Source organism: Clostridium thermosuccinogenes, from assembly GCF_002896855.1.
Lineage (GTDB): Bacteria > Bacillota > Clostridia > Acetivibrionales > DSM-5807 > Pseudoclostridium > Pseudoclostridium thermosuccinogenes.
Map to the genome: position 1 here is coordinate 1,672,474 of NZ_CP021850.1, position 115,343 is coordinate 1,787,816.

The following is a 115,343-nucleotide window of genomic DNA, read 5'->3' on the forward strand; positions in this document are numbered from 1 at the left end:
GGTAGCAGAGATGTAGCAGCTGCTGCCATAAAAATGGCTCTGACAGTGGACAGGCATGAAGAGAAATCCCTGCAGGCAGAGCTTTTAAAATCAGGGATTCGTGCTGCTGCTGTCGATTATGGCGGCGAGTTTATTACATCTGTTATGAAAATTATAGAACGGTCGGTGGTATCGGCAAAACGCGAAGGCGTTATCTCTGACAGCCATTCTGAAGAAGGCGCGGTAGCCGGTGCTGCGAGGGAAGCATTGTCTCAAATTATGCCCAAGGCTATCGGTTTGAATGTCGGTGGGAAAATCGGAATAGCCAGATACCGGGATCATGTCAGTGTGGCCATTTTCTTTGGCATAGGGCTTTTGCACCTTAACGAGGTATCGATGGGCCTGGGTCACAGGGTTGTATGATGCATTCAGGCTGAAAGGGCAAGGATATCGTATAAAATCGACGGATGATGACCGAACTTAAGGTGGTGTTTTTGCTTGGTAAGAGCTTTGCGAGGAGCAATAACAGTGGACAATAATGACGCATCGGATATTCTTTCCGCTACGGCAGAATTGCTGAATGAGATTATCAGGAGAAATGATATCAATAGGGATGACATAATAAGTATAATATTCACAGTTACCAGAGATCTGGATGCAGCCTTTCCTGCAGTGGCAGCGCGTCAAATGGGACTTACAGATGTTGCTCTTATGTGTACTAATGAAATGCATGTTAAGGGAAGCCTTGAAAAATGTATTAGAATTCTAATGCATATAAACACAGAAAAAAGGAATTCCGACTTAAAGCATGTTTACCTGCGGGGTGCCAAAGTATTACGGCCTGATATTGCAGATTAAGAAGCTGGATATAAAAATAAATATTGCCATATTAAAGGATTTTGAGGATTTTTATAGAATAATTAGTATGGTGTCGCACTGTATTAATTAGAAAAAGGGTGCGACATAATATTTATGGGCTTTAGCCTGTTGAGCATGAAGCGAATTTCTCTGCAGAGAAATGAGCCATGCGAAACAAAAAACCACCCGCTATGCGGGTGCGGAAACGATTGTTATACAAAAAATCACCTTTCCGTTATAATAGAGTTGTTCAGGCTACTATCATAACGAGAGGAAAGGTGATTTCATGGCTAACAAAAGCAACGATATGTCACACACAAAATGGATGTGCAAATATCACATCGTCTTTACACCTAAGTATAGACGAAAAATAATTTATAATCAATACAGGGAAAGTATAAGAGATATCATAAAACAGCTATGCAGCTATAAGGGAGTAGAAATAATAGAGGGACATCTCATGCCAGATCATATACATATGCTAGTAAGTATACCTCCCAAAATAAGTGTATCAAGTTTTATGGGATATTTGAAAGGGAAAAGTGCACTCATGATATTTGACAAGCACGCAAATCTTAAATATAAATTCGGAAATCGTCACTTTTGGGCAGAAGGATATTATGTTAGTACAGTAGGATTAAATGAAGCAACAATTAGAAAATATATACAAGAGCAAGAGAAACACGACATTATGTTAGATAAATTAAGTGTAAAAGAATATGAGGACCCCTTCAAGGGGTAGCTGGTAGTACAAACGTCCCTTAAGGGGCGGCGACGAGTTAAGGGCATAGTGGCTTGAACAAAGTGAAAGCCAGCGTCTTTAGGCGCTGGCCGGTAACATCCCCTTATAGGGGTAGAGCAAACCACCCGTTGGACGGGTGGTTATGATATTAAGCCGGGATTCCGCAAGGTGTGGTGCCCGGTATGGAATTAAAAATATAAATAATAGATTTAAAATTGATATAAATTAAAATATATGATTTAAGGATTCATTACTTAAAGATACATAATTTTTGGACATGCATATTGGTTGTCCGATGAATGTTTATGGAGGAGTAAGTTTTGGGTAATATCCAGGTAGCTATTGATGGCCCGGCCGGAGCTGGAAAAAGCACTATTGCAAAACTGGTATCCAGGCGGATGGGAATAATATACATAGACACAGGGGCCATGTACAGAGCTGTTGCTTTAAAAGCGATAAGACAAGGCATAAACACGCAAGACAGGGAAAGAGTGTCCCAAATGGTCAATAACATCGATATAAAAATCGAGCATGCCGGAAACGAACAGGTTATATATCTGGATGGAGAGGATGTCAGCGGAAAGATCAGAATACCGGAGGTTTCAGTCGGTGCGTCCAATGTTGCTTCAATTCCTGAAGTAAGGCTAAAGATGGTTGACCTTCAACGCAAGATTGCGAGAAGCTCCAGCGTGGTAATGGACGGAAGGGATATAGGTACTTATGTCCTGCCTGATGCCAAATATAAATTTTTCCTTACAGCTTCTGTGGAAGAAAGAGCAAAAAGAAGATATCAGGAGCTGGTCGAAAAGGGTATCACCAACATTTCTTTGGAAGAAGTGAAAAAAGATATAGAATACAGGGATATGAACGATGCGAGTCGTGAACTGGCGCCTCTGGTAAAGGCCAAAGATGCCATTGAAATCGATACGACATGCTTGACCGCAGAGGAAGTGGCCGATAAGATCATGGTTCATATAGGAGAGAGCAAATGTTAGGAATAGTCAGGATACTGGTAACAACCTATTTTAAGCTGTTTTACAGGGTTGAGGTAAAAGGACTGGAGAATGTTCCGGAAAAAGGTCCGGTACTTTTGTGCGCGAACCATCTGGGACAGATGGATATGTTTTTTATCGGCTACAAGCTTAACAGGCTTGTCCGGTGGGTAGCCAAAGCAGAGCTTTTCAAAAATCCGCTGTTGTCGGCAGTGATTACATGGCTTGGAGCGGTGCCAATCAACAGGGGAAAAACCGATGTTTCCTCTGTAAAAAACATATTCAAGCTTTTGGATGAAGGCGAGATAGTGGGGATATTTCCTGAGGGAACGAGGACAAGAGGCAAGGATCGTACGAAGATTGTTGTAAAACCGGCTTTTGTAAGGTATGCTCTGGAATCAGGGTCTCCTGTATTGCCGGTGGCATTAGAGGGAAGTTACCGATGGTTCAGCAAGGTTAAGGTGATATTTGGAAAGCCTTTTTACCTGGGAAGCGGAACCGATAAAGATAAAAAATACTCAAAAGAGGAATTGTCAGAATATAGTAAAAAGGTTATGGATAGCATATACGGTCTTTTGGAGGAGAAATAGTTGGAAATAATATTGGCAAAAACAGCCGGGTTCTGTTTTGGTGTGGATAAGGCTGTCAGGACGGTAAACCAGCTTATTGAACAAAATACAGAATCATTATATACTTTAGGCCCCATAATACACAATGAACAGGTCGTAAACCGTTTAAAGGACAAGGGAGTTAATGTGATTGCAAATCCTGGTGATGCACAGGGCAAGGGCACTGTTGTGATAAGAGCCCATGGTGTTGCACCGGATGTATACAAGTATATAGAGGAATGCGGGCTGCATATGGTGGATGCAACATGCCCGTACGTCAGAAAGATTCATGAGCTTGTTGAGGAAAAATATAAAGAAGGTTACCAGATAGTGATTGTCGGGGATAAAGATCATCCTGAAGTCAAAGGTGTAAACGGGTGGTGCAATAATACCGCATATATTGTAAATACTATTGAAGATGCTGAAAAGATTGATAAAAGCACAGATAAGATATGTGTTGTTGCCCAGACGACGATAACCCGGGAAAAATGGAATGATATCAATGATTATCTTGATAAGAATTTCAGCAACATAGTAAAATACGATACAATATGCAACGCTACCGGAAGAAGGCAGGAGGAAGCTGCACAGATAGCCCGGGATGTGGATGCGATGATAGTTGTAGGAAGCAGAAGCAGCTCGAACACTAAGAAGTTGTATGAAGTAAGCAAGAAATACTGTACAAAAACATATATGGTTGAAACACCCGGTGAATTACCACTGGAAGATATAAAAAATTTAAAAAAAATCGGTGTGACTGCAGGGGCATCAACACCGGATTGGATAATCAAGGAGGTTATTGAGAAAATGAGTGAGTTCAATACTCAAGAAAACGAAATGAGCTTCAAAGAAGCTTTTGAAAGCTCTCTGGTAACATTGAGAAGTGGAGAAATCGTAGAGGGAAAGATTATCGGCTTCAATAATACTGAGGTATTTATTGATATGGGCTACAAGTCCGACGGCATTATCCCCATGGAAGAATTTACCGACGATCCGGATTTTAATCCTGAAGAATCATTGAAAATTGGTGATACCGTACAAGTTTATATACTGAGAGTAAACGACGGAGAAGGAAATGTGCTGCTTTCCAAAAAGAAAGTGGATGCTTTAAAAGCCTGGGATAAGATAGAAGAAGCCTATGAGAATAAAACTCCCGTCAGGGCAAAGGTTGTAGAAGTAGTAAATGGCGGTGTGATTGCCAGCACCAGCGGGATAAGGATATTTGTACCGGCTTCCCAGGTAAGCGACAGATATGTTAAGGATTTGAACGAGTTCATGAGACAAGTTCTCAATCTGAGAATAATAGAGTTGAATAAGCAGAAAAGAAAAGTAGTAGGATCGCAGAGGGTAATTCTTGAAGAGGAAAAAGAAGCCAAGGAAAAGGCAATATGGGAAAATATTGAGATCGGAAAGAAATATACCGGCACCGTTAAGAGCTTCACTGATTTTGGCGCATTTGTAGATATTGGCGGTGTTGACGGATTGGTACATGTATCCGAATTGTCATGGACAAAGGTGAAGCATCCTTCCGAAGTCTTAAAGATCGGACAACCGGTTGAAGTTACAGTTCTTGACTTGGACAGGGAAAAGAAGAGGATTTCCTTGGGCTACAGAAAACCGGAAGATAACCCATGGTATAACATTGAGCAGAAATATAAAGTCGGAGATGTTGTCAAAGGCAATGTAGCTCGTCTTGTTCCTTTTGGTGCTTTCGTCGAACTGGAGAAAGGTGTAGACGGTCTGGTTCATATTTCCCAGATATCCAATGTCAGAATAGCAAAACCCGGTGACGTACTGAAAGTAGGACAAACCGTAGAGGCAAAAGTTATTGAAGTCAATGCGGAAGCTAAGAGGATAAGCCTCAGCATAAAAGAGGTAAATCCTATAGATCCGGTGAATAAAACCGAAGAAAAAGCAGAAGCTTCAGGAACTGAGGAAGCTGAGGAGATTCCTACGGAGCACGTTGAGGATATGACTGTTACAATAGGCGATCTGGCTTCCGAGGCTACGGAAGAAAAGGCTTAAAAAGCTCAGTTTCAAATATTTAAAAATATTATCGGCCCCAAACGCAAAACTTGCCTTGTGAAATAAAGGAACATCAGGTTAAGCAAAAAAGGGACGAAAAAAAGTAGAACATGTCAAGTGTTCTATTTTTTTTATTGTCTTTTGATGATACAATAGATAAAAAAATATGTAAACAGGAGAATTGCATTAATATGATGGACTACGAAGGTTTTAAGAAAGAAATATATGCAATGACCGGAATAGATTTGAGCTGTTATAAAGAAAAGCAGATGAAAAGAAGGATAGACTCCCTGATCAGGAAAAATGATTTTAGTGATTATAACTCCTATGTAAATGCTCTCAGAGTTAATAGTAAACTTTTTAATGAATTTATCAATTACCTCACTATTAATGTTTCTGAGTTTTTCAGGAATCCCGAGCAATGGGAGGTATTGGCGAAGGATATATTGCCTGTGCTGTTTTCAAGGTCAAGGACATTGAAGATATGGAGTTCGGCTTGTTCTACGGGAGAGGAGCCTTATACCTTGGTGATGGTATTGAGCGATTTTCTGCCTTTAAGAAGTATCCGAATCCTCGCCACCGATATCGACAAGAATGCGATTGAAAAGGCCATCAGCGGCATATATGGATACAAGAGCCTGGAGAATGTACCGGAAAGATTTAAAAGCAAGTTTTTCACAAAGAGCGGGGATTTGTATAAAATAAAGGATGAGGTAAAAAACTGTGTTGAGTTCCGCCAGCTGAACCTCTTGAAGGACGATTATCCGGAAGACTGTGATCTGATATTATGCAGAAATGTACTCATATACTTTACGGAGGAGGCAAAGGCGGCAATATATCCGAAGTTCAACCGCGCACTGAAAAAAGAAGGTATTCTGTTTGTCGGAAGCACCGAGCAAATAATTATGGCAAACAGATACAATCTGAAAGCGGTGAGGACATTTTTCTACATGAAGGAAAATGATTGCTAATGGTGCCGGAGTATCCGGTTAAGACCTATGTCGGTTTAAGGGAACCTCTTACATGTGTAAAAAAGCGGTATGGTGTTTTTGCAGCATCTAATGTATATCTGCAATAAAATTAATGGAATTTCAATCGAGTAGGCTGGAAAGGGAATAACGCTTCACACCTACTCGATTTTGTTATGCCAGTATCGCCCACAAATCAATCGTAAAAACGGTGCGCCATGATACATACTGTCGGTATAATTAAATAACACCTCATTGGTATTAGCGGTGTGTTCACTTGCTTACCTTAAATCAAATATAATAGAGTTGAAAAATCGAAGGGAGGAACCCTTACATGAACATAGCTCTCGCAGAAAACATCCGCTCATTCAGAAAGCAGCGGTCGCTTACGCAGGAGCAGCTTGCCGAGGTGCTTGGTGTGACGGTCGGTGCGGTGTATAAATGGGAGGCTAAATTATCTGTTCCGGATTTGAGCTTGATAGTGGAGATGGCTGATTTCTTTGACACGTCGGTGGACGTATTGCTTGGCTACGAAATGAAAGATAACCGGCAGGCAGCAACTGTGAGACGCTTGAAAGAATATCGCCGGAGCAAAGACCGCGCCGGTATTCTTGAGGCGGAAAAAGCGCTGAAAAAATATCCTAATAGCTTTGAAATCGTTTATAACAGCGCCATAATGTATGAGATGTTCGGTCTGGAACAAGAAGATAAAGGGCAACTGCGCCGTGCCTTGGAACTTCTGGAGCATTCCCGTCTGCTGCTGGCTCAGAACAGTGATCCAAAGATAAGCGAGCATACCATTTACGGCGACATGGCAGAGGTATATATATCCTTGGGTGAGGTTGATCAGGCTGTGGAGCTTTTGAAAAAGCATAATTCCGGTGGCATTTACAACGATCTGATCGGTCTTACACTGGCTTCAGATTGCAAGTGCTGCGACGAAGCAATACCGTTTTTGTCCGAAGCGCTGCTGAAAAATGTAACCTCCCTCCTTCGCACCATTATAGGGTATATGAACGTGTTTTTTGAGCGAAACGAATATAAAGACGCACAAGATATGCTGCTTTGGGCAATAGATATCCTGGGCGGCCTGAGAGAAACAGGAAAACGCAGCTTTTTTGAAAAAGTAAACGCGGTCCTTTACGCTTTTCTTGCTTATACGCAAATCAAGATGGGCAGCAAGGATGACGCATATCGCTCTTTATGCCATGCAAAGCAAATGGCGGAAGACTTTGATGCCGCGCCTGATTATAGTGTAAATGCAGTTCGCTATATCACCTACGGAGAGATGGCAAGCGCCCATGACAATCTCGGAGCTACAGCGATGGAAGGAGTGCAAAAAGCAATAGATTCCATAAAGGACAATTGTCTTTCTGCGTTGTGGAAGGAGGTGAACGAGCATGAAGGATAGATCGCTTAAAAGGCAGCTTGTCGCGCAGTTTTACCGCAAAAATATCTTCTTTCTATGCATTGCCATTATCGCTGCGCTTCTTTCCGGGTCCCTCAATCTGATCCTGTCGTGGATATTGCAGCAGCTGATCGACGCTGCTTCCGGTGTTCCCAGTGCGCTGCCCCTTGATGTGCTTACCAAAATAAACATAGGCTTCGTCCTGCTGTGTGTTGTAGCATTTCTATTGGACTATGTTTCCCAGCCCCGTTTTATAGAAAGGGCGATGCGACAGTATAAGGACTTTGCCTTTAAAAGGCTGACGGAAAAGAGCATTTCGTCCTTCAATGATGAGGACACGGCGAACTATCTGTCAGCACTTACTAACGATGCTTCCAGTATTGAAGCGGCTTATCTCGACCAGCAGCTTTCCCTCATCACAAAGTCTGTCATGTTTATTGGAGCTCTTGTCATGATGCTTTGGTATTCTCCCATCATGACCGCGATTGCCATAGGTTTGACGATATTACCTCTCATTGCGTCTGTTCTTACGGGAAATAAGCTGGAAGCTGCGGAACGCAGAGTTTCAGACCGGAATAAGGATTTTACGGCGGCGTTGGGCGATTGTCTCAGAGGTTTTACGGTGGTAAAGAGCTTCAAAGCGGAGAAAGAAATTTTCCAGCTGTTTGCAGCTAACAACCGGTCCCTTGAAAAGGAAAAATTTACAAAGCGGCGCATCAAGACCCTTGTGGGGATGATCGGCGCGATAGCTGGTATCTTTGCACAGCTTGGAGTTTTCATTGCAGGTACATATCTTGCACTGTCAGGCTATGGTCTAACCCCCGGTGTTGTGATCGTATTTGTTAATCTGATGAACTTTCTGATCCAGCCAATCGCAGAATTGCCGGGATTGCTGGCAAGCCGAAAGGCCGCTGTGGGCTTGATCGACAAACTGGCATCTGCGCTGGAGAAGAATCCTTCAGCTGCCGGCGGCGTTGATATTGCCCAGATTTCCTCCGGGATTCGTCTTGAAAACGTATCCTTCGGCTATGACGATAGCAAAGAGGTTTTGCACGATATTTCCGTGTCCTTTGACTCCGGCAAGGCATATGCTATCGTGGGAGGCAGTGGCAGTGGAAAGTCCACTCTTTTGTATCTTCTCATGGCATCCAGTGCGAACTACAAAGGGAAAATCTTTTTTGATGAAACGGAGCTTCGGAATATCAGCAGTGAATCCCTGTACAGCCTTATCTCCGTTATACAGCAGAATGTGTTTGTTTTCAATGCGTCTATCAAAGACAACATCACTATGTTCCGAAGCTTTCCGGAGCAGGAAATCAAAGAGGCAATCGATCACGCACACCTGAAAGGGTTGATTGCCGAATGTGGCAGCTCTTATCTCTGCGGGGAAAACGGAAAGGGGCTGTCCGGCGGAGAAAAGCAAAGGATTTCCATTGCCAGGAGCCTGTTGAAAAAATCCTCTGTGCTGCTGGCTGACGAGGTAACATCAGCTCTGGATGCGAAGACTGCCTATCAGGTGGCCAATGATATACTTGATCTGAGCGGCATGACACGCATTGTGGTAACGCACGCTTTGGATGAAACTCTTCTGCGGCGTTATGACGGCATTGTCGTTTTGAAGGATGGCAGCATCGAGGAAACAGGCACGTTCGACGAGCTGATGGCAAAGAAGGGGTATTTCTATGCCTTGTACACCGTTGCGCAGTAGCAAATATCGAGAAATACCACAATACTATGCACCAAGCCATGTTATGGCGAATAATTCACAAGAGTGGGCAGGGCGTTTTAAGCTTGCCCGCTTTGACATTTATGATGCTTTTGTATCTTTGACATATATGCTTTTTAAACGGGATTCCCGATTTTGACTAGAGCTGTTCGATGAAGCTGTTCCGAAGGCATATGTCCTCAAAATATGAGAAAACAACAAAAATCCGAACCCATCTCTTATCGATAAAAGGTTCGGATTTTATTTGCCTGGTGCGGGAAACAGGATTTGAACCTGCACACCCTTGCGAGCTCTAGAACCTGAATCTAGCGCGTCTGCCAATTCCGCCATTCCCGCATGTTTCTTTGCCATTTCTCAGGCGCAGTATTAAGTATACTAGATATCTTTAAATTTTGCAAGAGGAAATTTTATATTTTTTTTGTTTGGGAAGTTTTTATTGCTAATGGCCTGCTGGAGGTCTATAATTATAAAATGTTGGGAATATTTTAACTCTAGATATGAGTTTTATACATAAAGCGCAAGACGTTTTGAGTATTCTGATATTGGATATGAGTTTGCAGATAGGCTTGATATATGAGCATTATGAGGAAGATATGAACTATGCCGGTTAGCATGACAATATGAGCGTTCTGACAAAGGATATGAGTTATTATAGTCCGGCATGACATTATGAGTGCTCTGACAAAGGCTATGAGCTTCTGAATAATGCAAAATTTGTAAAATTTTTAATGCAAATTTCATATATTATTAAGCTGAGTTATATGAATGCTAATTGGCAGTAGGATGCCAAAATCAGGTGATATGATATTTTATAGGCTTTACATAAATAGCGGTGATTGCATGAAGTTTATCGATTTGGGAGGAAAGGACTTTGAATAATAAAATAGAGGAATTCAAAAAATGGGTCAAAAATAAAAAAGTTGCAGTGCTGGGGATAGGTATAAGCAATACACCCCTCATAAAGTATCTTGCTTCCATGGGGGTGGATGTCACTGCTTTTGATAAGGCGGAAAAAGAAAAGCTGGAGCCCATACTGGCAAGCTTTGAAGGCCTTGACATCCGGTATTGCCTTGGGGAAAACTATCTGAAGCATCTGAACGGTTTTGACCTGATATTCAGGACTCCGGGAATGAGGTACGATCTTCCGGAGCTTGTCAAAGCAAAGGAAAACGGTGCGGAGATAACTTCGGAAATGGAAGTGTTTTTTGATCTCTGTCCGGCAGAAATATTTGCTGTTACAGGCAGTGACGGAAAATCCACCACTACCACCCTTATTTACAACATGTTGAAAGAAGCTGGATACAACTGCTGGCTTGGCGGCAACATCGGAATTCCACTGCTCAGCAGCATAGAAGACATAAAAGAGACAGACAAGGTTGTGCTTGAGCTTAGCAGCTTTCAACTGCATACAATGAAAAAAAGCCCTCAGACTGCTGTTATAACCAATATTTCACCAAACCATCTGGACATACATAAATCCATGGAAGAATATGTGGAAGCAAAGAAGAATATTTTTATACACCAGCCGGAGGAAACCAAATGGGGTAAAACCAGGCTCATTATTAATTATGATAATGGCATAACAAGAGAATTTGCCGGCCAGGCAAAGGGTGAGGCGGTATATTTCAGCAGGCGCAGCCAGCTGGAAGAAGGAGCGGTTCTCGAAAACGGTATGCTGGTATATAAGGCCAAGGGAAAAACGGTTGATCTGGTAAAGGCGGATGAAATAATCATCCCCGGGGCCCATAATATTGAAAACTATCTGGCTGCCAGTGCTGCAGTAATTAATCACGTCAAGCCTGAAGCCATATACAAAGTTGCGACTACTTTTAAAGGGGTAGAGCACAGGATTGAGCTGGTAAGAGAGCTTAACGGTGTCAAATTTTACAACAGCTCCATTGACAGCAGCCCTTCAAGGACGATAGCCTGCCTTAATACTTTTAAGCAAAAGGTCATACTGATTGCAGGAGGAAAAGACAAAGGGATACCTTATGATGCCATAGGCGAGCCTATAATAGAAAAAGTAAAGTGCCTTGTGCTGATAGGAGCGACAGCTTCCAAGATAGAAAAATCTCTGGACGATGCCATCGAAAGAACAGGCAAAGGAAGAGATATTGAAAGAATACACTGCAGCACCTATGAGGAAGCGGTAAAAAGCGCTTATTCAAAAGCCCAAAAGGGAGATATTGTAGTTTTGTCTCCGGCCAGCACAAGTTTTGACATGTTCAAAAACTTTGAGGAAAGAGGCAGAAAGTTCAAAGAATTGGTAATGGGTCTGTAATAGAAGGATAAAAGGAAAGCAAGAGGAAAGCCTGCTGAATATAATCCGGTGAGCAGTGCTGCCTTCTTGCTTTTTATATGCTACGCTTCATATGTAGCCTTTCACATACAGCTCTTCATGTGTGACTTAAGATATACGACTCTTTATATGTAGCTCATATATGGCTTTTTATGTGAGGGTCATCATATACAGCTTTTTATGTGAGGATCATCAAATACAGCCTTTGTTATGAAGCTTTACGATCAGCTTCTTTATATGCAGTTTTTATATGGGGTTTAAAAGCAGCATATCATATACAGCTTTTCATATATAATCTTTAGTATTATTTTTTTTATGGATATCCCGTTCCATTTTTAATGTTATTTTTAAGTGCCTTAATTATGGCAAATCATTATCCCATTGCATTATTTCATTTTTCATAAAAACTGTGGAATGCCTGGGTATGATCATACCAATAATCAAAAAACGGTTAACTTGATGTTAACCGTTTGGTGGGGAGAGATGGATTCGAACCATCGAAGTCAGTGACAACAGATTTACAGTCTGCCCCCTTTGGCCACTCGGGAATCTCCCCATATATTAAATTATAATGAACAATGAATGATAATTAAATACATTCAACTTTGCTTATCCTTCATCATCCATCGCTTTTGTGGTGCCCAGAGCCGGAATCGAACCAGCGACACAGGGATTTTCAGTCCCTTGCTCTACCGACTGAGCTATCTGGGCATTTGGTGGGCCTTCAGGGACTCGAACCCCGGACCAACCGGTTATGAGCCGGTTGCTCTAACCAACTGAGCTAAAGGCCCGTCAAGCGACAAAAACTAGTATAATAAAAATATTCCCAAATGTCAAGAGAAAATTATGGATTTGATTGAGTCAATTTACTGTAGGGAATTGAAGATAAGACGACTTCCTAAAATAAGTCCACTCCGGTCACGCCCTTGACAACAAGCATCTCCCATATGGTTTGTCAGCCAGGGCGGCACCCCTTGTAACAGGGGAATGTCTCTGGAGCTTTTGGCTGCCACTTTAGCCCATTATACCATATGGGTCCCTCTTATTGTAAAGGGTTCGCTTCGCCGTTCCCTTCGTTCATTGTTACCCTACAAAGGCTCTTAGCGCTCTATAAAGCAGTGTTTTATGGCCTTTACTGATTATTGTTAGATTACTGTCCCAAACACCATCATATCTATTCCTATTTGTTCTCAATTCACGAATTAATTCATCTTGTAGCTGCTGTGCCTGCTCCCGTTGTTCTTTCTTCTTTTGAGCCATTACCAAGTCGTATACTTTTCCTCCGTTTTTCTTGAAAATTCTGAGTTGGGCCATCTTGTCCGCACCATTTTTTGACCAACCCATTGGCCTGCTGCTTAACCTATCGGATAGAATATGGCTTACATGCCCTTCAGCACTGCATCCTACAATTTCATAGTTATCTACCTTTATCTCTATTCCTGCCCAGTTATTCAATATATATCTTTTTGCATCGTTAACCGCTTTCCTCTTTGTCTCCGATTCTGTCTTTTCAAGAATTTTAGCAAATGCCTTCTTAAGCCCCGCCTTATCAGCTTCTTTCAAGGCATCATCTAATTCCTGTTCGATATCTTCGTCTTCCAAGTGTGCCGTTGCTACTTTTACGTATTTGCTCAAATGATACTTATCCAATACAAACTTGCTTTTACCAATCCAGTTTAATCCCTGTTTTATCCAAGCTGCTCCATCTCCAGATATATATACAGTTTCAATCTTATCCACATCATAAGTATCATCTATGTATTGGGAAACCTCTAGCCACAGTTCTTCACTATCTCTGATTCCTCCAAAATAACGGGGATTCTTCAATACTTTTCTCTTCTTCGTGCTTTTTTCATGGTCTGTTTCTGCCCCGGATAAATGTCCCGGAGTTGCTCAAGTTGCGTGACCGTTTGCACGTATGCTAATATCTTCCTGGAAGAAAAAAAGGAGGATATGATAAGAGCTTTGAATATATATGTTAAGTGTTCCAGCACCTAACCCTCAAAGCCCTTTAACACATTTGTAATATGATAATAGCATATCTGGGGCGGAATGTTAAGGAGTATCGCAGAAATTGTTTAAAATTTTTGGAAAGGCTGGAGTTGATATGCCCGAAATGCGGCGGGAAAACAACCTTTCATGACAGATATGCACGTCATGTGCATATGGGCGAGGAAATTGAATGGATTAACATATTCCGTGTAATCTGTAGCAAGTGTGGGAAGACACATGCAATCATACCGGATTTCATCAGGCCGTATAAGCATTACTCGGCTTGTGATAGCGAGCTGGTCCTTCGGGACCAGGAGGACGGTATACCTCTTGAGGAGATTGAGACTGCCGCCAGCATATCCACATTAAGGCGGTGGGTAGAAGAATTCAGGCAACGGGGGCGGCAAGCTGCAGGAGCATTAAGAGCTATACTGTACAGGTATTATGGCAAGTTTGTCAATGAGCTGGAGATGATAGAAACAAAGGTATTCCACATGATTGAGCGGCTGCTTGGGTTACTGCCGCAGATAGAAAGCAGCCATCTTGCCATAGGTGAAACGAATATGTGGCTAACAAATCATCTGGCAGGAGTATTTGTATAGAAAATTCCCACATAGTTTGCGTAGCTGTCCGGAGTTCCCTTCTGATAGGCTTTAGGAAAAAGCACAGGAGGGATCGAAATGATAAACAATGAAGTATTGGAAAAAGCATTAAAGAAACATGAGATCATATCGCCGCTATTGCAGCCGGATCTGGATGAGGCGGAAAAGCGGAGAATACGGCAGGAGATACTTGAGAGGGAAGGAATTTCGGAAAGGACACTTCGGAGGTATCTTGCAGCGTACCGGGAGAATGGTTACGAAGGGCTATTACCAAAGATACGAAAAGATACAGGGCAACAAAGAGCGATATCTCAGGAAATATTAGATCGGGCAATCGAAATAAAACAGGAACTGCCGGAGAGAAGTGTCAGGAGGATCATAAAGATCCTTGAAGGCGAAGGGATTGTCAAAAAAGGAAGTGTCTCCAGAAGCACCTTGTCCAGGCATCTTTTGAAGATGGGCTTTGGTGCAAAAGACTTCAGAAATGTTCGTATAGAAGGAACGACAGCCCGCCGGTTCGTCAAAAACGGAAGGAACACATTGTGGCAGGCAGATATCAAATACGGTCCGTACATACCGACTGCCGACGGCGGTAAGAAACGGACATACATGGTGGCATTTATTGACGATGCGACGAGGCTGGTGTGTCATGCAGAATTTTACGACAATCAGAGGCTTCCGATATTGGAAGACAGTTTTCGCAAGGCAATATTGAAATACGGCAAGCCGGAGGCAGTATACGTTGACAATGGCAAGGTATTTATCTCGAAATGGTTCAGAGTAGCATGTGCAAAGCTGGGAATCCGTCACATGAACACAAAGGCGTATTCTCCGGAGAGCAAAGGCAAGATTGAGAGGTTCAATGCCACAGTTGAAGAGTTTTTCCAGGAGATATCGCTGGAGAAAGCAAAAAGCCTGGAGGAACTTAACCGCAAATTTCGGGTATGGCTGGATGAAGGGTACAACGGGAAGCCTCATAGCAGTTTAAAAGGGGTTTCTCCATCGCAGGCGTATGCAAGTGATCCAAAGAAGGTGCGGTTTGCAACTCCTGAAGAATGCCGGGACGCATTTTTATGGGAAGATACAAGGAAAGTTGACAACACAGGCTGTTTCAAGCTGCAAGGGATAGAATATGAAGCCGGAATCGAATACATAGGCAAAAAAGTGGATGTGCGGTATGATCCTTTTGATATGAGCCTTCTGGAGATATGGTACAATGGTGAGCGCCGAAAGACAGCAACCCCGCTGAAGGTTGGGGAATACTGCTCAAAGGTTGAAAAAACACCAGCAACGAAATCGGCGACTCATTCACGGCTATTAAAAATATATGAGAGCGAGAATGAAAAGAGGCAAAAACGGCAGACCGGAGCATTAACCTTCAGGAGCATGAAGGGCGGTGACAGAAATGTTTGAGCAGTACTACAACTTTCTGCACACGCCGTTCACCCGGGATATACCGGAGAAGCATTTGTATAGCAATCCGGAGCTGGAAGAGGTCTGCAGCAGGCTTGAGTATGCGGCCCGGAACCGGTTGTTTGCAGTGATAACGGGAGATGTTGGTACAGGAAAGACCACAGCCATAAGGAAGTTTGTTGGGGCGCTGGACAGCAACCGGTACAAGGTAATGTACATAAGCGATTCGGCGTTGACACCGAGGAATTTTTACTGGGAAGTATTGAACCAGCTGGGATGTGAAGCGAAATTCTACAGGAGCGATGCAAAACGACAACTAACGAGAGAGATCAGCAACCTGATTGAAATACAGAGACGTATTCCTATAATCATCACAGATGAGGCACACCTACTTTCAAGGGAGATGCTGGAGGAAATCCGGTTTTTACTAAACTTCAGGATGGATTCGTATAACCCAATGAGTTTAATCCTGGTAGGCCAGAGTGAGTTGAAGGACATCCTGAAGAAGCAGATATATGAGGCAATATGCCAGCGAATAGATATCCGATATCATATGATGCCATATGATCGGCAAAGAACCGGTGAATACATAAGAAAGCACCTGGAGTATGCAGGAGAAAGCCGGGAGATATTTACGGATATGGCGGTAGACGAGATATATGAATATTCTCATGGAGTACCGCGAAAAATCAACCGGGCGTGTACAGCTTGCCTTTTACATGGGGCACAGGTACAGAAAAAAATCATAGACGATCATGTGGTAAGGCTTATTGTTGAGGAAGAATTGAACTGGTAGTTAATATGCCCTGTCCGTATACATCTGCGGACAGGGCTAATGAGCAAAACTAGCGGTCAAAAAGAATGAGCAGATTGCGGTCAAAGAGGCCGAACAGCGACATCATGGTCAATTCCCTCATGAACGTATACAAGCTTAGGCATTAGTGTGCTACTTGCTCCCCATTCATCTTCTGTCTTATGTCTCTTTTTCCCTTGCTGCGCTACATGGTCTTCATCAGCCTCAATATACAGAATCTTTGGTGTCTCATCCTTTCTCTTTTCCACCGATGGCTGAACAACTTCAAGTTCATGTACTTTATTCATTACAGCCTGTTTGCTTACCTCATCCATGTATGCAGCTTTTTCTCCACCTTTTCTATAACTGCTCTCCGCAGCCTCTTCCACAGCATTTATGACAACATCAGCACTTACTCGGTCATGAGGATTGATACCAACTATTCTATCCACAAGATATTGCCTTTTTCCGCCTTTCTTAGGCTTAAAATATGTTCGTTCATAACTGATGGGTCCAAAGCTTGTTAAAAGTCCTGTTCTATCCTTTCTTACAATTTCCCAGTTCTGCTTGCGAGAAGCCGATTCCCGCAGATAATCATCCATATCTTCAAGAACTTCTGTAACAATGTTTCTACCTAATTCAAGAAGTTCTTCATGCAATCCCAAAACAAGGTCAGCTAGGTCCGTAGGCTTTTCAACAAATTTTTTTACCTTTTCTTCAATCTTTTTTACACCAAAACCAATAAAATGTTGTATACTATTGTACATAGAAGATGCATCCTTTCGTTGAGTATTTTGATTTGGCGACTTATATCTTAACAGGATGTCATCTTCTTTTCAATTTTTTGGATATTTATTCCAATTGATTCCCTACAGTAATTTTACTCGAGCTATGGATTTATTTTTTTTCTATATTTATTCAATTTCTGTTATAATCTAATAGTAGATTACATCAAAGAGGTGATTGTATGGACTATACCGAATTGCTGAAGAAATTGAGCACGTCTTCCGCAGTGTCCGGTCAGGAAAACGGCATATTCTCCTTTGTAAAATCAATTTTTGAAGAATACTGCGACCATGTCGAAGCCGATAAATTCTTTAACATAATTGGTTTTAAAAAAGGGAGCGGTAATGGAAAGAAGGTAATGATAACCGCCCATTGCGATGAAATAGGCCTCATGGTAAAGGATATTGAGGATAATGGGTTTGTAAGGGTTACCACTGTAGGAGGGATCGATGCGAGAATACTCCTGGCGCAGGAAGTTGTAATACATGGGAAAAAGGATTTGTATGGTGTTATAGGTGCAAAACCGCCGCACCTGTTAAAGCCTGAAGAAGCTCAAAAAGCAGTTAAGATCAAGGATTTGTATATAGATACAGGAATTGAAACCAGCAAGCTGAAAGAGATGGTGTCCATAGGGGATACAATAACATTAAAAGGATCGCCGTCGGTGCTGCAGGGCAGCAGATTCAGCTCCAAAGCTATGGACAACCGCGCCAGCGTGCTGGCCATGGTGGAAACGATGAAGCAGCTTTCCACAAGGAAGCACGATGCGGATGTTTATTTTGTGGCCACCGTACAGGAAGAAGTAGGGGCTGCTGGAGCGGAGATTGCGGCATATAATATTGATCCGGATATCGCAATTGTCATAGATGCCTGTCATGGCGAAATGCCGGACTGCCCGAAAGATTCCATCTTTTCTTTGGGAAAAGGGCCTGCCATTGGTGTCGGACCTGTTCTCCACAGGAATTTGTACCGGAAGCTGGTGGATGTCGCCAAGGAAGAAAACATACCTTATCAGATCGATGTGGAACCTGGAAACACGGGGACTGAAGCTTGGGAAACTCAGGTATCCCGATCCGGCATTCCCACCGCGTTGCTGTCAATACCTGTAAGGTACATGCATACACCGGTGGAAACTTTGGATGTCAACGACGTAAAAAATACTGGCAAACTGGCTGCAGACTTTGTAAGCATGCCGGCTAAGGAAATGGAGGGATTGCTTTGCTTCTGAAGGAACTTACGGAACTGACCGGAGTATCAGGGAATGAATATGAAGTCCGGGAGTACATTAAAAGGGAAGCCGGGAAGTATGATGTCGATATAAAAACGGATTCCATGGGAAACCTCATAGTATTCAAAAAGGGTAAAAACCCCAGGTATAAGGTAATGCTTTCCGCCCATATGGATGAAGTCGGCTTTATTGTCACAGGATACGGTGAGTTCGGAACAATAAAGTTCAGCACTGTTGGTGGTATAGATTCGAGAATATTGCTGGGGAAAAAGGTTCTTGTAGGCGAAAAGAAGATTCCCGGAGTGATCGGATGCAAACCTGTACATTTGCAAAGCAAAGATGAAAGGGATTCCAACCTGAAAATCAGCAGCATGTACATAGACATTGGAGTCGATAAAAAAGAGGAAGCCGAAAAGCTTGCTCCTCTGGGAGAATATATAGCCTTTTACAGCGAATATACGGAGTTCGGGGAAGACTGCATAAAGGCAAAAGCTTTGGACGACCGCGTGGGCTGTGCTGTTTTGCTGGATGCACTGAAATATGATTATAATTTTGATCTGTACGCCTGCTTTACCACCCAGGAAGAGGTGGGACTCAGGGGAGCAAAGGTTGCGGCTTATACTGTTGACCCGGATGTGGCACTGGTTTTGGAGGGGACTACCTGCTCCGATGTTCCCGGAGCTGAAAAGTATGAATATTCAACTATCCTGGGAAAAGGTGCGGCTTTGACCCTGGCCGATGCGACCACCTATGTGGACAGGAACTTTGTAAACTATATCTATAATCTGGCAGTGGAAAACAATATTGAAGTCCAGTTCAAACAGACCATTTCCGGAGGGAATGACGCAGGATCGATACACAAGTCAAGAAGCGGCGTCAAGGTTGCATCCATATCTGTTCCATGCAGATACATCCATTCGCCGGTATCGGTGATGAGCAGGAAGGATTTTGAAAGCGTAAAGAGCATAACAAACCTTGTATTGGCTAAATTCAGCCAAAACCTGGATGTCATAAAGGCGATAAAGGAAGGACGCCCGGTATTATAATTCACTTTACATGAGTCGTATTTTGCCCTTTGTGACTGCAAAATGCGGCCGGTACTGATTCTTTTCTTAGAATATCGTGTTAATAAATTACTGTTTTAGGAGGTATGGCATATGTTTGATTTAGTGAGAAAATTGTCCGACGCCTTCGGAGTATCGGGCAATGAGGAGGAAATAAGAGCGGTAATCACGGAGGAAATCAAGGATAAAGTCGATGACATATATACAGATACCTTAGGAAATCTGATTGCCGTAAAAAAGGGAACAGGCAGAAAGATAATGCTGGATGCCCATATGGATGAGATAGGGGTTATGGCAACCTTTATTGATGACAATGGTTTCATAAGGTTTTCCAATCTGGGATGGGTATATCAGTACTTCGCCCTGGGACAGAAGGTCAGATTCAAAAACGGAACAATAGGCTCCGTGTTCTATGAGGAAAAGCTGGATGATATGAAAAACCTCAAGCTTTCCCGAATGTATATCGATATTGGAGCAAAAAGCAGAGAAGAGGCTGAAAAAAAGGTAAGGATAGGAGATACCGCATGCTTTGTAGGTGATGCTGTTCAAACCGGAGACATGATCATATCCAAGGCTCTGGACAACAGAAGCGGATGTGCCGTCCTCATAAAGGTAATTCAGAATTTACCTGAGACTGACAATGAACTGTACTTTGTATTTACGGTCCAGGAAGAGTTGGGACTGAGAGGAGCTAGAACTGCGGCATACCAGATTCAGCCTGATATAGCTATAGCTATAGATGTTACAGATACGGGAGATACGCCGGAGTGCCATCCCATGGCTGTCAAATGCGGCGCCGGACCAACGATAAAAATAAAGGACAGCTCCCTCATCTGCCATCCTGAAGTTAAAAGGCTTCTGGAGGATGCTGCAAAGGAAATCGGCATACCTTATCAGTATGAAGTGCTGGAAAGCGGTGGAACGGATGTAGGAGCAATTCATACGGCAGTGGGAGGAGTCCCTTCCGGTGCTGTATCCATACCATGCAGATATATACACAGCCCTGTGGAGACGGCAAGCCTCAGCGATATGGAAAATGCAGTTAAGCTATTGGTTCAGGCGGTTAAATAGAACATCGAGGTTATCGATTGAGCCATTGATAAGAATGAAACAAGGATTTAAGAATGCTGCTGCAAGAAAACTCCACCTTGTTTCAGGGTAAAGTTTGTTTTAAAGATTTTAAGTTTGCTTCCCAAGGTGCGGTAATTTTGAGGAATCCAGGACGCAGTTTTAACAGCCGTAGGACTGGATGCTCCATGACTGTGAGTGGGAAAATACAAGCAAACAACAGGAGGTGTCTGGAATGAAAATCACCTTTTTAGGAGCTGCAAAAACGGTGACCGGTTCCTGCTATTTTATTGAAACCAGCAGCTGCAAGATGCTTGTGGACTGTGGCATGTTTCAGGGCAGTTCAAAAGAAGAGACATTGAATGAAGAAGATTTCCCTTTTAATCCTTCGGAACTGAATTATGTGTTGCTGACCCATGCTCATATAGACCACAGCGGCCGCATACCAAAGCTGTATGTGGATGGTTTCAAGGGGGAGATCATCGCCACAAAGGCTACAAAAGAGCTATGTGAAATAATGCTGCCGGATAGCGGATATATACAGGAGTCCGAAGCCGAGTGGAAGAACAGGAAGAGGCAAAGGGCAGGGAAGCCCCCTGTAAAACCCCTGTATACCTATAAGGATGCCGTCGACTGTCTGAAGCTTTTTAGAAGCGTGAAATACGACGAGATGCGGAACCTTACAGAGGATATAAGAGTAAGGTTCAGGGATGCCGGTCACATATTGGGATCCTCAATAATAGAGCTGTGGATCAGGGAAAAGGGATCAGAGATAAAGGTGGTTTTCTCCGGAGACCTCGGAAACAAAAACATCCCTATATTGCGGGACCCGACCATCATAGAGGATGCTGATTATTTAGTCATTGAGTCCACCTACGGAAACAAGGTTCATGGAAAAAGCAAGGACAGGGTGGAGGATTTTGTGAACATTATAAACGAAACCATAGACAGGGGTGGAAATGTAGTAATTCCTTCCTTTGCGGTGGGTAGAACCCAGGAGGTAATATATGACCTGAATAAGAAGCGGGAGAAGTATGATGCGAGGTATGACAAGTTTTTCAACGCACCCGTATATGTGGATAGTCCCCTGGCTACCAGCGCTACCGAAGTGTTCAGAAGAAATCTGGACTGCTATGATGAAGAAGCGAGGGAATATATAGAAAACGGAGATAATCCCCTGGATTTTCCCGGCCTCCGTTTTACAAAAACTCCAGAAGAATCAAAGGCTTTAAACGAGAAAAAAGAGAGCATGGTCATCATATCAGCCAGCGGGATGTGCGATGCCGGAAGGATTAAGCATCATTTAAAGCACAACCTGTGGAGGAGCGAATCCACCATCCTGTTTGTGGGATATCAGGCAGAGGGGACACTTGGAAGAAGGCTTTTGGACGGAGCAAAAACAGTTAAGATATTCGGAGAAGAAATATCCGTAAATGCGCGCATAGAGATGCTGGAAGGCCTTTCCGGCCATGCCGACAAAGAGGGGCTGATGTCCTGGCTGCAGGGATTCAAAAAGAAACCGGAAAAGGTGTTCATAGTCCATGGCGAAGAAAATGTGATGGCCGATTTCTCCGAAGCGGTAAAAGAGAACTTGGGAGTGGAAACCGTAATTCCGGAAAGGGGACAATCCTTCGTAATAGGCGCCAGAGGTGCCATGGATGAGGCTGAAAAGCTCATTCCCGACGTATCCTTCAAGCGTCTGGCTGTTATCGACATTCTTGAAACCCTCAAGGAAGAGTTCGATTTCCTGTCGGATGAAATTATCAATGATTTAAAGCAGGATAAAGAGGATGAGGAAGTGGATAAACTCAGAGCCAGACTTAAAAAGCTGGAATCGGAGATACTGGACGTACTAAAGCAAATGGGGTAAGCCTTCTCTATTATCACATTTGTGTTGATCGGATTTGTTTAAATCTTAGTATGACAAATAATGCTAAGGGGTTGAAAAACCCCTTTTCTTTTCTTTGATAATGCTTTAAAATATAAATTGTAATTAACAACTTTTGCTTATTTTCCGGACAGCTTGGGATGGACTGGAACTAAGTTCTGTATTTTCAATCCGGAATTTGGGCAGAGAGGTAGAATGGTAGGTAGTGAATTCAATTACGGAAGGATGGTAGGACATGTTAAAGTATGCATTTCTTTTGCTTTTTGTTGCTCTTATGGTCGGAGTCGGACTGTACAGCAAAAAGAAAGTAACCACAGTTCAGGATTTTTTTCTGGGTGGAAGGCAAATGGGCCCTTGGATCTCGGCTTTTGCTTACGGCACGACATATTTTTCAGCGGTCATTTTCATCGGGTATGCAGGTAAAAGCGGATGGAGCTTTGGTATCTCCGCCACTTGGATAGGCATAGGCAATGCCTTGTTGGGCAGCTTGCTTGCGTGGTTGGTGCTGGCAAAAAGGACCAGAAAAATGACCCATGAGCTGAATGCTTCCACAATGCCGGAATTTTTTGAAAAAAGATATGGCAGCAAAGCCATGAAAATAGCGACTGCTCTCATTATCTTTGTTTTCCTGGTGCCTTATTCCGCATCGGTGTATCAGGGATTGAGCTATTTGTTTGAAAAGGTTTTTGGAATCCCTTTTATTTACTGCATGTTGTCTATAGCGGTACTCACAGGAGTATATCTGCTTCTGGGAGGATATGTAGCTACGGCTATTAATGACTTTGTACAGGGTATAATCATGCTGATCGGCCTTGCGCTGATGCTATTCTTTGTGGTTTCCCATCCTATGGTTGGGGGCTTGGGCGAGGGTATCAGAAAGCTGTCGGAGATTCCCGGAGACGGTGAGAACCTGGTAAAAATTTTCAGTGGTCAGCCCCTGGATTTGCTTTCCTTAATTATTCTCACCAGCATGGGTACCTGGGGACTCCCGCAAATGGTTCATAAGTTTTATGCCATTAAAAATGATGATGCCATAAAAAAGGCAACGATAGTATCGACGGTATTTGCTGTTATAATAGCCGGAGGGGCATATTTTGCGGGTGCGTTCGGAAGATTGTTCCTTGACAATACCGTTCCTTTATATAATGGGAAGCCGAATTACGATATGATAATGCCCAATATGTTGGATATTGCCCTGCCTGATGCATTGATGGGGATTATAATTATTCTTGTGCTGTCGGCTTCAATGTCCACTTTATCTTCTCTGGTGCTGGTTTCCAGTTCGGCAATATCCTTGGATCTGGTTCAGGGAGTGCTGTTCCCCAAAATGAAAAAAGAAAAAGTTATGCTGCTTATGAGAGTTTTGTGTGTAGTGTTTATTGCCTTTTCTTTTATAGTAGCCATAACTCCTAACGCCATACTCACGTTGATGTCGTTCTCATGGGGTACGGTGGCCGGTGCGTTTCTTGCTCCCTTTTTATACGGCCTGTACTGGAAGGGAACCACAAAAGCCGGTGCATGGGCAGGCTTTATTGCCGGATTTGCTTGCTCCATAGGAAGTACGATTTACTTTGGAATGAATGCTGCATTAGCTCCTAAAATCGGAGCTGTGTCGATGATAGTTTCACTTATAGCAGTGCCGGTGGTGAGTTTCGTTACTTCCAAGCTCCCTCAGCGCCATGTGGACAAAGTATTCGATACAATACGAAGCAGTACTGAGGCAGCTTCATAAATAGATCTTCAATGGGGTTTCAATGAAGCTTCAGTAAGCTTTAATAAGCTTTAATAAGCTTTAATAAACTTTAATAAACTTTAATAAGCATAATTAGCTTAATTGGCCTTCAAAAAGCTTTAATGAAGAAATTATAATTAAACTTAAATAAAATTAGAACCCGGCTGCCTGAAGAGCTGCCTTGAGAAATGTAGAAGCTTAATTAAAGGACAAGGATTGACGGAAGGATATGACATAAAAGATTTACTTTTTACAAATATAAGTTTAAAATATAATAAATAGTAAGTTGACTCGCTAACACGAAGCTTTGATAGTGTTGTTCTTACTTTAATTATTTTCACAGCACTATCTTTGATAGCCGGTACAACGGATTGAATTATGCAGGTCGCACTTAAAGTAAAGGTGCGACTTGCCGTATTGACCGGCAAAAATCATAATCAATTTGCATGGGCATATACGCGTATGCGCATCAGGTGCACATGGCAATGTTGCGCAAACCTAAACACATACGCATTTTTTCGGTGTTCTTGCCGATAAAATTAGCTGATTGCAAGTAAACTGCATGCTAGGGGTATTAACATTCTGCATACAGTCATAATATCAATTTGGAGGTCATGTTAATGAAAAAAATGATGCTTGGCAATGAAGCCGTTGCCAGAGGTGCATTTGAAGCTGGAGTTACCGTAGCGACTGCATATCCTGGAACACCAAGTACGGAAATTACAGAGAATCTGGCAAAGTATGATGAAGTATATTCCGAGTGGTCGCCAAATGAAAAAGTGGCGTTGGAGACAGCTATAGGAGCTTCGATAGCCGGTGCAAGATCCATATGCTCCATGAAGCATGTCGGTCTTAATGTAGCCGCGGATCCTTTGTTTACATTATCTTATACAGGTGTGAACGGAGGTCTGGTGATAATGGTTGCTGATGACCCCGGAATGCACAGCTCCCAGAATGAGCAGGACAGCAGGTACTATGCCAGATCGTCAAAAGTGCCTATGCTAGAGCCCGCCGACAGTCAGGAGTGCAAGGATTTCGTCAAGACAGCCTTTGAAATAAGCGAAAGGTACGACTGTCCCGTCATAGTCAGGCTGACGACCAGGATTGCCCATTCCCGTAGTCTGGTGGAGGTAGAAGACCGAATTGAATATAAGCTAAAGGATTACATAAAGGATTACAACAAATATGTGATGATGCCGGGAATGGCAAGAAAACGCCATGAGATAGTTGAAAAGAGGATGGAGGAGCTGAGGGAATTTTCCGACAGCACATCCCTGAACAGAGTGGAGGGAACAAGCAAGGATATAGGCGTCATCACCAGCGGCATAGCATATCAATATGCCAAAGAGGTTTTTGGGGATAATGCATCCTTTCTGAAGCTGGGAATGGTCCATCCCTTGCCGGAGAAGCTGATAAGGGATTTTGCCAGCGAGGTAAAAACTCTCTATGTTATAGAAGAGCTGGAACCTTTTATAGAAGACTTTGTAAAGAGCCTAGGCATCAAAGTGATAGGAAAAGATTTGCTTCCGGTTACAGGAGAGCTCAGTGCCCGCCTTATCAAGGAAAGATTGCTGGGAGAGAAATTGCCAAAAGCACCTGCCATAGAGGAGAATATACCCGGAAGGCCTCCGGTAATGTGTCCCGGTTGCCCTCACAGGGGGACTTACTATGTTCTGAAAAAGCTGAAGCTGAGGGTAAATGGGGATATAGGGTGCTATACGTTGGGAGCTCTTCCTCCGACGGAATCCATGGATACCTGTGTATGTATGGGTGCCAGCATAGGTATGGCCCATGGAATGGAAAAGGCGAGAGGCCGTGATTTCGGAAAGAAAACTGTGGCAATACTGGGAGACTCAACCTTTATCCATTCAGGGATAACCGGTTTGATCGATGTTGTTTATAATAAAGGAAATTCTACGGTCATCATTCTGGACAATTCCATCACAGGAATGACAGGGCATCAGGACAATCCCACTACAGGCTTTACCATTAAAGGTGAGCCTACCAGACAGGTTGACCTTGTCAAGCTAGCCCAAGCGATTGGAATTGACAGGGTAAAGGTGGTGGATTCCTTTGACCTCAAGGAATTGGAAAATGTGATCAGAGAAGAAGTAAATGCGGATGAGCCTTCAGTTATTATATCTCAAAGACCCTGTGCGCTTCTAAAGAATGTGAAATATGAAGGAACACAGCATATAAACGATAAGTGCAGATACTGCAAAATGTGTTTATCCCTTGGATGCCCCGCCCTTGTGGACAGAGGCGATCATGTGGAAATTGATGAGGCATTGTGCGTAGGATGTAAATTGTGCAGCAAGCTGTGCAGATTTGATGCGATTGAAAAGGCTGGTGATAATAATGCAAAAGCTTAATATAATGATAGTTGGAGTAGGCGGTCAGGGGACTTTGCTGGCCAGCAAGGTTTTAGGCCATGTGGCAATGAAGGAGTCCTATGATGTGAAGGTATCCGAGGTGCATGGCATGTCCCAGAGGGGTGGAAGCGTTGTAACCTATGTAAAGCTGGGACCAAAAGTTTATTCACCGCTGGTGGAAAAGGGAGAAGCGGATATCATACTGGCGTTCGAAAAGCTCGAAGCCTTGAGATGGCTGGAATATCTTAAGGATGGCGGCAAGCTCATAGTTAACGATCAGGAAATCGACCCGATGCCGGTCATCATTCGCAAGGCGAAATATCCTGAAAACATACTTCCGAGGATTAAAGAAAAGTATGCCAATACCATTTCGCTGGATGCCTTATCTATAGCAAGACAGTGCGGAAATATTAAGGCAGTGAATACGGTTTTGCTGGGTGTACTGGCCAAATCCACGAATATAGCGAAGGAAACATGGATAGAAAGCATAAAAGAGGTTGTGCCTGCCAAATTTGTTGATGTAAACCTCAAAGCCTTTGAAGCAGGCTATGCCATATAGTATAATAATATATAGAGTTTATAGAGTTTGAGTTTGCGGACACAGTAAAAAAATACATTAGAAAGATTTAATTGCATAATGCTTTAATAAAAAAAGCAGAAACAGTAGAGAAATACATAAAAATACAGAAAAAGATTGTAGAAAGGGATCAGGAAGAAAGATCAGGAAGATCCCGGCTTGTAGATATATCATTGAATTAAAAAAGTGATACTTTACGTATGCTAGTTAGCAACATATAGTGAATAACAGCCTTATTTGCTTTTGCGTGGGGCGGGAATCCCGTAATCCCTAAAAGCCTTTCCTGTGGGGGGAAGATAAAGGCTTATATTATATTTATAGTGCGGCGCAAAAAGTGGCATAAAAAGCGCATTAATGCTATGCATCAATGCTTTGCCTGCTCTGCACTATTGAATAATTTTAGGGAGGGCATATGTATGCAGTGTTGGAATCCAACTTATGAATGCATGTCAAGAGAAGAAAGAGAGAAAGTTCAAACTGAAAGATTGATAGAAACGGTAAAAAGGGTATATCACAATGTTCCTTTTTACAGGGACAAGATGCAGAAGGCGGGACTGGAGCCGTGTGACATCAAATCCCTGGATGATTTGAAAAAGCTTCCCTTTACTTATAAGCAGGACTTGAGAGATAATTATCCCTACGGGCTTTTTGCCGTACCCATGAGCGAAATTGTAAGGATACACGCATCTTCAGGTACGACAGGGAAACAGACGGTAGTGGGATATACAAGAAGAGACCTGGATACTTGGGCTGAGGTTATGGCTAGAACCCTTGTAAATGCCGGAGCGGACAAAGACTCCATTGTACAGGTGGCATATGGCTATGGCTTGTTTACCGGAGGATTTGGCGTCCACTACGGAGTAGAAAGGGTAGGAGCGACTGTTATCCCGGTTTCAGGCGGTAATACTAAAAGACAGCTGCAGATAATGAAGGATTTTGGCACGACGATATTAGCCTGCACTCCTTCTTATGCCCTGTACCTGGCAGAGGAAATGGAGGAAATAGGATTAAAAAAGGAAGATCTCAAGCTCAAGTCAGGGATTTTTGGAGCGGAACCGTGGTCGGAAAGGATGCGTGCTGAGATCGAGGAACGTTTTGGCATTACAGCTATAGATATATATGGATTGAGCGAAGTCATCGGTCCTGGTGTGGCCAGTGAATGCACATGCCGATGTGGTTTACATATACAGGAGGATCATTTCATTCCGGAAATCATCGACCCCGATACGGAGGAAGTGCTGCCTCCGGGATCAACCGGCGAGCTGGTTTTCAGTACAATCACAAAGGAAGGCCTGCCGCTGTTGAGATACCGCACAAGGGACATATCCTCACTGAACTATGAAAAATGTGAATGCGGAAGAACCACCGTAAGGATGAAAAAGGTATCTGCAAGAAGCGATGACATGCTTATCATCAGGGGAGTCAATGTATTCCCGTCCCAGATTGAAGAAGTGCTTTTCAACATGGGTGAAACTGCACCCCATTATCTTCTGATAGTCGACAGGGTGAATAACCTCGATACTTTGGAAGTAAGGGTGGAAATGAGCCAAAGCATGTTTTCCGATGAAGTAAAGCGTATAGAAGATATTGAGCGCAAGCTGCACAAGGATATAGAAACTACCCTGGGCATCAGCGCCAGGGTTAAGCTGGTGGAACCCAAAAGTATTGAAAGAAGTGAGGGAAAAGCAAAGCGCATTATTGATAAAAGAAAAATTTAAGGAGGGGAAAATATGCATGTAAAGCAGATTTCCATTTTTCTCGAGAACAAATCAGGCAGACTGGCAGAGGTGACGAAGCTGCTGGGCAGCAACAACATCGACATCAGTGCTCTATCAATAGCCGACACCACGGATTACGGAGTTTTAAGGCTTATTGTAAATAAACCTGAGGAGGCGGAGAGAATCCTTAAGGAGAATGATTTTGCAGTAAGCACGACAAACGTGATAGCTATTGCTGTTGCAGATAAACCAGGAGGCTTATCGGAGGCTTTGTGCATATTGAGGGATGCCGGCTTGGATATCGAGTACATGTATGCCTTTGTAGGGAAAGCTGTCAACGAGGCTATGGTAATCCTAAGGGTTGATGACCCTCATACGGAAGAGGCAATAAAGCTGCTGACGGAATCAGGCATAAAGGTACTTCCCTCCAGTGATGTATATAAACTATAAAAAGACCGATTAAGGCTTTCACCGGATGCGATCCGGAAAATTCCCACAGAAGCATGGCAAAACCGGCTGGTGATCTGATGGGAATTATTTCTTTATTTTAATGGTATTAGTTTTTCAGACAAAATATTTGGGCTTGCGTATATATTATCAGAAATAAAGATTAAACTACGATATATACAATTGGCAGGGGGAATAGATTACTTATGGATAGAAGATTATATCTTTCTGAAACGGATAAAAAAATCGGTGGAGTTTGTGGAGGATTGGGTGAATACTTCCGGGTAGATCCTACACTTATAAGGCTTTTGGTTGTTATTTTAACTCTTGCATCCGCCGGCACAGGCATTGTTGCGTATTTGATAGCATGGGCTATAATACCAAAGCCTCCAAGGTTTTAATGAAGATGAAGGGTTTCAGAAATGCTGGGAAAGCATGCGATGCTAAAGAATAATCAGCCATCTTATGACAAGATGGCTGATTATCTTATAAAAGACTAAAATATGATTCGTTTTGAACAGTAAATTTAGCTCTTTGTAATGCTATAGAGCATTATTGGCATGGCGTTGACCCAAATAGTTAGCTTAAGTTTCAGCCTTCCTGTAAATTTATATTGTATTCATCCTTTATGGCTTTGAGCGCCTTATCCACATCCTTCTCATCGATGAGATAGGATATATCCACTTCGGAAGTGGTTACCAGCTTTATATCAATCCCGTTTCCGGCGAAAATGGTGAAGAGCTTCGCAGCTACTCCCGGAATATTTTTCATTTGCTCACCATAAACTGATAGCTTTGTATTCTCTGCATTTATTTCTATGAATAAACCAGGCACTATCTTCTTGAATTTGTTCAGTACGCTTATGGCTTTCACAAGGTCATCGGAAGGCAAAGTGAAAGACAGGTTGATAACGCCACGATATGGAGGCGCCTGGCTTATCATATCGATATTTATGTTCTGTTCCGCTATTGCGTTAAAAATGTCAGGTATCAGATGCATTTTGTCGGACGGTAGATTGTCAATGGTTATCAGAGCTACATTATAGTTTATTGACACATTTGTAACCGGACTTTGGGACAAAGCATCCACCTCCCTAGGTTATTGCTTACATACTTTCTACCAGATCGTTCATGTTGTACATGCCGGGCTTTTTGGACTTGATAAAACCGGCTGCTTTAAGGGCGCCAACTCCGAAAATCTCTTTTGACATAGCAGTATGCTTGATTTCTATTATCTCATCATTACCGGCAAATATGACGGAATGATCCCCCACAATTGTTCCACCGCGTATGGCGTGGATACCGATTTCACTAGGGCTTCTCTTTTTCCTCCTGGAATGCCGGTCATATATATATTCACGTTTCTGCTCCAAAACCGAATTTATGGCGTCCGCAATTGCCAGTGCGGTACCGCTGGGAGCGTCAATTTTTTGATTGTGATGCATTTCTATAATCTCTATATCAAAGTTGTTTTCCAGAACTTTTGCTGCTTTTTTGACCAGGTCCACCATCAGATTCACGCCCAGGGACATGTTTGCTGAAAAGAACACCGGAATAGAGCCGGAGGCGGCTTCCAGCGCCTTTACATTTGCCTGGGACAATCCTGTTGTTGCCATTACGAGAGCAACTTTTCGGGATACGGCAAAGTCAAGCACATCATTAAAAGCAGACGGATGAGAAAAATCAATTACGACGTCCACTTCAACATTGCAGCTTTTCAAATCTGTAAAAACCGGATAAGGATTGCTTATTGCATCGTTTTTATCATAACCTGCTACTATTTTCAAGTTATCAAACTGTGATGACAGCCTGGTAATAACCTGGCCCATTTTTCCGTTGCATCCACTCATTAATATTCTTATCATTTGATATCACACTTTCTTCCTTTAATGAACGTAGTATATTATAAAGCTTTATAGATCGTACTGCGCGAATTTCATCGATTACTGCTTTGACTAATTCTAATATATTTATTTTGTTATTAGTTTATAATTCCGTAGTTTCTCATCGCTTTTTTTAGTATTTCCAGATTTTTTTCGCTTATATCCACCAAAGGCATGCGGCATTTACCCACGTTCATGCCCATGAGATTCATTGCTGCTTTTATCGGTATGGGACTTACTTCAACAAAGAGAGCTTTTATAAGATCGAGGACTTTAAGCTGCAGCTCCCTGCTGCCGGCAACATCGCCTTCCAGATATTTGGCTACTATATCGTGGGTATCCTTCGGTATGATGTTAGCCATAACTGAAATAACTCCACATGCTCCATAGGCCATAAATGGAAGTATCTGTTCATCATTGCCGGAATAAATATAGAAATCTTTCCTGCAGAGATTGATTACTTCACCCACCTGGGCAAGGTTGCATTCCTTTATAGCTAAGATATTTTCAATTTCCGACAGGGCTTGGATGGTTTCAGGATTGATGTTCAAATTGGTTCTGGAAGGTACGTTATAAAGTACTATCGGGATTTTCACACTGCCGGCTATGGCCTTGAAATGCTCATAAAGCCCTTTTTGTGTAGTTTTGTTATAATAAGGAGTTACACTTAAGATTGCATCAGCACCTGCAGCTTCAGCACGCTTGCTGAGCTCTACCGCATGCCGTGTATCGTTGCTTCCTGCACCTGCAATTACCGGTAATCTTTTGTTGACTTTTTCAACGGTAAATCTGATGGTCTCTATGTGTTCATCGTCGGGCATAGTTGAAGCTTCACCTGTAGTACCACAAATTATTATTGCATCAGTACCTTCGCTGATCTGAAATTCGATCAGCTCTTCAAGTTTTCCAAAGTCAACTCCATCATCGGTAAATGGGGTTACTATTGCTACACCTGAACCTTTGAACAACGGTTTACGCATTTAGATACATCCTTTCCTCAAAAATATGTACTCGCATATCAGTTTATGCATCAACAGGCATAAACGATCATGCATGAACTTCCGTTAGTTAAAACAGTTGGCAGACTAAATCTGCCAACTGCAATATATACTATTTGCTCCACATTTTTATCAATTCCTGTGCGATCTGAACAGCATTGGTAGCAGCGCCTTTTCTTATGTTATCGGCGACTACCCAAAGGTTAACTCCGCTTTCAACACTTTCATCACGACGGATTCTGCCAACAAAGGTTTCATCCCTTCCGCTAGCGTTTATTGGCATAGGATAGACGTTATTTTCAGGATCATCCTGCACTACGATACCAGGAGCATTTTTCAAAACCTCTTTCAGTTCGTCAACATCAAACTGATTTTCGAACTCCACATTTATGGATTCGCTATGGCCGTTAAAAACAGGAACCCTTACAGTTGTTGCGGTTATCCTTAAGCTCTGGTCACCCAGGATTTTCTTCGTCTCAAATACCATCTTCATTTCCTCTTTGGTATAGCCATTGGGGAGGAAAACGTCTATATGGGGCAAAACATTGTTTGCTATCGGATGGGGGAACTTAGCCGGCGGCTTTCCCCGAAGTCCTTCCTCAAGATCCATATACCCTTTCATACCAGCGCCGGATACAGCCTGGAAGGTGGTATAGACTATCCTCTTTATTTTATACTTTTTGTGAAGCGGGTTCAAAGCCACAACCGCCTGGATAGTTGAACAATTGGGATTGGCTATGATACCCTTGTTCCATTCTATATCCTGCGGGTTGACTTCGGGAACTACCAGAGGCACAGTGGGATCCATTCTCCATGCACTGCTGTTGTCGACAACAACACATCCCTTTGAAGCGGCTATGGGTGAGAACTTTTGACTTGTGCTGGCTCCTGCGGAGAAGAGAGCAATGTCAATCCCGCGGTCAAAAGAATTTTCCGTCAGTTCTTCCACCGTATACTCTTTTCCGTTGAAAGTTATTTTTGATCCTGCCGATCTGCTTGAAGCAAAGAAATATATATTATCAATAGGTAGATTTCTTTCTTCCAGTACCTTGATAAAAGTCCTTCCCACCATTCCGGTTGCGCCTACTACCGCCAGATTCACTTTTTTCATATCGAGAACCCCCTTGTTCTTCAATTTTACTTTATTATTGCTTTACACTTATAAATTAATGTAAATTAAAAAAGCTGGTTTGGAGTACCAGCAGTTCTGTAAAAATTGTCTTGGATCTTGTTTATGATCCTGTAAATTGAACTGATAGCGCTCCATCATTTTACTGATGACAATTATATGGCTATTAACCATATAACCAGGAAGGACCACAAAAGGGATGATCATCCTTCGGCGTTTGACCCTTTCCGTCAGCATCATTAAAGCCCTTTCTTTTCAGCGGACGTACTATTGAAAAACGCACCTCTATCATTTTTACCATATTCATTTTATTTATAATAACATCCAAAGATTCTAATGTCAAATGAAATTTGCTGCTTTTACAGCTATCTTTTATATTATATTTCGCATCCAGTGATTTGATGATTGTCTCCATTGCGAAAGGTAAATTGTTACAATATTATTAAAAAATCAAAATCAGTAGGGAAAATCGATATTGCTGTCGAATAACTAACTGTTAATTTATGCAGTACTGTCTATACATAGGATAAATTGGAGGAGCTTATGAAAAAACATATTAAAATAATATTTACTGTCATTTTTGTACTTAGCATCTTTATAAATTCCGGATTTTCGGCAAGCGCCGCCATAAATGTACCAGAAAAGATAAGGATCGGATTGTACTTTACAGATAAGGCGTCCGGTATCAACACGGCTGTCTGCAGCTTTAATGTAAACGCTGCCAAAGGATTGACCATAAACTCCCTGGAGGACGGCAAGCTTGTCTTATTGTTTGAAGAAACGACAAACAATATTGTTACTATAAGAAAAGATTCCTTCTTTATTAATACAAACGGAGTGTTGACAGAATATACTCCCGGAAAGGAGCCTGCAAAGCAGGGAGAGAAGATTGGACCTTATCATGTGAGGATAGGGGGAGATTACAAAGATGCCAAGGCTGCCAGAGCTCAGGCAGACGCTTTGAAAAAGAAAGGCATAGACGCATATGTCGCATATGCAGATTGCTGGCAGGTATGGACCGGATTCTTTACCGACGAGGCAACTGCTGAAAAATATATGGCTGAAACTCTGAAACCGGCATTGGGGAATGGGGATACCACAGTTAGCACCGTATCTCAGTCCTCAAAAAGCATTGTGGTTCAAAACAGCAAAGGGGAAGCTGCCATGGTTTATTGCAGCAGCAAAGGAGTACTGCAGATACAACCCAGGACAGAAAATGATCCCTATTCTTTGACCATAAACAACACCAACAGCTACAGGGGGGATCTGGAAGTAAGGCGGCTGCAGGACAGCGACATGACAGTGACAAACGTACTGCCTCTGGAGCAATACCTATATGGTGTTGTTCCGGCAGAAATACAAGCTTCGTCTCATCCTGAGGCTTTGAAAGCTCAGGCAGTGGCTGCGCGTACATACACCCTTTCTAGCTTGAACCGGCACGAAACTCTTGGGTTTGATCTGTGTTCCACCACCCATTGTCAGGTATACAAAGGCCTGAGTACCGAAGATGCCCGCTCCAACAAAGCAGTCGATGATACTGCGGGCAAAAAGGTTCTGTATAAAGGAAGTCTTGCCGAAGTGTTCTATTTCAGTTCCAGCGGAGGAAGGACTGAGGATTCAAAGAATGTATGGGGAGGAGACGTACCCTATCTGAAGAGCGTAGAGGATAAATATGAGTCCGGTGACTCATGGAAATACAACTGGGAAGTGACCATGACCTCTCAACAAGTGAAGGATCGTATGCTGCAATTGGGCTATGACACCGGAGACATATTGAACATCGTCATAACCCAGTATTCCGAAGCCGGGAGGGCAATAGAGATGGTGGTGCGCGGCACAAAAGGTGAAGCCGTGTTCACCAAGGCAAAATGCAGGTCTGCGTTTTCGCTGGATAGCCAGCTCTTTACCATAACCACCGACGCCGGAGTTTCGGTAAAGGGTGCCGGGAAGACCTCTCCGAAGGTACAATTGTCCGGCAGCAAGGTTATGACAGCCAACGGAGTAAAAACCATAGGCGCAGGATCGGGCAGCGGACTGATGGTGATAGGTGCGGACAATAAATTAAAGCCTATCACTGCGGTGCCGACAACATACACATTTACGGGCAAAGGATGGGGCCATGGCGTAGGAATGAGCCAGGAAGGAGCAAAAGGTATGGCCGAAGCCGGATTTACCTATGATGAGATTTTAAAGCATTACTTTACCGGTGTCGATGTTGAATAAAATGTAAAATTTGGCCTAAAATACTCTGTGAATAGTCATGGAGTATTTTTTTGCCTTTGGCATTGTAAATGGAGCCGCTTTGTTGTATGATTTTGAAATGGACGAAATTGATGTAAGTTTAAATTACTCCAAATTTCGCAAAAATGTAACCCTTTACGGAATTGAAAGAGCAGGTAAAAAAGTGCGAGTTGCTTATGAGATTGATGTATTCTGTTTTGATGCGGAAAAGCAGGATCATTTCAATCAAAACGGAAAGAACCGCATGCATCATGCAGGCAACTTCATCTTCTATAAAGTAAGGTTTGCTGCTGATGATATTTTGTAAAGGAACGAAGATTTCTTAATAAATACTTAAGGATAGCAGGGATTAATGATGAAGCTTAGTGATTTTTACTATGATTTGCCCGAAGAATTGATTGCCCAGGAACCTATAAAGGAGAGGGCGATGTCTCGCTTGCTCGTTTTGGACAGGGCGACGGGAAGTATAGAGCATAAGATATTCAAAGATATCATAAATTATCTGGACGCAGGGGACTGCCTTGTTTTGAACGACACCCGGGTAATTCCGGCAAGGCTTCTTGGGACAAGGGAAGATACCGGGGGCAAGATTGAATTTGTCCTTTTAAAAAGGATAGAAGAACGTGTCTGGGAAGTGATATTAAAGCCCGGAAGGCGTGCAAAACCGGGAGCCAGGTTTGTGTTTGGGGGAGGACTCCTAAAAGCTGAGATCATTGATATTGTGGAGGAAGGCAACCGGATTGTAAAATTTGAATATGACGGGATATTTGAAGAAATATTGGACAAGGTGGGTATTGTACCCCTACCGCCTTATATCACCCGAAGGCTTGACGATTCGGAAAGATATCAGACGGTCTATTCGAGATATAATGGTTCGGCGGCAGCACCCACGGCAGGTCTTCATTTTACGGAGGAGCTTTTGGACAACATTGCCAAGAAAGGTGTCAGCCTGGCCTACGTTACTTTGCATGTCGGCCTTGGCACTTTCCGGCCGGTGAAAACTGAGAACATCCAGGATCATAAAATGCACAGTGAGTTTTACAATATAAATGAAGAAGCCTGCAAAAAGATAAATGCTGCAAAAGAAAGCGGCAAAAGGGTGATAGCTGTTGGTACTACTTCCTGCAGGGTACTGGAAACGGCAGGGGATGAAACGGGTCTTGTGACTCCTCACAATGGCTGGACTGATATTTTCATATATCCCGGTTATAAATTTAAGGTGGTAGATGCCCTCATAACCAATTTTCATTTGCCCGAATCAACGCTTTTGATGCTTGTCAGCGCCTTGGCAGGCAAAGACAAGATCTTTGAAGCATACAGGGTGGCAATTGAGGAAAGGTACAGTTTTTTTAGCTTTGGGGATGCCATGTTTATAAAATAGGCTATAGGCATCGGCAAGCAATATTGAAATGTAATGAGGAAGGTGGAAAATGGCAGCAATAAGATACGAGCTCATTAAAAAATGCAAACAGACAGGAGCCAGGCTCGGAAGGGTGCATACCCCGCATGGTTCTTTTGATACTCCTGTATTCATGCCTGTTGGAACCCAGGCTACAGTCAAGGGTATGTCCCCGGATGAATTGAAGGAGATTGATGCAAAAATTATACTCAGCAATACATACCATTTATATTTGAGGCCAGGCCAGGAGATTATAAGGGAGGCCGGAGGGCTTCATAGTTTTATGAACTGGGACAGGCCCATATTGACCGATAGTGGAGGTTTCCAGGTTTTCAGCCTGGGCAGCTTCAGGAAAATTGAGGAGGACGGTGTTACCTTCAAGTCCCATATTGACGGCTCCCGGCATTTTATTTCCCCGGAGAAGGCAGTGGAAATTCAAAATGACCTGGGCTCCGATATAATAATGTGCTTTGATGAATGCACTCCCTACCCTGCTGAATATGATTATGCAAAAAAATCCCTCGAGAGAACCACCCGGTGGGCCAAAAGATGCAAGGAAGCTCACAAAAACACTGAAAGGCAGGCGCTTTTCGGTATAGTGCAGGGAGGAGTATACAAAGACTTAAGGGAGCAAAGCGCAAAGGAACTGGTGGCACTCGATTTCCCGGGTTATTCCATCGGAGGCTTAAGCGTTGGGGAACCGGCAGAGCTTATGTATGAAATGCTGGAATGCACAGTTCCTCTATTACCGGAAGATAAGCCCCGTTATCTTATGGGAGTGGGAAGCCCCGATTATCTCGTAGAGGGTGCGATAAGGGGAATTGATATGTTCGATTGTGTCCTGCCCACCCGTATTGGAAGGAACGGCACCGTAATGACCAGCAGGGGCAGGATTATCGTCAGGGATGCAAAATATGCCAGGGATTTTTCTCCCATTGACCCTGAATGCGATTGCTATGCCTGCAGAAATTTCACCAGGGCTTATATAAGGCATCTCTTAAAAGTTGATGAGGTTCTTGGCATAAGACTTACCACGTGGCACAATCTCAGATTCCTTATCAACCTTATGAAGAAGGTAAGGCAGGCAATTATGGAGGACCGCTTGGGAGACTTCAGGGATGAGTTTTTTGAAAATTACGGATACAGTAAAAAAGCGTGATTGCACCAAAATGGGGCGATTTTGGCCTGAAGAAGGAAAATTATGCTTTTCTATATAAAATAAAAATGTTATTATTTATATTATGATACTGAAACTACTTAGGAAACAGGAGGATAAAGTATGGAACAATTACAAGGAATACTAGGGATAGTCTTATATCTTGGATTCATGATAGGACTTATGTACCTGATAGTTGTCCTGCCTCAGAAAAGAAGGGACAAGAAGACAAGAGAAATGATAAATTCCATGAAGGTAGGCAGCAATGTCGTCACCATCGGTGGTATTGCAGGTAAAGTCATCAATATTAAAGATGACGAGGTGGTTATCGAGACCAGTGTGGAAAAGACTCAAATAAGGCTTAAAAAATGGGCTATCAAGGAAGTGGAAAAGCTCATCGAGGCTTAATTTGATAAGAATTTTCCGAAATAAGCGGTTAACTGGCCCAATATTCAGGTTTTTTTAGGTTTATGTTCTAAGTTAATGGAATATCCAATAAATTATAGTATCAAAGGGTAATTTATTGGGGGTGCTTTTGGTGAAAGAGATGGGCCAAAATTTCAAGTCGGCAATAAGTGAACGCATCAACCTGCTGAAAATATGCAAGGGTATAGGGATATCATACCTGATAACCATACCGATATTTGTAATACTCTCGGTGATACTTACATACACTTCATTCCCGGAGGATTACATAGCTCCTGCCGTGATTGTTACTACAGTCATCAGCATACTGTTCGCAGGTTCGACAGCTACCAGGAATTTGAAGAGCAAAGGGTGGCTGAATGGTGCTCTTGTTGGATTTATTTACATGCTTTTTTTGTATGTCGCAGGAAGTTTGGCTATAAGGGATTTTTCCGTTAACAGGCATGTGATTTCCATGGTACTGATCGGCGTGCTGTCAGGTTCCATCGGTGGAATTATTGGGATTAATTTTAGACACGGGTCCCATTCCAGATACAAGCCGGTAAAAAAGATAGCCCGGTGACGAATTTTGTCGGATAGGCCCATTGCTCATATGATTTAATCTTTTCAAAAAGCTTTGTGTATGTTATAATGTGCATAGCTAATTTTTAGCATTTACATAATGCAATCTGCAGAAATTTCATCGATGACTGATTAGCGGGTAACACCTGACCTGTAATGCGTTGTCGATGTGATTTGCAGCGAAGAAATTATGTCCATAGGAGGAAGATAAATGAAACATATTAAAACTATAAACGGAGCTTCTTTAAAAGACAGTTTGGTAGGCAGAGGATGTGGAGAATGCCAGACATCCTGCCAGTCCGCATGCAAGACTTCTTGCACCGTAGCAAATCAGAGCTGCGAAAAGAAATAATTTGCTTTGTCTGAATGCAGAAGCTTTAAATTTGTTGATTACATAAAAAGGTGAAAAGTGATTTAATTCCGCTTTTCACTTTTTTGTTGCTTTGGAAAGCTTGGCTTGCATTATGCTTTGAGATATATTAAACTTATACCGGTGAAGCAGCCGGGTGAAGAAGCTTGCGTCAGGCTTTCCGTTACAGCTATATAGTTTGGGCATGAATTCGGCAAAGGATGGATGTATTGATTGTTATGTTCTTTGAATCCTTTCGGAATAGCAATCACCCATTTCAGTCAGCTGAATTCAAACCGATTTTATATAGACATAAAAATTTTTAAAAAGAGGTCAAAGGGTATGATACATAAATTTTCAATGAAAGGCACAAATATAGTTGTAGATGTGAACAGTGGAGCTGTACATGTCTTTGATGATTTATCCTATGAAATTCTGGATTATTATAAAAAGTATGATAATGAAAAAATAATTGAAATGCTTTCCGACAGGTATGACAAGTTGGAAATAAAGGAAGCCCTGGAGGAAATCCAGAGCCTTGAAAAGGATGGGCAGTTATATTCGGAGGATATATATAAGGATCACCTTCCGGTCGGAGACGCAAAACCGGTGGTGAAGGCTTTATGCCTGCACATTTCCCACGACTGCAACTTAAGGTGCAAATATTGCTTTGCATCTACCGGTGATTTTGGCCGGCACCGTTCGGTAATGAGTCCGGAGGTGGGCAAAAAGGCCATTGACTTTTTGCTCAGGGAATCCGGCGGGAGAAGGAATCTCGAGGTGGATTTTTTTGGAGGAGAGCCGCTGCTCAATTTCGACACCGTCAAGGAAATTGTGAATTATGCTTTGGAAAAGGAAAAGGAGTACAATAAGCATTTCAGGTTTACAATAACCACCAATGCGGTGCTTCTTAATGAAGATCATAAGAAATTTATAAATGAGCATATGAGCAATGTGGTGCTCAGCATCGACGGAAGGCCGGAGGTAAACGACAGGATGCGCTTCCGGATAGACGGAACAGGGACTTATAAGGACATATTGCCGAAGATAAAGGATATGGCTGAATCGAGGAATCAGACCAATTACTATGTCCGGGGCACCTTTACCCGGGAAAACCTTGATTTTTCAAAAGATGTCATACATCTTGCAGATCAAGGCTTTAAGCAGATATCGGTGGAACCGGTGGTGGCAGCTAAGGACTCGGGCTATGACCTGAGGGAGGAGGACTTGCCGGTATTGTTTGAAGAGTATGAAAAGCTGGCTTATGAATATGTCAAGAGGCAGAAGGAAGGAAACGGTTTTAACTTCTTCCATTTCATGATCGATTTGAATCAGGGGCCGTGCATTGCAAAGAGGATTACGGGATGCGGAGCCGGACATGAATATCTTGCCATCACACCGGAAGGGGATATCTATCCCTGTCATCAGTTTGTGGGGATGGATGATTTCAAAATGGGAACAGTTATGGACGGAAAGCTGAATACCGGCATTCAGAATTATTTCAGTAACTCAAATGTATACACCAAAAAAGAATGCATGCAGTGTTGGGCAAGATTTTACTGCAGCGGTGGATGTGCAGCCAATGAATATCAGTTTAACGGAGATATAAACGTACCCTATAAAGTAGGCTGTGAGCTGGAAAAGAAGAGAGTCGAATGCGCTCTTTGGATAAAAACCCAGGAATAGGATATATGGGCAGAGGTGGGGATTTCCCGCATCATAGGGCATTAAGCAGCAAAGGAAGGACAAGCCTGCCTGAAGACGGAGTAATAGTCAGGGGTTAAGAAAGAGAACCTATATGATAATAAGAGGTGTTCCATATGGCTCTTATCACATTGGCAGATGTAAAAAGAAATGATGAGGTAAAAACTTTCATGGAAATTGCGGACATGCAGCTTTCAGTGAAAGGTTATACCGAGCATTCTTTCAGGCATGTGGGCCTGGTATCGGGCACTGCAGGAAAGATAGCCGAAAATCTCGGTTTTGACGACAGGGATATAGAACTGTCCAGAATTGCCGGATACATGCACGACATAGGCAATGCAGTAAACAGGATGGATCATGCCCATACCGGAGCTATATTGGCTTACAATGTGCTCACCAAAATGGGCATGGATCACAGGGAAGCAGCAAAAATCATGATGGCCATCGGAAACCATGACGAAAACTCCGGAACGGCAGTGAGCAACATTTCGGCAGCATTGATTCTTGCCGATAAGTCTGATGTCCACAGGAGTCGGGTAAGAAACAGGGATTTTTCAACCTTTGATATTCATGACCGGGTAAATTATGCGGTTGAGTCTTCCCGAATAACTGTCGACAGCAAAGAAAAAATTGCGGCGCTGGAGCTGGAGATTGATACGAAAATAAGTCCGGTTATGGATTATTTCGAGATTTTTCTGGTCCGTATGACAATGTGCCGTAAAGCTGCGGAGTTTCTCGGACTGAAATTCCAACTGATAATCAATGGAACGCATTTGCTTTGAGACGGTCAATTGAAAAGGTAATTTCCACTTTGCAAAAGTAAATTCCATGGATGCTGTTATCATTGAGAAAAATAGTAATTCAGCGGGTTTTGGATTAGTTTATTTAGGCAAATTTTTAATGCTTTTCAGTCAATAATAGGTTAAAATATGAAGTAGAGGAACAAAGCCAGCCCTTTTTTGGGTATATCAAACTAGAGGTGTGAAGATTAACTAACTTTTTGCAAGAGTAATTTCCACCCTGTTTGTAAATGCTTATAGAGTTGTGGCTGGTGGTGCCTCTGGTTATTTAATATTTATTTCTTAAGAAGGGATGAATGCAGGGTGACATTATCTGTCGGGATGAGTTCTACATTCATCCTTCTTAATATTTCTTCCCCGTAGAGCAATCCAAAAGCCCAATAAGGGGTTTTATCCCCGAGATTCAGTCGACTGTACGAGTTGATATGGTTCATCATAAGAGTTATGTCCCGCTGAGTAAACTCATCAAGAGAAGTACCCTTTGGGATAATGCGTCTAATCAAAGCATGGTTGTTTTCTGCTGCGCCTTTCTGGTAAGGAGCCAGCGGATTACAGTAGAATACACAGGTTCTGCGTTGCCCATGTGAATCGAATTCAATAGCGGACGGATTCGAGAACTCACTGCCGTTGTCACAAAGTAATACCGGGAACAATTTGCGGAAGGTATCCGGGCCTAGTTCCAGGTAAAGCTGATCAAAGATATCAATGACAGATTGGGAGGTATTAGCATCTCTAATGAATGCGAGCATGAGCTGTGGGACAGTAAAATGCAGTGTCAGCAGGACTTTGCCGCCTATTCTTCCTATTACCGTGTCCATTTCCACTACGGGAAGGTCCGGATGCTCTTGCATAAATTTAAGAAAGTCTTGATAAGTTCGGCCTATTCGGCATTTTTTATCCACTTTGAACTGGTCTTTTCCCTTTTTACGTCTGCCCATACGTACAACTCTTGGCATATCGATATTTTTTGCTGTAAAGATACCCTTGTCCACATAGTTGTAGAGTGTGCGTTCATCGAGCATGATTTCATCAGCATGGTTAATGCATATATGGTGGAGTGACTGGCCTTTAATTAGCAGCGGGCTAATAATGGAATCCAATCTTATCGCTTCTTCTTCAGTGATTTGTAAACCCTGACGGCACTCAGAGCGTACTGTCTCGTATTCTCTTTGTGCATGTGTTGCAGAATAAATCCTCTTCTCTAATGTACAAGACTGTTTGTCTTCACAACCATTACAAACATAGGGCGGCTTCGAAAGCTTGGGACAAATTTCCTGTTGATACTCATGACATAGTGATGAACACATGCGAGACTTGCAAGCGCGACAATAACGGCTACAACGCAAACTGCCGCAAAGATGCTTAACAGGGCAACCAATACGATGTTTACAATCATTGAACACTCTTCCATAACAGCCGGTTTTCCTAAATTGGATATGGTTCTTCACTTCCTTGGATATCGTGGTTGGGTCCTTTCCAAGCTCGCGTGCTATGCTTTTGAATGATTTCCTGCTGATTAACCTTTGTTCAATTATATTTCTTTCTTCCTGACTCAAATGTTTAAAGCCACGCATATATGTACCCCCTTCAGAGGCACCACCATATATATCATAGCTTTTTGAGAGACAATATTCCAGCTTTCACAAGAAAATAGGAACAGTGTGATCTTTGCAAAAGTAACTTCCACCTTTCTCATTTCTAGCGATTTGCAAAACTAAATTCCACTGTCTATGAATTTGGGGTGGAAATAACTTTTTCAATTAAACTTTGCTTTGAGACCTGTATATGGCATGGCTGTGCAAGGCAATTAGTATTGACTCACAAATTTTGTAGTTATATAATATCTTCATGCGGACAAGAATAAAAGGGGGAATTTTACAGATGAGTTCAAAAAACGGGGTTAAATTTTTCGCGGTTATTCTTATAATCGGAATTTTAACCTGGATAACTGTTACCGGGGATTTATTCGGTATAAAAATACCCGGGGCCAAAGACATCAGATTCGGTATTGATATTAACGGCGGTGTTGATGCAACGCTTTATGCAATAACCCAAGATGGAAAAGTACCTTCGGAAAAGGATTTGAATGCAGCTAAAGTTGTTATTGAAAGAAGACTTGACAATTTGAACATTCTCGACAGGGATGTCACTACCGACGTGGAAAGTGGCAGTATTATTTTGCGTATCCCCTGGAAGCAAGGAGAAACAGATTTCAATCCGCAGAAAGCTATAAGCGAAATTGGAGCGACTTCCCTTTTGACTTTTCAGGAAGTGGATGAAAGTAAAGTAGATGAACAAGGCAATTATCTTCCCACAGGAAAGATTGTTATAGAAGGCAATGATGTGGTTGATACCGGTGTTTATACGGATCCCAGGACCGGACAGGTGCAAGTCACGCTGAAACTGAGCAGCGAAGGCGCCAAGAAGTTTGCAGAAGCTACTGGAAGGCTTATAGGCAAGCCTATAGCAATATTCATGGATGACAAACCTGTTCTGGACAGCAATGGAAGGGTAAACTCCCATGCCCCGATTGTAAGCACACAGATCACTAACGGTGAAGCTGTTATCACCGGGCAGAGGGATGCAAAAGAAGCCGGTGAACTGGCCGGTATCATCAAATCCGGTGCACTTCCATTCAAGCTGGAGGCAAAGAGCACCAACTCCATAAGCCCTACCCTTGGTAAGGGAGCTCTTGCGGTAATGCTGAGAGCCGGAGCAATTGCGTTCGTTTTGGTATGCCTGTTTATGATATTGTACTATAGGCTGCCTGGAGCACTGGCTTGCATAGCGCTTTTAGGACAGGTGGTAGGACAGATTCTGGCTATATCCTGGCCGGGCATAACCCTTACTCTTCCTGGTATGGCCGGTGTCATACTCTCCATAGGAATGGGTGTGGATGCCAATATTATTACCAGTGAGAGAATCAAAGAGGAACTTAAAACCGGAAAGACACTGAAAGCCGCTATCGATGCTGGATTCGACAGAGCCTTTTCAGCAGTGTTTGACGGTAACATAACCGTTCTCATATCAGCCATAGTTCTGTATATTTTTGGTTCAGGAGCCATGCTCTCCTTTGCTTATTCACTGGGTACAGGAGTTTTGCTGAACTTCCTGTGCGGTGTGACGGCTTCAAGGATAATGATAAAGGCTTCTTCCGAAGCAAAGTTTGGCAAAAAGCATTGGCTTTATGGTGTTAAAGAAGTTAAGGAGGGAGCATGACATGTTTGATATTATAAAAAATAAGCGGTATTTTTTCGCCCTGTCAATTGTATTGCTGCTGGTAGGCTTGGCATTCTATTTTGTAAACGGCATAAGGCTGGACATCCAGTTTCAGGGTGGTACCATCATTCAAATGGAAATAGGCGACGAGGATATTGATCTGGAGAAAGCTGCAAATATTGCAGAAGCAACAGTTAACAAGGAAGTTGATGCCCAGAAGTCACAAACCATTGATGTGGAAGCTGGCGATAAGATGATAAACATGCTCGTCCTCAACATATCCAATGCGGAGGATACCCTTACGGCTGAAGAGCAGACCAAACTGATAGATGCTATGAGAAAGGAATTCAATTTGCCTGAAAACGCTGAAATCAGCGTTAACAGTGTTGAGCCTTTCATAGGTAAGGAAATGCTGTCTAGGGGAATAAGAGCGGTAGTATGGGCAAGCTTGTTGATAGTGCTGTATATCTGGTGGAGATTCAGATCGATGGGACTATCTGCAGGTTTGATGGCTATTGTAGCATTGCTGCATGACGCTTTGATCGTATTTGCAACTTATATTGTTTTCAAGATACCTTTGGATGATGGCTTTATAGCTGTTATTCTAACCATACTGGGTTATTCGATAAACGATACAATAGTAATTTACGACAGAATAAGGGAAAATATGAAGACCATGAGAAAGGTGCCCATCGGAGAGGTGGTAAACAGGAGCATACTGCAATCCATGTCAAGGTCAATAAACACCAGTGTGGCAACTTTCATGAGCATGGTTGTCGTATATATTTTCGCTGTTGTATATAATATCGAGTCTGTAAGAGACTTTTCACTTCCCCTTTTAACCGGTATCATCAGCGGATGCTATTCTACGATATTTATAGCCGGTCCGTTGTGGGTGCTCTGGAAGGAGTACCAAACTAAAAGGAAAGTAGCTTAAAACCGGCAAAAGCCTAAAGAAGCACAAAGAAATGTAAGCTGTGGAGAAACAGCAGCAACTTAAACAGCGGATATATTATAGGTAAGGAATATTAAATAATAAAAGATATTAATAAACGATAGGTTTATTAGTAAGAATACAGATTAATGAGGATGTTGAAAATCAAACATCCTCTTTTTTGCTGCATTAAGTTTAAGATAAAAAAAAGACCTGTTATTAAACAGGTTGTAATCAGCCTTTATTGCAGAATACAAAATCCAGTAATAAACTACCTATTATCACTTCTGCCAGTATTGTAAAGCTGGCTTTTATTACAGAATTAGAAACATACTCTATATAAGGATCATAGTTAAATGCGGTGTGGTTTAACAGAAGCAGTAATGTGCCCGCTGCCAGCACAACCAATGCCAAAATCGTCCCTGCTTTAAGTACTCTTTTTGTATTTTTATCCAGCTTGCTAAAGGCTGACTGTATCTTCTCTAAATTTTTAGTCTTATCTGTCTGCACCTATAGGACACCCCCGAATCTGAAAATTTAACTATTATATGTTAACATAATGTAACTAATGCATCAATGCAAAAAGATTACCATTTTACCGGAGTTCAGGTGTTTTCAGCCTGTCTTGACACTATGAAAGCCATAGGAAGTAAATATGAGCCTGCGTATTGCCCCAGAAATGTCAATACAGACCGTATATTTCCCGGAAAATGACTGTATGAGCTTTAAGTAAATAGATTATGCAAATATAGCAACTGATCCATACCATCGACAGTGAAAATTTCATTTACAAAATTCTTAATTATTGAAACACTTTGACATAACCCTACAAAGAATTTGTAAAGATACCTATGTAATATGTCGAAACGGATAAAACTCCGGTTATTTGGCTCGATTTTTTTTTATGTAAAATACAAAGGCAATGGTATATAATTATAATTATAAAAGAAAAGGGGGTATTTCAACATGATAAACAGACGTCTTGAAAAATCATTGGAGCTTTCTATGAATGACGGCCTATCAGGCGATTGTGCACCAATCAAACTGGAGTACTACATATTGGAGAATGAAATATCCGACATGGATGAACTGACAGGGAAAATTGCATACGGCATAGAAATCGTGAAGAAAGTAGATGGCAAGAATGATGAAGTAAGCACTGTCAAGAATTTATCATGTTGTAAAGAAAGCGTGATTCGAATTTTGGACAAGCTGGCATGTAATACAGTAACGCCTGTCGGGATGCCATATGTACTGGATGACATGCTGGGTGTTTTAATATAGTAGAAAAAGCAGGCATATAACCTGCTTTTTTTATGCGCTCAAATCGGTATATCCAGAGGATGTCGAAAAGCAATCCCTTCTACCATATGTATAAAAATGTAAAAAACAAGGAAAGATAGTAGAGGGTTATTATACACAGCAGCATATCCAGCAAAATTTACATGATACAATAAGCAAAAAAAATTATTATTTATGAAGGGAAAATATAAGTTAATGTAGAATATAAAATAAAAGCGGCGGAACCCGTAAGCGTGAATTAACCCAAAGCATACAGACATTTTGCATTTCATCTCTTATTTATTGTGAGATGTTTTTTTGTTTTAAGAAATGCTTTGTTTTCATGCGGAGGTTTTGTGCCGTCGGGAAGATAGGCTTTTAGCCATAGAAACCTTAATCAATTTAATAAAAAAGAAGGAATATTCACAAATATGTCGAACAAGTATTTATTAACTAGAACCCGATTACAATCAAATGTAATTAAAAAGGGTAGTGAAAGGTAAGAGATGTATAATAGCTATCCGGAGGAAGTAATCGAAGAAGTTAGAATTAGCAACGATATAGTTGATGTTGTCTCTGAGTATGTAAAGCTCGAAAGGAAGGGAAAGGATTATTTTGGCTTATGTCCGTTCCACAAGGAAAAGACGCCATCTTTTAGTGTAGTGCCTGCAAAGCAGATATTTTACTGCTTTGGTTGTGGCAAAGGTGGAAATGTAATAAATTTTGTAATGAATGTGGAGAATTTGAGCTTTATAGATGCAGTCAGACTTCTAGCGGACAGGGCCAGAATTCAGTTGCCCGAAGGAGGGGATGAGGAAGAGCTAGAGAGGGCAAAATTAAGGAAGGAAATTATAAAGATCAATACTGATGCGGCACGTTTTTTCTTTAACAATTTAGGAAATAATGAGAAAGCAGTGTCATACCTTAAAAATAGAGGTATAAATGAAAGGACAATAAAAAGGTTTGGCCTTGGCTATTCCGGAGAGGAATGGGATTCACTGCTAAAATATCTCGTATCCAAAGGTTATAAGGAATCTGATATATTAAAAAGCGGCCTGATATTGCAGAGTAAAAAAGGTGGGTTTTATGACCGTTTCAGAGGGAGGATAATGTTCCCTATATTTGATCTAAGAGGGAATGTTATTGGCTTTGGAGGAAGAGTAACGGATTCGTCCCTGCCTAAGTACATGAATTCTCCTGAAACGCTGGTTTATAACAAAGGCAGAAATTTATATTCGCTAAATTTTGCCAAAAACTCGGGTGAAAAAAGGATTATCATTGTTGAAGGTTATATGGATGTAATATCCCTGCATCAGAGTGGAATAATAAATACTGTGGCATCATTGGGAACAGCATTGACTGAAAGTCAGGGAAGATTGCTCAAGAAGTATGCTGAAGAAGTAGTGATTTCCTACGATTCAGATACGGCAGGACAAGCAGCAACAATGAGAGGCCTGGATTTGCTCAGCAATATAGGATGTAATGTCAAGGTTCTGCTTTTACCTCAGGGCAAGGACCCTGATGAGTATATCAGGAAAAATGGAGTCGATGGCTTTAGGAAACTGGTTGACAATGCTGTTTCGTTGATAGAATACAAGATTAAGATTTTAAAGAATCAGATAGATACCAGTACCACAGAAGGAAAGATCAGCTTTTTGAATAAAGCGGCATCTCTTTTGTCCAAGATAGATAACAGTGTGGAATTAGAGATGTATGTAAAAAAGATTGCAAAGGATTATGGAATAAGTGAAGAATCCTTGTTTGCTGAAATTTCAAAAAAAACTAAAGCAAAAGGCGGCTTTAGAAAAGTAGTTGTAAATAGTGGTGTTTTTGAAAACAGGCCTGTCAAGGAAGGGAGTAGTAAAAAGGACGATAAATTGGTTCATGATGAACAGTTCGTATTGGCACTTATGTGCCTGGATAACTCTCTTTATAAGTTGGTAAAAGACAGGCTGACTGTTGATGATTTTACTGATGAAAATAACATTAAAGTAGCAAAAATAGTATTTGAAAAGCTAGAAAGCAACAAAGGAATAGTTTCTGCCGAATTATTCAACCTGCTGGATGAAACTACGGCCAATGTTTTTTCCAGGCTGATCAATGAAGAATGCCACTGTGATGACAATAAAAGTGCAATAATGGAGAAAATAAGGAGTATTAAGCTTTACAAGATAGAAAGAAGGCAGAAGGAAATTCTCGATATATTAAAAAATGATAAAAGTTTAGATGAAGGAGATGTTGAAAGATTAAAAATAGAGTTGAATTCATTAGTAATGAAGAGAAAAAGCATATAGAGATATACTTCCATAAGGTAGTGTCAAAAGTTCTATGAAAGAATAAAATTTTGACGCCAGAAATGAGAGTATTTACCAAATATGCACATTGGAAACCAAATAAGCAACAAGAAAAACCATGGGAATATAATACCTGTGGATTTGATGGATAACCCGCCCGAGGCATGGATAACAAGTGGATAAAGCATTGGCAACGAAAAGCGTGTTGCCAACACTTTATCACACAAGTTACCCACACCCCTCAAATCAGCGGGTTACCCACAAACTCCACAGGTTCGGCGGCGACTGTTTTGCTATGCTATGCTACAAAAATAAGAGGATGAATTTCGTTCCTTAAGCAGATTGTTGGGCTTTGATGTATTCTTGGGACATTTTAATGAGTGTAACCCACCTGGCAGGCATATTAGGCCGGTCTTTGAGCTCTTCTAAGACCACCGGCACCCTGCCTTCCAGAGAGGAATGAGGCCTTAGGAAGTTGAAGTAGGCTACAAACAGTGTAAGGAAGGATACTGAACCTGCATAGTTGTTAAAACCGTTGGTGGGTCTGTAGTTTCCCTTGAAGGTGCGGTTTAACCTTTCGATGATCTGCTTTAAAGGCCTGTATTCTTCGGAGATAGGGTCGTCGTTGGTAAGACCGATTACCTGCTTTATGTCAAAGTGGATGCCGTACTGGGCGAAATAGTGTTGAGCAAGCATGTAAATAGGGTTCCCGTCAAAGATCAGGGTAAGATCCTCAGGAAGCTTATCGAACTTGGACAATGCTTCGTCAAGAGCATAAATTGCAGCTTTAACATCACGGTTGGCAGAGACGGGGTATGAGAGGATAATCTTCTTTACTGCGTCGAATATAAAGAATACGTAATGCCATTTGCCCAGAACCTTTATGTACGTCTCATCCCCGCAGATGGAATCTGAGAGATCATACTTGTAGTTGTCAATGAAGGGTTTAATGTTTGTGGCAACAGCATCGGCATAATTTGATACCGACTGATGAGAAACACTTACACCATGTACTTCACGCATAAGGGCAGCTGTCATCCGGGTAGAAAGGCCAAAATTGACATGGTATGTAAGTATCAGCCCCAGGACGTGAGGAGAGACATAAAGCCTTGATATATCTACACTCGGAGGCTGGGAAGGCTTTCTTACCAAAGGCTCAAAGTCAATATCAAACTCCCTGTAGATGTAATGGAGCTTGAAATCATGTGGAGAAGACTTGTAGCGCTGCTTGTCTTCCTCGGACATGGAATTGAGCCTGTCAAGGTAATAGGGGCACTTGGAGTTGGTGCACTTATGTACGTTGAAGTCCTTACGCTCTTTCTTAAGTTCCAGTGTCCTTCCACAGTGGGGGCAGAGGAAGATGAGATTTTTTAGGTAACGGTTTTTCTTGTTGAAAGTGCACTTGCAGACTTTGCATAAGTACTGGCCTTTACCACCGGTATTGTCGTAAAGGTATTCATGAGGAGCTCCACATCTTGGGCAGGCCATAGTATCAGGGACTGTAGAAGCTTTTCTCCTTGTAATAGGGGTTATAAGCTTACCGGTTTCCTTGAGATGATTTGAAATAAGCTGCTTATAATCAAGCTTCTCAAGTGTCTCAATAATCGGCATGGTATCCACCACAAGCTTGCGGTAAGGCTTCCTAACAGGCTCATCGTAGTACTTGCGGACGGATCCTTTACTAAAGAGTGCACACATGAGGTAAATGATAATTTTAGCTTGTATTTGAATGTATAGTAGTAAAACTGTTATAATGTTGTTCAAAGGTACTTAACTCCTTTCTTTGGGGGTTGTCCAGCAACAACATTATACCAAAAAAAGGGCAAGTACCTTTGCCTTTCTATACATTCTTAATTTCCAGTTAAATGAGGGTAAAACCCTTAATAATATAAAAGCAAGTAAAACCAAGGGTTAGAGGTCAAAAGCATATCAAAACTTTTGACACTACCCTTCCATAAGAAGGGGGGGAGCTTATGAAAATGACCAATGAGAACAGAAAAGCAGTGCTTAAGGATCTGATACAAAGAGGCAAGGCAAAGGGCATGCTGACATATAAAGAAATAATGGATGCCTTTGAAGAGATAGAGATTGAGCCGGAGCAGATCGAAAAAGTTTATGAGACAGTGGAAAATATGGGAATTGACGTTGTAGGGGACATAGAGTCTGAAATGGAGGATATACAGCTTACAGAGGAGGATCTCGACTTATCTATCCCCGAAGGCATAAGCATTGATGACCCTGTCCGTATGTATTTGAAGGAAATAGGAAAAGTACCTCTGCTTTCGGCTGAGGAAGAAATAGAACTGGCAAAAAGAATGGAAAAAGGAGATAAGGAAGCCAAGAAGAGGCTCGCAGAAGCGAATCTCAGGCTTGTTGTCAGCATAGCCAAAAGATATGTAGGTAGAGGCATGCTTTTTCTTGATTTGATCCAGGAAGGAAATTTAGGTTTAATCAAAGCTGTAGAAAAGTTTGATTATGAAAAAGGATTTAAATTCAGTACTTATGCTACATGGTGGATCAGGCAGGCAATCACAAGGGCAATAGCAGATCAGGCCCGTACAATTAGGATACCTGTTCACATGGTAGAAACAATAAACAAGCTCATAAGGGTTTCAAGGCAGCTCCTTCAGGAACTGGGAAGAGAACCTATGCCTGAAGAAATTGCAAAGGAAATGAATATGTCTGTTGATAAGGTAAGGGAGATAATGAAAATATCCCAGGAACCTGTTTCCCTTGAAACTCCTATAGGTGAAGAGGAAGACAGCCATCTGGGCGATTTTATACCCGATGATGACGCCCAGGCACCAGCGGAAGCAGCGGCTTTTACCCTGCTTAAGGAGCAGCTGATAGATGTTCTCGATACCTTGACACCCCGGGAGGAAAAGGTTTTGAGGCTGAGATTCGGCTTGGATGACGGCCGGGCCAGAACCTTGGAAGAAGTGGGTAAGGAGTTTAATGTTACCAGAGAGAGAATAAGGCAGATAGAAGCCAAAGCTTTAAGAAAGCTGAGGCATCCCAGCAGAAGTAAAAAATTAAAGGATTATCTTGATTAAAAAACTCGATATAAAATCGAGTTTTTTTTGTGTAAAATTATAACATGGATAAAGAAAGCGGCTGTTGGCAAACTAACTAATAGCATCGGTCTACATTTGGTTGACCGTAAAAAGCAAAATAATCGGGAGGAAAACAAGATGCCTATTGATGAAACCAACAGGAATGAAATAGAGATCACGACCTATGACAGGCTTTTGAGAGCATGGGAAAATTCAATGGAACTGGTAAGAGACTATGAAATGTACTCCAAAAGGATAGAAGATGAAAAGGTAAAGGAAGTATTCAAGCAGTTTGCAGAAACTGAGGGGATGCATGCTTCTAAATTGAGGGAGCTTCTTCTGGAGTATAAAAAGCGCAATCAGAATTAATTCGGGATAAGCCTGAAGAGTAGAAAATAAAAGCCTTAATTCATGTAAGAGCGTGAAATATAGCAACTAGGAGATAATTTTGAATAAATGACTCAAAAGGCGAAAAAAAATATTGACCAGGTGCCGGAGCGTAAGTATAATATTATTTGTGTTCGCGAGAAACAAGGTTTCCGGCACTAATTAAATATTCCTCAATAGCTCAGTCGGTAGAGCATGCGGCTGTTAACCGCAGGGTCGTAGGTTCGAGTCCTACTTGAGGAGCCATTCGGGCCTTTAGCTCAGTTGGTTAGAGCAACCGGCTCATAACCGGTTGGTCCGGGGTTCGAGTCCCTGAAGGCCCACCAGAAATAAGGAATTCGTTAGAATTCCTTATTTTTATATGCTCAGGAAAAAATCTGCTGAAAAGCTTTTTTCGCAAATACATTTTGATGCTTCTCCAAAGGTTATTATCAGAGGAGAAGCTTTAAGCTTTATTTGAAGCAGCATACCTTTTCATTTGCCAAAAGCTGTCATATTCATCTTTAGAAAAATGCTGTGGTGTAATGCTTACGGAACCGATCAAGCCGGTTTTGCTCATATAGCTGCTGCAAAAATCGGTATTGTGTATTATTGAGTCCATCGGTGCTTCGAAATCTTTCGCCCTTTTTCCTTTTAAATTACCTGACATCCTGTTGCCAACTCCTTAAAAGTATTGTATTCTTTAAAAGATTTATATTAGTATGCGCATAATAGAGAAAAATAATTGATGACTGGTTATGCGCCGGTACAAAAGTTTTGCAATGCAAAGCTCCGGTTTATCGAAGCGCTAGGTTGAAATTGATGAAGGGTTGATATAATATAGTACGGGTTTTGCATAACTACAGGCATGCGAAGGAGCATATTATGGAGTTAAAGGGAAGATTGGGATTAATTGCTAAAAAGGTATCCTCATGTGATATTGCATGTGACATCGGCACCGACCATGCATATATACCCATTCATCTGGTGCTGAATGGTGTATGTAAAAGAGCTGTGGCCTCCGATGTCAGGAAGGGACCTTTAAAGGCTGCTAAAGAGAATATTGAGCGTTATGGTTTAAGTGATAAAATAGAGTTGAGACTGGGCTATGGACTGGAAACCATTCCTGAGGATGAAGCTGATGGGATAATCATTGCAGGCATGGGGGGAGAGCTGATAAAAAATATACTTGCCGAAGGGATTACCAAGGCCAAAAAGGCAGCTTTTATCATACTTCAGCCCATGAACTCCCATGAAATACTTAGGGAATGGCTGTATGACAATGGTTTTGACATCTATGACGAAGAAATGGTAGAAGACGGCGGAAAAATATATTCGGTTATGTCGGTGCGTTGGACAGGCAACAGGTTGAAAATGGACCCAATAAGCTTGTATATAGGCGCAAAGCTCATAGAGAAAAGAGACCCGCTGTTGAAGCCTTATATTGACAAAAAAATAATGCAGATGGACAAGGCAATAAACGAGCTTTTAAAGTCCGGCGAAAGAAACAGGGATATCCTCAATAGATATGTCTGGCAGAGAGATGAGTTGAAAAGAATATCCGGTATGCTGGATGAAAAAACTTTAGGTTAGCTTGTGGTGCTGGAATTTTCGACAGCGGAGTTCAGAGTTAAGCAATAGAATTGATAACAAGCAATAAATTTAATAGTAAACCGTGATATAGTTATGAGTTTTAATCAGATAGAAGCAAAAGGCTCGCACGAAAGAAAAAGCTGAATACTTTCAGGGTAATTTAATGGCATCGGTTGATGTAATAGATCGGTAGATATCAATACCATCGGAATACGAATCCCAAGATAGATACCTAAAAACAGGGAAGCTCAAATTCGCTTCGCAAAGGAGGAATTGGATTGGCTGTAAAATGCAAAGATATAGCAAAGTTAATGGAAAGTCAGGCTCCGGTGAAGCTCTCAGAGGAATGGGACAACGTGGGGCTGCTGCTGGGAAGCTTGGAAAACGAAGTAAAGCGCATAATGGTATGCATGGATGTCACCACGAAAATTGCCGATGAAGCTGCTGCAAAAGGGGTTGACCTGATAGTGTCGCACCACCCGCTGATTTTCAGAGGCATGAAGCGTATAAATGAGGACGACCCAAAAGGCAAGGTCATTTACAAGCTTATTAGAAACAATATAAATGTATACTGCGCCCATACTAATTTTGATGTGGCCGATGGAGGGCTGAATGACCGGCTGGCGGAAATCATAGATCTTAAAGATGTTAAGAACCTCCGGTGCTACAAGCAGGAAAAACTGTATAAAGTGGTGGTATTTGTACCGGAAGATAAGGTTGACGATGTAAGGGACGCCATGTGCAGTGCAGGGGCAGGCTGGATAGGAAATTACAGCGATTGCTCATTCATGGCAGGGGGTATCGGCACTTTTAGACCCCTTGATGGTACCAATCCATATATTGGTGCGAAGGGAAAGCTGGAGAAGGTAAATGAGTACAGGCTTGAAACAATAGTTCCCGAAAGCCTGTTGAAAAAGGTTGTGGAAGCGATGATTAAAGCCCATCCCTATGAGGAAGTGGCATATGACATATATCTGACCGAGCTGAAGGGAATGGAGTACGGCATGGGCAAAGTGGGATATCTGGAGCAGCCGCTAAAGCTTGAGGAATTCATAGATATGGTGAAGGAGAAGCTGAAAGTGAGCACAGTAAGGGTGATAGGGCCATCGCCGGATACTGTATCAAAAGTAGGTGTTTTTTGCGGCAGCTTTGATGAAGATTATTCAGGTATTTTAAAAGAAAAAACCGATGTTCTGCTGACCGGGGACATAAAATACCATACAGCGGTGGATATGACGGAAATGGGATTGTGTGTGGTTGACGCCGGACACTTTAATACAGAAAAAATTTTTGTTCCAGCAGTTATGAAGCTGTTTAAAGATACTTTCAGAGATATAGATGTCATTGCCAGCCAAGTGGAAAGCGATCCATTTAAATTCAGTTGACTTTAACATATCGGAGCGCTATAATAGTAAAGCTGACGAACGGATAATCACAGTTAACATATAATGAGGAAGCCAATGCGTGCGGAGTGCGCAGGGCATGACTGAATTTTCGGCATGTACCGGATGTGATATGGGAATGAATCCCACGGTATTGTGCTTTTGTTAACATAAAAATTAATATTGATGAGTAAGCCAGACAGTTGCGTATACAGTGCCGAAAGGCCGTATATGAGGAAAGTCCGGGCTCCACAGGGCAAGGTGCCGGGTAACTCCCGGTGAAGGCGACTTCAAGGAAAGTGCAACAGAGATATACCGCGTTCCAGGGAGCAGAAAACAGGGATCGGAGAGCAGAAAATTCTTAGTTCAGATGCGTTCAAAGCTATTTCTTAATCTGATTTCCGGCATCTGTTTTCTGTTCTCTGGAGCGTAAGGGTGGAAAGGTGAGGTAAGAGCTCACCAGCGGCATGGCGACTTGCCGGTCTATGTAAACCCCACCTGGAGCAACACCGTAGAGGGACGTTAAAGGTTGCCCGCCTGTCCCGAGTAGGTGGCTTGAGCATTGCAGAAATGTAATGCCTAGATAGATGACTGTCTAATACAGAACCCGGCTTATAGACTTACTCATATCTTGATAACAAAACCACCGGCGTTTGCCAGGTGGTTTTGTGTCATGCGGCAATCAGGGAAAGTAACATGGATAAAAAGCCTTAGTTTGAAAATAATTGCCGAATTACATAATCTATGCTATTGTATAGGTATGGGTTTCCAGAAGTCTATACAATTTTTACCAGATGGGCTACAGCACAAGACCTGGAGAAACTCTAGAAAAATTATAAAGATTAAATTTTGCTATTTTCCAGGGGGGTATACTCAATGATAAAAAAGTACTCAAAACTATTATTGTCCGTTGCAGCAATGACTCTTGCAATCCCGGGATGTTCATCGGGGCAGGCCGAGAAAACCATAAAGGCCGGTAATATTGCAGATATCAGAAGTAAGGTATGGAACTCATATGTTGAAAAAGTATCAGAAGATCCTGAACGCAAAAATGAGTTTGAAAGCAAAGAACTGAAATACGGAGAGGTGACCATGCGTTATGAAATGTTTACCATCGGAGAAGCGCCTGAAGATGGTTATCCTCTGTACATAACTCTTCATGGAGGTGGAAATGCCCCAAAGGAAGTCAATGACCAGCAGTGGGAGCATATGAAGATCTATTACCGTAACAGCGTTGAAAATGGCGTTTATGTTGCAGTCAGAGGAGTGCGGGACACCTGGAATACCCATTTCAATGATGAGTCGTATCCCCTTTATGATAGGCTCATAGAGAATATGATACTGTTTGCTAATGTAAACCCAAACCGTGTATATATTTTAGGCTTTTCAGCCGGAGGCGACGGAGTTTATCAGATTGCTCCCCGCATGGCAGACCGCTTCGCAGCAGCCAATATGTCTGCCGGACATCCCAATGGCGTATCCATGAAGAATGTTCGAAACCTTCCGTTTGCCATCCAGGTTGGGGAGAAAGACACCGCATATGAAAGGAATGTGCAGGCAGCTATATATGACGGTATATTATCAGATTTGGAGAAGGCGGAAGGAGGTTATTACCATCAAACTTTCATCCACTATAATAAACCCCACAATTTCTATGATAATCACGCAATGAGAAACAACCAAAAGGTAATAGCTGATCTGGAAGCATGGAGGACTGAAAATAACCGATTGACCTTTGAGGCTAATACAAACGCCATAGATTGGGTTTCCAGATTCAAGAGAAATCCATACCCTGAGAAGATTGTATGGGATCTGTCTACCCGCGCTTCTTTGCGGGATGTAAACTCCTTCTATTGGCTTCGCCTGAACAACCCGGAAGAGGAAACCGAGGGTGAGATAAAAGCCAGTCTGGACCCGAAAGCAAACAGTGTTATCATAGATACTGCCAACTTAAAGGGAGGCTTCACAATCCTGCTCAATGAAAAAATGCTGAATATTTTTAAACCTGTTACTGTGCATATAGGAGATCAGAAGTTTAAAGTAGACGTCAAGCCGAGCGAGGAGTTCCTGATTGAAACCACCTTTGAGCGTGGTGATTTCAATTACCAGTTTGCCGCCGGAATTTCTCTGGGTAAGGAGAATAACGTGTGGAAGGTATTGGAATAGATAATATCCTTGCACATTTCAATTAAACGATATAAAAAAAAGTCTTCTGCAAAGTTAAAATGCAAATCCGGTATTGACAAGATGAAATAAATGAGGCATAATACCATTCGGAGTGAGCATGCTTAAGCATATGCGAGCAGCATGGGGAGAATATCCTACACGAAGATAAACCCTTCGGAGTCACTTAACAGTGACTCTGTAGGGTTTTTTTGTGTGCCCCGGAAACTTATCTGAAAAGTTCATGCTCCGGTTTGCATGTATCAGACAACCTGCTTGTACCATTGCTCGTTATATAGCCCAAGGGTTATGGTATAATATGTTTAGGGAGGTATAAATTGCATGAAGAATGGAAGAAATCAAACACCAGAAAAATATGATGTAATAATTGTCGGCTGCGGCAGCGCAGGCATCTTTGCCGCCCTTGAGATGAAAAGAATCAATCCTGAAAGCCGTATTCTGATACTGGAGAAGGGCAGCTCAATTGAAAAAAGGGTGTGCCCGAAAAGAAAAACAGGCCGGTGTGCTGGCTGCAATCCATGCAATATAACCACCGGGTTTTCGGGAGCCGGCGCATACAGCGACGGTAAATTAAGCTTGTCGCCGGATGTGGGCGGAACCCTGCCTGAGCATATCGGTTACAGGGAAACCCAGGAACTCATCAACTATGTTGATGACATATACCTGTCCTTTGGAGCCGACAGAAATGTATATGGGATTGATAATCCCCAAAGAATCGAGGAGATACGCACAAAGGCGATAAGAAGCAATCTTAAGCTTGTAGAGTGCCCAATAAGGCATCTTGGTACTGAAGAGAGCTATAACATATATGTGAAAATTCAAAAACACCTTTTAGACAGCGGTGTGGAGATACTTTTCAGAAATCCTGTGGAGGACCTGATCATAGAGGACGGTGTGGCAAAAGGAGTTATTGCCGACAGGGAATACTATGCCGACAATGTAATTGTGGCAGTTGGAAGGGAAGGCTCAGACTGGTTTAAGGTGCTGTGCGACAAATATGGGATAGAATCAGAAGTCGGAATTATTGATATAGGAGTCAGGGTGGAAGTCAGAAACGAAGTGATGAAAGAATTAAATGAGACGATGTATGAAAGCAAGCTGATTTATCACACACCGACTTTTGACGACAAGGTTAGGGTATTCTGTTCGAATCCTTCCGGCGAAGTGACCACCGAATATTATGAAGATAATCTTGCCGTGGTGAACGGGCATAGTTATAAGGCAAAGGATATGAAAACGAACAATACGAACTTTGCACTGCTGGTTTCAAAGCATTTCACCGAGCCTTTTAATGAGCCTATAGAATATGGAAAATCCATTGCTAAGCTAGCCAACATGCTGGCAGGCAACAGGATAATCGTTCAGCGCTACGGAGATTTTAAAAGAGGCCGCAGAACCATAGAGGAAAGGCTTATGAGAAACAATATAGTGCCTACGCTTAAAGATGCGGTTCCAGGGGATTTGAGCCTTGTGTTCCCATACAGGATCATGCTGGACATCAAAGAAATGATAGAGGCTTTGGATAAGATTGTTCCAGGCATTGCCAGCGATGAGACACTCCTGTATGGAGTTGAAGTCAAGTTCTATTCCAACAAGGTAAAAACCAACAGGGATTTTGAGACCAACATTAAAAAACTCTATGTTGCAGGAGACGGCGCCGGTATCACCAGAGGACTCATGCAGGCGGGAGCAAACGGAGTGTATCTGGCAAGAAGGATAGCTAAATTGTCGGAGCATTAGAGATGAAATTGATGAACCAATATTTATAAAAAAAATATTTACAAAATAAAATATTTTGATGTGCTGGCATTTTTGATGGCGGAGTTCCGAGTAAAGAGGTAGAATCGATAACAAATACGTTAGACTATATACAAGCTTGAAACCTTAAATTACCCTTTCTATATCTCCAAGCTTAACTCACCCCTGTTTCCGCAAAGCCAGCACATAATTTATATAAGCAAAGCAGCAGGAAGATAGCATTCCAGAAACTTGCACTATATTTATATGTGTTTTACATCCCAATGCCTTCGTATTTTTTTTACATTTTATAAAATACTATTCATAGGAACATCAAATATGAGGAAACAATTTTATAGCATAAGAGGATGTGATTAATTGCAAGGGGAAAACAAAGTATCCTTCGGCAGAAATGCTGCCGATGATATAGGGTTGAGGGAAGAAAAGGAAGGAAGCAACGATACAAACAACCTTAAGGAATTGGGAAATACTACTGTATCAAGTGCGAGAGGCAATATTCACTGCCTTACCATAATAGGACAGATAGAAGGCCATATTATCCTTCCGCCCCATAACAAAACCACAAAGTATGAGCATGTGATACCGCAGCTGGTAGCTATCGAAGAGAGTGAAGAAATAGAAGGACTTCTGCTTGTGCTGAATACGGTGGGCGGTGATGTGGAAGCGGGACTGGCAATAGCTGAGATGATTGCCAGCATGTCAAAACCCACAGTATCCCTTGTGTTGGGGGGAGGCCACAGCATTGGCGTTCCTATGGCTGTTGCAACCAACTATTCATTTATTGCGCCGTCGGCTACCATGACCATACACCCGATACGTTTAAGCGGCATGATTATAGGAGTGCCTCAGACCTATGAGTATTTCGATAAAATGCAGGAGAGGGTGGTCCAGTTTGTTGCCAAAAACTCCAACATATCCAGGGAGGATTTTAGAAGCCTCATGCTGAAGACTGGAGAACTGGCAAATGATGTAGGGACTGTGCTCTTCGGGGAGGAAGCGGTAAAAACAGGATTGATAAACGAAATGGGCGGCTTGTCACAGGCTTTGAAGAAACTTTATGAACTGATAAGCATCTACAGGCAAAGAAAAAGAAATTCAGGGAAAACGGAGAGTGGTCTGCAATGATCCTTTACTCAATTGTACCGTGGGAAATAGTCTTCAAAAATGACGACTCTTCCGGTTCAACTTTTTTGGAAATGGAGTACATAGGGGAGAAGGTTATTGTATCCCCGACGCAGGACAACAGGTATGTCATAAACCGGATCATAAGCACCTCTCCAAAAGCTTACCTGAATCCGAAGCTGCAGCCGGGAGTGGTTATCGATAGAGCTATGCTGGACGGCAGAAACCTATAGTAAAATTATGAAAAATATGATATATTGAAGGTTAGTGAATATAATGGCAGCTATTGATTTGAAGCTGTTTGAAAGTGATATTCACTGGCCTTTTTTATTTTTTTGGGCGGCATGCAATTTGTGAAAAAGGCTAAGATGTTCGGTTGTATGTATAACAATCCTTTATAACTGCTCATGTAGGTATTTTCGGGGGTGTAATTTTGAAAGTAAAAAAGACACAAAAGAAGAGATACAGAAAAAAAGATGAGAGCATTTCGTTGGAAAAATATAACAATGAAATAATGGGAATATTGGTGTTGGCGTCCGGGGTGCTTGCAGGATTGAGCCTTTACTACACCCAATCGGTGGGGATATTTGGAAAGCTGCTGAAGGAAATCCTCCTTGGCCTTTTTGGAATGCCTGCTTTTATACTGCCTCCAGCTATTGCTTTTTACAGCATAATGATGATATTTAAGAAGAATGATAATACCCTGAAGGCCAGATACCTTTATGGACTTATCCTGTTGGCCTTAATATCATCACTGATCCAGACTGCCTTCTTCAACCGTAAGGATTATGAGAATTTAACTCCCGGAGGCAGTCTGTACAAGTTTATTCAAGACGGCATTAAATTGAAAGGCGGAGGTATTTTGGGAGGCCTTATAAGCACACCCTTTTTGCTGGCTTTTCAAACCTTGGGCACCATAATAATCATATCCGCCCTTTCTATAATTGATATTATTTTACTGACCAACATGTCTATTGCTAATTTTGCGAGAAATGTGAAAGATATTTTTGTGAAGATGTTTGAAAGGCTCGCAGCAGCTGTTAAAGCTGTGGCAAGGCTTGCAGGAAAAAGAGGAAAACAAGAGGAAGATTTGGAAGGCTATCCGGAGGGAACGGATATTGATTTCAAAACGGATTCGAAGCTGTTGGACTTTCAGAGTGAAAAGGCTTCCAGGGAGTTGAGGGAAAAGAATAAAAATAATGCCAAGAACGCTATGAAAGACGAAACGGACAGATTAGGGCCCATTGAGCTGGTAATAAGCGATTTCAGAAGTAATATAAAGACGGAGGATAAAATATCCGGAGACAATAGGCCGGATAACCATAAAGCTGAAGCTTTAAAGGAAAAGGACAGCAAAGAGGATGGGGAAATCGAGGAACAGCTTCAGCAAAAAATGCAGGAAAACAGCGGATTTGTTTATAAATACCCTCCTATTGAGCTGTTAAATGACAACAAGGATGGGATTAAAGACATAAAGGAAATCAGGAATGCCGCTATTGAAGGCGCTAAAAAACTGGAGGACACTTTAAAAAGCTTTGGTGTGGAGGCAAAGGTTATAAATATCAGCCGTGGTCCCACGGTAACCCGTTATGAGCTTCAGCCCAGCCCTGGGGTAAAGGTAAGCAAAATCGTCAATCTATCCGATGACATATCCTTAAACCTCGCTTCTTCCGGGGTCAGGATTGAGGCACCGATACCCGGCAAGGCCGCCGTAGGTATTGAAGTGCCAAACAAAGAGGTTTCTCCGGTTTTCTTAAGGGAAGTTATAGATTCCAAGGAGTTTTCCAGTTTTACGTCGAAGCTGGCCTTTGCATTAGGCAAGGATATTTCAGGGCAGAACATAATAGCTGATATTGCAAAAATGCCGCACCTTCTCATTGCCGGAGCAACAGGTTCGGGTAAGAGTGTTTGCATAAACAGCCTCATCACCAGTATTTTATATAAGGCATCACCGGATGAGGTAAAGCTACTTATGATTGACCCAAAGGTGGTTGAACTGGGCGTATACAATGGCATACCGCATTTGCTCATACCTGTGGTGACCGACCCTAAAAAGGCGGCAGGAGCCCTCAACTGGGCGGTGCAGGAAATGGTAAACAGGTACAAGCTTTTTGCAGAAAAGGGAGTAAGGGACATAAAGGGATACAACCATATACAAAAAGAGTCGGGCGAGCAGGGTATGATGCCGCATATAGTTGTAATAATAGATGAGCTTGCAGATTTGATGATGGTTGCTCCCAATGATGTGGAGGATGCGATATGCCGGCTGGCACAGATGGCCAGAGCAGCAGGCATGCATCTGGTAATCGCTACCCAGAGGCCATCGGTGGATGTCATTACAGGCATAATAAAAGCGAATATACCTTCAAGAATATCCTTTGCGGTATCTTCACAGGTAGACTCCAGGACCATACTGGATATGGCCGGAGCGGAAAAGCTCCTGGGAAAAGGCGACATGCTTTTTTATCCTGTAGGTGAGCCAAAGCCTATCAGAATTCAGGGAGCTTTTGTATCAGACGGTGAGATAGAACGGGTGGTGGAATATGTTAAATCCCAGGAGAAGGCGGAGTATAATGAGGATATTATTGAGAAGATAAACAGTGAAAAGGAAGTTGAAGAGAAAGACCCTGGTGATAATGATGAGCTTCTGCCCCAGGCTATTGAGATGGTGGTCGAAGCCGGCCAGGCTTCTGTTTCGCTCATCCAAAGAAAATTTAAAGTAGGCTATGCGAGGGCTGCAAGAATAATAGATCAGATGGAAGAAAGAGGAATCGTAGGGGGTTACGAGGGAAGCAAGCCCCGCCAGGTGCTAATTACAAGGCAGCAGCTCCAGGAAATGAAAATGAGCAATGGCGAATAGCGTATGGGATGTCATTTCCCGGGAAATGGCTGAATACGTAGTGAAATCCTGATCAGGCGGCAAATGCTTGTCATTATTTTCTCCCGTTTACGCATAAGTATAAATAGGAATAAAAGGGGGAAATAAATATGACTGTCGTAATAGGATTTGTGATTTTTCTGATGCTGCTTTTTATAATCTATATGTTCCACCGCCTGTACATCACACGGAAATGGATAAATATCATTTCCCTAGGATTTCAGATATGCATATTTACCATAGCCACGCTGGGATTTGTCGGAAATGTAGGCGCATCGGAATCCCTGGAAGCTTTGTACTTGCTTTTTGGATGTTTCCTGCCCGGAGGTTTTTTTGCATATGATTACTTCCGCATGATCAGGAGAGTGAAGCAGCCGGAATCGGCTGAAAGGCTCATAGATAATACCGCATCGGATATTGCTGAGGAAAGTACCGTCAAAATCGACATTCCGGAAAACACATTAAGCATAAAGGCTGAGAAATTTGTGCCGGAGGACTGGAGTACGCGGTATAATGCCGGTGTGAAGCTGTATGAGCAGGGGAGATATGCCGAAGCCGTGGATATGCTAAAAAAAGCTCTTGATGTCAAGCCGGATGAAATTATTATCTATTATCATATGGGCTGCGCGCTGATTGAGCAAAAAAGGTATGATGAAGCTCTGAACTGCTTTAAAAGGGCATTTGGGGTGAAGCTTACCGACAGTGAAATCTACTACGATATTGCCACCGTATACTCCCTTATTAAAAAATATGATATAGCTGTGGACGCATTGAGAAATGCCGTTCAACTGGACCATGATCTTAAGATAGAAGCCAGATATGACAGAGCTTTTGAGCCCATCAAAAAAAGTCCGGAGTTTAAGCGGATTGTTTCGTAAGCCATTAGTAATAGCAAACCAAATAAAACCGGTAGTTTAATCCTCCGGTTTTTGTGTTATAATGAGACCGGAATTACGAGGATATGATTAAAGTGGATATATAAAAAGTACTAAATTTACGCCGGATGAGTTTATTATCTGTTATAAATGGAAAAAAGATAATATGATGGCATTTTTGAAATGAAAGACACCGGTCAACAGATAAATTGCCTATACAGCACAAAAGGAAAAGGTGAAGGAATGAGATTTTTACCTATATCAAAAGAAGATATGAAGGAGAGGGGCTGGGATCAGCTGGACTTTCTCTTGATAAGCGGCGATGCCTATGTGGACCACCCGAGTTTCGGCACCGCAATTATATCAAGAATCCTGGAAAAGGAAGGCTACAGGGTTGGAATCATTGCTCAGCCGGATTGGAAAAGTGTTGATGCTTTCAAGATATTAGGACGTCCTAAATATGCAGTTCTTGTCACATCAGGTGTTATAGATTCGATGGTGAACCATTATACGGCCAGTAAGAAGGTCAGAAGCGACGATGTGTACTCTCCGGGAGGAAAGGCTGGTTACAGGCCTGATCGTGCCGTAATAGTTTACTGCAATAGAGTCAGGGAGGCCTTTAAGGATATACCCATCATCATAGGTGGGATAGAAGCGAGCCTCAGAAGATTTGCCCATTATGATTATTGGGATGACAAGGTAAGACGTTCAATACTTCAGGATTCAAGAGCCAATTTATTGGTATATGGCATGGGTGAGAAGCCCATATTGGAGATTGCGGGCATGCTTAAACAGGGCATACCCGTGAATGAAATAAAAGAAGTTCGTGGAACTGCTTATATTGCATCTTATGAGGATTTGCCCGATGAGATAAAGGAGCATATGGACAGCGGGGCTAAAAAGGGAAAATATGCTGTACTGCCATCCTTTGAAGAGGTTTCGGAGGACAAGGCGGAATATGCCAAAGCATTTAAAATTCAGTATGAAGAGCAGGATGCCATAACAGGAAGGACGCTGATACAAAAACATGGCGACAAGTATGTGGTGCAAAATCCTCCGATAATGCCCCTCAGCGAAAAGGAAATGGACAGGATATATGCTCTGCCCTACGAGAGGACCTACCATCCTATATATGAGAAATATGGAGGAATTCCGGCCATAAAGGAAGTAGAGTTCAGTATAACAAGCCATAGAGGCTGTTATGGCGGATGCTCCTTCTGTGCGTTGAATTTCCACCAGGGCAGGGTTATACAGCGCAGAAGCCAGAAGTCTGTGATCAATGAAGCCAGGAAGCTGACAATGCTGCCTAATTTTAAGGGCTATATCCACGACGTGGGAGGACCTACAGCCAACTTCAGGGGAAGAGCATGCGAAAAGCAGGATAAAAGCGGTGTTTGCAAAAACAGGCAGTGCTTATACCCTGAGCCTTGCAAAAACCTCATAGTGGATCACTCCGAATACCTGGATCTTCTGAGAAAGCTGCGGGAATTGCCCGGAGTCAAGAAGATATTTATCCGCTCGGGCATCAGGTATGATTACCTTATGCTGGACAAAAACGATGAGTTTTTTACCGAATTGTGTGAGCACCATGTAAGCGGCCAGCTGAAGGTTGCCCCGGAGCATGTTGTGAACAGAGTGCTGCACAGGATGGGAAAGCCTAGCAGAGAGGTATATGACAGGTTCGTGAAGAAGTTTTATGAAATAAACCAAAAGCTTAACAAAGAGCAATATCTGGTTCCCTATTTGATTTCAAGCCATCCTGGAAGCGATCTGAAGGCTGCTGTAGAGCTGGCTGTATATCTGAATAAGATAAAATACACCCCGGAGCAGGTCCAGGACTTTTATCCCACACCGGGAACGCTTTCCACATGCATGTTTTATACCGGCCTTGATCCCAGGGATATGAAAAAGGTCTATGTACCCAAATCTCCAAAGGAGAAAGCCATGCAAAGGGCATTGCTGCAATACAGAAAAAAGGAGAATTACAACCTTGTTTATGAGGCTTTGAAGCTGGCAGGAAGGGAAGACCTGATAGGATATGGCAAGGATTGTCTAATAAAGCCTCCTAAAGCCCCAAAGCAGCACGGAACCGGAAGGCAGGAGGAAAAAAACAGCTTGGGGCATGGAAGCAAAACGGGAGAAGGCAGAAAAAAAGCTGCCGGAAAGGCGAAAGGCGGAAGAACGGGAGGTAAAAGCCGGGCAGGCAGCTTGAGAGAAAGAAAAAAGAAGAGGTGAGCAGATGGATTATTCATCGGAACTGGAATCGGTAATAAGAAAGTATGACAGCTTGAAGATGCATTATTTCAATGAAAAGGGCAGAAGGGACCTTCTGATTGATCAGAAAGCAAAGCTGGAAGAAGCGCTGCAAAAAGTGTTGAACAACCTCGATGTGCTGGAACAGGTGAGGATACTGCTTCAAAAGGTATCCGAATATGCCCGGGAGCAGTCAAGGAGGCAGATAGAGTCTTTAGTTACCAACTGCTTACAGTTCATATTTGATATGAATATAGAGTTCAAAATAGAGATAGAGGAGGTCCGGGGCAGGCCGGAAGCGGAATTCTATGTAATAAGCAATATCAATGGGGAGGAAATTAAAACAAAACCCCAGGATGCAAGGGGCGGCGGGGTTATTGATATCATATCCCTGGCGATAAGGGTGGCGATGCTCCATTGCAGCAGCCTTGAGATAAGCGGACCTCTTATTTTGGATGAACCGGCAAAGCATGTGAGCGAGGATTATATAATCCAGGTAGCTGAGTTTCTCAAGCAGGTAAGCAGCATGTTCGACATGCAGGTGATAATGGTAACCCATAACAGGCACCTAAGTGAAATTGCCAACAAGGGTTACCGAGTCGGTATGATTGACGGAATAAGCCGTGTTTCAAATGATTCTTGACATAAAATTAGAATGAGTTTAAAATTAATCTATATTGTGTTGGCAGGATTTTTATAATAACAAATCTTGCCCACTTGTAGATAATGTGTTTAACTTTGTGTTTTGGTTTGGTAAGAAATACCGAAATTGTTATCCGACCAAAGTTATTTTAAATCCGTTATCTTAAGAAGCTTGTTAAATTTTGATATTTGGTAATTTGAGCATTGAAAACTGAATATTGAGGAGGTGTGTGCTATACCAGATTATATCATGATTTTATTGGGCTTGGGAGTTGGATTGATAATTGCAGTCTTTGCTTCATTTATAGCTTACAAGAAGGGTATAGAATACCGGAAGAGAGTAGCCGAAGCAGAAATAGGCAGTGCCGAACAGGAAGCCAAAAGGATGATCAGTGAAGCTCAGAGAATGGCAGAAAGCCGTAAGAGAGAGATAATGCTTGAGGCTAAGGAGGAAATCCACAAAAGCCGTGTGGAGCTGGAAAGGGAGATCCGGGAAAGAAGGAACGAACTTCAGAGAAATGAGAGAAGATTGGTTCAAAAAGAAGAATCCCTGGATAAGAAGATGGAATCCCTGGAGCAGAAGGATGAACTTCTGAATAAGAAGACCAAAGAGGTAAATGCTCTGCAGGAAAAGATCTCTGAGACTTACAGAAAACAGGTTGAGGAGCTGGAACGGATATCCGGGTTGACTGTGGAAGAGGCTAAGAACTATCTGCTTAAGAATGTGGAGAATGAAGTAAAGCATGAAGCGGCTTTACTGATAAAGGAGATTGAGGCAAAAGCTAAGGAAGAAGCAGACAGGAAAGCAAAGGAAATTATTGCGTATGCAATACAGAAATGTGCGGCAGACCATGTGTCTGAAACCACGGTTTCTGTTGTCCCACTGCCGAACGATGAGATGAAGGGTAGAATAATCGGCCGTGAAGGCAGGAATATCAGAACTCTCGAGACCTTGACAGGCATAGACCTGATTATCGATGATACCCCCGAGGCGGTTATTCTTTCAGGATTTGATCCGATAAGGAGAGAAGTTGCCAGGATAACCCTGGAAAAACTCATAGTAGATGGAAGAATACACCCTGCCAGAATCGAAGAGATGGTCGAAAAGGCTAAGAAGGAAGTGGAAAACACCATTCGCCAGGAGGGTGATCAGGCAACCTTTGAAACCGGAGTTCATGGCCTGCATCCTGAACTCATAAAGCTTCTTGGAAGATTGAAGTTCAGAACCAGTTATGGTCAGAGCGTACTGAATCACTCAAAGGAAGTTGCCTACCTCGCAGGATTCATGGCAGCAGAGTTGGGCCTGGATGTAAACCTTGCAAAGAGAGCAGGGTTGCTGCATGATATAGGCAAGGCCGTGGATCATGAGATGGAAGGATCCCATGTTACTATCGGTGCCGATCTTGCTAAGAAGTATAGAGAAGGAAATGAAGTGATAAATGCTATTCTGGCTCACCATGGTGATGTAGAGCCGACATCGATAATTTCAATTCTGGTACAGGCAGCTGATTCGATATCTGCTGCAAGGCCTGGTGCGAGAAGGGAAACGCTGGAATCTTACATCAAGCGTATTGAAAAGCTTGAAGAGATAGCAAATTCGTTCCCTGGAGTGGAAAAGAGCTTTGCTATACAGGCGGGAAGAGAAGTAAGGATAATTATTAAACCCGATGAAGTTTCGGATGATGAGATGGTTATCAAAGCCCGGGAAATAGTCAAAAAGATTGAGAGTGAACTGGAATATCCAGGACAAATAAAGGTAAATCTTATAAGGGAAACAAGATCTGTTGAATATGCAAAATAATAAAATTGTAATAATAAAAAGCGTGGCAACACGCTTTTTATTATGCCCGAAAGTGGCAAGTAAAAAATTCTCTCTTTATGAATATAAATATGTATAAATGAGTGAATATTAGATATATATTTTCTGATATAATTATTTTGTTGACTTACGACTGCTTCAACCGGCAACGGTGATATGGCCGGCTATGTTATACGGCTTAACACCTATAGTTTTAATTAATCATAACCGAACCCGGCTGATGTGTTTAGAATGGAGGATATTTTGAAGGTTTTATTTATCGGAGATATTGTTGGAAATCCCGGAAGAAAAACTGTCCGGGAAGTTCTTGCGGATTTGAAAAAAGAACTGCAGTTTGATTTTTGCATAGCAAATTCGGAAAACGCTGCGGGAGGCAGAGGGATCACATATGTCGTTGCCCAGGAAATTTACAAAATGGGTGTGGACGTAATCACCCTGGGAAACCATGCCTGGTCCAAAAGCGAAGTATTGAATTTTATTGATACAGACCCCAGGATAATCAGACCTGCCAATTATCCGGAGGGACTCCCCGGAAAAGGTTCATTAGTATACAGCAATGGCAAGTCAAAAATAGGAGTATTGAACTTATTAGGCCGTGTATATATGGACAGCGTGGATTGTCCTTTCAGGACGGCGGACAGAGAACTGGCGTATCTGAAGAATCTTGCCAAGGTAATAATTGTAGATATGCATGCGGAGGCAACTTCCGAAAAATGTGCGCTGGCGTGGTATCTTGACGGCAAGGTAAGCTGCGTGCTGGGTACCCATACCCATGTTCAGACCGCCGATGAGAGGATTTTACCCTTTGGAACGGCATATATTACCGATGTCGGAATGACAGGCCCATATGAAGGTATCATAGGGGTGGACAGAAAAATAATCATTGATAAATTTATTACCCATATGCCTGCAAGGTTTGAGGTGGCAAAAGGGGCTACCCAATTTAATGCGGTATCTGTTGAAATCGATGAAAATACCGGAAAGGCGCTGAAAATTGATAGGATTTCAAGAATTGTAGATTAATGGACATCGGTTCGAGATTATTACAATTGCTAAGCTTATTTTCTAAAATTTAGATGCAAAAAAAGGATTTCATAACTTTTTGTAGAATTATTAACGCATAATATATTGGGGGGTAAGCTTTATGGATGTATTAAAGGTCTCAGCAAAGTCCAATCCAAATTCTATTGCAGGTGCTTTAGCAGGAGTAATCAGAGAGAGAGGAACTGCTGAAATACAAGCGATTGGCGCTGGAGCTCTTAATCAGGCTGTTAAGGCAGTTGCAATTGCAAGAGGTTTTGTTGCACCATCTGGAATGGAATTGATTTGTATACCGGCTTTTACCGATATACAAATAGATGGTGAAGAGAGAACAGCAATAAAACTAATAGTAGAACCAAGAAGATAGATATATTATTGGACGCTATTATAAAGCTTATATCTGTTGTATACTACATATTATCTCATTTTCATTTTAAGCACATTGGTGCTTTTTTTATGTTGTTTTATGCCTGCTGCGGTGGAGGACCTCATGTCCGGAATGCAGTGAATGAGTACGGATCATTGCAGCGGATTGCTATATAATATTGAGTGCGAATCTTTTATATGGTATCATCATTATGAACATAAACGGGAGGTAACAGCTTTTGAAAAAAACCTGGCTTGACAATCCAAATATCGAATACGTAGAAAAGGACGGGCTCGGGTATTTGCAGTTTGCAAACCTAAGCAAATACAAAAACATCATCAACCATTGTTTTACAACCAGAAACGGTGGTGTAAGCAGGGATGAGTGTTCTACATTGAATATGAGCTTTGGCAGGAATGACTCAAGAGAAAATGTTCTTGAGAATTACAGAAGGGTATCAAAAGTCCTGGGCATAAAATGCGAAAATATGGTTCTTTCAAACCAGGTTCATGATAATAGGATTCGCATTGTTGACGAAAAGGACAGAGGAAAAGGGATAACAAGGGAAAGTGATATTATAGGCTTTGACGGCCTGGCTACCAAAGCGCGGGAAGTTGCCCTGGTGACATTTTATGCAGATTGCGTCCCGGTTTTTTTCTTAGACCCGATAGAAAAGGCAATAGCCGTATCCCATTCAGGATGGCGTGGAACGGTCAAAAAAATTGCAGAAGAGACGGTAAAGGTCATGAGCAGTAATTTTGGAAGCCGACTGGAAAATATTGTGGTTGCCATAGGTCCGTCCATTGGTAAATGTTGCTTTGAAACCGGAGAGGAAGTGTACCGGGAATTTATTAATAAACTCGCCTGGAGCAAGGAATACTGTATAAAAACCGGTGACGAAAAGTGGCATATTAATCTTCAGGGAATAATAAAGAGGACTTTAGAAAATGCCGGACTAAGAGAAGAGAATATCTGTGTGGCGGATATTTGCACCAAGTGCAATAAAGATACTTTCTTTTCCCACAGGGGAGATAACGGCAGAACAGGGAGCCTTGCGGCAATCCTTCAGCTTATATAACAGGAGATGCTATGCGTAGAGTTAGGATAATTTTGCTGGCAGCCATTATTTTTTTATTATCAGCTTGCTCAGGTTATAACGGATATGAAGCCGACGATTCACAGGGAATATTTCAAAAGCATGCCGTCGCAGAGAACGGAGTCAAGGATTCCGGCCCTGTAAAAGGCGGGGTTCTGAATCTGTTTTCTACTAAGCCGGATACATTGAATCCTTTGCTTACGAGGAATGTTTATGTGAAGGACTTTCTAGGTCTGATTTTTGAAGGTCTTTTCCGGCTGAACAGGGATCAGAAGCCTGTACCGGTGCTGGCAGATAATTGGGAAGTCACCGATGACGGATTGGTATGGACAATACAAACAAAGGATGGTGTTCTGTGGCATGATGGCATGCCACTTACAGCCCATGATGTCCATTTTACTCTGGAGGCAATTCAAAACGGAGGAATAAATTCAATTTATAAAAAGAATGTGGAAAACATTGCCGCATTCACTGTCATTGACCGCAAGACGTTGCGTATTTTTCTGAAAGAGCCTGACTCTTTCTTCCTGGAGCGTCTGACTTTTCCTGTTTTGCCCGGCCACTATTTTATGGGGGAGGATGTCAAGTCCCTTGATTCGGCAAAAAATATGTCCCCCCTTGGAACCGGTCCCTATAAGTATGTTTCAGGTGGTGGGACAGACCAAATAAAGCTTGTTGCCAATGAAAAGTGGTGGAATTCTGAAAATGAGGAAAATCCTGAACTCAGCTTGCCTTACATACAGGAAATAGATATCAAAGTGTATGACAGTGAGAAGGACGCGCTGAGTGCCTTTCAGACCGGAGAAATTGATGTGATGCCGGTGCAGACAGGAGGCTTTGTAAAATATAGCCGGAGATCCGACATCAATATCATCAAATATACTGATACCAACTATGAGTTCATAGCCATGAATCTGGAGAATCCGGTATTGGGCAATAAAGCGGTCAGGCAAGCGATAGCCTACTCCATTGACAAGACAGCCCTGATCAATGAGGTCATACCGGGAGAAGCCGTGGCGACGGATATTCCCATAATACCCTACACATGGCTGAACAACACCAATGTTCTTTCTTATACTCCCGACAAGGCATTGGCGAGGGAGATACTGGCAAAGGACGGATGGGTTGAAGAAAACGGTATCTTTTGCAAGAGGATTGAAGGTAAAAAAAGGTACCTGAAATTCGAGCTTATGGTGAATAAATACAACAAGACGAGAAGCAGCATTGCGCAGGAAATCAGCAAACAGCTGAAGGATGTTGGAATAGAGATTTCGGTGCTCAGCCTGGACTGGGAAGAAGAAATGAACAAGGTGAGCTCCGGAAAGTTCGATATGGCACTTATGGGGTACAGGGTGGCTTCGGTTCCGGATGTGTCCTTTGCGTATGCCTCTGTGGAGGCAGCGGCAGGTTTTAATGTGTCCAGGTATAAAAATCAGCTGGTGGATATCTATCTCGGGCAGATAAAAAAGGAGATGGATCCGGACAGCAAGAAAGCCTTATTCCTTAATATGAAAAACATCATTATCGACGAGGTGCCCCATATAGGCTTGTATTTTTACAACAGCGCTGTATTATACAGCAAAAGAATCAAGGGTGAAATTTCGCCCTATGTGTGGAACAGGTATGATGATATTGTAAGGTGGTATATCCCGGAGAAACTGTGAAAGTTGTTTTTAAATTTAGTTGCGGAGGAATTTCATATGTACTGGTTTTTAATAATCGTGTTGATAGTAGCATTGGATCAGGTTACTAAATTTGCCATTGAAAGCAGCATAGAATTCGGTGGAGCAATACCTGTAATAGACAATTTCTTTTACATAGCCCATTGGAAAAATACAGGTGCCGCATGGGGAATATTTCAGGACGGAAAAGCGCTCCTGATTCCTCTGACCATGATAATATCCCTGGTGCTGGTTTATTATCTGTATAAAGGAGAGAATAAAATAATGCGGCTTTCTCTTTCTTTCATAATCGGCGGTGCTGCCGGAAATCTGATCGATAGGATATGGAGAACCGGTGTGGTGGACTTTTTTGAATTTCACTTCGGCTCTTACCAATTTCCGATTTTCAATGTGGCTGATACCTTTGTGGTTACCGGCACTGCTATTTTGGCCTACTATATGCTTTTTATATATAAAGAGAAGGATACTAATCCTTCTTCTGAAAAACTGCGGGGTAACGATGGTTATAATGAACCATAAATCCGAAGATATTAATTATATGTAAAATACTATAAAAGTGAAAGATATTAAAAAAAGATGAAAATTAAAAGAAGAATATAAAGGATATAAAAGAAAATATAAAAAAGAAAGATATAAAGAGAAGGACGATTCGATGGAAGAAATCAATCTGATAGCTGATGAAAATGATATACGGCTGGATGTCTGGTTGTCCGGCAAACTGGAGAAATGTTCGAGAAGCTTTATACAAAAGCTCATAGACGAAGGCATGGTGCAAGTTAATGGCAGGAACAAAAAGTCTAATTATAAAATAAAGGCCGGAGATGAGATACATGTCAAAATTCCTGAGCCTGAAGTCCTTGACGTGAAGCCTGAAGAAATCAAGCTTGATATACTATATGAGGATGATGACCTCATTGTTGTCAACAAGCCCAAAGGAATGGTGGTCCATCCGGCAGCGGGCAATTTTTCGGGAACTCTTGTAAATGCTCTTATGGCTTACTGCGGAGAAAGCCTTTCCGATATAAACGGAATCATACGGCCTGGGATAGTGCACAGGATCGATAAGGATACTTCGGGAATCTTGGTGGTGGCAAAAAACAACATAGCTCATGAAAAGCTTTCATCCATGTTAAAAAAACATGATATAAAAAGAATTTATATAGCTGTGGTTGAGGGAATAATAAGAGAGGAGCAAGGAAAAATTGATGCTCCCATAGGAAGGCATCCTGTGGAGCGCAAAAAAATGGCTGTAAATCTTAAGAACGGCAGGAGAGCAGTTACGCATTTCCGGGTGCTGGAGAGGTTCAAAGATGCAACTTATATACAGGTGGAGCTGGAAACCGGCAGAACACACCAGATAAGGGTGCACATGTCCTATATAGGTCACCCTATTATAGGTGATGAGGTTTATGGCAGGAAAAAGCAAAGATTCGACATCAAAGGACAGGCTCTTCATGCAAAAGTGCTGGGGTTTGTGCATCCTGTAAAAAACGAATATATGGAGTTCGAAGCAGAACCACCCGAATACTTTAATACACTGCTGGAAACATTGAGAAAAAATGCTGGACAATTATGATGAATTATGGTAATCTATATTAAATTAATAATATAACCTTTTAATTAGTCCAGAGAGGCGATAAAGGTATGGATTGCTCAAACGGTTAGCAGGCCGGTTTTGACCTGTTATTATGTGAACTTGCACATGACTTCTTGCCCTCGGGTAAGAAGTTTTTTTGATATTACCGATATTATCATATCAATGAGAGGTGTCGCTATGAAGGATAAAGCTGAAATAATGGATGAAAATGCAATGGCGAGAGCTTTGACACGGATATCCCATGAGATTATTGAAAAGAATAAAGGTGTCGAGGAATTAGTGCTGATTGGTATACAAAGGCGGGGAGTGCCGCTGGCCAAAAGAATAGCACGGAAAATATCGGAAGTGGAAGGTTCTGAAGTTCCGGTAGGTATTTTGGATATTACCCTCTACAGGGACGACCTTAGCCTGCTTGCAGAGCATCCTATTATAAATGGTACGGAAATCAATTTTTCCATCACCGACAAAAAGATCGTCCTGGTGGATGATGTCATTTATACCGGCAGAACCGTCCGGGCTGCGATAGACGCACTGATGGACATCGGCAGGCCAAAGATGATACAGCTGGCAGTGCTTATCGACAGAGGCCACAGGGAACTTCCTATACGGCCGGATTATGTAGGCAAAAACGTACCTACATCAAAGAACGAAATAATCAATGTAAAAGTAACGGAAATAGATGGACAGAACGCTGTGACAATAAGCGACATGGATCATTAATCTTTCATATTGCCGCTTAAATCACGACGCAAATCGGAATTTTCAATCAACCAATATAGGAGTGAGAACATAATGTTCCTGGAATCAAAGGATTTACTTGGACTTAAAGATCTATCAGCGGAAGAAATCATGTACATCTTGGATACGGCAAAAACAATGAAGCATATACTGACCTCAAAAAATAAAAAGGCACCGCACCTGCAGGGAAAAACCATCGTTACTCTGTTTCATGAAAACAGCACCAGGACACGGTTGTCCTTTGAACTCGCATCGAAGTACCTGAGTGCCAACACAGCCAACATAGCTGCTTCGTCCAGCAGCATAGCAAAAGGTGAAACACTGATAGACACCGGAAGGACTATCGATAGTATGGGGTGTGATGTCATTGTAATGAGACACCCTATGTCCGGGGCACCGCACCTTCTTGCACGGCATGTCAAGGCTTCGGTGATCAATGCCGGCGACGGTATGAATGAGCATCCTACCCAGGCTTTGCTGGACATGTTCACAATAATGGAAAAGAAAGGTACCCTGAAAGGTTTAAAAGTTGCAATTATAGGTGATATTTACCACAGTAGGGTGGCAAGAAGCAATATTTGGGGAATGACAAAACTGGGAGCTGAAGTTTTGGTAGCCGGTCCTGCCACACTTTTGCCGCCGGGGATGGAAAACATGGGGGTAAAGGTGTACAACACCATCCAGGAAGCTTTGATTGATGCCGATGTCGTGATGGGGTTAAGAATACAGAGGGAAAGGCAAAAAAGCGGATTATTCCCTACTTTGCGTGAATACTCGAAATTTTTTGGCCTGGATGACAAACGTTTGAAGTTTGCCAAGGATGATGCATTGGTTCTTCACCCTGGGCCGGTGAACCGGGGAGTGGAGTTCTCATCCGGCGTAGTTGATGGAGACCAGTCCCTGATAAATGAACAGGTAACTAACGGGGTTGCTGTGAGAATGGCGCTTTTGTACCTTTTGACAAGGAGGAATAGCATTGAGAATATTAATTAAAAATGGTCATGTCATAGACCTGGCAACGAAATTGAACGGTGTTTACGATGTGATGATTGAAGACGGCAGGGTGGTTGAAATAGCCAGGGATCTCGATATCACCAACGGAGAGCTTATAGATGCGGAAGGCAAATATGTACTGCCGGGTCTCGTGGATGCCCACTGCCATTTGAGGGATCCCGGTTTTGAATATAAGGAAGATATAGAATCCGGAACCAGAAGCGCAGCTAAAGGCGGTTTCACATCGATAGCATGCATGCCCAACACCAATCCGGTTATAGATAATGAGGCCATGGTAAAATACATTATAAACAAAGCTAAAACCGACGGGGTAGTCAATGTATTTCCCATCGGAAGCATAAGTAAAGGGCAGAAAGGCGAGGAGTTGTCAGAAATCGGTGAGCTTAAGTTTGCGGGTGCTGTTGCCATTTCTGATGACGGTAGGCCGGTGGCAAGTTCATCGCTGATGAAAAAAGCTCTTCAGTATGCATCAATGTTTGACATGACAGTCATTTCTCATTGCGAGGACCCGGACTTGTCCGATGCAGGAGTTATGAATGAGGGTACCCAATCCACCCTTCTTGGTTTGAAAGGTATTCCGTCCGCAGCAGAGGAAGTGATGGTGGCAAGAGATCTGATCCTTGCCGAGTATACTAAAACGCCTATTCACATCGCCCATGTCAGCACCGAGCTGTCCGTGGATCTGATACGCCATGCCAAAAAGAGAGGAGTAAAGGTTACGGCGGAAACCTGCCCCCATTATTTTTCCCTGACCGAAAAGGCATGTGACGGCTTCAACACCCTCGCCAAAGTCAATCCTCCATTAAGGACAAGCAGGGATGTGGAGGCTGTGATTGAAGGCCTGAAAGATGGCACCATAGATATCATTGCAACAGACCACGCTCCCCACCATATGGATGAGAAGGAGGTTGAGTTTGACTTGGCAGCCAACGGGATGGTAGGCTTTGAAACGGCTCTCCCTCTGGTGATAACCTATCTTGTAAAGCCGGGCCATCTCACTTTGGAGAATGTGGTGGAAAAGATGTGCGTGAATCCTTCCAGGATACTGGGCCTTAACAAAGGCACCATAGAAATTGGAAAACCGGCTGATCTAATCATAGTGGACACCGATGAAGTAAATACGGTGGATGTTCAGAAATTTGCATCCAAGAGCAAAAATTCGCCTTTCGATGGATATAAGTTAAGCGGCGCAGTCTACTGCACCATTGTAGGAGGAAAGGTAGTAGTGAGGGAAAAAGTGCTGCTTTATTAGGATTTTGCGCTTCCCTCGCGTAAGAGTTTTTCAATAATTAAGCCTGGTTGACCCGGGTGGAGTTTGTGCAGTTTTGCCTGGTGGCGGCAAATTATAAACTGTGCCTCAATAAAACACTATTCAAAGGAGAATCTTATGTTTATAGATACATTGATAGATAAAGTCATAGAAAAGAACAATCCTTCGGTGGTAGGTCTTGACCCAAAGCTGGAATATATACCGGAACATATTAAAAAAGCAGAATTTGATCAATACGGTATGAATTTGAAAGCTGCTGCAGAAGCGATACTGAAATTTAACCGGAGCATTATTGATGCGACTTACGATATTGTACCTGCGGTGAAGCTTCAACTGGCGTGTTACGAGATGTATGGCCTGGAAGGGATAAGGGTTTTTAATGAAACGGCAAATTACGCAAAGCAAAAAGGCCTGCTGGTGATAGCTGACGGTAAAAGGAATGATATAGGAAGCACAGCGGAAGCTTATTCTGCTGCTTTCCTGGGAAGTACCCCTTTGATGGGCGAAGCTTCGGAGACCGCCTTCGGTGCGGATGCCTTGACGGTAAATCCATATTTGGGAATAGACGGGATAAAGCCTTTCTTGAACGATTGCAGAAAATATGAAAAAGGGATTTTTGTCCTGGTAAAGACATCCAACAAATCTTCCGGGCAGATTCAGGACTTGTTAACTGCGACCGGAAAAAGCATGTATGAGATAGTTGCCGAGTATGTGGTGGAGTGGGGGAAAAATTTAAAAGGAAAATATGGCTACAGCAGCGTTGGAGCTGTGGTAGGAGCTACATATCCTAATCAGGCTAAGATACTGAGGAGAATAATGAAGGAAGTGTATCTGCTGGTGCCAGGCTATGGTGCTCAGGGAGGTACTGCCAGGGATGTGGCCCACTCCTTCAACAGCGACGGACTCGGAGCGCTGGTTAATGCCTCCAGGAGCATTATGTGCGCTTACCAGTCCGATATGTGGAAGGATACATACGATGAAACTCATTTTGCTGAAGCTTCAAGGGCGGAAGCCATAAGAATGAGGGATGAAATAAATGATGCAATCGGCAAAAAATAACTGCCGGTTGCAATTTTAACGAGGTGGTGTTTTATGAAAGCGATTCTGGCATTGGAAGATGGAACTATCTTTCATGGAAACAGTTTTGGTATAGATGGGGAAGTTATCGGTGAGATCGTATTCAATACTGGTATGACAGGATACCAGGAAGTTCTTACGGACCCCTCTTACTGCGGACAGATTGTCGCCATGACTTATCCTTTGATAGGCAACTATGGGATAAATCTGGAGGATATGGAGTCCAGCAAACCTCAGGTAAGGGGTTTTATTGTAAGGGAGCTTTGCAGCAACCCAAGTAATTGGAGATCAGTGGAGACTCTGGGGGCTTATCTGAAAAAGAACAATATTATCGGCATAGAAGGTATAGATACCAGAGAGCTCACAAGAATCCTAAGGGATAAAGGTACTATGAAAGGCATCATTTCCACAGATGTGAATTTCAATTTTGATGCCAGGGTGGAGGAAATCAAGGCTTATGTGACTGAAATGCCTGTGTACCAGGTGACGACCAGAGAAGTTATACATTATGAAGGCAGCGGTTTTCGGGTGGCACTCCTGGATTATGGCATAAAGCAGAACATCATCCGGTCGCTGCTGAAAAGAAACTGCGAGGTGTATGTTTTTCCCGCATGGACCAAAGCCGAGGATATATTGGCGGTAAATCCCGACGGAATAATGCTTTCCAATGGTCCGGGAGATCCGAAAGACTGCAAGGATGAGATAAATACCATAAAGCAATTGATGGGCAAAAAACCTATTTTCGGAATATGCCTTGGACACCAGCTAACCGCTCTCGCCAGCAATGCAGACACTACGAGGCTGAAATACGGCCACAGAGGCTGCAATCATCCTGTAAAGGATATCAAAAAAGATCTTACCTATATAACATCACAAAATCATGGATATACCATTGTTGAAGATTCCCTGGACAAAAACAGAATGGAAGTAAGCCATATAAATATGAATGACGGTACAATTGAAGGTATAAGATACAAGGATATGCCGGTGTTTACCGTGCAATTCCATCCTGAGGCTTCTCCGGGTCCAGCTGATACTGCATATCTGTTTGATGAATTCATGGAATTAATGAAAAAATTCAAAAATCAGCTTTGTCAATCCGGTAATTGGAATGGAGGTATATAGTATATGCCTAAGCGCAATGACATAAAGAAAGTGCTTGTCATCGGTTCAGGACCGATTATAATCGGGCAGGCGGCAGAATTTGATTATGCCGGCACTCAGGCCTGCCGCGCCTTGAAAGAGGAAAATATTGAGGTGGTGCTGGTAAACAGCAACCCGGCTACCATAATGACCGACACAGATATAGCTGACAATGTCTATATAGAACCACTCAATGTGGAAGTGCTGAAGAAAATAATACTGAAAGAAAAACCCGACAGCATCCTTCCCACATTGGGAGGACAGACAGGTCTTAACCTTGCCATGGAGATCGCGGAGAGCGGATTTTTGGAGGAGCATGGAGTAAAACTGCTGGGGACCGCTACCGAAGCCATCAAAATGGCGGAGGACCGCCAGGCGTTCAAGGATACCATGGAGAGAATTGGTGAGCCCTGTATTGCCAGCAAGGTTGTGAACAATATAGAAGATGCCCTGGCTTTTGCTGAAGAAATAGGTTATCCGGTCATAGTAAGGCCGGCATATACCCTTGGAGGTACCGGCGGAGGTATAGCTTACGGGAGGGAGGAACTCTCGGAAATCGGAAGTACCGGACTTAGGCTGAGCAGGGTTCATCAGGTATTGATAGAAAAATGCATCGCTGGCTGGAAGGAAATAGAATATGAGGTTATACGGGATGGAAAGGGAAATGTTATTACGGTATGCAACATGGAGAATATAGATCCGGTGGGCGTCCATACGGGAGACAGCATAGTGGTGGCTCCTTCCCAGACCCTGACGGACAAGGAATACCAGATGCTCCGTTCTGCATCCCTTAAGATAATTTCCGCCCTGGGAATCGAAGGAGGCTGCAATGTTCAGTTTGCTTTGCATCCCACCAGCTTTGAATATGCAGTTATTGAGGTAAACCCAAGGGTGAGCCGTTCATCAGCTCTGGCGTCCAAAGCCACAGGCTATCCCATAGCGAAGGTTGCCACTAAGATCGCCATCGGCTATGGATTGGACGAGATAAAAAATGCTGTTACAGGGCAGACCTATGCATGCTTTGAACCAGCGCTGGATTATGTGGTGGTAAAGATACCCAAATGGCCTTTTGACAAATTTGTGAAGGCAAAAAGGACCCTGGGAACACAGATGAAGGCTACCGGCGAAGTAATGGCCATAAGCAGTTCCTTTGAAGCCGCTCTTATGAAGGCTATCCGGTCGGTGGAGCTGGGAATTTTCACCCTTGAGCAGGAGATGTACAAAAAGTACTGTGATGACGACATAAGAGAAAAACTGAAGGAAATAAACGATGAAAGGATATTTATCATAGCCGAAGCCTTGAGAAGAGGAATACCTGCGGAGGAGATACATGAGATTACAAAAATAGACCATTTCTTTCTCTGGAAGATAAACGAACTGGTGCAGATGGAAGAATCCTTGAAGAAGCTCTCATTAGAGGATTTGACGCCGGAGTTCTTGAAGAGGGCGAAAAAATTGGGTTTCACCGATGCAATAATCGCAAGATACATCCGGTGCGATAAGAAAGACATCAAGCGGCTGCGAATGGAACATGGCATAAAAGCATCCTATAAGATGGTTGATACTTGCGCCGCAGAGTTTGAAGCGAAGACACCTTACTATTATTCTTCTTATGACGAAAGATCCGAAGTAAAGCCCTCCGACAGAAAAAAAGTTCTCGTCATCGGCTCAGGGCCGATACGGATAGGTCAAGGAATAGAATTCGACTACTGCTCGGTGCATTCGGTATGGGCTTTAAGGGACGAGGGATATGAGACCATAATAGCCAACAACAACCCTGAGACAGTAAGCACTGATTTTGACACTTCTGACAAGCTTTATTTTGAACCTCTTACTCCGGAAGACGTGGAAAATATAGTGGAGACCGAAAAGCCCACCGGAGCTATTGTGCAGTTCGGAGGCCAGACAGCGATAAAGCTCACCAGGACGCTGGATGAACTGGGAGTTAAAATATTCGGCACAGAGCCTAAGTATATAGATGCAGCGGAAGACAGGGAAAAATTTGATGAAATGCTGGAGCAGTTAGGCATACCGAGGCCTAAGGGAAGAACCATATTTACCCTGGATGAGGCATTGGAGGCAGCCAATGAGCTGGGGTATCCCGTACTTGTCCGGCCTTCCTATGTCCTCGGCGGGCAGGGCATGGAAATTGCATATAATGACAAGGATATCACCGAATTTATGGAGATCATAAACAGGACAAAGCAGGAGCATCCGATTCTCATTGATAAATACATGATGGGAAAGGAAATTGAGGTGGATGCTATCTGCGACGGTGAAGACATACTGATTCCGGGAATAATGGAGCATGTGGAAAGAGCAGGAGTCCATTCCGGGGACAGCATATCGGTATATCCTCCTCAGACTATAGACGGCAAAACCCAGGAAGTTATCGTGGAGTATACCCGTAAGCTGGCCAGAGCGCTGCATGTGGTGGGCCTGGTGAATATACAGTATGTGCTGTATAACGATACTCTGTATGTGATAGAAGTCAATCCCCGTTCCAGCAGAACCGTACCTTATATCAGCAAGGTGACAGGGATACCTATGGTGAAAATGGCCACAAAAATAATGATGGGTAAGAAGCTTAAGGATTTTGAATTTGGTACAGGGTTATACAAGGAATCCGGTTATGTAGCGGTAAAAGTTCCCGTTTTTTCCTTTGAAAAGCTGCATGATGTGGATATCAGCTTAGGCCCTGAAATGAAATCCACCGGGGAAGTCCTGGGCATAGCAAAGAACTTCCATGAAGCCTTGTATAAAGGAATTATCGCTTCGGGCATGAAACTTCCCAGGAACGGTGGGGATATTCTTATGACGGTCCGGGATACGGATAAACTGGAACTGGTGCCTATAGCAGAAGGTTTTGAAAAACTGGGATTTAAGCTCTGGGCCACAGGCAAAACGGCAAAGACGCTGAACGCCCACGGCGTTGCCACAAATGCTGTAAGGAAAATTGATGAAGGGGAGAATAACATACTGGATCTCATACAGTCCGGCAAGGTTGTCCTGGTGATCAATACCCCTACCAGGGGTAGAAAACCCGACAGGGATGGTTTTAAAATCCGGCGCAAGGCTGTGGAAATGTCAATACCGTGCCTGACTTCTCTGGACACGGCAAAAGCGGTACTGGAATGCTTGAAGCTGGGCAGGGATGAAAGGGATTTTGACGTGGTTAACATTAGAGTATTCCAACAGGAGTAACAAAGAGTAAGTTTATCCTTACCTGCCATAATTCAAAGGAGAAGATATCATGGAGGAAGTTGGCATGGCTAAAATACTGAAAGAGAAGATTATTTCGGTGGAGGAAATTGGCCCGGAGGTGTTTAAAATGACCATAGAATCCGGATATGTTTCAGAAAAGGCTTCGCCGGGGCAATTTGTAAATGTGAAATGCGGCGACGGGTCAAATCCCCTTCTTCGCCGTCCCATTAGTATATGCGATGTTGACAGGAAAGCAGGAACCTTTGACCTGGTTTTTCAGGTTAGAGGCGCCGGTACCGGTATTTTGAGCACAAAAAAACCCGGGGACGAAATTGATATGATTGCTCCCTTGGGAAGAGGCTTCGGTATTCCCGAAGGTGCTAAAAAAATCGGAGTGGTCGGCGGGGGAATAGGCATATTCCCTCTGCTGTTTCTTCTAAAGGAAAGGAAGGCTATAGCAGCCAAAGAAAATGAGCCTTTAGAGAGCATAGCTTTTCTGGGTTTCAGAAATGCAGAGAATATAATACTTCAAAGGGAATTTGAAAAGGTTGCGGACAGGCTGCTGATATCCACAGATGACGGCAGCGAAGGATATCACGGATTTATAACCGACCTTCTGGAAAGGGAGCTGGAAAGAACGAAGCTGGACGTGGTTTACACCTGCGGACCTAAACCCATGATGAAAAGAGTTATTAAAATTGCTGCCGAAAGAAACATCCGATGCCAGGTATCCCTGGAAGAGAGGATGGGATGCGGCATAGGAGCATGTCTTGTATGCGCTTGCAAGACAAAACTGGGGGATGGATGGGAGTACAGTCATGTCTGCAAGGATGGGCCGGTATTCTGGAGCGATGAAGTAATGCTGGAGTAGGCAATACAGGCTTTTAAGCATCACCCCTTGGCATTATCAGATGTAGAAAGGCTGATACGGAGGTAAATATGGCCGATTTAAGAGTGAATATATGCGGAATAGAATTCAAAAATCCTGTAATAGCGGCTTCCGGGACCTTTGGCTTTGGACGGGAGTATTCTGAATTTATAGATTTGAACAGGCTGGGAGGAGTGTCTGTAAAGGGACTTACTCTAAAGCCCAGGCCGGGAAATCCTCCCCCCAGGATAGCAGAGACTCCCTCAGGCATTTTAAACAGCGTTGGGCTGCAAAATCCCGGCGTGGATGCTTTTATAAGGGATGAAATCCCTTTCTTGAGGAAATATGATACCAAGATCATAGCTAACATCGCCGGAAGCACGATTGAGGACTATTGCAAAATGGCGGAAATTCTGGGGGATGAGGACATAGATGCAGTGGAGCTGAACGTTTCATGTCCCAATGTGAAAGCGGGATGTGTGGCTTTTGGTAATACTACTGCAGGCATTTCCGAAATCACAAGGGCGGTGAGGAAATACTGCCGTCATCCGCTGATAGTAAAGCTGACGCCCAATGTTACCGACATCAAGGAAATTGCGATGGCAGCAGAGGCAGAAGGAGCTGACGCCCTTTCACTGATAAACACGATTCTTGGGATGGCGATAGATATTCACAGCAGACGTCCGATTCTGGCCAATAATATGGGCGGCTTGTCCGGTCCTGCAGTAAAGCCGGTGGCTGTGAGGATGGTGTATGAGGTGGCAACTTCTGTAAAAATCCCTGTAATAGGCATGGGAGGGATAACCTCCGGGGACGACGCCATCGAGTTTATGCTGGCCGGAGCAAAAGCCGTGATGGTAGGCACTGCCAATTTTGTGAACCCGGCAGCCTGCATCGATGTGGTGCAGGGAATAGAGAATTATCTGGAAAGATACAATTATGCGAGCGTGAATGATATTGTAGGAAAAGTGGAGTTATACTAGAGAACAGGAGTGAATTCTGTAGAAAGAATAAAATTAAGTTGTTTAGTTCTGGTACGGTTACGTTGATTAATTCTGATTTGTAATTGTGGTGCCATATGGAAGCATTTGCTGCCATGAAGCCATTGCTTTCCAGTGCAGCAACGCAGTATTAGGATAGCAAAAAACAATAAAAACATAAAGGAGTAGAAATATGAGGACGAGGCTGATATTTGTACGCCATGCGGAAGCGGAAGGGAATCTTTACAGGATATTTCATGGCTGGACTGATGGGAGCCTAACGGAAAAAGGACATGTGCAGGCAAAATTGGTTGCTGAAAGGCTTAAGGACGTGCCAATTGACGTATTGTATTCCAGTTCCCTTAAGAGAACTCTGCAGACTGCCGGATATATAGCAGAGGTTAAAAATCTGCCGATCATAAGGACCGACAAGCTGAAAGAAATCAATGGAGGAGACTGGGAAGGAAGAAGGTGGGAGGAACTGCCCAAATTATATCCCCATGAGAATGATACCTGGGAAAACCAACCCCATATTCATCAAATGCCCAATGGGGAGTCCATGGTGGAATTTCAGCAGAGGATAATAAAAGAAGTGGAGAAAATAATCAGCGACAATGTCGGCAAGAATGTGTGCATTGTCACCCACGGAACTGCCATACGCTCAATTATGTGCTACTTTGAAGGCTGTGATCTGGAAGAAATGGTCAAAACTCCGTGGTATGACAACACAGCGGTGACCGTGGTGGATTATGAGGACGGAAAATACAAGGTGGTTCTGGCCGGAGACGTATCGCATCTTGACAAGGAAGTCAGCACCCTGCAAAATCAGGATTGGTGGCAGGAGCATATGGAAAAGCTCAATGATAAGGGGTAAAATCCTCATTGTTGATGCGTAGTTACGGAATAAGACAAATCAATAATACAGACACCGGATAACCAAAAAATTAATGATAATAGAATAACTAATGGAAATGGGGGATCATATGACAGAATCAAAGGAAAAGCTTATATCGTGGCTTTTTGAAACAAAAGCAGTGAGAGTATGTCCTGAGGATAAACCTTTTTGGTATACATCGGGAACCATCGGACCCTATTACATAAATACGCATTTTCTTTACGGCAGTGAGGAAAAAGCTAACGACCTGCTAAAGCTTATCGACGATGTAAAACACGACCATCAGGGATGCCCGTTAAAGGTCAGGGCAGCAGTGAGGGAAAACTATGAAAAGGACGATATCTACAAAGGCCTGATTGATGAAATGAGCCTTTTCATTAGAAATAATATCGAAATGGATCAAGTTGACTATATTTCAGGCGGTGAAAGGCGCGACTGGTTTTTCTCGCTGATGATGGCGGATATTTTTGACAAGCCGCATGTAACCATATACAAGGATTTGTCATGTACAGTGTCTTTTGGTGACAGGACTGAAATTATGGATAATATGCACGGTAAAAAGGTGCTCCACATTGCTGATCTTATAACCGAGGCATCAAGCTATGAACGGGCCTGGATACCTGCAATTGAAGACAGGCGCGGTAAGATGAATTGGAGCGTTGTGGTGGTTGACAGGATGCAGGGCGGTGGCGAGCTCCTTGCCGGAAAAGGTGTGGAATCCCATGCAATGATCAGCATTAATATAAGCTTGTTTGAAAAAGCCTTTGCCCTTGGCTTGATAAACAAAGAGCAATACGAGATGATAAGGGAGTATATGATAAATCCCAAAGAAGCGATGAAAAAGTTCATAAATACGCATCCTGAGTTTCTAAGGAACGCACTGTCTTCCGACAGCAAGACGAGGGAAAGGGCCCAGCTCTTTATAAGCAAAAATCCCTACGATCTGGATGAAAAAGTATTAAGCATGTATCGGGATGAATAAATCAATAAATAAGTCAGTAAATAGGTCAATAAATAGGTCAAAAAATAAGTCAATAATCAGGACAATAAATGGGCCAACGAATAAACCAATAAACTAATAAACTAATAAACTAATAAATGCAGCATTGTTTAAATTTGAGTATTTATTAAAACTTGGCCGAACGCCCAAGACTTTGTCGCTGGGATGAAGAGTTATACTGACAAGAGATAATGGCATTAAATGCTTGATTGCTGTAGATTTCGAATTAAATGTGTAGACTTGTCATAAGATTATGCAGACTAATTATTGTATATGCAGACTTAATAATTAAAAGTGGAGATTTACTAAATGCGAGAAGCTTTTGCCAATTCCTCCGGGAAAATGATATGTGCATAAAATATGTGCTTATCTGAAAATATGGAAACTATATATTGTAAATCAGGTATTATATGGTATAATGCTTAGTGTATGTTTCCTGAGAAAAATATGGTTAAGGCAACAGGGCAATCGCCTAAGCGATTGCTGCACACCGCTTTTTGAGGCGGAAGCCTCTTTATAATTTCACGCAAGGGAGTTTTTGTATGCCGGAACAGCTGAAATACTGGGTGTGGCTGAATAGCCTTCCCAAAATAGGGGCAAGAAGAGGTGCACAATTAATCAAGTACTTCGGTGAGCCTGAGAGGATCTGGCAGTTGGATGAATATGAATTGGTAAAGGCTCCGTTTATGACTCCCGTGATCCTGAATCAGCTGCTGGACAGAAATCTAAGACAGGAAGCTGACAGGATCATGGAGGATATTCATAAAAAACAAATATCTGTTATCACCATAAAAGATGAAGCATATCCCTTCTACTTGAAAAATATCCATGACCCGCCTGTAATTCTGTATGTTAAAGGTTCATTGACTAATAATAGCAAATGTATAGCGATTGTGGGGTCTAGGTATGCAACCTCTTATGGGCTCAGCATGGCGGAAAAACTGGCCAAAAGCCTGGCAGAACACAAAATTACGGTGGTGAGCGGCATGGCCAGGGGTATAGATTCCTATGCCCATGACGGTGCCCTGAAAGGCAATGGTACAACTGTGGCTGTTTTAGGCTGCGGCCTGGACAATCCATACCCTCCTGAAAATAAGAAGCTTATGGAAAGGATAATGGAAAATGGGGCTGTCATATCGGAGTATCCGCCGGGAATGCCTCCCCTGCCGATGAATTTTCCTGCCCGGAACAGGATAATCAGTGGTATGTGTATGGGAGTTGTGGTCATTGAAGCCGGTGAAAGGAGCGGTTCCCTCATCACGGCAGATTTTGCCCTGGAGCAGGGAAGGGATGTTTTTGCAGTACCGGGCAATATAAACAGCTACAACAGCAAAGGAACCAACAAACTGATAAAGGAAGGAGCAAAAATTGTGACCTGTGTGGAGGATATACTGGAGGAAATCAGCCCGGACTGGCAGGCTGCACAGGACAATCCCAAAGAAGAAAGGCCCGGGACAAGAATGGAATACGAACTCCTGGATTTTGAAGAAAAACTTATATGGAATTGCCTCGAGACAGAACCTCTGCATGTCGATATACTGGCCAAAAAGAGCGGTTTGAGCATGCAAACAATAAACTCGCTCCTCATAATGATGGAATTGAAAGGTTTGGTGGAACAACTACCCGGGAAAATATATAAATTGAAAGATTGATTAATCAGTATTGCCAGATTATAAAGACTGATTAATTAATATTATATTATTTAGAAAGTTCAGTATAATATTTATGGATGTGGAATCTAGTTTAATTCATTATGCTGGTATTTTCCAGACATAAACACGAGTTAAAGCGACGGTGAGTTTTAGAAAAATCAGGTAAGATTTCTTTTGAAGTTTGGATTTTGCTATGGTTACAGGAGCTTGTCAGAAAACGTATGCTAAAATAGTACTGGATTTTAAATAGGATTGTTGCTAATATAAAAGATAAAGCTAACCGACAAATTTTGAGTTTCTTGATATGGAGGAATTTGATGGCAGATTATTTGGTAATAGTCGAGTCCCCGGCAAAGGCGAAAACAATAGGCAGGTTTTTGGGAAAGGATTATAAAATAGAAGCATCTGTCGGACATGTCAGAGATTTGCCCAAAAGCCAAATGGGAGTAGACATAGAACATGACTTTGAACCGAAATATATAACCATCAGGGGTAAAGGCGATGTAATTAATAAGCTCAAGAAAGAAGCAAAAAATGCAAAAAAGGTTTATCTGGCATCGGACCCTGATCGCGAGGGAGAAGCAATTTCGTGGCATCTTTCAAAGCTGCTTAATATAGATGAAAAGGAAAAATGCAGAATAACTTTCAATGAAATTACCAAGAATGCTGTAAAAAATGCTATAAAATCACCCCGGCAAATCGATATGAATCTTGTCGATGCACAGCAAGCGCGGCGAGTGCTGGACAGGGTAGTCGGATATAAAATAAGCCCGCTTCTCTGGCGTAAGGTCAGAAAAGGTCTGAGTGCCGGAAGAGTTCAATCCGTTGCTACCAGGCTGATATGTGACAGGGAGGAAGAGATTGAGAGATTTGTTCCGGAAGAGTATTGGACAATCATGGCAAAACTGCTCCAAACATCAACAAAATCAACTTTTGATGCTAAGTTCTACGGCACTGCCGGAGAAAAAATGGAGCTGAAAAACGAGGAACAGGTAAAGAAAATACTGGAAGAACTGAAGTCAAGTAAATTTGTTGTCAAGAAGATCAAAACATCCGAAAAGAAAAGATCACCTGCACCTCCGTTTACCACCAGCACCCTGCAGCAGGAAGCCTCCAGAAAGCTCGGGTTCGCAACAAAGAAGACAATGATGCTCGCCCAGCAGCTATATGAGGGAGTTGAGATAAAAGGCACCGGAGCGGTCGGCTTGGTAACCTATATCCGTACTGACTCAACAAGGGTATCTGCAGAAGCCCAGCAGGAGGCCATAAATTATATAAGGGAGAAATACGGAAACGAATATCTGCCTGGAGAAGCAAGGGTTTATAAAAACAAATCCGCAGCCCAGGATGCCCATGAAGCTATCCGGCCGACCTATATGTCCATGCAGCCGGATGCTATCAAGGATTCGTTGTCCAAAGACCAGTACAAGCTTTATAAGCTTATTTGGGACAGGTTTATTGCAAGCCAGATGGCATCGGCCGTATATGACACCGTATCAGTGGATATAAGTGCAGGAGACTATATATTTAAAGCCAACGGGTCTAAAGTGAAATTCCCCGGGTTTATGGTCCTATATATAGAGGGCAGGGATGACGAAACCGAAGATGCGGAGATGAACATTCCTGAGCTCAAGGAAGGCGAGGAAGTCTCCTTGAAAAAAATGGAGCATAAACAGCACTTTACCCAGCCACCTCCAAGATATACGGAGGCAACGCTGGTCAAAGCCCTGGAAGAGAAGGGAATAGGAAGGCCGAGCACTTATGCTCCTACAATAACCACCATTCTTGCAAGAGGTTATGTCGAAAAGGAAAAAAAGTTTTTAGTTCCTACGGAACTGGGTAAAATAGTAACAGATATAATGAAAAATCATTTTAAGGATATAGTGGATGTCCAGTTTACCGCCCAGCTGGAAGATAAACTCGATAGTGTCGAGACGGGAGAAAAGAAATGGGTGGATGTCATGAAGGAATTTTATGGCCCCTTTGAAAAGGTACTGAAAGAAGCAGAAAGCCAGATAGGGGAAGTTAACATTCCGGATGAGGTTACGGATATTAAATGTGAGAAATGCGGAAGAAACATGGTAATCAAAAACGGAAGGTACGGGAAATTTCTAGCATGTCCCGGCTTCCCTGAGTGCAGGAATGCACGACCGATTCTTGAGGAAGCAGGCGTAAATTGCCCCAAATGCGGCGGCAAGGTGATGATAAAGAAGACAAGAAAGGGCAAAAAATATCTGGGATGTGAAAATAATCCCAACTGTGATTTTATGACATGGAACATGCCCGCCGGTGAAAATTGTCCTGAATGCGGCAATTTCCTGGAAAAGAAGTATTCGGGCAAAAAGGTGGTCTTAAAATGCAGCAATGAAAAATGCGGCTTTGAAAAGCAGGAGGAAAAGTCTGAAAAAGAAGATTAGCCGCATTATGATGCTTGAAAAATATGAATACCGGATTAAAGAAGGGGGCAGACGGATGTCTGCCCTCAAATAATCAGAGAATTTACTCCACTTGATAAGGAATGATGATATGGATAATAGAGTAAAGGTTATAGGAGCAGGCCTGGCAGGTTGTGAAGCAGCCTGGCAGCTTGCTAAAAGAGGTATAAAGGTAGAACTCTATGAAATGAAACCGAAGGTTTTTTCACCGGCGCATCATCTGGACACTTTTGCAGAGCTTGTTTGCAGCAATTCCCTGCGTTCGGATCAACTGGAAAATGCGGTAGGGCTGTTGAAAGAAGAGATGAGAAGGCTGGACTCGATTATTATGAAATGCGCCGATGCCACTAGAGTGCCCGCAGGGGGAGCGCTTGCCGTGGACAGGGAGAAATTTTCCCAGATGGTTACGGATTTTATCAGAGGTCATGAAAACATAACCATAATTAACCAGGAAGTTGAAGAAATCCCGGAGGAAGGGATAACAATAATTGCTTCAGGGCCTCTCACCTCCGACAGTTTGTCCAGGAGTCTCAGCGATATAACCGGTGAGGAGTATCTGCATTTTTTTGATGCTGCCGCACCTATAGTTACCTATGACTCGATTGACATGACAAAGGCTTTCAGGGCAGCACGATACAACAGAGGCACCGATGATTATATAAATTGCCCGATGACCAAGGAACAGTACGAAATATTCTGGAATGAGCTGGTAAATGCACAAACGGCTGAGGTAAAGGATTTTGAAAATGAAGAGGTTTTTGAAGGTTGCATGCCGGTGGAAACCATGGCCAAAAGGGGAAAGGATACTTTAACCTTCGGCCCGTTAAAACCTGTAGGTTTAATAGATCCTTCCACAGGAAGGGAGCCTTATGCAGTAGTTCAGCTGAGGCAGGATAACCGGGAGGGAACCCTGTACAATATTGTGGGATTTCAGACCCACCTGAAATGGCCGGAGCAGAAAAGAGTTTTTGGTTTGATACCCGGCTTGGAAAAGGCTGAGTTTGTGAGATATGGCGTTATGCACAGAAATACTTTTATAAACTCTCCCAAGCTTTTAAAACCCACTTACTGTATGAGAAAAAACTGCAATATATACTTTGCAGGACAAATAACAGGTGTTGAGGGATATGTTGAATCTGCGTCTTCAGGGCTGGTGGCAGGCATTAATGCTGCCATGAAATGCCTGGGAAGGGAAGAGATTATCTTTCCTTCATCCACAGCTATAGGAGCGCTGAGCAATTACATATCGGATGCAAGTATTAAGAATTTCCAGCCCATGAATGTAAATTTCGGCTTGATGGAAAAGCTCGATATCAAAATTAAGGATAAAAGGGAAAAAAATCGCAAAATATCGGAAAGGGCTCTTAATGTAATCGATGAAATTATCAGCAAAGAACGTTTGCTTTGAGCTTATTTCAATATCTTATGATTGTTTCCATCTTTTTATATAAAGCGGGAAAAGGATAAGGGAATGACTATGTGACCATAAAATGTAAATAAATCGGTTATTTTGTGCTAAAATATAGCTGGCCGGGATTTGTCCCGGTTGGTAATATTTTAGTACCATTTTACTATAGGACTAAAAACCCAAATTTATCCTACCGTCAAATTTGGACGATCATTGCAAGCCTTAAATATCAGCATTTTCCAAATATCAAAATTATTATTATAAGTGAAATCATAATTCGACTGTTTCCTAATTTAAAAACAAAAGTTCAAGTTAATCTTGTATTATTAGACAAAATATGCTAATATCATAACAGTACCATGTAATATGTTTGTAATATACATCTCAAAAATTTGCTGCTGTATAGTTGAATTTTATATATAGCACATAAAGCCAAATCTGGAAATGATTCATGTATAGGAAGGGGGTTATCAGATGCTTGATAAACTAACCGGACGGACAGGTATTATGGAGAAGGCCCTTGATGCTGCTTGGCTCAGAAATGAAGTGATAGATGCCAATCTGGCTAATAGCGATACACCCGGATATAAAAGAAAAGTTGTTGCGTTTGAAGAATATCTGAATGATGCTATGAAAACCAGCACCATCAAAGGATTCAAGACGGATGAACGCCATATTCCAATCGGCAAAAAGGATTTTGGCGAAGTCGACATGAAAGTTACTGAAGATAACAGTTCTACCAGTGTACGATTAGATGGCAATAACGTTGATGTTGAAGTAGAAATGGCAGCTATGGCGAAAAATACCATAAAATATGTCACAATTTCTCAAAGTCTTAGCGATGAGCTGAGGAGGCTCAAGACAGTAATCAATGATGGAAGGTGATAATTAATGGGATATTTTAGTGCACTTGATATAGGAGCATCAGCACTGACCGCCCAGAGGCTCAGAATGGATACCATCTCTCAAAATATAGCCAACATAAATACTACAAGAAGCGAAGATGGTACTCCATACAGGCGCAGGGAGGTAATCTTTGAGGAGAGAAAGTTTTCCGACTATCTTACCAAAAGCAGCAAAGAAAAGATGGTCGGTTCCGGGGTGAGAGTATCGGCAATTGTGGAGGATCAATCTCCTTTAAAAAGAGTTTATGATCCCGGACACCCCGATGCAGATGAAGAAGGATATGTAGAAATGCCGAACGTTGATATCATAACCGAAATGGTCAACATGATTTCAGCAACAAGGGCATATGAAGCAAATGTAACTGCTATTAACACAACGAAGAGTATTGCGATGAAAGCGCTAGAAATTGGCAGGTAGAAAAGCTCATTATCAGGGTAAAAATAGAAGGACACTCTAAAATTATGCAGGCATTTTGCTCTTTAGCAGCATTAAGGAGGAGTTAATGTCCGCATTCTTGTGTCTTTTGTCACGGGTGAGGACGTCGCAGGGTGTGATTATATGAGGCCACGCTTGCGATGCTGGAAGGACTAAGAGGACAAGAATGTGGGAGAAAACCCAATAGTGGGTTGAAAATCTGCGATTTCGATCGCGGGAAGCTCATACATCGTTATGAAACGGGAGTGATGATATGGCAAACGGATGGGTTAGCAGTTTAGGAACTTTAAATACAATATCTCCATTGAAAATAGATACCGGCAAAGCTCAAAATGCTCAAAAAGCGGAAGGAGCTGTCGGCTTTGCAGATTTCTTGAATGAAGCGATGGGTAAGGTAAATGATCTGCAGGTAAATGCAGAAAAGTTATCGGACGATTTTGCTGCCGGCAAAACGGATAATATTCATGAAGTGGTTATTGCAGCAGCAAAAGCTGATATTGCCCTTCAGTTTACCTTGCAAATTAGGAATAAGATTCTGGATGCCTATAATGAAATTATGAGAATGCAGATATAGAATCATAAACATGTACATGCACGATGCAAATAGGAATGGGGCAGTTAATTGGTGGCAGCGGTAAGCACACAGTCTGAGGCTGTGTTGTGTGGTATGCCGTATGATCGGAACTTTCTGCCTAAGTATGGCATCCGTACTATTGCAGCATAAGAGAAAGTTTAGCTTTATTTACAAAGGATAAGCCATTACAACAAGGTGGTGTTTAATTTGCCGGAAGTTTTTACCGAGTTATTACATAAGGTTACAAATTTTTGGAAGGAACTGGACAAGTCACAAAAGATAAGAATTTACATAACCGCGGCAATCCTTGTGGCAGCATTGGTTGTCAGCATTGTACTTTTAACGAGGACTACATATGTGCCTTTGATAACAAGCAAGGACACTGCGGAAGTAAATGAAATGGCGGCTCTCCTGGAAGAAAACGGATTTAAGTATGAAGTTAACGGAAATACAATTATGATAGATTCCAGGAGTAAAAACAAGGCTCAAGCCTTGCTGGTTCAGAATGACTATCCTGAATCGGCAGGAGCGATATTTGCAGATGCTTTTGATAAAATAAAGCTTAGCAGCACGGAAGGCGATAAGCGAAAGCTTTTTGAAGAGGCACAGGAGAGAACAATTGCGGCTAAGTTGAAAATGTTGGATAACATTGAAGATGCCTCGGTAGATTTAGCAATTCCCGAACCCTCAGTGTTTCTTTTCTCAGATGATGATATTGCAAGTCCGACCGCTTCGGTCATGATCAAGCCAAAAAAGCAGCTTACCCCGGAACAGGTGCAAGCTGTCGTCATGTGGGTATCAAGAAGTGTCGAAGGTCTCGATCCTAAAGATGTAACTGTTGTGGATTATGACCTGAATGAACTGACAGGAAAAGATACCAGCGAGCTTTCGAGTGATGTAAATTCTCAATATGAAATGAAAAAAATATGGAGCGAAGATCTGGAAAGAAGTATCAGAAAATTGTTTTCCGGACAATTTGAAAGCTTTGACAACATCACTGTCGTAGCAAATCCGGTTCTCGATTTTGACAGCACAAAATCAAACAAGAAGATATTGCAAAATCCGGAAGGCATGGATGGAGCTGCAGTAATAAGCAGTGAGAGAAGCAAAACAAAGATAGAAAATGGAAACGTGGAAGGTGGCGCACCTGGGCTTGAAAGCAATCCCGGTACGGAAGCGCCGACTTATCAGATAGATAACAACGGAGAAAACTCATCTTATGACGAAGAGCATGAGATAATGAATTATGCTTACAATGAAATACTGACGGAAGAAGAAAAAGCCATCGGACAGATGATTCCCGAAAAATCTTCCATGGCTATCAACCTGCTATATGGAAGCAGGGCAACCGATGAGGATAAAATTAACGAGGAGATAGAGAAAGTAAAGCAGATGGCAAGTTCAGCCACGGGAATTCCAGTAGCTAACATAACTGTCAACAAATTCAAAATTGCTGCAGAGGCTCCGGTACAGCAGCAGATATCAGACAGAATAACCAATTTCTTAAGCACATATGGTCCTTTGGTACTGGTGCTGTTACTGGCGATAATACTTTTGATCGCAGTAATACCAAGAAGAAAAAAATCCGAAGAGCCATCCAACCAGGAAGAGCAGGTTACACCGGTTCCTGCATTCACCGTACCAGAGCCTGTATATGTGCCTGAGATTGATTTAGAGGAAAGATCGGAGATCAAGAAACAGATCGACAAGTTTATCAAACAAAAGCCGGATGCTGTTGCTCAACTGCTTAGAAACTGGCTTTCAGATGATTGGGACGGATAACTTCATCAAAATTAAAAATTACTAAAGATAACTATGTATTTATGGGGGAGAATGTATGGCTAGGGGTACTGCGGTAAAAACAGAATATTCCGGAAAGGAAAAGGCTGCGATGCTGCTGATTTCTCTTGGCCCTGAGAAATCAGCCGAAATATTCAAGCACTTAAAGGAAGAAGAGATAGAGCAATTAACTCTTGAAATTGCTAATATAAAAAGCGTAACACCTGAAGAAAAGGAAAAGGTGCTGGAAGAATTTTATCAGATATGTCTGGCACAAGAGTATATAGCTGAAGGTGGTATAGGATACGCAAAGGAAATTCTTGAGAAAGCCCTTGGTCCTCAAAAAGCGGTGGATGTGATAAACAAGCTGACGGTGTCGCTTCAGGTAAGGCCTTTCGATTTTGTCAGAAAAGCTGATCCGTCGCAATTGCTTAATTTTATCCAGAACGAACATCCCCAAACTATAGCGCTGATTCTTTCATATTTAAAGCCCCAGCAGGCCTCAATTGTGCTTTCTGCCCTCCCGCAGGAAAAGCAGGCCGATGTGGCAAAAAGGATAGCGGTCATGGACAGGACTTCTCCCGAAGTCATAAAGGAAGTAGAGCGTGTTCTGGAAAAGAAACTCTCATCCCTTGTAACAGAGGATTACACAGCTACAGGCGGAGTACAGTCCATAGTCGATATATTGAACAATGTTGACAGAGGTACTGAAAAGTACATCATGGAAACGCTTGAGATTGAGGATACAGAGCTTGCTGAAGAAATCAAAAAGAGAATGTTTGTATTTGAAGATATACTCACTCTGGATAGCCGTTCAATACAGAGATTCCTCCGCGAGGTGGACAACCAGCAGTTGGCTGTGGCACTGAAAGGCTCCACCGAAGAAGTTCAGAATGTGATTTTTGCCAATATGTCAAAACGTCTTGCAGAAATGATAAAGGAAGACATGGAATTCCTTGGGCCTTTGCGTCTTAAGGATGTAGAAGAGGCACAGCAGAAGATCGTCAACATAATACGCAAGCTGGAAGATGCCGGAGAAATTATCATATCCAGAGGCGGAGGAGATGAAATAATTGTATAACAGGGTATTTAAGAACTATCAGGTTAATGTGGGGAATCCCTTTCAAATTAAAACCGCTGATGTGCTAAATACAGTCAGACTGCTTCAGCCTTTGGATGAAAAGGTTGAGAATGATCCTGCTGATGGGTTTGTTGAGGGATCGGATGAGGTTCCCCATGAAGATGCTGAGGATTTGCTGGCTGAAGCGAGGGAAGAAGCTGAAAAAATAGTTAATGAAGCTCGTGCTGAAGCTGAAAAGATACTCAGGGAAGCGCAGGAAGAGATAGAAAGAATAAAAATCGAGGCAGAAGAAGCAGCCAGAAAAAAAGGATATGAGGACGGAATAAATGAAGGCAGGCAGCAGTATGAGAACCTTATAAATGAAGCGGAGCAGATAAGGGATAAGGCCAGAGAGGATTATGACAAGGCCATGGCCGGAATTGAAGAAGATGCAGTGGAATTGATCCTTGCAATAGCCAAAAAGGTGATATGTGCTGAAATAAAAACCGACAGAGGATACATTATAGGACTGCTTAGAGAAGCCATAGAAAAGTGCGCCCACAAGGAAAAGATCGTTCTAAGGGTATCCGACGAAGATTTTGACCATGTGGAAGCCGGCAGAGAAGAACTCATGTCTATGATAGAGGGACTGGATGAGCTTGATATCAAGAAGGACTTGTCTCTAGAGGAAGGTAGCTGTGTTGTTGAAACCCAGTATGGAAGCATTGATGCCGGTATACACACAAAAGTGGCAAAAATTGAAGAAGCGTTCTTGCAAGCAGTAGGAAAATGAGGTAGGAGAATCCATAATGGGAAGCTTTAAGCTGAATATTGATTTGAACAAGTACAAAAACATATTGGATAGCTCCGACTATATAGAATATAAAGGCAAGGTATCCAAAGTCGTGGGGCTTACCATTGAATCCAACGGACCGGAGGTAAATATCGGTGAGCTCTGCAAATTAAATGCCACCAGGGACAATAGGACCATCGATGCGGAAGTGGTTGGTTTCAGAGAGAACAAGGTGCTGTTAATGCCTTTGGGAGAAATGACCGGGATAGGTCCTGGAAGCGATGTTATCGCCACCGGCAGTCAGCTCAAGGTTGGAGTGGGAAAGAATCTTGTCGGAAGAGTGCTGGATGGTATGGGTAGACCTATCGATGACAAAGGAGACTTGGAAATAGACAGCTTCTATCCGGTAGACAGCAGACCTCCCCATCCGCTGCAAAGAAAGCGAATAACAGAACCTCTGCCTTTGGGAGTGAAGGCTGTGGACGGTTTGCTGACTGTGGGAAAAGGACAGAGAATTGGTATTTTTGCAGGAAGCGGCGTTGGAAAGAGTACGCTTCTGGGTATGTTTGCAAGGAATACTAAAGCCGATGTGAATGTCATCGCCCTCATAGGAGAGCGTGGAAGAGAAGTAAGGGAATTTATTGAAAAAGACCTGGGAGAAGAGGGTTTGGCGAGAACGGTAGTGGTTGTCGCCACATCGGATCAACCGGCGCTGATAAGACTTAAGGGTGCCATGGTGGCTACAGCAGTGGCGGAATATTTCAGGGACCAGGGAAAAGATGTATTGCTCATGATGGATTCCCTAACCCGTTTTTCCATGGCTCAAAGAGAGGTTGGCCTGGCTATAGGTGAACCACCGGTTTCAAGGGGGTATACTCCATCTGTTTTCTCTACACTGCCAAAGCTGCTGGAAAGGTCCGGAAACTCCCAGAAGGGATCGATAACCGGACTGTACACGGTGCTTGTGGATGGTGATGATCTCACGGAGCCTGTTACCGACGCTGCAAGGGGAATTTTGGATGGGCATATAGTACTTTCGAGGGATCTTGCCAATAAGAACCAATACCCGGCAATCGATGTGTTAGCCAGTGTAAGTAGGGTTATGTCTGATATAATCACTCCCGAGCATAAAAAGATTGCCAACGAAATCAAAAAGGTGATGGCAGTTTATAAAGATGCGGAGGACTTGATAAACATCGGAGCTTACACAAAGGGAAGCAATGAGAAGATCGATTATGCCATAGAAGTGATAGACAATATAATCGGCTTTTTGGAGCAGGAAACCCATGAGAAATTCACTTATGACGAAGTCATGGATTTGATGGGCAAGGTATTGAAGTAGTTATAAGCATGAATCCTGGGTTGCCGGATGGTGCTGAACCTGAAAGCAGCAGTAATGGCCGGAACTTATACTTAAGCATGGCGTGGTGATATTATGGCGAAGTTTGTATACAAGTTTGAGACAATTTTAAACTTGAAGGTGCAAATGGAAGACAGCCTTAAAAATGAACTGGGAAAGGCCTACAAAAAACTGGAGCATGAGAAGAACAAGCTCTTGGCTCTGGAAAATGAAAGGAAGGACCTTATCTCAGATTTCAATCAAAAATCTTCCACAGGAGTCTCTGCAGGAAAGCTTAGGGAATACGGTTCCTATATTGCACTGGTAAAGGATAGAATTGTGTATCAGAAGGATAATGTAAATTATAGCCAGTCAGTTGTCGATAAATGTAAGGAAAGGCTTATTAAGGCAGTTCAGGAAAAAGAAATGTTTGAAAAGCTTAAGGACAAGCAATACAAGGGATATGTTAAAGAGCAGTTTAAGAAGGACCAAAAGCTTGTTGACGAGATTGTAAGCTATAAACAGAATAAATTACTCGCAGGGGATAAAAATGGCTAAGATAATCAAAAATACAATGGAAAAAAATGCACAGAGTGCAAACCAAAAGGATGTCAAGAGCGCAAAAAAAGAAAAACTGAATGGGATATTGTTTGGCCTGGCCGCTTTTCTGGTGGCTACGGCAATTATGCTGGCTATTTTTGGGGGAGCCTTTTACTTTGTCATACATAACAATATAAATGGTTTGGGTGAAAAGTACAGGGATCAAATCATGGATATACCCCTACTGAACCTGGCACTTCCTGAGCCCCCTGACCCGGAAGATCCTAAATATCTTACAGAAGGCCAGTTGGTGAATAAGTATAATGAGATAAGAAAAGAAAGGGATAATCTGAAAACACAGATTGAGGAAACAGAGAAAAAGGTTTCTGAACTGACTGCGGAGCTGAGCAAATATAAGGATACGGCAAAGAAGCTGGAAGAAGAAAATGAGAATATAAAAAAGGATATGGAAGCCAGGAGGCTTGTCCTGGATGAGAGGGAAAAAAAGCTGGAAGAGGACAAGAAAAAGTTTGATGAACTGGTTGCAAATCAGGATACCAAAGGCTTCAAAGAATTTTTTGAAAATATGGATAAAGAAACAGCAACGAAGATTTATTCGGAAGTGGTTAAGCAGGAAGCTGCTGATGCTGAAGCAAAAAAGTTTGCTCAGCTGTACGAGAAAATGGATGCTGAAGCTGTAGCTGCGATATTGGAGCAATTAGGAGACAGCAAAATGGATCTGACGGTTAACATACTGAAAAACATGAAAAAAGAGAATTATGCAGCGGTTGTAGAAGCTATGAAACCTGAGTTTGCTGCAAAGGTGACCGATGAGATGTCAAAGTTATACCTGAAACAGCAAAACGACGGACAGTAGCTTTCATATAACAAGATGATTTTTGAAAGGGGGTGAAAATATGATAAATCAGTTTTATGCAATGATCCGGACAGCAGAGCCTTCCGTACCTGCTTCTTCAGGCAATAAGGCCAGTAGAACCACAGCGGATGAAGGAAGCCGGTTCAAGGATATTATGGATTCTAAACTAAACCGCAGCTCCAGAGTAAAATCCAGCGCAGACCAATTCAAAAGAAACCCGGTGGAAAAAGCGGAAGATGGTGCTGTTAATTCCGACATGGTCGGAAGACAGAAGGTTGAGAGCTATAGAGCACATCAAAACGCAAAAGCAGTAAGGAATACCGGCAATACGGAGAAAAAAGAGCCGGTTTATGAAAAGCCGGAGAGCATGGACGAAAAAAAGGATTTAGTAAAGAAATCGTCTAATGCTGCAGCTTTTGTAGAAGGTTTGGCACAAATCCTGGGTATGAACCCGCAGGATCTGGTTATGCTGCTGGAAAGTGCAGGAATAGAATTGTCGGATATGGCTGATGACCAAAAGGTGGGAGAGATAGCATCGAAGCTTGCGGAGTTCATGCAATTAAGTGAGTCCCAGGCAGATGCTCTCACCGATATCCTGAATTCAATGAAGAACCTAACCGTAAGTTCAGAGGAAGATGCCCAAGTCTTTTTTGAGAACAACAAAGGGGATGTCAACAGAAATTGGGTTAATGTTGACCATGAGAGGCTTACGGTGGTCAATAGGGAGAGAGTTTCCGACATATCCGAAATCATGGCTGAGTTTAAGTCAAAGCTTGCAGAGATGGGCACAGAAAACAGCGGAGTAGCTGCAGACACTGACGAAGAGTTGAATTTATCCAGTCCCTTAAAGGAAAATGTGAATTCAGAGGACAAAGCCATTACTACAGAGTACATGGCACCGGATTCTACAGATGAAGGATTGGAAGCTTTTGATGGTGATTCCCTGCAACAAGGTAGCTTGAATACCGATACCAAAAGCAAAGATCCATTGCAGAATGTCTTAGGAAAAGCCGTGTCAGAAGATAATCAGCAGGAAACAGACAGCATTGCGGATGCAGGTAATATTGCTGCTGGCAGCTTTGCAATAGGCACGTCAGAAAAGGCAGGATTTGAGGCCGTTAACAGGATGGCTGCTGAAAATGCACCGGTTTCTGCAAGGGAGATTTTAAATCAGATCGTTGAGAAAGCTGAAGCCGTGATAACCGGTGACAAGTCGGAGATGGTCATGGATTTAAAGCCTGATCATTTGGGCAAGCTTTCGTTGAAGCTTGTTACTGAGAATGGCATAGTAATGGCGAATTTTGTTGCAGACAGCCAACAGGTTAAAGAAGTGCTGGAAGCCAACATGCAGCTTCTGAAAAGTGCTCTGGAAAAGCAAGGCTTTATAGTACAGGGTTTCAATGTATCTGTCGGAAGTGATTCTCAAAAAGGATTGGAGAAAAGAAGCTTTGCCGGTGAAAGGACAACTGTGCATAGTGTCAGAAACAGAACTTATTCCGGCTTGACAGCAGGTAACGGATTAGTCATGACGAATATTCCGGAGAATTTGAATCCTTATATGAGAAGCGACAGCAGCATAGATCTTACGGCATGATTAAAATAAAGAGCAAAGGAGGTGCAATGTATGGCAACTAATCCGGTGGATAACCAAAGAACAATTCAACAGATTATAGACGGCTATTCAGAAACCACAGGTAAAAGAGATGTTTCCGGCAATTTGGGAAAGGACGATTTTCTAAATCTTCTGGTGACACAGCTCAGGTACCAGGATCCTTTAAATCCGGTGGATGATAAGCAATTCATTGCCCAGATGGCACAGTTCAGTTCCCTGGAGCAAATGCAGAATATGAGCAGCACGCTTACGAAGTCCCAGGCCTTTTCCCTTATAGGCAAATACATAACCGCCAATGTGACGGATTCGGAAACAAAGGAGGTTAAGGTTGCCGAAGGCCTTGTCTCCAGTGTAAAAATCAACAGCGGCAAAACTTATGTAGTGGTGAACGGACAGGATATAGAGGTGGATAAGATCACTGATGTGATGGACGAAAAGGTGGTAAACTCCTCCAACCTTGCAGCATATACAGGTCTTATAGGATTTGATGCCGAAGGTATCATATATGACCCTAACACTGCTGAATATGTCAGTGTCAAAGGATACATCAAATCAATACAGATGGGCTTGTATGAGAATTATGCAGTGATGGACGGTGTGGAAGCCGAAATCTCCAGCATCGTGACGGCAAACGGAGATATATCTTCCAATCCGGATAACATCAGGGATTATCTCAATGATCGCCTGCCGCCGCAGGATAACCGTGTCACCGTAATCGTAACAGACACCGAAAGCGGCAAAAAGGTGCCGGTGAGTGCAAAACTCAGAAGCTTCACTGAAACCAATGGTAAATTCAAGGTTGTACTGGATGAGGTTCTAGCTCCTGTTGACGGAATAACAAAGGTAATGAAACCCAGTCAAGAGACAACAAGTGAGGGTGCTTCAGAGGAAGAAGGCGTGGAATCAATATGACAGGGGGTGTTGTATGTGGCAGCAAACTACAATTACTTAAATAATATCGGGAGAATATCCAACAACAGCCACAGCATTCCAACTGTAAAAAGATCCGGACAGGGCAGGAGTGAATTCGGTAATATTCTGCAGGACAAGTTAAATGAGTGTAATGGCATCAAGTTTTCCAAGCATGCAGAAATGAGGCTTCAAATGCGGAATATTCAGCTAACTCAGCTCCAAAAGGAAAAGATAAGCAAAGCTATTGACAGGGCTGAAGACAAAGGAGTAAAGGATTCACTGGTGCTCATGGACAATCTGGCCTTTGTTGTAAACGTGAAAAACCGTACGGTAATAACGGCTGTTAACAGCAGTGAGCTGAAGGATAATGTATTCACCAACATAGACGGAGCAGTATTTGCATAAAGGAGAAAACCATTTATCACTCTAGCAATATTTTACTAACGAAAAGGATTGTTTAAAGCAGCCGGACCCATTCGGGAAGCTGCCTATTCCGGAACGACGGAAGGAATAGAAAACGAAGGAGGTCAATTAATTATGATGAGATCGATGTTCTCTGGTGTTTCAGGTCTTAGGGCCCACCAGACAAGGATGGATGTCATAGGTAATAATATCGCCAATGTAAACACTGTAGCTTTTAAATCAGGAAGGGTTACCTTCCAGGAAATATTCAGTGAAACATTGAGGGGTGCCAGCGCACCGAACCTGGAAACAGGAAGAGGTGGTACAAATCCAATGCAGATAGGCCTTGGATTGGGCGTTAATGCTATAGATACAATAATGACAAGGGGCAGCACGCAAAGGACGGACAACCCCACGGACTTGGCGATTGAAGGAGAAGGTTTCTTTATAGTACGTGGAGGAAGAGGAGATTCGTACAAATTTACCCGTGCAGGAAATTTCATACTGGACAAGCTGGGCAATTTGACAACCGGAGGTGGGTTGAACGTTTTGGGATGGGAGCCGGAACTAAATCCTGTTACCGGAGAATATGAATTCAACTCCGAATCAGAGCTGGTGGAACTGAATCTGCTGAATAAGCAGCTGATTGAGCCAAAGGCAACTACTAAAGCAGTTATGAAGGGAAATCTTGATGCAGGCTATGCTGCAGGGGATACCTTTTCAGCTCCCATAACAGTGTATGACAAGCAGGGTAATGCCTATGAGGTAAAGGCTATATTTACCAGGGAAGCCACTACTGCCACCGGAAGCCCATGGAATGTAACTTTCACTTATGGCGGAACTGCTGCAACCGGTAGCTTGCAGCTTGTTTTCGGCAAGGATGGAAGGCTGATATCAACCACAAATAATGTGAATGTTACAATAGATCTTCCTGATGATGCAGGGGTTGATGACCCTACATTTAATGTGGATTTTTCAAGCTTAACCATGTACGCTTCGGATTGTTCGGTGAAGACTAAGAGCGTTGACGGATACAAAGCAGGTACATTATCCACTTTCAGCATAGGTGCGGATGGAGTTATAACGGGAATATACAGCAATGGCGAGCAGCAGCCGCTGGGAATGATTGCACTGGCTACCTTTGATAATCCTGCCGGACTTCAGAAGCTGGGAGAAAACCTGTTCCTGCCCACAACGAACTCCGGAGATTTTGCAAAAGGAGTGAAGCCCGGTGTTGACGGTGCTGGTATGTTGAGTCCGGGTACTCTGGAAATGTCGAATGTTGATCTTTCCAGGGAGTTTACTGAGATGATAGTAACCCAAAGGGGTTTTCAAGCAAACAGCAGGATAATATCCACATCCGATGAAATGCTTCAAGAGCTGGTAAATATAAAGAGATAGTATAGCAGTAACAAGCCTCAGGCTGACGCCGAATTTTACGACGCAGCCTGAGGCTGATAATAAATAAGATTGAGTTTTCTTAAAATGGTATTATTAATAATAAATTAGCTGTCGAAAAGTGTTAGATAATATAAGCTATTGAAAAAATTGAGAGTGTAATGTTAGAATATTGTTGTATAGTTTTATACTTTACAAATTGCAGTGCCTTAAAGAGTAGTAAATTTTTAATTATTTTCGGATCTAAAGATAAAGGGGGCATGAATTTTGGAAGCTAGAGGAAAGGTCTTTACTATCATACTTTTAGTCATTATCGCAATTCTTGCATTAAGCCTTGTAGGGCTTGTCGGTTATATACTAGTGACAAACAACTCCAATTCGAATGGAGCAGATTCCGTTTCTATGGCAGGAACCATTGCAATCCCCTCGGATGATGAATTATCTTCCAAAATGTTATATGGGGAACCTGTTCTGCTCAACCTGAAAAGTGAAAATAATAAATCTTCAACTCCACCGGTTATAAAGCTTAACATAGAGTTGTTGTATTTCAAAAAAGTTAAGGGTGTGGACGTTGAAAATAAATTAACCATATATGATAAACGGATAAAAGAGCTTGTCAACACATATTTCCAGAACATGACACTGGAGGAAGCCAAAGATCCTGAAACTAAGAAAAAAGCCAGAAATGATCTTATAGAGAGCATAAACAAAATGCTGATAGAAAATGAAGGTACAAAAAGGCCAATTATCTATAATATTGTTTTTGATGAGTGGTTCTACACATAAGGAGGTGGCATTTCTGTGGGAGATATCTTGTCACAGAGTGAAATAGATGAACTGTTGAAAGCACTAAACACAGGTGAGATCGACGTTCAGCAGATGCAAGACAAGGACCAGCAAAAAAAGATAAAAGTTTATGATTTCAGCAGGGCCAACAAGTTTGCCAAGGACCACATCAAAACACTGCATATAATTAATGATACATATGCCAGGCTTATTACAAACTTCCTGTCAGGATATCTTAGAAATCTTGTTCAGGTGGATGTGCTTGAAGTACAGCCCATGTCATATTACGACTTCAGCAACTCCATAGCAAACCCTGCAATTCTGGCAATTATAGACTTTAATCCGCTGGCAGGATCTATTATTTTTGAGATGGACCCCAATATATCCTTTGCCCTTGTGGACAGGATTCTCGGTGGTAAAGGTTCATCGTTGGAAAAGGTAAGAGGGTTTACTGAAATTGAGCTGGCCATAATCGAGAGAATCATAATACAGATGTTGAATTTAATGAGAGAACCATGGGAAAATGTTCTGGAACTAAGGCCAAGACTTGAAAAAATTGAAACAAACGCACAGTTTGCCCAGATCATTTCCCCCAATGAAACAGTGGCCCTTATTACCCTGAGGACAAAAGTCGGCGAGGAAGATGGATTTATTAACATATGCATCCCCTACATAGTGGTGGAGCCTATAGTATCAAAACTAAGCACCCGTTACTGGTTTTCAAATATTGAAAAGACATCTACCAAGGAAACAAAAGAGGATATTGAGAATAAGATTCAAAACGTAAAGGTTCCTGTAAGAGCGGTGCTGGGAAGTACATCCCTTTCTCTGGGTGACATCATTGAACTTCAGGCCGGAGATGTAATTCCTTTGGAAACGAGTGTAAATGGGGAATTGAAAGTTATGGTTGGCGATCTGGAGAAATTTAAAGCAATACCTGGTGTCAGGAAGAATAAGGTTGCCATCAAAATAACTAGTATTGTAGAGACGGAGGTTGAATAAATGAGCGATATGTTAACTCAAGCAGAGATAGATGCTTTGCTAAATGGCAGTTCACTAGCATCATCCGATAGCGGTGGAGATAAAAGCGCAAAGGCCGACGTATTGTCACCACAGGAAATAGATGCTCTTGGCGAGATTGGAAATATCAGTATGGGAACTTCGGCCACTACTCTGTTTACTTTGCTAGGTCATAAGGTTTTGATTACAACGCCGGAGGTCAAAGTTACCAACTGGACCGAAATGGCTCAGGAATATGCTAAAGGTTATGTAGCGGTAAAGGTAGAATATACTCATGGCATGACCGGAACCAACTTGCTTATATTAAAAGAAGATGACGTAAAGATTATTACTGACATAATGATGGGTGGTGAGGGCAAAAAGTCGGACGAAGAACTGAATGACCTGCATCTTAGTGCCATCAGCGAAGCAATGAATCAAATGATAGGTTCGGCCGCTACATCCATGTCCTCCATGTTCAACAAGAGAATTGACATATCACCTCCCAGCGCATTTAAAATGGATTTTAATAAAGTTCATCCTTCCGGTGATATAAATGAATCGGACGAACTGGTGAAGGTTTCATTTAAAATGGTGGTTGGTGATTTGATAGACAGCAGGATAATGCAGATCATCCCTGTCAGTTTCGCCAAAACTCTTGTAAGTAACTTGTTAAGTGCTTCTGATGAAAGCGAGGTCAAGAATAATCCTGGCAATAATGCGGCATCGCCACAGGCAAAGATTCAGCCTGACATGAGCAGCGCGACTCCGATGCAAACTGCTCCACAGACTCCGATGCAGGCTGCTCCACAGCAGATGAATATGAATATGCAGGGAAGCAGTCAATCCTATGGCGCCGGCATGCAATATAACCAGGACTTTGCTTTCAATCAAAGAAATGGATATATGCAGAACGACCAGGGGGGGGTGTATCGTGAACCTCAAGCAAACAGAGCACCGGTTAATGTTCAACCGGCACAGTTCCAGAGCTTTGATGAAAGTCCTATCCCTGTAGATAAGAAAAACATCGGATTGATAATGGATGTTCCACTTGAGGTTACCGTTGAGCTGGGAAGGACAAATAAGCTTATAAAGGAAATCCTGGAATTTAGCACCGGTACAGTGATTGAACTGGATAAGATCGCAGGAGAACCTGTAGATATTTTAGTAAATGGAAAGCCTATTGCAAAGGGCGAAGTAGTTGTAATAGATGAAAGCTTTGGTGTAAGAGTGACAGACATATTACATCCTTCCAAAAGGCTGTAATTTTATAAAGAAATATTCCTTGTGGTGCCACTAGAACTTAGAATATTTAAAAGGGGAGATTATAATGGGTAAAAGAATATTAGTAGTTGATGATGCAGCATTTATGAGAATGATGATCAAGGATATTTTGACAAAGAACGGCTATGAGGTAGCCGGTGAAGCTGAAAATGGAGCAAAAGCCGTAGAAAAATACAAGGAACTGAATCCCGACCTGGTGATCATGGATATAACAATGCCTGAAGTTGACGGTATACAGGCTGTTAAAGAGATAAGAAAGATAAATGGCGAATCCAAAATAATAATGTGCTCTGCTATGGGGCAGCAGGCCATGGTTATAGAATCAATCCAGGCTGGAGCAAGGGATTTTATTGTAAAGCCCTTCCAGGCTGAGAGGGTTATAGAAGCAGTTAAGAAAGTAATCGGATAAAAAAATGGAGAGTATTGTTAAAGTTTTAGGATTGTTTTTAATATTTGGATCCGTTTTATTTCTTGCCTATGTCACCACAAGATATATAGGAACGAGATCAAGAAAAGCCGGGCAGGGTAAATATATAAGCATTATAGACACTGTAAGCCTCGGGATGGACAAGCAACTGCATCTGGTGCGGGTGGACAAACAGTTTGTGCTTATAGCCACCACCGGAAAAAGTGTTGAGCTTTTAACCAAACTGAATATTGAGAATTTTGATTTTGATGCCGCTGAAGAGGAAAACACAGGAGGCATTGAATTTGTAGGCTTTCTGGAGAAGTATGCCCGGGTTTATAAAGATAAGCTCTCCAGGAAGGATACGAGCGTGGCTGGGGATGACGAGTCAGCATTGAACAAGGATGCCTATTTAATAAAAAGAAATCTTGAGAAGCTGAAATCATTGAACAGCAAAGCTTATATCAATGATGGAAAAGATGGGAATGACTTTACAAATGAAAAATAAAAAGATAAGGTTTATACTGATTACTATTATACTTATTGCTTTCTTTATGGCATTTTCTGCAGTTGCTTATGCAGATACTACCATTCCATCCTTTAAATTCGGCTTTGATGTTGAGCCTGCCCAAAGCGCGCAGGAGGTATCTACTACAGTTCAAGTGCTGATAATGCTGACCATTCTGTCCCTTGCACCATCCATCCTCATAATGATGACTTCTTTCACAAGAATAATCATAGTGCTTTCCTTTTTACGAAATGCACTGGGGACGCAGCAGATGCCTCCAAATCAAGTCTTGATAGGGTTGGCATTGTTTTTGACATTATATATTATGACTCCGGTGGGAACCCAAATAAACAATGAGGCCCTGCAGCCTTTCAATAGAGGTGAAATAACACAGGCAGAGGCCTTGGATAAATCATCGGATATTATAAAATCGTTTATGTTGGGTCAGATGGGAAAGGATAGCGGAAAGGACCTGGAGTTATTCATAAGGTTGGCGAAAATAGAAACACCGGTGGAAGATCCTCTGGATCTGCCTCTTACCGTGGTAATACCTGCATTTATACTTAATGAGCTTACAATTGCATTTAGATTCGGTTTTCTCTTGTATTTGCCTTTTTTAGTAATCGACATGGTCGTTGCCAGTACTTTGATGTCAATGGGTATGATGATGCTTCCTCCTGTAATGATATCACTGCCGTTTAAAGTGCTGCTTTTTATTTTGGTAGGAGGCTGGAACCTGTTGACGCAGACGATACTTGAAAGCTTTTTAGTAAAATAATGCAAAAGAAAAGAGGTCAACATTATGAATGAGGCGACAATAATAGAACTTGGTCAAAAGGCTCTTCAGGTAGTTATCTATGTGTCGGCACCCATGCTGGGATTAAGCCTTATTGTTGGGCTTGCTGTAAGCATATTTCAGGCAACAACGCAGATCCAGGAACAGACGTTATCATTTATACCGAAGATATTGGCAGTGATTGCCAGCATAGCGTTGTTCGGTTCATGGATGTTAACTGTTCTGATAGAGTATACCAGGAATCTTTATTTAAATATAAATAATTTAATAAGATAAGCTATAAGATGGAGACAATATGAATATATTTTCCGGAATGGTTCTAATTAGTTTTGAAACATTCCTTCTGGTTTTTGTGAGAATGACAGGGCTTTTTGTTATAGCACCGATTTTTGGAAGGCAAAACGTTCCAACCCATACCAAGATCGGTTTTGCCTTCTTCAATGCGTTAATACTGGTAAATACGGTTTCGCTGCAAAAAGCCGATATGGACGCCGGCATCTTTGAATACGCTCTGTTGGTGGGGAAGGAGTTTCTGGTAGGCGTGGCCATCGGATATGTGGCGTACATGTTTTTTTCCGCCATATACACTGCAGGGCAGCTGATCGACACTCAGATTGGCTTCGGAATGGTCAATGTTTTGGATCCGCTTAGCAATATACAGATTTCGGTTACATCAAACTTCTACTATATAATGTGCATGCTGGTTTTCTTGACTATAAAAGGACATCATGCGCTGATTAAAGCACTTTTTGACAGTTACAGCCTTATACCGATAGGTAAGGCTGCTTTCAACGATATACTGCTGAATGATCTGTTAAGGATTTTTGCTGAAACGTTTTCAATAGGATTCAGGATATGTGCCCCCGTCACAGCTGCAATTATTGTGGTGGACGTAGCGCTGGGTATCATATCGAAGTCCATACCGCAAATTAATGTTTTTGTAGTCGGAATACCATTGAAGCTCATTGTCGGTATGGCACTTTTGATAATCACATTACCATACTTTATGTCCCTTATTAAGAGCCTAACAGCATTGATAAACAGCGAAACAATGAATATATTGAAGGATCTGGTGCCTGCTAAATGAAACTGATATTCAAAAGGAATACGGGACAAGGTTTGTATAAGAGTTATGTAGGTTTACCGCGCATAAACCTGCAGCTTTTTGCAAATGATGAGAAAACCGAGAAGCCAACTCCTAAAAGAAGAAGAGATGCGCGTAAAAAGGGACAGGTTTTTCAAAGCCGGGAGATTACCAATGCCGTTATGCTGATATCTTTGTTTTCAGGCTTAAAGGTATTTGGTGGAAACATATATTATGAGGTATCAAATTTTGCAAGAAGGATATTGACGGAATATCCGAAAATTGAAGGATTGTATACGGTAAAATCATTATCCATGCTTTTTTTTGAAGCGGTGGGGGTTTTACTGAAAGCGTCGGCACCACTTTTTGCCATTGCAGTGGTTACAGGTTTGGTGTCAGGATTTGCCCAGGTGGGATTCCTGTTCACTACGGAAACACTGGGTTTTAAATTTAGCAGGATCAACCCTGCCAGTGGAATAAAAAGGCTTTTTTCCTTACGGGCATTGACAGAGCTTTTAAAGTCCTTGATAAAAATTTCAATAATAGGCTATGTAGCATACTCATATTTAAGGAGTGAAGAGGAAAACATCATAAACACCATAAATACGGATGTTATGAGTTCAGCGATGTATATCGGAGCTACTTCCATAAATATGGCGGTGAGAATTTGCATAGCTCTTCTGATCCTGGGAGCGCTGGATTATCTGTATCAGTGGTGGGAATATGAAAAAAGCCTGAGGATGACAAAACAGGAAATAAAGGAAGAATACAAGATGACGGAGGGCAATCCTCAGATAAAATCAAAAATAAGGCAGAAGCAAAGACAGATATCCATGAGAAGGATGCTGCAGGATGTGCCCAAAGCAGATGTCATTATAACCAACCCTACTCACCTTGCAGTAGCTATAAAGTATGATGCGGAGGTTTCCGATGCCCCGGTTGTTTTGGCAAAGGGACAGGATTATATGGCGCTGCGAATTAAAGAAAAAGCCCGGGAGCACGAGGTGGAAATTGTGGAAAACAAGCCTCTGGCCAGGGCATTGTATGAATCGGTGGAGATAGGAGAGGCCATACCGCCACAGTTGTATCAGGCAGTCGCAGAGGTGCTGGCTTTTGTTTACAGCCTGAAACAGCCAAAGGTGAAAACATAGCCGGCAGATGCCGGATTAATGAATAAAAGCTTAGTAACAAATGATAAAATGGGGGTCAAATAAATCAGATGAAATTTGGTAGCCTTGCAGTACCTCTTACATTGGTAGCAGTAATTTTAATGCTTATTGTTCCTATTCCAGGATCAATTCTGGATGTGCTTATTGTCATCAATGTTGCATTGACGCTAATACTATTGCTGAATACGGTATATATGAAAAGTGCGCTGGAGATGTCTACTTTCCCGTCGCTGCTTGTTTTTACCACATTATACCGGCTGTCGCTTAATGTAGCTGCTGCAAAGCTTATCTTGGGTGAAGGCGAAGCAGGAAAGATCATTTACGGATTCGGAACCTTTGTAACCGGAGGCGGAGATGACTCCAGCAGCGTTGTTGTAGGATTCATAACATTTATAATCATCATGATCGTCAACTTCATGGTTATTACTAAAGGTGCGGAAAGGGTGGCTGAGGTAACAGCGAGATTTACTCTCGATGCCATGCCCGGTAAGCAGATGGCTATAGATGCCGATCTGAACACAGGTCTTATCAATGAAGCGGAGGCCAAGGAAAGACGAAAAGAAATTCAGAAGGAAGCAGATTTTTACGGCGCGATGGATGGTGCCAGCAAGTTTGTTAAAAACGATGCCATATCAGGAATACTGATAACTGTTGTAAATATCGTCGGTGGCCTGGTGTTGGGCATGGTCATGAGAGGCGAAGACCTTACCTATGCTCTCAATACTTATATAATCCTGGCGATCGGTAATGGTCTGGTAGGCCAAATACCTGCGGTTATGATCTCTACCGCCACCAGTATGATAGTAACCCGGTCCGGTTCAGGTACGGACATAAGCCAGGACTTGACAAAGCAGCTTTTCAACAATCAGAAAGTTATGTTTATAGCTTCCGCGGTGTGCGTTGTATTATCCTTCTTCCTGCCGACGCTGCCTTTCCTGCTTATAGCTTCAATACTTGCCTATGCAGGATACAGGCTTAAAAAAGGACAGGAAGACGTGCACAAGCAAGAGGAAATACAGGTTACTGAAACTGAAGTTGAAAACATACGAAAACCCGAGAATGTTGTGTCCCTGCTCCAGGTTGACCCCATAGAGCTGGAGTTCGGATACAGCATAATCCCTTTGGCTGATGTAAATCAGGGGGGTGACCTTCTGGACAGGGTAGTCATGATCCGAAGGCAGCTTGCTCTTGAACTGGGTATGATAGTGCCGGTAATAAGGCTGAGGGATAATATACAATTGAATCCAAACCAATACATCATAAAGATAAAGGGCGTAGAGGTGGCCGGAGGTGAAGTGATGTCCGACCATTTCATGGCAATGAATCCCGGAACAGTGGAAGAGGAGATCAATGGAATAAAAACCACGGAGCCTGCTTTTGGGCTGCCGGCCATCTGGATTACTGAAAGCCAGAGGGATAAAGCCGAAATGTACGGTTACACAGTGGTAGATACCCCATCGATCATAGCAACACATCTTACCGAGGTCATTAAGAAGTACGCCCATGAATTGACCGGCAGACAGGAAGTGCAGAAGATTATCGATGCGGTTAAGGAAAATTATCCTGCCATCGTGGAAGAACTGGTGCCGAAGATCATGACCATCGGAGAAATCCAGAAGGTGTTGGCAAACCTGTTAAAAGAAGGCGTATCTATAAGAGATATGGTAACTATATTGGAGACTTTGGCAGATTATGCTCCGGTTACCCATGACACGGACATGCTTACCGAGTATGTCAGACAAGCTTTGGGAAGAGCAATCTCCAAGAAGTTTTTCAGCGATAATAATGCCAATGTAATAACGTTGGATCCAAACCTGGAGCAGGTGATTATGGATTCCCTGCAAAGAACCGATCACGGCAATTACCTTGCATTGGACCCTTCGGTATCAAATAAAATTTTGAGCAATCTGTCAAAGCAAGTGGAAAAATTGGTTCGATTGGGACAGCAGCCGATAATTTTGGCATCACCGGTTGTAAGGCTGTACTTTAAACGCCTGACGGAGCAAGTATTGCCTGGGTTGATAGTACTGTCTTACAACGAATTGGATCCGGGACTGGAAATACAAGCGGTTGGGACGGTGAGTGTGTAATATGATAATCAGGCGTTATCTTGGAAAAAACACGCAGGAAGCCATGCTGAAAGTAAAGATGGACCTTGGCAGTGAAGCTATGATACTGAATACCAGAAAGGTAAAGAGAAAAGGTCTGAAAAACCTTTTTGCAAAACCGATGATAGAAGTACTGGCCGCTGTTGATTCCGAGTACCCGGCAAAAAAAGATACAATAAAAATCGATAAAAAGATAGAAAATTCTATGCCAGGTGCTATATATAAAAATAATCCTGACAAAAAAGAGGAAAAAATTGCACTTTTAGAGAATAAAGTAAGTAATATTGAAACTATACTGAAAAAAATATATCAACATCTTCAGCTTGATAAGACAGAGGAGGATGCGGAATACAAGGATTCAAAGGATCAAGGCACGAATGTTATGGACATTTTTTACGACAATCTGGTGAATAACGATGTGGAACCTGAGGTTGCCAGAAAAGTAATCAGCTTGGCTTGTTCCAGAGTGCAAAACACATCCGATGTAAATAGCGCAGCAGCAGCCTTATTCAGCACCGTAAGCAGT

101 protein-coding genes, 6 tRNA genes, 1 other RNA gene, 1 pseudogene and 1 riboswitch (2 of these 110 only partly in view) are annotated in these 115,343 nt (G+C 42.5%); of the genes and pseudogenes, 95 read left to right on the forward strand and 14 right to left on the reverse strand.

Annotated elements, in window-relative coordinates; all coding sequences use genetic code 11:
• From CDO33_RS07275 to CDO33_RS07320, 9 genes are all read left to right on the forward strand, one after another.
• Positions 1 to 402, forward strand: partial view of a HutP family protein gene (locus CDO33_RS07275; RefSeq protein WP_103081942.1) — the 3' portion only. Its footprint begins 21 nt before the window's first position; 402 of the gene's 423 nt are visible here — the last part of the coding sequence; the start codon falls outside the window, past its left edge; its stop codon occupies positions 400 to 402.
• A gap of 75 nt (positions 403 to 477) precedes the next feature.
• Positions 478 to 837: a chorismate mutase gene (gene aroH, locus CDO33_RS07280; RefSeq protein WP_103081941.1), complete on the forward strand. Its 360-nt coding sequence runs from the start codon at positions 478 to 480 to the stop codon at positions 835 to 837.
• Positions 838 to 1,123: 286 nt separating this feature from the next.
• A complete protein-coding gene (gene tnpA, locus CDO33_RS07285; RefSeq protein WP_103083351.1) occupies positions 1,124 to 1,579 on the forward strand; it encodes an IS200/IS605 family transposase in 456 nt (151 codons plus the stop codon).
• Positions 1,580 to 1,899: 320 nt separating this feature from the next.
• Positions 1,900 to 2,574, forward strand: a complete 675-nt coding sequence (gene cmk / locus CDO33_RS07295; protein ID WP_103083092.1) for a (d)CMP kinase — start codon at positions 1,900 to 1,902, stop codon at positions 2,572 to 2,574.
• Complete coding sequence (locus tag CDO33_RS07300) at positions 2,568 to 3,161, forward strand: lysophospholipid acyltransferase family protein (protein ID WP_103083093.1); 594 nt, start codon at positions 2,568 to 2,570, stop codon at positions 3,159 to 3,161. Before cmk ends, CDO33_RS07300 begins: the two co-directional genes overlap by 7 nt.
• On the forward strand, positions 3,162 to 5,204 hold the full coding sequence (locus tag CDO33_RS07305) for a bifunctional 4-hydroxy-3-methylbut-2-enyl diphosphate reductase/30S ribosomal protein S1 (protein ID WP_103083094.1): 2,043 nt from the start codon (positions 3,162 to 3,164) through the stop codon (positions 5,202 to 5,204). It abuts the gene before it with no gap.
• Between the two features lie 194 nt (positions 5,205 to 5,398).
• Positions 5,399 to 6,175 carry a CheR family methyltransferase gene (locus CDO33_RS07310; RefSeq protein WP_103083098.1) on the forward strand — a complete coding sequence of 259 codons (777 nt, stop codon included), beginning with the start codon at positions 5,399 to 5,401 and terminating at the stop codon, positions 6,173 to 6,175.
• Between the two features lie 331 nt (positions 6,176 to 6,506).
• On the forward strand, positions 6,507 to 7,583 hold the full coding sequence (locus tag CDO33_RS07315) for a helix-turn-helix domain-containing protein (RefSeq protein ID WP_103083095.1): 1,077 nt from the start codon (positions 6,507 to 6,509) through the stop codon (positions 7,581 to 7,583).
• Positions 7,573 to 9,288, forward strand: coding sequence for an ABC transporter ATP-binding protein (locus CDO33_RS07320; protein WP_103083096.1), 1,716 nt, complete (start codon positions 7,573 to 7,575; stop codon positions 9,286 to 9,288). The genes CDO33_RS07315 and CDO33_RS07320 overlap by 11 nt, the downstream gene beginning before the upstream one ends.
• Positions 9,289 to 9,555: 267 nt before the next feature.
• Here CDO33_RS07320 and CDO33_RS07325 read toward each other — a convergent pair.
• Positions 9,556 to 9,642 (reverse strand) — tRNA-Leu (locus CDO33_RS07325).
• A gap of 535 nt (positions 9,643 to 10,177) precedes the next feature.
• On the opposite strand from CDO33_RS07325, the gene murD reads away from it, so the two are divergent.
• Positions 10,178 to 11,587, forward strand: a complete 1,410-nt coding sequence (gene murD / locus CDO33_RS07330) for a UDP-N-acetylmuramoyl-L-alanine--D-glutamate ligase (protein WP_103083097.1) — start codon at positions 10,178 to 10,180, stop codon at positions 11,585 to 11,587.
• A 489-nt stretch (positions 11,588 to 12,076) separates the two neighbouring features.
• On the opposite strand, the gene CDO33_RS07335 is transcribed toward murD, so the two are convergent.
• The 4 genes and pseudogenes from CDO33_RS07335 to CDO33_RS07350 all read right to left on the reverse strand — a co-directional run.
• A tRNA-Tyr gene (locus tag CDO33_RS07335) sits at positions 12,077 to 12,161 on the reverse strand.
• Between the two features lie 79 nt (positions 12,162 to 12,240).
• A tRNA-Phe gene (locus CDO33_RS07340) sits at positions 12,241 to 12,316 on the reverse strand.
• A 3-nt stretch (positions 12,317 to 12,319) separates the two neighbouring features.
• Positions 12,320 to 12,396, reverse strand: a tRNA-Ile gene (locus CDO33_RS07345).
• Positions 12,397 to 12,688: 292 nt separating this feature from the next.
• A pseudogene (locus tag CDO33_RS07350) lies at positions 12,689 to 13,444 on the reverse strand (ISLre2 family transposase); the annotation flags it as partial.
• Between the two features lie 188 nt (positions 13,445 to 13,632).
• On the opposite strand from CDO33_RS07350, the gene CDO33_RS07355 reads away from it, so the two are divergent.
• From CDO33_RS07355 to CDO33_RS07365, 3 genes are all read left to right on the forward strand, one after another.
• A complete protein-coding gene (locus tag CDO33_RS07355; RefSeq protein ID WP_103083291.1) occupies positions 13,633 to 14,199 on the forward strand; it encodes a DUF6431 domain-containing protein in 567 nt (188 codons plus the stop codon).
• Positions 14,200 to 14,277: 78 nt separating this feature from the next.
• Positions 14,278 to 15,612, forward strand: coding sequence for a DDE-type integrase/transposase/recombinase (locus CDO33_RS07360; RefSeq protein WP_103083290.1), 1,335 nt, complete (start codon positions 14,278 to 14,280; stop codon positions 15,610 to 15,612).
• Entirely contained in the window at positions 15,605 to 16,408 is an 804-nt protein-coding gene (locus tag CDO33_RS07365) for an ExeA family protein (protein ID WP_103083289.1), read from the forward strand. Before CDO33_RS07360 ends, CDO33_RS07365 begins: the two co-directional genes overlap by 8 nt.
• Positions 16,409 to 16,488: 80 nt before the next feature.
• Here CDO33_RS07365 and CDO33_RS07370 read toward each other — a convergent pair whose 3' ends face one another.
• Complete coding sequence (locus CDO33_RS07370) at positions 16,489 to 17,172, reverse strand: UPF0236 family transposase-like protein (protein WP_242974851.1); 684 nt, start codon at positions 17,170 to 17,172, stop codon at positions 16,489 to 16,491.
• A gap of 200 nt (positions 17,173 to 17,372) precedes the next feature.
• Here CDO33_RS07370 and CDO33_RS07375 point away from each other — a divergent pair, with 200 nt between their 5' ends.
• The 10 genes from CDO33_RS07375 (at position 17,373) to CDO33_RS07425 (ending at position 29,686) form a co-directional block, all read left to right on the forward strand.
• On the forward strand, positions 17,373 to 18,419 hold the full coding sequence (locus CDO33_RS07375) for a M42 family metallopeptidase (protein WP_103082793.1): 1,047 nt from the start codon (positions 17,373 to 17,375) through the stop codon (positions 18,417 to 18,419).
• Positions 18,410 to 19,465, forward strand: a complete 1,056-nt coding sequence (locus tag CDO33_RS07380) for a M42 family metallopeptidase (protein ID WP_103082794.1) — start codon at positions 18,410 to 18,412, stop codon at positions 19,463 to 19,465. Before CDO33_RS07375 ends, CDO33_RS07380 begins: the two co-directional genes overlap by 10 nt.
• A 111-nt stretch (positions 19,466 to 19,576) precedes the next feature.
• Positions 19,577 to 20,554: a M42 family metallopeptidase gene (locus CDO33_RS07385; RefSeq protein ID WP_103082795.1), complete on the forward strand. Its 978-nt coding sequence runs from the start codon at positions 19,577 to 19,579 to the stop codon at positions 20,552 to 20,554.
• A 232-nt stretch (positions 20,555 to 20,786) separates the two neighbouring features.
• Positions 20,787 to 22,421, forward strand: a complete 1,635-nt coding sequence (locus CDO33_RS07395) for an MBL fold metallo-hydrolase RNA specificity domain-containing protein (protein WP_103082797.1) — start codon at positions 20,787 to 20,789, stop codon at positions 22,419 to 22,421.
• A gap of 253 nt (positions 22,422 to 22,674) precedes the next feature.
• Entirely contained in the window at positions 22,675 to 24,171 is a 1,497-nt protein-coding gene (locus CDO33_RS07400) for a sodium:solute symporter family transporter (protein ID WP_103082798.1), read from the forward strand.
• Between the two features lie 620 nt (positions 24,172 to 24,791).
• Positions 24,792 to 26,543 carry an indolepyruvate ferredoxin oxidoreductase subunit alpha gene (gene iorA, locus CDO33_RS07405; RefSeq protein ID WP_103082799.1) on the forward strand — a complete coding sequence of 584 codons (1,752 nt, stop codon included), beginning with the start codon at positions 24,792 to 24,794 and terminating at the stop codon, positions 26,541 to 26,543.
• Positions 26,530 to 27,102, forward strand: a complete 573-nt coding sequence (locus CDO33_RS07410; RefSeq protein ID WP_103082800.1) for an indolepyruvate oxidoreductase subunit beta — start codon at positions 26,530 to 26,532, stop codon at positions 27,100 to 27,102. Before iorA ends, CDO33_RS07410 begins: the two co-directional genes overlap by 14 nt.
• Before the next feature lie 434 nt (positions 27,103 to 27,536).
• A complete protein-coding gene (locus tag CDO33_RS07415) occupies positions 27,537 to 28,838 on the forward strand; it encodes a phenylacetate--CoA ligase family protein (RefSeq protein WP_103082801.1) in 1,302 nt (433 codons plus the stop codon).
• A 12-nt stretch (positions 28,839 to 28,850) separates the two neighbouring features.
• The gene (locus tag CDO33_RS07420) at positions 28,851 to 29,288 is read left to right on the forward strand and encodes an ACT domain-containing protein (protein WP_103082802.1); all 438 of its coding nucleotides are present in this window, start codon (positions 28,851 to 28,853) and stop codon (positions 29,286 to 29,288) included.
• Positions 29,289 to 29,491: 203 nt separating this feature from the next.
• Positions 29,492 to 29,686: a PspC domain-containing protein gene (locus CDO33_RS07425; protein ID WP_103082803.1), complete on the forward strand. Its 195-nt coding sequence runs from the start codon at positions 29,492 to 29,494 to the stop codon at positions 29,684 to 29,686.
• Between the two features lie 190 nt (positions 29,687 to 29,876).
• Here CDO33_RS07425 and CDO33_RS07430 read toward each other — a convergent pair whose 3' ends face one another.
• The 4 genes from CDO33_RS07430 to CDO33_RS07445 form a co-directional block, all read right to left on the reverse strand.
• A complete protein-coding gene (locus CDO33_RS07430; protein ID WP_103082804.1) occupies positions 29,877 to 30,365 on the reverse strand; it encodes an ACT domain-containing protein in 489 nt (162 codons plus the stop codon).
• A 25-nt stretch (positions 30,366 to 30,390) separates the two neighbouring features.
• On the reverse strand, positions 30,391 to 31,149 hold the full coding sequence (gene dapB, locus CDO33_RS07435; protein WP_103082805.1) for a 4-hydroxy-tetrahydrodipicolinate reductase: 759 nt from the start codon (positions 31,147 to 31,149) through the stop codon (positions 30,391 to 30,393).
• 116 nt (positions 31,150 to 31,265) lie between these two features.
• Complete coding sequence (dapA, locus tag CDO33_RS07440; RefSeq protein WP_103082806.1) at positions 31,266 to 32,147, reverse strand: 4-hydroxy-tetrahydrodipicolinate synthase; 882 nt, start codon at positions 32,145 to 32,147, stop codon at positions 31,266 to 31,268.
• Positions 32,148 to 32,277: 130 nt separating this feature from the next.
• Entirely contained in the window at positions 32,278 to 33,276 is a 999-nt protein-coding gene (locus CDO33_RS07445; protein WP_103082807.1) for an aspartate-semialdehyde dehydrogenase, read from the reverse strand.
• Between the two features lie 137 nt (positions 33,277 to 33,413).
• A riboswitch (Lysine riboswitch) is annotated at positions 33,414 to 33,590 on the reverse strand.
• Positions 33,591 to 33,837: 247 nt separating this feature from the next.
• Between CDO33_RS07445 and CDO33_RS07455 the strand changes: the two genes are divergently transcribed.
• From CDO33_RS07455 to CDO33_RS07495, 9 genes are all read left to right on the forward strand, one after another.
• On the forward strand, positions 33,838 to 35,517 hold the full coding sequence (locus CDO33_RS07455; protein ID WP_103082809.1) for a SpoIID/LytB domain-containing protein: 1,680 nt from the start codon (positions 33,838 to 33,840) through the stop codon (positions 35,515 to 35,517).
• A 37-nt stretch (positions 35,518 to 35,554) separates the two neighbouring features.
• Positions 35,555 to 35,842 (forward strand): hypothetical protein, encoded by a 288-nt coding sequence (locus CDO33_RS07460; RefSeq protein ID WP_103082810.1) that lies wholly within the window; start codon positions 35,555 to 35,557, stop codon positions 35,840 to 35,842.
• Positions 35,843 to 35,890: 48 nt separating this feature from the next.
• Positions 35,891 to 36,916, forward strand: a complete 1,026-nt coding sequence (gene queA / locus CDO33_RS07465; RefSeq protein WP_103082811.1) for a tRNA preQ1(34) S-adenosylmethionine ribosyltransferase-isomerase QueA — start codon at positions 35,891 to 35,893, stop codon at positions 36,914 to 36,916.
• Between the two features lie 49 nt (positions 36,917 to 36,965).
• Complete coding sequence (gene tgt, locus CDO33_RS07470) at positions 36,966 to 38,093, forward strand: tRNA guanosine(34) transglycosylase Tgt (RefSeq protein ID WP_103082812.1); 1,128 nt, start codon at positions 36,966 to 36,968, stop codon at positions 38,091 to 38,093.
• A gap of 120 nt (positions 38,094 to 38,213) precedes the next feature.
• The gene (gene yajC, locus CDO33_RS07475) at positions 38,214 to 38,498 is read left to right on the forward strand and encodes a preprotein translocase subunit YajC (RefSeq protein ID WP_103082813.1); all 285 of its coding nucleotides are present in this window, start codon (positions 38,214 to 38,216) and stop codon (positions 38,496 to 38,498) included.
• 139 nt (positions 38,499 to 38,637) lie between these two features.
• A complete protein-coding gene (locus tag CDO33_RS07480) occupies positions 38,638 to 39,078 on the forward strand; it encodes a TIGR04086 family membrane protein (protein WP_242973442.1) in 441 nt (146 codons plus the stop codon).
• A gap of 210 nt (positions 39,079 to 39,288) precedes the next feature.
• Positions 39,289 to 39,429 (forward strand): six-cysteine ranthipeptide SCIFF, encoded by a 141-nt coding sequence (scfA, locus tag CDO33_RS07485; protein ID WP_103082815.1) that lies wholly within the window; start codon positions 39,289 to 39,291, stop codon positions 39,427 to 39,429.
• 339 nt (positions 39,430 to 39,768) lie between these two features.
• The gene (scfB, locus tag CDO33_RS07490) at positions 39,769 to 41,112 is read left to right on the forward strand and encodes a thioether cross-link-forming SCIFF peptide maturase (protein WP_103082817.1); all 1,344 of its coding nucleotides are present in this window, start codon (positions 39,769 to 39,771) and stop codon (positions 41,110 to 41,112) included.
• 134 nt (positions 41,113 to 41,246) lie between these two features.
• Positions 41,247 to 41,912 carry an HD domain-containing protein gene (locus tag CDO33_RS07495; RefSeq protein WP_103082816.1) on the forward strand — a complete coding sequence of 222 codons (666 nt, stop codon included), beginning with the start codon at positions 41,247 to 41,249 and terminating at the stop codon, positions 41,910 to 41,912.
• Positions 41,913 to 42,205: 293 nt separating this feature from the next.
• On the opposite strand, the gene CDO33_RS07500 is transcribed toward CDO33_RS07495, so the two are convergent.
• Positions 42,206 to 43,504, reverse strand: a complete 1,299-nt coding sequence (locus CDO33_RS07500) for an IS30 family transposase (protein WP_103083328.1) — start codon at positions 43,502 to 43,504, stop codon at positions 42,206 to 42,208.
• A gap of 307 nt (positions 43,505 to 43,811) precedes the next feature.
• Between CDO33_RS07500 and secD the strand changes: the two genes are divergently transcribed.
• Positions 43,812 to 45,149: a protein translocase subunit SecD gene (gene secD / locus CDO33_RS07505; RefSeq protein ID WP_103080629.1), complete on the forward strand. Its 1,338-nt coding sequence runs from the start codon at positions 43,812 to 43,814 to the stop codon at positions 45,147 to 45,149.
• Position 45,150: 1 nt separating this feature from the next.
• Positions 45,151 to 46,086, forward strand: a complete 936-nt coding sequence (secF, locus tag CDO33_RS07510) for a protein translocase subunit SecF (RefSeq protein ID WP_103080630.1) — start codon at positions 45,151 to 45,153, stop codon at positions 46,084 to 46,086.
• A 231-nt stretch (positions 46,087 to 46,317) separates the two neighbouring features.
• Here secF and CDO33_RS07515 read toward each other — a convergent pair whose 3' ends face one another.
• Positions 46,318 to 46,593 carry a hypothetical protein gene (locus tag CDO33_RS07515; protein WP_103080631.1) on the reverse strand — a complete coding sequence of 92 codons (276 nt, stop codon included), beginning with the start codon at positions 46,591 to 46,593 and terminating at the stop codon, positions 46,318 to 46,320.
• 456 nt (positions 46,594 to 47,049) lie between these two features.
• Here CDO33_RS07515 and CDO33_RS07520 point away from each other — a divergent pair, with 456 nt between their 5' ends.
• Entirely contained in the window at positions 47,050 to 47,367 is a 318-nt protein-coding gene (locus CDO33_RS07520) for a DUF6514 family protein (protein WP_103080632.1), read from the forward strand.
• 503 nt (positions 47,368 to 47,870) lie between these two features.
• A complete protein-coding gene (dnaG, locus tag CDO33_RS07525) occupies positions 47,871 to 49,658 on the forward strand; it encodes a DNA primase (protein WP_103080633.1) in 1,788 nt (595 codons plus the stop codon).
• Between the two features lie 333 nt (positions 49,659 to 49,991).
• On the opposite strand, the gene CDO33_RS07530 is transcribed toward dnaG, so the two are convergent.
• Positions 49,992 to 51,356 (reverse strand): DDE-type integrase/transposase/recombinase, encoded by a 1,365-nt coding sequence (locus CDO33_RS07530; RefSeq protein ID WP_207655289.1) that lies wholly within the window; start codon positions 51,354 to 51,356, stop codon positions 49,992 to 49,994.
• A 275-nt stretch (positions 51,357 to 51,631) separates the two neighbouring features.
• Here CDO33_RS07530 and rpoD point away from each other — a divergent pair, with 275 nt between their 5' ends.
• The 4 genes from rpoD (at position 51,632) to CDO33_RS07550 (ending at position 53,424) form a co-directional block, all read left to right on the forward strand.
• Positions 51,632 to 52,711 (forward strand): RNA polymerase sigma factor RpoD, encoded by a 1,080-nt coding sequence (gene rpoD / locus CDO33_RS07535; protein ID WP_103080634.1) that lies wholly within the window; start codon positions 51,632 to 51,634, stop codon positions 52,709 to 52,711.
• A 138-nt stretch (positions 52,712 to 52,849) separates the two neighbouring features.
• Positions 52,850 to 53,080 (forward strand): ferritin family protein, encoded by a 231-nt coding sequence (locus tag CDO33_RS07540; protein WP_103080635.1) that lies wholly within the window; start codon positions 52,850 to 52,852, stop codon positions 53,078 to 53,080.
• A gap of 188 nt (positions 53,081 to 53,268) precedes the next feature.
• Positions 53,269 to 53,344 (forward strand) — tRNA-Asn (locus CDO33_RS07545).
• 3 nt (positions 53,345 to 53,347) lie between these two features.
• Positions 53,348 to 53,424, forward strand: a tRNA-Ile gene (locus CDO33_RS07550).
• Positions 53,425 to 53,543: 119 nt separating this feature from the next.
• On the opposite strand, the gene CDO33_RS07555 is transcribed toward CDO33_RS07550, so the two are convergent.
• On the reverse strand, positions 53,544 to 53,747 hold the full coding sequence (locus CDO33_RS07555; RefSeq protein ID WP_103080636.1) for a hypothetical protein: 204 nt from the start codon (positions 53,745 to 53,747) through the stop codon (positions 53,544 to 53,546).
• Between the two features lie 215 nt (positions 53,748 to 53,962).
• Here CDO33_RS07555 and CDO33_RS07560 point away from each other — a divergent pair, with 215 nt between their 5' ends.
• The 55 genes from CDO33_RS07560 to flhF all read left to right on the forward strand — a co-directional run.
• Entirely contained in the window at positions 53,963 to 54,670 is a 708-nt protein-coding gene (locus CDO33_RS07560) for a tRNA (adenine(22)-N(1))-methyltransferase (RefSeq protein WP_103080637.1), read from the forward strand.
• Between the two features lie 278 nt (positions 54,671 to 54,948).
• Positions 54,949 to 56,055 carry a Nif3-like dinuclear metal center hexameric protein gene (locus tag CDO33_RS07565; RefSeq protein WP_103080638.1) on the forward strand — a complete coding sequence of 369 codons (1,107 nt, stop codon included), beginning with the start codon at positions 54,949 to 54,951 and terminating at the stop codon, positions 56,053 to 56,055.
• 184 nt (positions 56,056 to 56,239) lie between these two features.
• An RNA gene (rnpB, locus tag CDO33_RS07570) (RNase P RNA component class A) lies at positions 56,240 to 56,683 on the forward strand.
• A 245-nt stretch (positions 56,684 to 56,928) separates the two neighbouring features.
• Entirely contained in the window at positions 56,929 to 58,218 is a 1,290-nt protein-coding gene (locus CDO33_RS07580; protein ID WP_103080640.1) for a hypothetical protein, read from the forward strand.
• A gap of 339 nt (positions 58,219 to 58,557) precedes the next feature.
• A complete protein-coding gene (locus CDO33_RS07585) occupies positions 58,558 to 59,976 on the forward strand; it encodes an NAD(P)/FAD-dependent oxidoreductase (protein WP_103080641.1) in 1,419 nt (472 codons plus the stop codon).
• Between the two features lie 423 nt (positions 59,977 to 60,399).
• Positions 60,400 to 61,119, forward strand: a complete 720-nt coding sequence (locus CDO33_RS07590) for a ClpP family protease (RefSeq protein ID WP_422678796.1) — start codon at positions 60,400 to 60,402, stop codon at positions 61,117 to 61,119.
• Positions 61,116 to 61,349, forward strand: coding sequence for a YlzJ-like family protein (locus tag CDO33_RS07595; RefSeq protein WP_103080643.1), 234 nt, complete (start codon positions 61,116 to 61,118; stop codon positions 61,347 to 61,349). Before CDO33_RS07590 ends, CDO33_RS07595 begins: the two co-directional genes overlap by 4 nt.
• Positions 61,350 to 61,549: 200 nt before the next feature.
• Positions 61,550 to 63,976 carry an FtsK/SpoIIIE family DNA translocase gene (locus tag CDO33_RS07600; RefSeq protein WP_103080644.1) on the forward strand — a complete coding sequence of 809 codons (2,427 nt, stop codon included), beginning with the start codon at positions 61,550 to 61,552 and terminating at the stop codon, positions 63,974 to 63,976.
• A 128-nt stretch (positions 63,977 to 64,104) separates the two neighbouring features.
• Complete coding sequence (locus CDO33_RS07605) at positions 64,105 to 64,872, forward strand: tetratricopeptide repeat protein (protein WP_103080645.1); 768 nt, start codon at positions 64,105 to 64,107, stop codon at positions 64,870 to 64,872.
• Positions 64,873 to 65,112: 240 nt separating this feature from the next.
• Entirely contained in the window at positions 65,113 to 67,104 is a 1,992-nt protein-coding gene (locus tag CDO33_RS07610; protein ID WP_103080709.1) for a YgiQ family radical SAM protein, read from the forward strand.
• Between the two features lie 4 nt (positions 67,105 to 67,108).
• A complete protein-coding gene (locus CDO33_RS07615) occupies positions 67,109 to 67,765 on the forward strand; it encodes an ATPase (RefSeq protein ID WP_103080646.1) in 657 nt (218 codons plus the stop codon).
• 249 nt (positions 67,766 to 68,014) lie between these two features.
• Positions 68,015 to 69,565, forward strand: coding sequence for a ribonuclease Y (gene rny, locus CDO33_RS07620; RefSeq protein WP_103080647.1), 1,551 nt, complete (start codon positions 68,015 to 68,017; stop codon positions 69,563 to 69,565).
• Positions 69,566 to 69,826: 261 nt separating this feature from the next.
• Complete coding sequence (locus tag CDO33_RS07625) at positions 69,827 to 70,606, forward strand: TIGR00282 family metallophosphoesterase (RefSeq protein WP_103080648.1); 780 nt, start codon at positions 69,827 to 69,829, stop codon at positions 70,604 to 70,606.
• Positions 70,607 to 70,727: 121 nt separating this feature from the next.
• Positions 70,728 to 70,991, forward strand: coding sequence for a stage V sporulation protein S (locus CDO33_RS07630; protein ID WP_103080649.1), 264 nt, complete (start codon positions 70,728 to 70,730; stop codon positions 70,989 to 70,991).
• 238 nt (positions 70,992 to 71,229) lie between these two features.
• Entirely contained in the window at positions 71,230 to 72,069 is an 840-nt protein-coding gene (pgeF, locus tag CDO33_RS07635) for a peptidoglycan editing factor PgeF (protein ID WP_103080650.1), read from the forward strand.
• 11 nt (positions 72,070 to 72,080) lie between these two features.
• Positions 72,081 to 73,751, forward strand: coding sequence for a peptide ABC transporter substrate-binding protein (locus CDO33_RS07640; RefSeq protein WP_103080651.1), 1,671 nt, complete (start codon positions 72,081 to 72,083; stop codon positions 73,749 to 73,751).
• 36 nt (positions 73,752 to 73,787) lie between these two features.
• Entirely contained in the window at positions 73,788 to 74,288 is a 501-nt protein-coding gene (gene lspA / locus CDO33_RS07645) for a signal peptidase II (protein ID WP_103080652.1), read from the forward strand.
• A gap of 133 nt (positions 74,289 to 74,421) precedes the next feature.
• A complete protein-coding gene (locus CDO33_RS07650; protein WP_103080653.1) occupies positions 74,422 to 75,345 on the forward strand; it encodes an RluA family pseudouridine synthase in 924 nt (307 codons plus the stop codon).
• Positions 75,346 to 75,543: 198 nt separating this feature from the next.
• Positions 75,544 to 76,086 carry a bifunctional pyr operon transcriptional regulator/uracil phosphoribosyltransferase PyrR gene (pyrR, locus tag CDO33_RS07655; protein WP_103080654.1) on the forward strand — a complete coding sequence of 181 codons (543 nt, stop codon included), beginning with the start codon at positions 75,544 to 75,546 and terminating at the stop codon, positions 76,084 to 76,086.
• Between the two features lie 72 nt (positions 76,087 to 76,158).
• Positions 76,159 to 77,097 (forward strand): aspartate carbamoyltransferase catalytic subunit, encoded by a 939-nt coding sequence (locus tag CDO33_RS07660; RefSeq protein WP_103080655.1) that lies wholly within the window; start codon positions 76,159 to 76,161, stop codon positions 77,095 to 77,097.
• The gene (locus CDO33_RS07665; RefSeq protein ID WP_103080656.1) at positions 77,081 to 78,370 is read left to right on the forward strand and encodes a dihydroorotase; all 1,290 of its coding nucleotides are present in this window, start codon (positions 77,081 to 77,083) and stop codon (positions 78,368 to 78,370) included. The genes CDO33_RS07660 and CDO33_RS07665 overlap by 17 nt, the downstream gene beginning before the upstream one ends.
• A 135-nt stretch (positions 78,371 to 78,505) precedes the next feature.
• Positions 78,506 to 79,447, forward strand: coding sequence for an orotidine-5'-phosphate decarboxylase (gene pyrF, locus CDO33_RS07670; RefSeq protein ID WP_103080657.1), 942 nt, complete (start codon positions 78,506 to 78,508; stop codon positions 79,445 to 79,447).
• A 33-nt stretch (positions 79,448 to 79,480) separates the two neighbouring features.
• A complete protein-coding gene (locus tag CDO33_RS07675) occupies positions 79,481 to 80,590 on the forward strand; it encodes a carbamoyl phosphate synthase small subunit (RefSeq protein WP_103080658.1) in 1,110 nt (369 codons plus the stop codon).
• A gap of 3 nt (positions 80,591 to 80,593) precedes the next feature.
• Positions 80,594 to 83,812 carry a carbamoyl-phosphate synthase large subunit gene (gene carB, locus CDO33_RS07680; protein ID WP_103080659.1) on the forward strand — a complete coding sequence of 1,073 codons (3,219 nt, stop codon included), beginning with the start codon at positions 80,594 to 80,596 and terminating at the stop codon, positions 83,810 to 83,812.
• A 49-nt stretch (positions 83,813 to 83,861) separates the two neighbouring features.
• The gene (locus CDO33_RS07685) at positions 83,862 to 84,683 is read left to right on the forward strand and encodes a dihydroorotate dehydrogenase electron transfer subunit (protein ID WP_479690671.1); all 822 of its coding nucleotides are present in this window, start codon (positions 83,862 to 83,864) and stop codon (positions 84,681 to 84,683) included.
• Positions 84,684 to 84,751: 68 nt separating this feature from the next.
• Complete coding sequence (locus CDO33_RS07690; protein WP_103080660.1) at positions 84,752 to 85,663, forward strand: dihydroorotate dehydrogenase; 912 nt, start codon at positions 84,752 to 84,754, stop codon at positions 85,661 to 85,663.
• 190 nt (positions 85,664 to 85,853) lie between these two features.
• On the forward strand, positions 85,854 to 86,534 hold the full coding sequence (locus tag CDO33_RS07695) for a histidine phosphatase family protein (protein WP_103080661.1): 681 nt from the start codon (positions 85,854 to 85,856) through the stop codon (positions 86,532 to 86,534).
• A gap of 109 nt (positions 86,535 to 86,643) precedes the next feature.
• A complete protein-coding gene (locus CDO33_RS07700) occupies positions 86,644 to 87,537 on the forward strand; it encodes an orotate phosphoribosyltransferase (RefSeq protein WP_103080662.1) in 894 nt (297 codons plus the stop codon).
• Positions 87,538 to 88,097: 560 nt separating this feature from the next.
• Entirely contained in the window at positions 88,098 to 89,207 is a 1,110-nt protein-coding gene (dprA, locus tag CDO33_RS07705) for a DNA-processing protein DprA (protein ID WP_103080663.1), read from the forward strand.
• A 317-nt stretch (positions 89,208 to 89,524) separates the two neighbouring features.
• Positions 89,525 to 91,624 (forward strand): type I DNA topoisomerase, encoded by a 2,100-nt coding sequence (gene topA, locus CDO33_RS07710; protein WP_103080664.1) that lies wholly within the window; start codon positions 89,525 to 89,527, stop codon positions 91,622 to 91,624.
• Positions 91,625 to 91,733: 109 nt separating this feature from the next.
• Positions 91,734 to 93,050: a methylenetetrahydrofolate--tRNA-(uracil(54)-C(5))-methyltransferase (FADH(2)-oxidizing) TrmFO gene (trmFO, locus tag CDO33_RS07715; RefSeq protein ID WP_103080665.1), complete on the forward strand. Its 1,317-nt coding sequence runs from the start codon at positions 91,734 to 91,736 to the stop codon at positions 93,048 to 93,050.
• 474 nt (positions 93,051 to 93,524) lie between these two features.
• Positions 93,525 to 93,935: a flagellar basal body rod protein FlgB gene (gene flgB / locus CDO33_RS07720; RefSeq protein ID WP_103080666.1), complete on the forward strand. Its 411-nt coding sequence runs from the start codon at positions 93,525 to 93,527 to the stop codon at positions 93,933 to 93,935.
• A 6-nt stretch (positions 93,936 to 93,941) separates the two neighbouring features.
• Positions 93,942 to 94,373 (forward strand): flagellar basal body rod protein FlgC, encoded by a 432-nt coding sequence (flgC, locus tag CDO33_RS07725; RefSeq protein ID WP_103080667.1) that lies wholly within the window; start codon positions 93,942 to 93,944, stop codon positions 94,371 to 94,373.
• 271 nt (positions 94,374 to 94,644) lie between these two features.
• Positions 94,645 to 94,965: a flagellar hook-basal body complex protein FliE gene (gene fliE, locus CDO33_RS07730; RefSeq protein WP_103080668.1), complete on the forward strand. Its 321-nt coding sequence runs from the start codon at positions 94,645 to 94,647 to the stop codon at positions 94,963 to 94,965.
• Positions 94,966 to 95,172: 207 nt separating this feature from the next.
• A complete protein-coding gene (fliF, locus tag CDO33_RS07735; RefSeq protein WP_161496446.1) occupies positions 95,173 to 96,747 on the forward strand; it encodes a flagellar basal-body MS-ring/collar protein FliF in 1,575 nt (524 codons plus the stop codon).
• Positions 96,748 to 96,802: 55 nt separating this feature from the next.
• The gene (gene fliG / locus CDO33_RS07740) at positions 96,803 to 97,825 is read left to right on the forward strand and encodes a flagellar motor switch protein FliG (protein WP_103080670.1); all 1,023 of its coding nucleotides are present in this window, start codon (positions 96,803 to 96,805) and stop codon (positions 97,823 to 97,825) included.
• The gene (locus CDO33_RS07745) at positions 97,818 to 98,597 is read left to right on the forward strand and encodes a FliH/SctL family protein (protein WP_103080671.1); all 780 of its coding nucleotides are present in this window, start codon (positions 97,818 to 97,820) and stop codon (positions 98,595 to 98,597) included. The genes fliG and CDO33_RS07745 overlap by 8 nt, the downstream gene beginning before the upstream one ends.
• 16 nt (positions 98,598 to 98,613) lie before the next feature.
• The gene (fliI, locus tag CDO33_RS07750) at positions 98,614 to 99,939 is read left to right on the forward strand and encodes a flagellar protein export ATPase FliI (protein WP_103080672.1); all 1,326 of its coding nucleotides are present in this window, start codon (positions 98,614 to 98,616) and stop codon (positions 99,937 to 99,939) included.
• A 93-nt stretch (positions 99,940 to 100,032) separates the two neighbouring features.
• Positions 100,033 to 100,494 (forward strand): flagellar export protein FliJ, encoded by a 462-nt coding sequence (gene fliJ, locus CDO33_RS07755; RefSeq protein ID WP_103080673.1) that lies wholly within the window; start codon positions 100,033 to 100,035, stop codon positions 100,492 to 100,494.
• Positions 100,487 to 101,353, forward strand: a complete 867-nt coding sequence (locus CDO33_RS07760; RefSeq protein WP_103080674.1) for a MotE family protein — start codon at positions 100,487 to 100,489, stop codon at positions 101,351 to 101,353. Before fliJ ends, CDO33_RS07760 begins: the two co-directional genes overlap by 8 nt.
• 40 nt (positions 101,354 to 101,393) lie before the next feature.
• Positions 101,394 to 102,947, forward strand: a complete 1,554-nt coding sequence (locus CDO33_RS07765; RefSeq protein WP_103080675.1) for a flagellar hook-length control protein FliK — start codon at positions 101,394 to 101,396, stop codon at positions 102,945 to 102,947.
• Between the two features lie 30 nt (positions 102,948 to 102,977).
• Positions 102,978 to 103,877, forward strand: a complete 900-nt coding sequence (locus CDO33_RS07770; RefSeq protein WP_103080676.1) for a flagellar hook capping FlgD N-terminal domain-containing protein — start codon at positions 102,978 to 102,980, stop codon at positions 103,875 to 103,877.
• A gap of 15 nt (positions 103,878 to 103,892) precedes the next feature.
• A complete protein-coding gene (locus tag CDO33_RS07775) occupies positions 103,893 to 104,282 on the forward strand; it encodes a TIGR02530 family flagellar biosynthesis protein (protein WP_103080677.1) in 390 nt (129 codons plus the stop codon).
• A 132-nt stretch (positions 104,283 to 104,414) separates the two neighbouring features.
• A complete protein-coding gene (locus CDO33_RS07780) occupies positions 104,415 to 105,680 on the forward strand; it encodes a flagellar hook protein FlgE (protein WP_103080678.1) in 1,266 nt (421 codons plus the stop codon).
• Between the two features lie 264 nt (positions 105,681 to 105,944).
• Positions 105,945 to 106,463 carry a flagellar basal body-associated FliL family protein gene (locus CDO33_RS07785; RefSeq protein ID WP_103080679.1) on the forward strand — a complete coding sequence of 173 codons (519 nt, stop codon included), beginning with the start codon at positions 105,945 to 105,947 and terminating at the stop codon, positions 106,461 to 106,463.
• Positions 106,464 to 106,478: 15 nt separating this feature from the next.
• Positions 106,479 to 107,465, forward strand: coding sequence for a flagellar motor switch protein FliM (gene fliM / locus CDO33_RS07790; protein ID WP_103080680.1), 987 nt, complete (start codon positions 106,479 to 106,481; stop codon positions 107,463 to 107,465).
• Positions 107,466 to 108,728 carry a flagellar motor switch phosphatase FliY gene (fliY, locus tag CDO33_RS07795; protein ID WP_103080681.1) on the forward strand — a complete coding sequence of 421 codons (1,263 nt, stop codon included), beginning with the start codon at positions 107,466 to 107,468 and terminating at the stop codon, positions 108,726 to 108,728. It abuts the gene before it with no gap.
• A 64-nt stretch (positions 108,729 to 108,792) separates the two neighbouring features.
• The gene (locus CDO33_RS07800) at positions 108,793 to 109,155 is read left to right on the forward strand and encodes a response regulator (RefSeq protein ID WP_103080682.1); all 363 of its coding nucleotides are present in this window, start codon (positions 108,793 to 108,795) and stop codon (positions 109,153 to 109,155) included.
• A 4-nt stretch (positions 109,156 to 109,159) separates the two neighbouring features.
• A complete protein-coding gene (locus CDO33_RS07805) occupies positions 109,160 to 109,660 on the forward strand; it encodes a flagellar biosynthetic protein FliO (protein WP_103080683.1) in 501 nt (166 codons plus the stop codon).
• Complete coding sequence (fliP, locus tag CDO33_RS07810; RefSeq protein WP_103080684.1) at positions 109,650 to 110,438, forward strand: flagellar type III secretion system pore protein FliP; 789 nt, start codon at positions 109,650 to 109,652, stop codon at positions 110,436 to 110,438. Before CDO33_RS07805 ends, fliP begins: the two co-directional genes overlap by 11 nt.
• Positions 110,439 to 110,462: 24 nt before the next feature.
• Complete coding sequence (gene fliQ / locus CDO33_RS07815) at positions 110,463 to 110,732, forward strand: flagellar biosynthesis protein FliQ (protein WP_103080685.1); 270 nt, start codon at positions 110,463 to 110,465, stop codon at positions 110,730 to 110,732.
• Positions 110,733 to 110,769: 37 nt separating this feature from the next.
• Positions 110,770 to 111,543, forward strand: coding sequence for a flagellar biosynthetic protein FliR (gene fliR, locus CDO33_RS07820; protein WP_242974852.1), 774 nt, complete (start codon positions 110,770 to 110,772; stop codon positions 111,541 to 111,543).
• Complete coding sequence (gene flhB, locus CDO33_RS07825) at positions 111,540 to 112,691, forward strand: flagellar biosynthesis protein FlhB (RefSeq protein WP_103080687.1); 1,152 nt, start codon at positions 111,540 to 111,542, stop codon at positions 112,689 to 112,691. The genes fliR and flhB overlap by 4 nt, the downstream gene beginning before the upstream one ends.
• A gap of 68 nt (positions 112,692 to 112,759) precedes the next feature.
• Positions 112,760 to 114,799, forward strand: coding sequence for a flagellar biosynthesis protein FlhA (gene flhA, locus CDO33_RS07830; RefSeq protein WP_103080688.1), 2,040 nt, complete (start codon positions 112,760 to 112,762; stop codon positions 114,797 to 114,799).
• A gap of 1 nt (position 114,800) precedes the next feature.
• Positions 114,801 to 115,343: the start of a flagellar biosynthesis GTPase FlhF gene (gene flhF, locus CDO33_RS07835; RefSeq protein WP_103080689.1), read on the forward strand. The gene runs 636 nt beyond the window's last position; 543 of the gene's 1,179 nt are visible here — the first part of the coding sequence; it begins with the start codon at positions 114,801 to 114,803; the stop codon falls past the right edge of the window.

Excerpts from the sequence above, each read along its gene's own strand:
- tnpA (WP_103083351.1), top strand. The coding sequence starts at position 1,124 with ATGGCTAACAAAAGCAACGATATGTCACACACAAAATGGATGTGCAAA.
- CDO33_RS07300 (WP_103083093.1), top strand. The coding sequence starts at position 2,568 with ATGTTAGGAATAGTCAGGATACTGGTAACAACCTATTTTAAGCTGTTT.
- CDO33_RS07310 (WP_103083098.1), top strand. The coding sequence starts at position 5,399 with ATGGACTACGAAGGTTTTAAGAAAGAAATATATGCAATGACCGGAATA.
- CDO33_RS07315 (WP_103083095.1), top strand. The coding sequence starts at position 6,507 with ATGAACATAGCTCTCGCAGAAAACATCCGCTCATTCAGAAAGCAGCGG.
- CDO33_RS07320 (WP_103083096.1), top strand. The coding sequence starts at position 7,573 with ATGAAGGATAGATCGCTTAAAAGGCAGCTTGTCGCGCAGTTTTACCGC.
- CDO33_RS07355 (WP_103083291.1), top strand. The coding sequence starts at position 13,633 with ATGATAATAGCATATCTGGGGCGGAATGTTAAGGAGTATCGCAGAAAT.
- CDO33_RS07360 (WP_103083290.1), top strand. The coding sequence starts at position 14,278 with ATGATAAACAATGAAGTATTGGAAAAAGCATTAAAGAAACATGAGATC.
- CDO33_RS07365 (WP_103083289.1), top strand. The coding sequence starts at position 15,605 with ATGTTTGAGCAGTACTACAACTTTCTGCACACGCCGTTCACCCGGGAT.
- CDO33_RS07370 (WP_242974851.1), bottom strand. The coding sequence starts at position 17,172 with ATGTACAATAGTATACAACATTTTATTGGTTTTGGTGTAAAAAAGATT.
- CDO33_RS07375 (WP_103082793.1), top strand. The coding sequence starts at position 17,373 with ATGGACTATACCGAATTGCTGAAGAAATTGAGCACGTCTTCCGCAGTG.
- CDO33_RS07385 (WP_103082795.1), top strand. The coding sequence starts at position 19,577 with ATGTTTGATTTAGTGAGAAAATTGTCCGACGCCTTCGGAGTATCGGGC.
- CDO33_RS07395 (WP_103082797.1), top strand. The coding sequence starts at position 20,787 with ATGAAAATCACCTTTTTAGGAGCTGCAAAAACGGTGACCGGTTCCTGC.
- CDO33_RS07400 (WP_103082798.1), top strand. The coding sequence starts at position 22,675 with ATGTTAAAGTATGCATTTCTTTTGCTTTTTGTTGCTCTTATGGTCGGA.
- iorA (WP_103082799.1), top strand. The coding sequence starts at position 24,792 with ATGAAAAAAATGATGCTTGGCAATGAAGCCGTTGCCAGAGGTGCATTT.
- CDO33_RS07410 (WP_103082800.1), top strand. The coding sequence starts at position 26,530 with ATGCAAAAGCTTAATATAATGATAGTTGGAGTAGGCGGTCAGGGGACT.
- CDO33_RS07415 (WP_103082801.1), top strand. The coding sequence starts at position 27,537 with ATGCAGTGTTGGAATCCAACTTATGAATGCATGTCAAGAGAAGAAAGA.
- CDO33_RS07420 (WP_103082802.1), top strand. The coding sequence starts at position 28,851 with ATGCATGTAAAGCAGATTTCCATTTTTCTCGAGAACAAATCAGGCAGA.
- CDO33_RS07425 (WP_103082803.1), top strand. The coding sequence starts at position 29,492 with ATGGATAGAAGATTATATCTTTCTGAAACGGATAAAAAAATCGGTGGA.
- dapB (WP_103082805.1), bottom strand. The coding sequence starts at position 31,149 with ATGATAAGAATATTAATGAGTGGATGCAACGGAAAAATGGGCCAGGTT.
- dapA (WP_103082806.1), bottom strand. The coding sequence starts at position 32,147 with ATGCGTAAACCGTTGTTCAAAGGTTCAGGTGTAGCAATAGTAACCCCA.
- CDO33_RS07445 (WP_103082807.1), bottom strand. The coding sequence starts at position 33,276 with ATGAAAAAAGTGAATCTGGCGGTAGTAGGCGCAACCGGAATGGTGGGA.
- CDO33_RS07455 (WP_103082809.1), top strand. The coding sequence starts at position 33,838 with ATGAAAAAACATATTAAAATAATATTTACTGTCATTTTTGTACTTAGC.
- CDO33_RS07460 (WP_103082810.1), top strand. The coding sequence starts at position 35,555 with ATGGAGTATTTTTTTGCCTTTGGCATTGTAAATGGAGCCGCTTTGTTG.
- queA (WP_103082811.1), top strand. The coding sequence starts at position 35,891 with ATGAAGCTTAGTGATTTTTACTATGATTTGCCCGAAGAATTGATTGCC.
- tgt (WP_103082812.1), top strand. The coding sequence starts at position 36,966 with ATGGCAGCAATAAGATACGAGCTCATTAAAAAATGCAAACAGACAGGA.
- yajC (WP_103082813.1), top strand. The coding sequence starts at position 38,214 with ATGGAACAATTACAAGGAATACTAGGGATAGTCTTATATCTTGGATTC.
- CDO33_RS07480 (WP_242973442.1), top strand. The coding sequence starts at position 38,638 with ATGGGCCAAAATTTCAAGTCGGCAATAAGTGAACGCATCAACCTGCTG.
- scfA (WP_103082815.1), top strand. The coding sequence starts at position 39,289 with ATGAAACATATTAAAACTATAAACGGAGCTTCTTTAAAAGACAGTTTG.
- scfB (WP_103082817.1), top strand. The coding sequence starts at position 39,769 with ATGATACATAAATTTTCAATGAAAGGCACAAATATAGTTGTAGATGTG.
- CDO33_RS07495 (WP_103082816.1), top strand. The coding sequence starts at position 41,247 with ATGGCTCTTATCACATTGGCAGATGTAAAAAGAAATGATGAGGTAAAA.
- CDO33_RS07500 (WP_103083328.1), bottom strand. The coding sequence starts at position 43,504 with ATGCGTGGCTTTAAACATTTGAGTCAGGAAGAAAGAAATATAATTGAA.
- secD (WP_103080629.1), top strand. The coding sequence starts at position 43,812 with ATGAGTTCAAAAAACGGGGTTAAATTTTTCGCGGTTATTCTTATAATC.
- secF (WP_103080630.1), top strand. The coding sequence starts at position 45,151 with ATGTTTGATATTATAAAAAATAAGCGGTATTTTTTCGCCCTGTCAATT.
- CDO33_RS07520 (WP_103080632.1), top strand. The coding sequence starts at position 47,050 with ATGATAAACAGACGTCTTGAAAAATCATTGGAGCTTTCTATGAATGAC.
- dnaG (WP_103080633.1), top strand. The coding sequence starts at position 47,871 with ATGTATAATAGCTATCCGGAGGAAGTAATCGAAGAAGTTAGAATTAGC.
- CDO33_RS07530 (WP_207655289.1), bottom strand. The coding sequence starts at position 51,356 with ATGTGTGCACTCTTTAGTAAAGGATCCGTCCGCAAGTACTACGATGAG.
- rpoD (WP_103080634.1), top strand. The coding sequence starts at position 51,632 with ATGAAAATGACCAATGAGAACAGAAAAGCAGTGCTTAAGGATCTGATA.
- CDO33_RS07540 (WP_103080635.1), top strand. The coding sequence starts at position 52,850 with ATGCCTATTGATGAAACCAACAGGAATGAAATAGAGATCACGACCTAT.
- CDO33_RS07555 (WP_103080636.1), bottom strand. The coding sequence starts at position 53,747 with ATGTCAGGTAATTTAAAAGGAAAAAGGGCGAAAGATTTCGAAGCACCG.
- CDO33_RS07560 (WP_103080637.1), top strand. The coding sequence starts at position 53,963 with ATGGAGTTAAAGGGAAGATTGGGATTAATTGCTAAAAAGGTATCCTCA.
- CDO33_RS07580 (WP_103080640.1), top strand. The coding sequence starts at position 56,929 with ATGATAAAAAAGTACTCAAAACTATTATTGTCCGTTGCAGCAATGACT.
- CDO33_RS07585 (WP_103080641.1), top strand. The coding sequence starts at position 58,558 with ATGAAGAATGGAAGAAATCAAACACCAGAAAAATATGATGTAATAATT.
- CDO33_RS07595 (WP_103080643.1), top strand. The coding sequence starts at position 61,116 with ATGATCCTTTACTCAATTGTACCGTGGGAAATAGTCTTCAAAAATGAC.
- CDO33_RS07605 (WP_103080645.1), top strand. The coding sequence starts at position 64,105 with ATGACTGTCGTAATAGGATTTGTGATTTTTCTGATGCTGCTTTTTATA.
- CDO33_RS07610 (WP_103080709.1), top strand. The coding sequence starts at position 65,113 with ATGAGATTTTTACCTATATCAAAAGAAGATATGAAGGAGAGGGGCTGG.
- CDO33_RS07615 (WP_103080646.1), top strand. The coding sequence starts at position 67,109 with ATGGATTATTCATCGGAACTGGAATCGGTAATAAGAAAGTATGACAGC.
- rny (WP_103080647.1), top strand. The coding sequence starts at position 68,015 with ATGATTTTATTGGGCTTGGGAGTTGGATTGATAATTGCAGTCTTTGCT.
- CDO33_RS07630 (WP_103080649.1), top strand. The coding sequence starts at position 70,728 with ATGGATGTATTAAAGGTCTCAGCAAAGTCCAATCCAAATTCTATTGCA.
- CDO33_RS07640 (WP_103080651.1), top strand. The coding sequence starts at position 72,081 with ATGCGTAGAGTTAGGATAATTTTGCTGGCAGCCATTATTTTTTTATTA.
- lspA (WP_103080652.1), top strand. The coding sequence starts at position 73,788 with ATGTACTGGTTTTTAATAATCGTGTTGATAGTAGCATTGGATCAGGTT.
- CDO33_RS07650 (WP_103080653.1), top strand. The coding sequence starts at position 74,422 with ATGGAAGAAATCAATCTGATAGCTGATGAAAATGATATACGGCTGGAT.
- pyrR (WP_103080654.1), top strand. The coding sequence starts at position 75,544 with ATGAAGGATAAAGCTGAAATAATGGATGAAAATGCAATGGCGAGAGCT.
- CDO33_RS07660 (WP_103080655.1), top strand. The coding sequence starts at position 76,159 with ATGTTCCTGGAATCAAAGGATTTACTTGGACTTAAAGATCTATCAGCG.
- pyrF (WP_103080657.1), top strand. The coding sequence starts at position 78,506 with ATGTTTATAGATACATTGATAGATAAAGTCATAGAAAAGAACAATCCT.
- CDO33_RS07675 (WP_103080658.1), top strand. The coding sequence starts at position 79,481 with ATGAAAGCGATTCTGGCATTGGAAGATGGAACTATCTTTCATGGAAAC.
- carB (WP_103080659.1), top strand. The coding sequence starts at position 80,594 with ATGCCTAAGCGCAATGACATAAAGAAAGTGCTTGTCATCGGTTCAGGA.
- CDO33_RS07685 (WP_479690671.1), top strand. The coding sequence starts at position 83,862 with ATGGAGGAAGTTGGCATGGCTAAAATACTGAAAGAGAAGATTATTTCG.
- CDO33_RS07690 (WP_103080660.1), top strand. The coding sequence starts at position 84,752 with ATGGCCGATTTAAGAGTGAATATATGCGGAATAGAATTCAAAAATCCT.
- CDO33_RS07695 (WP_103080661.1), top strand. The coding sequence starts at position 85,854 with ATGAGGACGAGGCTGATATTTGTACGCCATGCGGAAGCGGAAGGGAAT.
- CDO33_RS07700 (WP_103080662.1), top strand. The coding sequence starts at position 86,644 with ATGACAGAATCAAAGGAAAAGCTTATATCGTGGCTTTTTGAAACAAAA.
- dprA (WP_103080663.1), top strand. The coding sequence starts at position 88,098 with ATGCCGGAACAGCTGAAATACTGGGTGTGGCTGAATAGCCTTCCCAAA.
- topA (WP_103080664.1), top strand. The coding sequence starts at position 89,525 with ATGGCAGATTATTTGGTAATAGTCGAGTCCCCGGCAAAGGCGAAAACA.
- trmFO (WP_103080665.1), top strand. The coding sequence starts at position 91,734 with ATGGATAATAGAGTAAAGGTTATAGGAGCAGGCCTGGCAGGTTGTGAA.
- flgB (WP_103080666.1), top strand. The coding sequence starts at position 93,525 with ATGCTTGATAAACTAACCGGACGGACAGGTATTATGGAGAAGGCCCTT.
- flgC (WP_103080667.1), top strand. The coding sequence starts at position 93,942 with ATGGGATATTTTAGTGCACTTGATATAGGAGCATCAGCACTGACCGCC.
- fliE (WP_103080668.1), top strand. The coding sequence starts at position 94,645 with ATGGCAAACGGATGGGTTAGCAGTTTAGGAACTTTAAATACAATATCT.
- fliG (WP_103080670.1), top strand. The coding sequence starts at position 96,803 with ATGGCTAGGGGTACTGCGGTAAAAACAGAATATTCCGGAAAGGAAAAG.
- fliI (WP_103080672.1), top strand. The coding sequence starts at position 98,614 with ATGGGAAGCTTTAAGCTGAATATTGATTTGAACAAGTACAAAAACATA.
- fliJ (WP_103080673.1), top strand. The coding sequence starts at position 100,033 with ATGGCGAAGTTTGTATACAAGTTTGAGACAATTTTAAACTTGAAGGTG.
- CDO33_RS07760 (WP_103080674.1), top strand. The coding sequence starts at position 100,487 with ATGGCTAAGATAATCAAAAATACAATGGAAAAAAATGCACAGAGTGCA.
- CDO33_RS07765 (WP_103080675.1), top strand. The coding sequence starts at position 101,394 with ATGATAAATCAGTTTTATGCAATGATCCGGACAGCAGAGCCTTCCGTA.
- CDO33_RS07770 (WP_103080676.1), top strand. The coding sequence starts at position 102,978 with ATGGCAACTAATCCGGTGGATAACCAAAGAACAATTCAACAGATTATA.
- CDO33_RS07780 (WP_103080678.1), top strand. The coding sequence starts at position 104,415 with ATGATGAGATCGATGTTCTCTGGTGTTTCAGGTCTTAGGGCCCACCAG.
- fliY (WP_103080681.1), top strand. The coding sequence starts at position 107,466 with ATGAGCGATATGTTAACTCAAGCAGAGATAGATGCTTTGCTAAATGGC.
- CDO33_RS07800 (WP_103080682.1), top strand. The coding sequence starts at position 108,793 with ATGGGTAAAAGAATATTAGTAGTTGATGATGCAGCATTTATGAGAATG.
- CDO33_RS07805 (WP_103080683.1), top strand. The coding sequence starts at position 109,160 with ATGGAGAGTATTGTTAAAGTTTTAGGATTGTTTTTAATATTTGGATCC.
- fliP (WP_103080684.1), top strand. The coding sequence starts at position 109,650 with ATGAAAAATAAAAAGATAAGGTTTATACTGATTACTATTATACTTATT.
- fliQ (WP_103080685.1), top strand. The coding sequence starts at position 110,463 with ATGAATGAGGCGACAATAATAGAACTTGGTCAAAAGGCTCTTCAGGTA.
- fliR (WP_242974852.1), top strand. The coding sequence starts at position 110,770 with ATGGTTCTAATTAGTTTTGAAACATTCCTTCTGGTTTTTGTGAGAATG.
- flhB (WP_103080687.1), top strand. The coding sequence starts at position 111,540 with ATGAAACTGATATTCAAAAGGAATACGGGACAAGGTTTGTATAAGAGT.
- flhA (WP_103080688.1), top strand. The coding sequence starts at position 112,760 with ATGAAATTTGGTAGCCTTGCAGTACCTCTTACATTGGTAGCAGTAATT.